Raw genomic sequence first — 112,644 nt, 5'->3', positions numbered from 1 at the left:
GCGAGATCGCGGACCTCATGGGCGGCCTGGTGGGCGATCTTGACGAAGAGGCCTACGCGGTTCACGCCACACTGGAACTGTTGGGCGCTATGGCGTCCGGTGAAGTCTTCACGGACGGCGCAGTTGACACTGATGTGCTCTATTGGCTCGTCTCTCGGGCGCGGGAGGGACTTGCCGACATCGAGCGCAAGACCCGCAGGGCCAAGGACATCGCCGCTCAGTTCTCACCCCTGCATCAGCCCTACAAGGCTTAGCGCCACATTTTTACCCGCGGCCGAAGCGCCGCTTAACCAAGGAGAGGCCACTATGAACAACGAAACCCAATTCGCGGTAGGCGATACAGTGCGGCTCCGCTCCGGCGGCCCGCTGATGACCATCGAGAAGATCAAGCAGTACACGGACGGGGACGGAGCCATATGCGTTTGGTTCGACGGCCTGCGCCGCGTCGCGGACGAGTTCAAAGTTGCCACGCTGAAGTCTGACGCATTCTGACGCCAATGCCTCTTGTCGACACCCAGAACCTGTGATACTTCTGGGGAAAGGCAAGAGGTATAACTGCGAGGCAGAGATGAACGACTTCCCCAAGACCACCAAATTCAAGGCCGCTACGGCGCTCGCCTGCAAGATTGCTGGCGTAAATTCGGATCGCTTCAATGAGGCGGTCCACGCCGGGCACTACCCGTGTGCCCCAGCGACGAGCCCCGGCCGAGCGCGCCGGTTCGACGTAAATGACATCATCGCTCTGCGCTTGTACCAGCAAGACATTGAAAGCGGCCTGTCGCCTTCGAAGGCGGGGCACAAGGCTTGCGAGATCCGGGCTTTCCTGCTGCAGCACCCTGACGCCGATCAGGTCTACATCGTCACTCCCGCATTGGGCTCGCCTTACTACCTTCCTGATTTCGACACGACGCAGCGGCACGCCACATTTGCTGGTTCGCCATCTCCGGAGATCATCCGGGTTGAAGTTTTGAACTTTCACTATCTGCGGGGCCGCATCGTTCACGAGATCGACGACGAAGCGATGACCGTGGGACGGGACTGACCGGAGGACGCCAGGTACACATGACCGCTAGCCGCCAGACCGTCGCCAAGAACACCGCAGCAGCCCTCATGCGAGAGGCGCGGGCGGCGGGCTGGGCGCGAGCCAGGTTTGAGATAAAGCCGGATGGCAGCGTGATAGTGGATGCGGGCATGGTTGATCAGGACAGCGACGACAACTTCTTGGCTAGCGACTTGAGGATGGGCAAATGACCAAGAAGGCTTTGCCGAAGTACGTCTATGAGGATCGGGGCTATATCCGGTTCATCCGCCGGTCGCGCGGTCAATCTGTGATGATGAAGGGAGAACCGGGCACCGATGCCTTCTGGGATGAATACCGACTACTCCTGAAAGGCCGCGAACCTGTCCCGACCACGCGCAACTTCGAGGCGCTGATTCTCAGCTACTATGAAAGCGATGCGTTCAAGAAATTGAAGCCGCGCACCAAGTCCGATTACCGAAAATACATTGGCCATATCCGAGCGATCTGGGGCACGAAAGACCCTGCCAAGATCGAGCCGCACCACGTCTATGAACTGCACCGTGCCAATGCTGAGCACTGGCGGCAAGCGAATTATCTAGTGCAAGTCATGGTGGTACTAATGAACCATGCGCGGCTGATCGGCTTCCTCAGGAAAGAGCACGGCAACCCGGCCAAAGGCATTCCGCTGTTCAAACAGGAAAGCGAAGGCTGGGAGCCGTGGCCAGATGATGTGCGGGCCGAGTTTGAGAAGATCGCCACGCCGCGCGCGCGGCTGGTCTATGAACTCTGCCTTGGCACCGGGCAGCGGATTGGCGACGTACTTAATATCCGCTGGGGGCATCTCAAGGACGGGGCCTACGACTTCACTCAGGGCAAGACCGGCAAGCCGCTGTGGATACCGCTGACGGATCGCCTCAAAGTGTATCTGGCGACGGTCGACAAGAAGGGCCTGACAGTCATCACGGACGCGAGCGGCCGACCCGTGCGCTACCGGACGGTGGCCGACGAGATGCGCAAGGTGAAGGCGCAGATGAACCACGCGAACGCGGCGAAGTACGTCACCCACGGGCTGCGGAAGAACGCGACCATCGAACTCTATCTGGCCGGATGCGACGACGAGATGGTGAAGGCCGTCACGGGCCATTCCGGCGTGGAGATGCTGAAGAAGTACGGAGGGCAGGTCAGGCAGAAGGTGTTGGCAGCGCGGGCGCAAGAGGCCCGGAATCGAATGGAACAGAACAAGCCCGGAACGTGAATGTTTCAACGGGTGTTTCAAAACACTGTCGAAAGAACGAGCAGAATGACGCAAGTACTTGAAAGTATTGGAGGCGAGTACCGGAATCGAACCGGTGTACACGGATTTGCAATCCGCTGCGTCACCACTCCGCCAACTCGCCCAAGTGGTGCCGCTTGTTAGGTTCTGCGCGGTGCGTAGTCAACCGTGGAATCGGGGGCCGTTTCGGGCTCGGTGGAGGGGCGGTTCGTCTGCAAAGGGGACGGTTCTGGAAACGAATCATCGACCGTTGCAGCCGGCGAAAATGTCCATCCCAGGGTCGGGTGTTACGGCCTGCTGGCTGCCGTTAATACACATTAATTTTTTGCCGTGGTTCAGATGCAACAGGTCGGGATAAATTTTCAGCCCCTGTCGTTTTCTGGATCTTCGCCAAATTTATGTCATTTTTGCCAATGCGCGAATCGCCCTGTATCGGGTATCCAAGTGCCTATAATCTAACCAAAGTCTGACTCTCGTTGATCGGGTGGCGACAATTCGCTGAAAATCCGGAAGATCAAACTTGACGAACTTTACTCACCGGTACCCCTCAGTTAACCACGAAATGAGTGCCAGTTTACCGTTCGGTTCATTCGCCCAGAATTTCAATCAGCAACTGTCGGGGAGTTTCATGCGAGAATACGCTGTCGCTCTGACTGTGCCCGCCATTTTTCAAGGGCCCGCTCAACATTCGTATAGCAAGGACGACACCAGCGTCACCCACTGGTCTCTCCGTTTCAAAGTCTACAAACTGGTGTTCGACAAGGGGCTGGCCCTGATGGGGGTCGCGCTGACAGGGATGGTGGCGCTCGCGCTGCTTGTCCTGAACCCGTTCTTCAATCCCGGGCCGCTGTTCTTCCGGCAGGATCGTCTCGGCAAGAACAAGGCCTCTTTCTCCATCTGGAAGTTCCGCACGATGATTCCCGAGGCCAGCGGTCGCGATCGCTCCGCGACGTGTCAGCTGGAAGTGAACCGCATCACGCCGCTCGGTCGTGCGCTGCGGAAGTACCGGATCGACGAGCTGCCGAACTTCATCAATGTTCTTACGGGGGACATGAGCGTGATCGGCCCCCGTCCGGACAGCGCGCGCCACGCCGCGCATTACCTAACGGCCATCGACCATTACGATTATCGGTTTAAGGTAAAGCCCGGCATCACGGGGCTGGCGCAGATCGAAAGCGGTTACGCCGAAGGCGTCGAGGCGACGTCGATCAAGGCGCACTACGATCAGATCTATGTGGAAACGTCGTCCGGGCGTCTGGATGTCTACATCGCGTTGCGCACAGTCCAGGTGATGCTGACCGGATTCGGCGCCCGCTAAGAGCGGCTCCGCCGGGGCATTCACGGAAATAACTCGATCAGAAGGGAGCGCGCGAGCGCTCCTTTTTTCGTTCATGCGGGCGGCACGTGTCCCCGCCGGCTGGAGGGAGGCGCGGGCTTTGCCGACGAAGAGAGCCCCGTGGCTCCGCCGCTGCCGTTCTGCCCTGGGAGGGGCTCACGAGGCCTTGAGAGGGACTTTGCCGATGGCCGGCGTATTTGGCGGATTGTCGCCAGAAATACGCCGACGGGCGATGCGTGTATGCATCACATGGTTGTTCGCGGCGCTTCCCCGGCGTTAACAGTTTCGGGCTTCTGGCTATCAAGGACGAGCAACGTAGATCGGAGCGCCATCAGGACGAATGCGGCAAACATATTCGAATAGCTGCAAACGGGTGCTCCGGTTTTAAAAAGAATGTCGAAAGCGCGAAGGAAATCGGTCAGATGAATCGAGAATTTGAACGCTCGGATAAAAGAGATATTTCAGGCGGCACTCCCAATTTTCGGACATTCAATTCAGGAATGATCTCCACGTCTGATTTTCAGTCTTCCCCAGCCAACGCAAAGCCCGCACGGTCCGTGCTGGAGCGTGTCCTCCTGCCCATGCTGGTCGCTGCGACCGCGTTCCTGGGCGTGTTGCTCTGCCTGGCGACCTATGAGTTTGGAACGAACACCAACGCCGTTCCGTTCGCGATCGGTAACTGGGTCACCGCGATTGCGGCGTGTATCCTCATCATTCTCGGTGTGCTGGCGATCTTCTCGGACAGCAGCGCGTCCTGATGGAGAGCGGCGGCCCCGGGTAGGCGGGTCCGCCTTTCGGGTCGGGCGGCGGTGGCACGCTACGCCCGTCAGCGGCCGGTCACGCCGTAGGCGATCAAGCCCACATACTCTTTTGCGGCGAGGTTCAGGTCGCTGAGGGTGCCCGCAATATTCCACCCCAGGCCCCGTGCGCCCCGCGTGCGGAAATCCGCGGGCCATGGGGTCAGGTTCGTCCAGCCGGCGCGCTCGAACGTGCGCATGGAGCGGGGCATGTGAAATGCCGATGTCACCAGCACCCACCGCTCGCCCGGGTCGGGGGCGGCGAGCGCGAAACTCATTGAGGCGTTCTCCGCCGTGTTTCGCGAGGCGTTCTCGATTTTCAATCGCTCCGGGTCCAACCCGAGGTCGGTGAAGAACAACTTGGCGGATCTCGCATGGACGCCGGTGACTTTGCCTGCGTCGGACAGTGCGCCGCTTCCGCCGGTGTAAAGGACGGTTGCGTCAGGGAAGCGGCGGGCGAGTCGCATCGCCTCGATGTATCGCTCACCGCCTTCGTTCACCTGAGGTTGGCCGAAAGCGGGCGGACGTTCGCCGCCACCCAGAACGAGGATGCCGTCAACGCGGTCAAGTTGGGGGGAGGCCGGATATGCCGTTTCGAGGGGAATAAGCGCCCAGCGGCCGACCGGGAAAACGCCAATGCCCACCATGAGCAGAACGGACAGGGTCGACCAAAAGCGTGCGGCGGACATGCGCTTTCGCCAGGTGAAATAGCAGGCGAGCGCGATCACGAGGACCAGCAGCGTTTCGGGCTTCATAAGACCCCAGATGATCTTGGAAGCTATGAAGAACGCTGTTTGCATATGGGATCCCGGGAGACGGGCAGGGAGGTGATCTCGTCTCGGTCAGACCGCCGCCCGCACTCGGAGCGGCGGTAAGGCCGCAGGAACTCCGGCCGTTTGCCACAGTCGCAAGCGCGGTGGACCTGGCGCTAGTTCGTGCCGGTCGTCGATCCGGTCGACCCCGTCGCGCCGGAACCGCCATTCCCGCCGGAGGCAAACGCGCCGAGCAGGGCCAACGCCCCGCCGGCCAGGACGCCCGCAGCCCCGGCGCCGTTCGAGCCCAGAATAAAGGCGCCAGCCTCGCCTTCGCATTCGACCGCGATCCGGCGTTGCTCCACGAAATAGGCCTTTTCAATGCGCCGACCTTCGCACGCGTCCTCACGGGCCGCGATCGAATAGGCCAGCGGGTCGTTTTGCTGTGCCAGGGACGGCGTGGCAGCCAATGCCATTGCCGCCAGGCAGAAGATCCGAACGCTCCCGACAGGGATATTCATGAGATGTCCTCGCGCTGCTCTTGCGTTTGTTAACCATTAGCAGAAGAGCGGCACGTGACAATGTTCGGGAATTTTTGTGGCGTGGTGGCCAGCTTAGTGTGACAGACGGGCATCGTAAGCCCCGCCGCCGGCAATGGCCGGAGGGTCCATGGGCATGGAGAGCCGGGCCGAGGGCCTAGTTCGTTCCCGTGGTCGAGTTTGTGGAGCCGGTCGAGCCCGTGGACCCCGTGCTGCCGGTGGAGTTCGAGAACAGGCCGGCGAGACGGGTGATGCCGTTCCGCTTCACCCGCAATTGTCCGGGCGGGGTTTCCGGCATCGAGGTGACTGCCGCCACCGCCGCCGGACTGACCGGCGCCTGGCCGGTGCTCCGTGTGGATTGGGCGAACGCGGCGGACGAGGCGGCCGCGAGGCCGAGGGAAAGAGCGATCGTCATCGTCGTGAAGCGTGTCATGATTGCCACCTAAATCTATTAATCGAAAACTTCGTCGTACTTTCTTCTTACGTAGCATGGCTGACGGTGGGGACCAAACCGGCAGCCCCGATTGGGGACGGAATAGGAGAGCTTCGGCCGACAACGCCCAGCTCTTGAGCGCCCGCCATAATGGTTAATGCGTGTTCTGCGCGTGTCTGAACCAAGGCAGCCGGCAGGTGCTCCTAGGTGAGTAATCGCAGGGAAGCCTGCACCCCCGATCATGAAATGGTCACGAATCGGCTGTCCGACGGCTGGGCCTTCGGCGAAATCGCGAGGCGGTTCACGGAGCCTGAAAATGCGGGGTAGGGGGCCGTGGGGTGCTTCGGTGTGCTCTGGTAATGGCGGACCGCTTGTTCAGATGGTCGGTGATGGGAACGGGAGCCCAGCCGTACGCGGCAGGGGAAATCGGGCGTTTTTCCCGTGTTGGGGCGGCAAATGGCGAGGGGAGGAAAAAGGGGGAAATGGCTGCTTGACGCGGCTCGAACCTCAGCCTAGAACGCCGCTCACGCCGCGCGGTGCAGTGCACATGCGGCGGGCAGTGAGCGGTTGTAGCTCAGTTGGTTAGAGTGCCGGCCTGTCACGCCGGAGGTCGCGGGTTCGAGCCCCGTCAACCGCGCCACCGCTGCCAGACCCGGCCCGGGTCGCCCCTTGGGGCCATGGGCATTCCCGCTTGATGGCGGATTTCGACCAGGCCTTCGGGCCATGCGCGGTTGTAGCTCAGTTGGTTAGAGTGCCGGCCTGTCACGCCGGAGGTCGCGGGTTCGAGCCCCGTCAACCGCGCCACTTCTTCTCCATCGCAGTTTTTGAATGGCGAGCGTCGACGGGCGATGGCTCGCTCGCGCATCAGACCATGTGCGGCCTGCCGTTCATTTTCGGATCGCGACGGATACGCCGACCGTTGGCGGAGGGACCGAAGTGCGGCTGCGTGGCGGGCGGGTCCGGGAACCGAACCCGCCGCGCCGGAGGGATCAGGCGGAGAGGGCCGCCAGCACCCGCGCCCAGCTGCGGATGCCCTTGTGGAAGCTCTCGACGTCGTACTTCTCGTTCGGCGAGTGGATCGCGTCGTCGTCTTTCGCGAAGCCGATCAACATCGCGTCCATGTCGAGGATGTCTTTGAAGTAGCCGGCGATCGGGATCGAGCCGCCCATGCCGACCAGAACGGCCTCCCGGTTCCACTCGTCGGTCAGCGCCTGGCGGGCGGCTTCGAACTCCGGCCGGTCGGTGTTCATGACGGCCGCAGGGGCGCCGTCGAGATCGCCGTCCCATGTCACCTTGGCGTCGGGCGACAGCTGCGCCGCGACATGCGCGCGGATCTTCTGGCGCAGTTTGTCCGGGTCCATGTCGCCGACCAGTCGGCAGGTGATCTTGCAATGCGCCTGGCTCGGAATCACCGTCTTGCTGCCGGGGCCCATGTAGCCGCCCCAGAGCCCGTTCACCTCAAGCGTCGGCCGCGACCACTGCTGCTCCAGCGTGGAATAGCCCGCCTCCCCGTGGGACTGGGTGAAGCCGACGCTCTCCAGATAGGTCCGCTCGTCGAAGCCGCTGTTTTCCCACTGCCGCTTCAGCTCGTCGGAAATCTCGTCGACACCTTCGTAGAAGCCCTCGACCGCGACCCGGCCATCGGCATCGTGGAACGAGGCGACGATCCGGGCGATCTCCTTCAGTGGGTTGAGCGCCGGGCCGCCGTAATGGCCAGAGTGCAGGTCGATGCGGGGGCCGGTGATGGTGAACTCGTCCTTCAGCATTCCCCGGAGCTGCGAGGCGATGGACGGCACACCGGGGGAGACCATGGAAGTGTCGCAGATCAGCGCGATGTCGGCGGTCAGGTCCGCGGCGTGCTCCTTCATGAACGGAATCAGCGAGGGGGAGCCGGACTCTTCCTCCCCCTCGAAGAAAAAGGTGATCTGCGCTGGCAAGGAGCCGTGCACGGCCTTCCACGCCCGGCAGGCCTCCACGAAGGTCATGAGCTGGCCCTTGTCATCCGACGCGCCGCGGCCGCGGATAACCTTTCCGTGTGTGGTCTCCTGCATCTCCGGCTCGAAGGGCGGGGTCTTCCATTGGTCCAGCGGGTCCACCGGTTGCACGTCGTAGTGTCCGTAGAATAGCAGATGCGGCCCGGCATCCTGCCCATGCCCCACCACCATCGGATGCCCGGTCGTCGGGCGCGGCGCGGCGTCGATGCCCAAGGATTTCAGGTCTTCGGCCAGCCAGTCCGCCGTGCGTGCACAATCCTCCGCATGAGCGGGATCGGTGGAGATCGAGGGGATGCGCAGGAGCGTCATCAGCCGGTCGAGCGCGGCGGGCAGTTCGGCGTCGATCCGGTCGAGGACGGGGTCAAGGCGGGCGTCGGTCATGTAGGGCTCCTGTCTGAATGCGGCGCGACCCTATCACTGGCGGGGCGGCTGTCCAGTGGGGGTGGCCCCGGCCGCGCGCGAGGTTTAAGTTGTGCCCGGAACCAAGGGAGAGATTGCAGAAATGCGCATCGCAGCAATGATCGCCGCGGCGGCCCTGGCGCTAGGTGCCGCGGCCCCGCAGGCCTCCGCCCAACCCGTGGACGGCAAGACCGCAAAGCGGATGCTGTTCAGCACACGCGGGGCCGAGGCCCAGTTGGCGAACGTCGATTTCATGGACGACGCGGTGGCCAAGGCGTTGCGTGCAGTGGCGGACCAGATCCCGTACTACGGCGCAATCGCAGTCTCCCCCGGGGAGCCGGCGAGCTCCAACCTGATGTCGACAATGGCCAACTACCATTCGGTCGAGGCGGCCTCCGCCGCGGCGTTGGCCAACTGCAATTCGCGGCGCACCTCCGGTAAGCCCTGCGTGGTGATCGCTGTCATCACGCCGAAAAAGTACAAGCCGCAGCCGCTCACGATGTCGGTGCAGGCGACGCAGGCGTTCAACGGCGACTACAGGAAGATGAAGGCCCCGAAAGGTATGGCAATTTCGGAGCAGGCGGGTGTATTCGGCTTCGACCGGGGCGATGGCGGACGGGCCCTTGCGCGGTGCAGTGCGGCGGCGGCCGAACGGGGTGCGTCGGACTGCCGACTTGTTATAACCGATCAATGAGTGCATAAAACATATTCAAGAAACGCCAGGTGAGCGACAATTTGCGTCACATCAAGGCAGCGGTTCGCAGTTTATGTGAACCATTACGAACAGAACGCGCGAACTAACCGAGGTTTTACAGGTGACCCACACAGCCCGCTACGCCGCCGCCGTCGAGAGCGCGATTGACAAGCTCCACCAGGAAGGGCGCTACCGCACCTTCATCGACATCGAGCGGCACCGCGGGCAGTTTCCCCGCGCGCTGTGGCGCAAGCCCGACGGGTCCACGAAGGAAATCGTCGTCTGGTGCGGCAACGACTATCTTGGCATGGGCCAACATCCGGTGGTGCTCGCCGCGATGCACGAGGCGCTGGAAGCGACGGGCGCGGGGTCGGGCGGCACGCGCAACATTTCCGGCACCACGGTCTATCACAAGCGGCTGGAAGCGGAACTCGCGGACCTGCACCGGAAGGAGGCCGCGCTGGTCTTCACCTCGGCCTATATTGCCAATGACGCGACATTGTCGACGCTTCCGAAACTGTTGCCCGGACTCATCATCTATTCGGACGAATTGAACCACGCCTCCATGATCGAGGGTATTCGCCGTAACGGTGGGGCGAAGCGGATTTTCCGGCACAATGACGTCGCGCACCTGCGCGAACTGCTGGAGGCGGACGACCCGGCCGCGCCCAAGCTCATCGCCTTCGAATCGATCTATTCGATGGACGGCGACTTCGGCCCGATCGAAGCGATCTGCGATCTCGCCGTTGAATTCGACGCGCTGACCTACATCGACGAGGTGCACGCCGTCGGCATGTATGGCCCCCGCGGCGCCGGCGTGGCCGAGCGGGACGGCCTGATGGGGCGGATCGACATCATCAACGGCACGCTGGCCAAGGCCTATGGCGTCATGGGCGGATATATCGCGTCCAGCGCAAAAATGTGTGATGCGATACGGTCTTACGCGCCGGGCTTCATCTTTACTACCTCGCTGCCGCCGGCAGTTGCGGCTGGAGCGGCGGCCTCCGTCAGGCACCTGAAGACGGACCAGGAGCGGCGGGACAAACAACAGCTCCACGCGCGGATTCTGAAGACCCGCCTAAAGGCGATGGGCCTTCCGATCATCGACCACGGCAGCCATATCGTGCCTGTGATCGTGGGCGATCCGGTGCACTGTAAGCAAATTTCGGACATGCTGCTGGAAGATTTCAGCATCTACGTGCAGCCGATCAACTTCCCGACGGTTCCCCGCGGAACCGAGCGGCTGCGCTTTACGCCGTCGCCGGTACACGACCCAAAGATGCTCGACGGTCTTATCCGGGCGATGGACAATCTGTGGTCTCATTGCGCATTGAACCGCGCAGAGTTGTCCGCCTGATCTTTCTGCCTGTGCAGGACTTCCGAGGCTATGTTAATCTCGCCTCAAGGATAGGTGATTTACCGAATCACCTGTCCCAAGGGGACAACGTTTGGCACAAACGGGGACGGGCAGATGATTGGGCGCCGAGAGCAGCCCAAGGCGGATGAGGCGCAGGCTCCGCAAAGGGGCTTCGACGACTATGATCTTCGTCTTGGCGATGTCATGCGTGGCGAGCGGGCGACGATGGGAAAGTCGTTGCTCGACGTTCAGCGTGAATTGAAGATCAAGGCCTCCTTCATCGCCGCTATCGAGAATGCCGACGCCTCCGCATTCGAGACGCCCGGTTTCGTTGCCGGCTATGTCCGATCCTATTCCCGGTACTTGGGGCTGGACCCGGAGTGGGCGTTCGAGACGTTTTGTCGTGAGGCGAATTTCGTTTCCGCCTCCACAAAGGACAAGCTCGCCGCGCCACCGAGTTCAGCCAAACCCGTCTACCGCAAGAACCCCACTGCGAAGCCCGAAGGCTACAACCCTTTCAAGGATCCGCGCGTTTCCTTCGCGCCCAAGTCCGCCAGTCCGCTGGCGCAGGTGGAGCCGCGTGCCATCGGCTCCACGCTGGTCCTGCTCGCGCTGATCGGTGCCGTGGGTTACGGCGGTTGGTCGGTGTTGCAGGAAGTGCAGCGGGTGCAGGTTACCCCGGTGGATCGCGCCCCCCTGGCCGTCGCCGCAATTGACCCGCTGGCGAGCGCAGAAAAGCCGGAGGAGGAGAACGAGCCCGAGATCGCCGGAATGGCGCCTTCGGCTGCGGATTCCCTCGACCGGCTCTATCGCCCGCAGGCGCTGGATGTGCCGGTGATGGTGGCCCGCGATGGCCCGATTGCCGCGCTCGACCCGCAGACCGTGGGTGCTTTGGCGGGTCCGTTGCCGTTCCGCGAGCCGCTGCCGGTGGATCACACCTTCCTTGCTGCCCTGCATGAGCAGGGGGAAACGCTCAATGCCGACGGCACGGCGCTTGCCTCCGCCGACGCGGCGGCTGGCGCCAATACGCCGAAGGTGACGGAAGATGTGCCCGAGGTCATGCTTGTCGCCGTGCGTCCGGCCTGGGTCCGGGTGCGGTCTGGCGACGGCTCGATCCTGCTGGAGAAGATCCTGAACCCCGGCGACACCTATGTCGTGCCCCAGACCGAACAGCCGCCGACGCTGCGGACGGGAGCGGCCGGGGCCGTCTATTTCGCGGTGAACGGCGAGACGTATGGGCCGGCGGGCCCCCAGGGGGCGGTGGTCGACAAGATCGCGCTGAACCCTGCTGGACTGACCGAGACCTTCGCGATGGCCGATGTCAATTCCGACGAAGATGCGCGCAAGGCGGTCGAAGTTGCCCAGGCGGCGATCTTCCCCGAACCGGAGCCCGAGGCGGCCGCGGAGCCCACGCAGGAGTGATGCCCCGGTCGGCTGACCGGAGGGTTCCTTTCCCACAGACCGTTGCTCCCGCCGTGCGGGAACTCTAAGTAGGGCTCGAGGATCACCCTTCGGAGGTCAGCGATGTCGATCAACCACGTGCGCCCCTGGCGGAACATCTACCGCCGCGAAAGCCGCCAGATCTCGGTCGGGTCGGTGAAGGTGGGGGGCGATGCGCCGATTTCCGTCCAGACCATGACGAATACTATCACCACCGACGTCGCCGCGACTGTCGCGCAGGTGCAGGCGGCGGCGGACGCGGGGGCGGACATCGTGCGCGTCTCCACGCCGGACGAGGCCAGCGCGCGGGCGTTGAAGGAGATCGTCGCGGAGAGCCCGGTGCCGATCGTGGCGGACATCCATTTCCATTACAAACGCGCCATCGAGGCCGCCGAGAGCGGCGCGGCCTGTCTTCGGATTAACCCCGGGAATATCGGCGACGAAAGCCGGGTGAAGGAAGTGATTGCGGCTGCGCGGGACCACGACTGTTCCATTCGGATCGGCGTGAACGCGGGCTCGCTGGAACGGCATTTGCTGGAGAAGTATGGAGAGCCGTGCCCGGACGCGATGGTCGAGAGTGGCATGGACCATATCCGCATCCTGCAAGACCACGACTTCCACGAGTTCAAGATCTCTGTGAAGGCGTCGGACGTGTTCATGGCCGCCGCGGCGTATCAACAGCTTGCGGAACAGACGGATGCGCCGATCCATCTCGGCATTACCGAGGCGGGCGGGCTGATGTCCGGCACGGTGAAATCGGCCATCGGGCTGGGCAACCTGTTGTGGATGGGCATTGGCGACACGCTTCGCGTCAGCCTCTCGGCCGATCCGGTCGAGGAGGTCCGCGTGGGCTACGAGATCCTGAAGTCGCTCGGCCTGCGTCACCGTGGAGTGAACATCATCTCGTGCCCATCCTGCGCGCGGCAGGGGTTCGACGTCATCAAGACGGTGGAAATCCTTGAAAAGCGGCTGGAACACGTGAAGACGCCGATGAGCCTCTCCATCATCGGCTGCGTTGTGAACGGGCCGGGCGAGGCGCTGATGACCGACGTCGGCTTCACCGGCGGCGGGGCCGGAAGCGGGATGGTCTACCTGGCAGGCAAACAAAGCCACAAGATGTCCAACGACCAGATGATCGACCACATCGTCGAACAGGTCGAAAAGCGGGCCGCGGAAATCGAGGCGCAGGAGGCGCTCGACGCGGCGGAGTGACCGCCGCGTGAATCGCCGGGAATGGAGCGGACAGGGCGACTGGCGCCCGTCCGCCTCAGTGACCCGAAAGGACCAGCGTCTGTATCGGCATCAGGAGCGCCTGAATGCGCAGGATCAGCGCATGGACCAGGCCGACCGTGTCGACCATGTGCAGGAACAGCCCGTTCCAGAAACCGTGCTCTTCATTGGCTAGAGCCTCGTGATTGTCGGTGTAGGCATTGGCAATGCACTTGCTGCCGCGCGGAATGCTGTCCGCGCTTCCGGCGAAGATCGGCTCCATCCTGACCTGCACGCTTCCCGGGCGCGCCCGGTCCTGCAGGTCTACCAGAACGTCGCTGGGGCGGAACTGGCCTGAGGGCAGGAAGTCCTGCACGGCGGTGATCCGCATGGGAACGATGGTAAACGGATTGGATATGCAGAGCACCTCCGTCACCATCCCCTCTTTCAGCACTTGCGCCGAGATCTGATGGAAGGCGGCCTGGAACGTGTCCTGTCCGACGTCGCGCGGAACCAAGATGCCCGCGGTGCGGATGGCCGGGTTGACCACGTCGCCGGGTTGCAGAGCGAACTGCTGCAACTCGCCATCGGTGCTGGCGTAGACGACCGATTGCGCCAGGTCGGTCTCCGCCTGTTTGAGCGCCGCCTTGGCACTGGCAAGCTGCGCGGGCAGGAGAGTCGACTTCTTGGTCTCGACCGCCTGGTAATTCGCCTGCGCTGCATCGACGCCGCCCTGCCGGGAATCGACGCGGTTCTGCAACCGCTCGGCCTCGCGCGCACGGGCGGCGGGGCTGTTGGAGGCAAGGAGTTGCAACTGGTCGTCGAGCTCGTCCTGCGCTTCCTTCAGAGCGAATTCCGCCTGGTTGACGGCACCGCGTGCGGCGGCCAGTTCGTCCTCGACCAGGGCGAATTGCGCCTCGATCTCCTCCACCCGGCGTTGCGCGGTTTCGACGGCCGCCTGCTGTTGGTCGTCTTCAAGGATGAAGATCCGGTCGCCTGCGGAAAGCATCGCACCATTCTCCGCATAGACTTCCTTCACCCGCCCGTTGCGCTCCGGAAGGATGGTGACGGTGCGGAAGAAGGAGGACACGTCCGTCGTGGAGGGGTGGTAGTAGAAGACCGTCGTTATCAGCAGGATCGTCAGGATCAGGCACCCGGTCAGGCCGTACCTGAGCTCGTACCACACCGTGAAGAGGTCGATTTCCTGCCCGATGCGCTTGCCTTGCGCATAACGGCGATAGAGGTAGTCCGGAAGGACGGTGAACGTCGCGCAGACCAGCAGTTCCAGCATGACCCTACACCTCCGCTCTGACGTCCGGGTCCGCCGGTGGGGCGGGTGGTGGAGCGGGCGCCACGGGGGCGGGGTCGTTCGCGCGCGACATCTTGCGCAGCGACACCGCGATAGACTTGAGCGGGCTCAGGAAGTCCGGCGGCGTGATCGCGGCGAGGAGCAGGGCCGCGATCCAGAAGGCGTTGTTATGGGTGAACAGCGCCACGAGTGCGAGGATTGCGACGATCTGGTACTGCCCGCGATGGCTGCCGTGCGCCATTTTCTCCGGCAGGGCGTGGAGCTTGAAGTAGAATACCCCGAGCGCGAAGACCGCGAGCACGAGGAAAATGGTCACCGCCACGAAGAGAACGTCCGTCTCTCCGGGCGGCGTGATATAGCTCGGCAGATGCATGGGGGCATCGCCGACGGAAGCGGCCGCGGTATCGCTCATCTGTCCCTTTTCCGTTCTCAGACGGTGTTTGGAACCGTCTTAAACGCGGCGGGGCGATCCGGCCAATATTAAATATCTTTGTCGGGGCAGCCGGCGTCAGCCGTCGGCTTCGCGCACCTGTTCGACAACGTGCTTCATGCCGTCATAGGGCAGGTAGCCGCGCAGGAGCTGGTCGCCCACGACGAACGTCGGGGTGCCGGAAATCTGCAGCCGCTGGGCGAGCGCGTGGTTCTCGGCGATGACGGCGTCGACTTCGGGAGCGCTCATCCCCGCCAGGATCTTGTCGCCGTCGAGGTCGAGATCCGCCGCGAGGCTACGAATACTTTCGTCGTTCACCTCGCCCCGCAGGGTGATGAGCGCGTCGTGCATCCGGCCATAGGCGTCGTCGCCGAAGGCATTCCGCGTCGCCAGGGCCACGCGGGTGGACAGGACCGACTGTTCGCCCAGAATGGGGAACTCCTTCAGGATCAGCCGGATTTCCCCGTCGTCCTCGATGAGCTGGTTCACCTCGGGATAGGCCTTGCGGCAGTAGCCGCACCGGTAGTCCACGAACTCGACGATGGTCACGTCGCCCTCGGGGTTGCCGCCGACCCAGTCCGTTTCGACGTCGAACAGATCTGCCGCGTTTGCCTGCACGAGCGCCACGTCGTTGTCGGCCTGCGCCTCCTGGTTGCGCTGCTCCAGAACGGAGATCGCCTCCATCAGCACTTCCGGGTTCTCCAGCAGGTAGGTCCGCACCTCGGCGCGGAACGCTTCGCGCTCGCTGTCGGTCAAGTTGGTCATGTCCAGGGCGGCGGCCGGCAGGGCGACACCGAATGCCAGGGCGGCAGCAAGGGGCAGGGTCTTCATCAGCGCGAATTCCTTCTGTCGTGGGTCTTGGCGGTGGCGAAGCCGCGGGCAACTGGCCTTTGAAGCGCGTTTGGCACGAACCTTCGTGTCCTGCAACAGGGCTGAGGCAAAGGAGCGTTGGGCGGGCGCGGCATCCCGCGCAAACCGACGGGCCGGGTGCGCACCGTCATGGTTGGGCCGCATCGCTCGGTGGTCGTGTGTCCGAGTTCCCTGTGCCATTGAAGCTCCTGCCCCGGCTGCGTTATGCCCCGCGGGGCAGTTGCGGGCAGTAAAGGAGAAAGCGATGCGGGCATCAAGGCGCGGCGAGGTCGATCCCTTTATCGTGATGGACGTGATGGAAGCCGCCCGCCAGGCGGAGGCTGCCGGCCGCCGGGTGATCCACATGGAGGTCGGCCAGCCCGGCACGCCCGCGCCAGCCGCCGCCCGCGCTGCGCTTGCCCGGGCGATGGAGACGGACGCGCTTGGCTACACCGTTGCGCTCGGGCTGCCGGCGCTTCGCCAGCGCATCGCGCGGCTCTACCGCGACTGGTACGGGCTCGATCTCAACCCGGAGCGGGTGATCGTGACCCCCGGATCGTCCGGCGCCTTCATTCTGGCCTTCACCGCGCTCTTCGAGGCGGGCGATCGGGTCGGGCTGGGCGAGCCGGGCTACCCGTCCTACCGCCAGATCCTGAAGGCGCTGAGCCTGCAACCCGTGGGCCTGCAGACCGCTCTCGAGAATCGGTTGCAACCCGTCCCGGAGGATGTGCCGAACGACCTCGCCGGGCTGATCGTCGCCTCCCCGGCGAACCCGTCGGGCACGATGCTGAGCCGGGACGCCCTCGCGGCGCTGATCGAGAGGGCGGCGGAGATCGGCGCGGCCTTCGTCTCCGACGAGATCTACCACGGCATACAGTACGACGGCCGGCCGGTGAGTGCCCTGGAACTCAGCGATAACGTCTGCGTCATCAACTCGTTCTCGAAGTACTTCTCCATGACCGGTTGGCGCGTGGGATGGATGGTCGTGCCGGAGGCGGAGGTGCGCCGCTACGAACGCCTGGCGCAGAACCTGTTCATCTGCCCGCCCAACGCCAGCCAGGTCGCCGCACTGGCCGCGCTCGACTGCGAGGACGAGTTGCAGGCCAACCTTGCCGTCTATGCGGAGAACCGGCGCCAGATGCTGGAGGGCCTTCCGCGCGCCGGTTTCGACCGGATCGCACCGCCGGACGGAGCTTTTTATGTCTATGCAGATGTCTCCGGGCTGACAGCGGACAGCCTCGCCTTCAGCCGGGAGATTCTCGATCAGGCCGGGGTCGCGGTCACGCCGGGGCTGGACTTCGATCCGCGGCGGGGGCAGGGCACGCTCCGCTTTTCCTACGCGCGGGCGACGGCGGATATTGCCGAAGGGCTGGAGCGGCTCGCGGCCTTCATGGCGCGGCGGTAGGGCCCGACCCGGGCACTCGTACCAATTGCTCCATCGGGCCGCAGCGGGTATGCTGGCGGTAACGATAACGGAAAAATACTCCGGGCAGTCTCATGATCAGGTTTCTCGCATTGCTCTTCGTGGCGATGCTCGTTCCGTCTGCACCAGGCAGTGCAGAGGACCTATTTGCATTGGCGCGGCTCGATCCGGAACGCTCCGAGATCGTCGACCGCCAGGGCGGCTTCGACGTCGTGCTGACCCTCAGCCAGCCGGTGCCCTACCGCGTGGCCACGCTCGCCGATCCGCCCCGGCTGGTCATGGACTTCCGCGAGGTGGATTTCGCGCCCCTGCGTCCGGGCGGTCTCGGGTTCAGCCCCGCGGTGTCGGGCGTGCGCTCCGGTGCGATTCAGGCCGGCTGGTCCCGGCTGGTGCTGGACCTCGCGGGTCCGTATGCCGTCGACCTGGCCGGCATGGAGACGGATGCCGACGATGGGAGCGCGCGGATCGAGGTGAAGCTGCGGGAAACCGATCCGACGACGTTCGCCGCCCGCTCCGGTGCGCCGGTCAGCACGGCGGTGCCGAGGGAAGGAATGGCCAGCCCTGCGCCTCCGCCGCGAGCGGACGACGGGCGGATGACGGTGGTGATCGACCCCGGGCATGGCGGCGTCGATCCGGGGGCGGTGCGCGACGGCGTGCACGAGGCCGATCTGGTTCTGACCTTCGCCCGGGACCTGCGGGAGGCGCTCCTGCGGTCCGGGATGTTCGATGTGGCGCTGACCCGGGAGGCCGACGAATTCGTCTCGCTGGAAGCGCGGCTCGACCTCGCGCGCAAGGCGGAGGGCGATGTCTTCCTGTCGCTCCACGCCGACGCCGTGGCGGAGGGCATCGCCCGCGGTGCGCAGATCTATACGTTGTCGCAGGCTGCTTCTTCCCGCGCGTCGGAAAAGCTGGCGGAGCGCCACGACCGGGACGACCTGTTGGCGGGAATCGACCTGACGGGGCAGGACGATGAGGTGGCCCACGTGCTGATGTCGCTTGCCCGCACCGAGACCTCGCCGCGCAATGACGCCCTTGGGCGGTCGTTGCTGGCGGGGTTCCGCAAGGCCGGGGTGAAGCTGCACAAGCGGCCGCTGGAATCGGCCAACTTCTCGGTCCTGAAGGCACCGGACATGCCGTCGGTCCTGATCGAACTCGGGTTCATGTCGAGCCCGGGCGAACTGGAGAAGCTGATGGACCCGGTGTGGCGGGTGGCGGCGGCCGACGCCATCGCGAGTTCGCTCGCAGACTGGGCGGACGAAGACCGCGCCCGTGCCGCGCTGGCCAGGCACTGATGCAGGCCGCGGGAGCACAGCAATCGCCGTTCGGCGACGCGCCTCCCGCCCGGGAGCACGAACTACCGGCGGAAAAATCGCGGGCCGCGCGCAGCGCGGCCTGGCCCAACGGGAGGAGGCGTCGCTTCGCGGCGCTGACGATGGGCGGGAGACCCCCGGGGTGTCCCGCCGCGATCCCGGCCGGGGTTCGGCCACGCAGACGTGATCACGTCCGCTGCCGTGGTGGCCGCCGCCCGCGCGGATGCTTTTGACCGCCCTCCCGGGCTTGCGTATAACCCGCCTCAGTCACGCACAGGACGATTTCATGCTTCGCGCGCTCTTCAGCCTACTCGGCGGCCTTTTCACCCTGCTCGTCACCGGCCTGCTCTTCGTGGCGCTGATCGCCGGCGGTGTGCTCTGGATGTACAGCCGCGATCTGCCCAACCACGAGGAACTGGCGCTTTATGCGCCCAAGACCATCAGCCGGGTCTATTCCGGCGAGGGCCAGATCATCGACGAGTTCGCGGCGGAGCGACGGATCTTCGTGCCGGCAGAGGACATCCCGCCGCTGGTGAAGGAAGCTTTCTTTTCCGCCGAGGACAAGAATTTCTACGAGCACCACGGCTATGACCTTGCCGGCATCGCGAAGGCCGCCTTTGACGCCGCGCAAGGCGGGCGCTTGCGGGGCGCGTCCACCATCACCCAGCAGGTGATGAAGAACTTCCTTCTTTCCTCGGACCGCTCGATCGAGCGCAAGATGAAGGAGATCCTGCTGGCCGCGCGCGTTGAACAGGCCCTGTCGAAGGACAAGATTCTCGAGCTCTACCTCAACGAGATTTTCCTCGGCTCCAACTCCTACGGCGTCGCCGCCGCCGCGCAGAGCTATTTCAACAAGACGCTGGACGAGCTGGAGCCGCACGAGGCTGCCTATCTTGCTGCGCTGCCCAAGGCGCCGTCGAACTACCACCCGGTTTACCAGAAGGACGCGGCCCTGCAGCGGCGGAACTTCGTCCTGCGGGAGATGCACGAGAACGGCTACCTCGACACCGCGACCTTCGAGGCCGAGCGCGAGAAACCCCTGCGCACGGTCCAGAACGGCGATTTCCCCTCGTTCCGGCGCAATCTGCCGCCGCGGGACTACTTCACCGACGAGATCCGCCGTCAGCTTTCGGGCGATTTCGGCAAGGATGAGTTCTTCGGCGGTGGTCTGGCCATTCGCGCCACCGTCGATCCCGACCTGCAGTTCGCCGCGGCCAAGTCGTTGCGGAAGGCACTGGAGGACTACGACCGCTCGCTCGGCGTCTGGCGCAAGTCCCGTTTCAAGATCCCGCCCGAACAGCTTGACGGGGAGGACGCCTGGCGCGCCGCCCTGGGCGATAGCCGCATCGCCCGCGACATCGACCTCGACGGGCAATGGTTCCCCGCGGTCGTGCTCGACATCGCCGATCAGGCCATGACCCTCGGTGTGGAGACGGTGTCGGACCCGGTTCAGGTTCCCCGAGACGATATCGGCTGGATCAAGGGCAACTTCTTCGACAACTTCGAAGTGGGCGACGTGGTCCATGTACGCCGGATGACCAAGGACGGGGAATTCCTGCGCTGGTCGCTCAGGCAGGTTCCGCGCATCCAGGGGGCGTTCGTCGCGATGGACGTGCACACCGGCCGGGTGCTGGCCATGCAGGGGGGCTTCTCCTACCAGTCCTCGGTCTTCAACCGCGCCACACAGGCCACCCGTCAGCCCGGTTCCGCCTTCAAGCCCTTCGTCTATGCGGCGGCGCTCGATTCCGGCTATACGCCCGCGACCATCGTGATCGACGCGCCCATCGAGATCGACACCGCCGCCGGCATCTGGCGGCCCAAGAACGCCTCCAACCGGTTCTACGGGCCGACGCCGCTCCGGACGGGCATCGAGCGGAGCCGGAACCTGATGACCGTGCGCCTCGCGCAGGAGGTCGGCATGGACACGGTCGCTCGCTATGCCGAGGATTTCGGCGTCTACGACCACCTCGGCCGGTACCTCGCCAACGCGCTCGGCAGCCAGGAAACGACGCTCTACAAGATGGTGTCGGCCTATTCGATGTTTGCCAACGGCGGAGAACGGGTGGAACCGACGCTGGTCGACCGGGTGCAGGACCGCTGGGGCGCCACGATCTATCGCCACGACCAGCGCCTTTGCCCGGATTGCGAGGTCGCTTCCCTCCAGCCGGGGCTGGCGCCGCGGATCGTCTCCAACCGCAAGCAGGCGATCGACGCCATCACCGCCTATCAGCTCACCTCGATGATGAAGGGCGTGGTGGAACGCGGCACCGCCGCCAGCACGGTCGGGGCGGCCAACCTCGGCGTGCCGGTGGCCGGCAAGACGGGCACCACCAACGATGCCAAGGACGTCTGGTTCGTGGGCTTCACCTCCAACATCGCGGCAGGGTGCTACATGGGCTACGACCAGCCCCGCCCGCTGGGCAGCGGTGCCTCCGGCGGGGGCATGTGCGGGCCGGTCTTCACGCGGTTCATGAAGGAAGCCATCGCGAAATACGGCGGCGGCCCGTTCGCCGTGCCTGAAGGCGGCTATTTCGTGAACATCGATCGCTACACCGGATCGCGCCTGCCCGACGGTGCCAGAGGAGAGAACGTCGTGGCGGAGTATTTCCGCGTCGGCGAGGACCCGTTCTTCGGCACGCTGGCTTATGTCGACGGCGGCTTCGCCATGGGGGCGAACGTGCCGATGTTCTCGCGCGGCGAGAACGACGACGCCACCGATTCCACCACCGTCACCACGTCGACGGGCAAGAAGGTGGAGATCGCACCGAAGGCGAGTTTCGGATCCATGAGTTCCGGCGGCCTGTACTGACGGGGCGCGCCTCCCGCGACCCGGCGTCCTCTTGCAGTATCGCCGGGCGCATATCATGGCGGCCCCTGCCTCCGCGCCGCATCGCCTTTTGCTGGGGGTGCCAGGAGGGCATGGCGCGGCCGATAGATGGGACATTCGAACCAGATGACAGACGATTTCGTCGTGACGCGGCACCGCCACCTGGAGCAGATCGCCATGACTGCGTTGGAGGTTGGGCGGATGCTGAGCGAGACCGGCGCCAAGACCTCCGTCGTCTCGGCCGGCATGAAGAAGATCGCCGAAGGCCTCGGGGCGGACCGGGTCTACAGCCGGATCGGCTATGCCTCGCTGGCGCTGACCGTGGCGCACGGCGAGAACACCATTACCCGAATGATCGACGTCGGCCCGCTTGGCGTGAACATGCGCTTGAACCACGAGCTGCGGGAGCTGTGCCGGGTGGTGGAGCGGGGCGGGCCGGGCGTGGGGGATGTACGCGCATCCCTGAAGGCCCTGCGTGAGCAGACGCCGCATCACTCGCGCTGGCTGGTGGCCGTCTCGGCTGGGGTCGCCTGCGCGGCGTTCGGCCGGCTGCTGGGAGTCGACTGGCTGGCGCTGGTCCCCATCTTCGTGGCCAGCGCCGCGGGTCAATGGCTTCGGGTCTCCATGGTGCATCGGGGAGTGAACGTCTTCGTCATCGCGGCCATTGTGGCGTTCACCGCCTCGATCCTCTCCGGCACGCTGGCGATTGCCGTAGGCAGCCTGATGGTTCCGATGGCGATGACGGCCTCGGTGCTGTTGCTCGTGCCCGGCATTCCCGCCATGAACGCGCAGACCGACATCATGGAGGGATACCCCACCATGGGGAGCGCCCGGTTCGTCACTGTGGCAATGCTGCTGATGTTCATCACCGTGGGTCTCGGCGCGGCGCAGCTCCTGAATAGTGGCGGGCAAGGCAACCTGCTCTCCCAACAGCCCAGTGTGATCCATCATGCGGTCTTCGGCGCCATCGCCGCCGCCGGGTTCGGCGTTCTGTTCAACTTCGGCGCGCGCCGGTTGTTCTGGGCGTCCCTGGCGGGCGCGCTTGCGCTGAGCGTGCGGACGGTGGCGTTGCAGGCCGGCTGGAACCTGGAGGCGGCCTCCTTTGCCGCCGCTGCCGTGGTTGCGCTGGCGGTGGAACTGCTGCGGTTCGGTCCCTTCGAGGTCCGGCGGCCGCGCAGCGTTCTGGCGATTGCCGGGTGCATTCCCATGATCCCCGGCGGCGCGGCAACGAGCTGGATCATCGGGCTGCTGGAGCTGACGGCGCAATCGCCCGTCGATCCCGCCGCGAGCCTGCAGACCGCGGTCAGTGCGGGGCTGCGCGTGGTCTTCACCATCGGTGCGATCGGGGCCGGACTGACCATGGTGCGCTCCCTCGTGCCGCACGCCGAATTTCCCTGAGACGCGGTGGCCCGGCGTCGCTTGCTCCCGCTTGGGGTGCACGGTATGACGCTCATCTGACAGGAGGATGCGATGCGCGCCGAAATCCAGAACACCGTCGAAGCAATTCGCAAGTCGCTGACCCTGCTGGGCCAGCGGATGGACCTCGAGACCGCCGATCACCGGCTGGAGGAGTTCAACGCCCGGGTCGAGGACCCGACGCTCTGGGACGATCCGGCCGCGGCGCAGAAACTGATGCGCGACCGCCAGATGCTGGTGGATTCCATCACCAGCTATCGCAGCCTCGAACAGGAGCTGAACGACAACATCGAGCTGATCGACCTGGGCGAGATGGAGGAGGACGACGAGGTCGTCTCCGAGGCCGAAGCGGCGCTGCGGGCGCTGGCCGAAAAGGCCGCGGAGAAGGAGCTGGAGGCGCTGCTCGACGGCGAGGCCGACGGCAACGACACCTTCCTGGAGATCAATGCCGGGGCAGGGGGCACGGAGGCGTGTGACTGGGCCGCGATGCTCCAGCGGATGTACGTGCGATGGGCCGAAAAGCGCGGATACAAGGTGGAGCTTCAGTCCGAGGAACCGGGTACGGAGGCGGGTATCAAGTCCGTCGCCTACAAGATTTCGGGCGCGAACGCATACGGCTGGCTAAAGTCCGAAAGCGGTGTGCATCGGCTGGTGCGCATTTCGCCTTTCGGAAAGGGCACGCGGGAAACCTCCTTCGCGAGCGTCTGGGTCTATCCGGTGGTCGACGACAACATCGAGATCGACGTCAATCCGTCGGACATCCGGATCGACACCTACCGCTCCTCCGGCGCGGGCGGCCAGCACGTCAACACGACCGACTCCGCCGTCCGGATCACACACATGCCGACCGGCATAGTCGTGACCTCGTCCGAGAAGTCGCAGCACCAAAACCGCGACATCGCCATGAAGGCCCTGAAATCTCGCCTCTACCAGATGGAACTGGACCGGCGGAACGCCGCAATCACCGAGGCGCACGAGGCCAAGGGCTCCGCAGGCTGGGGCAACCAGATCCGTTCTTACGTGCTGCAACCCTACCAGATGGTGAAGGACTTACGCACGAACCACGAGACCTCCGACACGCAGGGGGTTCTCGACGGCGATCTGGACGGCTTCATGGCGGCAACGCTGGCCATGGACGTGGCTGGCAAAAGCCGCAGCGAGGCGCAGGCGGAGGACTGACCCAGCCGCGCCGGACTCGCCGCAGGATCGTCGCCCGGAGGCCCGGGTGAAAATGCGGTCTTGCGGAACCCCACGCTGCCTGACAGCGTTACACCGAGGGCGACGCCGCATCCGCCCGACCGAGAAAGCGAGGAACCGCCATGGCCACCACAACCACCGCCAAGAAGGACCCCGAGCGGGAAGATCTGGAAGAACAGCTCAAGGTGATCCGGGACGACGTCGCCAAGCTGACCGGGCTGTTGAAAAATCTCGCCGAGAGCAAAACCGCCGAGGCCCGCGATCAGGCCATGGCACGCGCACAGGACGTCCTCGACACCTCCGAACGGGCCTACCGGTCGACACGGGCGCGCGCCGAGGCTCAGGCGGAATCGCTGGAGGCCTATGTCGCCGACAAGCCGCTGCAGTCGACGCTTATTGCGCTCGGCATCGGCCTCGTGCTGGGCCGGATGTCCCGCCACTGACCGGGCGATCGCGGCCGCTCCGCGCGCTCGCCTCTTGATCTGACGGCCATCCCCCGGCCATTCTTCCCGTGCCGACAGGCGCGGGAGGATTTTTCATGACGACCAACGTGGTGGCGGAGGCTTCGCCACGCCCGGACATCGCCATTCTCGACGGAAGCGACCTCGCCTTCGCGCTCAGCATGGGCTGGCGGGATTTTCGCCGGGCGCCGGGCATCGGGCTGGTCTTCTCTGCCGTTTACGTTCTGGGCGGGTTGTTTCTGGCCTTCATATCGGGCGGGTTCGTCATGCAGACGGTCATCCTGGCGCTCGGGTTCCCGCTCGTTGCTCCATTCGTCGCGGTCGGGCTTTATGAGACCAGCCGACGGATTGAATCCGGCGCGCCGCTGGACCTCTATCAGATATTCGGCGTGGTCTGGAACGAGAAGAACCGGCAGATCCCGTGGGTGGGCGCGATCATCGTGTTCTACTTTCTGTTCTATTCCTTCTTTGCCCACATGCTGTTCGCGCTGTTCATGGGGCTGTCTGTGATGACGAACGTGTCCAGCTCATGGGACGTGTTCCTGACGGCGAATGGGCTAACGATGATCGCGGTGGAGTTGGCAGTGGGCGCCGTGCTGGGGTTTATTCTTTTCGGGCTGACCGTGTTTTCCCTGCCCTTGTTGGTCGACAAGGAGATCGACTTCATGACCGCCATGCTTCTGAGCTTCGAGGCGGTGCGGGAGAATCTCGCCGTGATGCTGCTCTGGGCCATTGTCATCGCGGTCTATCTGGTCGTGTCGATGATCCCCGCGTTCCTGGGACTGTTCGTGTCCTTGCCCGTTCTCGGGCATGCGACCTGGCACCTTTACCGACGCGCGCTCATCCATCCGGAAGACGTGGCGGAGAGCAGCGAGATCGCCGCCTCCGCCTGAGCAGCGCTAGCGGATACCAGGCGGCGGCATCCCGGGTCAGCGGCGGAGCATGTTCCGAAGGTGAAGGAACCCCGATCGGAGCCGCCTCTCGGCGTGCAGCACCCCTGTGTGATCGGGCCGGGCCGGCCGAAGCGCGATCGCGCGCGAGACACCGGCGTGGCACAGGATGCGCTCGAAGACCCGTTCGTCGAAATTCGGCCGTCGATTGAGATAGAACCCGATCTGACCCGGCGTAAGCGCGCGGGCGATGTCGTCGTTCACGGTGTGCACGGTTTGACGTTTTTCAACCGCCTCCTGCGCCTCCCGGACGCCAATATCCACCACCTCCTCCAATTGATCGTCGCGGAAGGAGAAGCCGTGTTCGAGCAACAGGCAGTAGAGGCTGATCTGCTGCATGTCCTGCCCGCTGTCTTCGAAGCTGACGCCGTCATGCTCCTCCGGCGCATATCTTTGCTTCCAGCGGGAGACGAGCCATTGGGGGGCGGGAAGCGACTGGCCGCGATAGGCGCTCAGGAGCATCCGTGCGCGGTTGTGGCAGCCGTTCGGACCCCGAAGTTCGGACCAGTAGCGATGGCGCAGCAGGTCGCCGGCGCGCAGAAGATCGAGCATGAGGTGCCCACGTTCCTCTGCAGAGAGGAGTTCCAACTCAGCGGTGCCGACGGGACGTGGCCCTTGCCGGCGACGGCGCCCAGAGGCGAGGATCTTGCGGTTGAACGGGTGAAGCTCCGAAATCATCCGTGCTTCCCGGGCCAGGCCGCCCAGGAACGTCAGCCGCGTTTCCCGGAAGGCGCGGGTTTCCTCCTCCGGGATGCCCACCAGCCGGCAAAGCCCGACGAGGCCGAAGACCTTTCCCTCGTCCACCACCTGCCATGTGCCGTTCTGGCCGTTCAGCAGCGCGCGGAAGGCCTGCCGAGTCGGGGCGGTCAGGCCTTCGGACGCCTGGCGAGCGAGAACGCGGTTGAGCCACAGGAGCGGTGTCCGTGCGAGCGGATCGGTATTGATGAGCCTGTCCGCGTCCCGGATCACAATGTTGCGCAGGTCGTCGTCTGACAGCCGCGCGCGCCGTTCCACGCCGTCAAATTCGAGCAGCCAGTCCGTTACCCGCGACAGCGTCTCCGGGAAGAACTCCGCATCGGGGTTCGGGGTGGTCCCGGCTCGAGCCTGGGCCAACAGCAGCACCCAGATCAGCCGGCCGAGTTCGTCGGACGGCAGTTTCAGCGCCTCCTCGATCCAGGGGGTGCGGACCTCCAGCATGACCCGCGACCGCTCGGCCTGTGGCATGGCAGACAGCGGGCCACGTGTGTGGGGCAGCATTTCGGCCGGAATGCGGGCCAGCTTGTCCGCCATTGGATGGCCGAGCCTCTTGCGTCCGTCCTTCGGGGCGAAGGTGCGGGCGATCGCGAACGGGTCGTTCAGATCGAAGATCGTCGCCATGGCGGGCACTCCTGTCGGTCCTGCAACAGGTGTTCCGCGCGATTTGGGCCGGGGTGGGGCCGTCCGGGGGCGCCCAAATGAAAAGGCGGTTCCGAAAGGAACCGCCTACAGCAAAGTTCGTGACTGTGGCCGGATCAGCCCTCGGGGGCGGGCGCAGGCGCCTTGCCGGAGCGCTGGCTGCTGCTGCTCAAGGGATCGTCCTGGCGTTGCACGGAGCCCTCGAAATGGGCGCCGCTCTCGATGGCGATCGTCTTGTGGATGATGTCGCCTTCGACCTTGGCGGTGGAGGTCAGACGCACCTTCAGGCCGCGGACGCGCCCGACGATACGGCCGTTGACCACCACGTCATCGGCAACGCATTCGCCGCGGATGGTGGCGTTCTCGCCGATGGTGAGAAGGTGGGCGCGGATGTCGCCCTCGATGGTGCCCTCGACCTGGATGTCACCGGAGGTCTTGATGTTGCCAGTGATCGTGAGGTCAGACGACAGAACCGATGCCGGTGGCTTGGCCTTGGGCGGGGAGGCCGGTCGGTCCATCGCGGGCGCACTGCTCGTCGGCTGCTTCGCTGCCTCGGACCCTTTTGCGGTCTCGGTGTCCTTCCCAGGGCCAGGCTCGTTGATTCGGCTCTTAGAAAACATCTTTGGCTGCCTTGATAAAGTTCATAGGGTTTACGGGCTTGCCGTTCACGTGCACCTCGTAGTGCAGGTGGGTGCCGGTGGACCGTCCGGTACTGCCCATATCACCGATCCTCTGCCCTTTCGAGACCCTTTGACCCTCTTTCACCCGAAGCCGCGACATGTGACCGTACCATGTCTCGACGCCGAAATCGTGCCGGATCTTGATCATCTGTCCGAAGCCGGAATGCCAACCAGACGTCGTGACGACCCCGTCGGCCGTGGCGTAAATCGGCGTGCCGTTGCCTGCGGCAAAATCGGTGCCGTTGTGCATCCGGCCCCACCGCGGACCGAACGGGCTGGTGAAGCGGAAGGAATCCTTGAGCGGCATGCCGAAGGGCGCGCGCTCTGCCGCGATCCGGTAAAGGTTCATCCGGTCGAGGCCTTCGAGCAGCAGGTTGGCGCGGGATTCGTCAGCCGACGGCGCGCTGCCCTTGGTCGAGAACGAGATCGGCGTCAGCGGGCCGCCCTGACCGGAATAGCCCTTCTTGACCGCGTTCAGCAGCTTCTCCGGGGGCAGGCCGGCTTTGGTGAACATCTTCTCCAGCGGTTCAACCGAGACGGTCAGCGCCTCTTCGAGCTGGGTGAAGATCTTGTCGTTGCGGTCCAGGATCAGGTCGCGTTCGAAGGTGGCCGCCTCGGCCTCCTCCAGCGCCAACTCGGCTTCCTTGGCCAGGTCGTCACGTTCGACGGCGGTGCGCTCCAGCGCTTCGTTCAGGAATGCGAGCGTCGCGTCGACTTCCGCCACGGAGGCGCCGTCGTCGTCTTCCACGGCGCGGCCTTCGAGTTGGGCGGTAACCTGCTCCTTCGCCGCCATGGCGGTGTCGCGTTCGTGGATGGTGCGGCGCAGGGTGGTCTGGACGACGCCGATGCCGGTTTCAAGCTCGCGCAGGCGGGCCTCGGACTCCAGCAGCTTGGACTGCATCGCCGAAACCTGGGTGAGGGCGGCGTTGAACCGTTGGTGCGCCGTGAGCGCCTCGGCCTCCGCGGACTCCCGTGACTGCGACAGGCTGTTCAGCCGCTCCTCGTAGAGCGCCCGGTCGCGCCCGGCCTGCTCCCGCACATTGCCGGCGCCGATCATGTCCATCAGCAGGATTGAGGAGGCGATAATGGCCCAGGCGATCGTCGCCGTGGAGCCGAACAGCGCCAGCGCGATGGTGCCGGGGCGGAGCCGGATGAATCGTGTATTATCATTGTCCGAGCGGAGGAACAGTCTCTGTTCCGGAAACCATCGCTCAAAGAAATTGTGAATGCGGTCGTTGAGTCGCGTCTGCACCCGTCCCGTCCTCTGCGTCGCCATTGTTTAGTGTTTACTCGGCGATGCCGTCCCCTGGCTCGCCGTTGGCATCGGGCTTACGGTGCGGTTCCACAGGGCGCAACATTTTTGGGGAAACGTTGCTGATCGGCGGCGGTATCGGCCGGGAATTGGCAATAATTCGCCTACTCCGGCAGCGGTTTCCGGCGGACATGACGCGCGCCGCGGCAAAGCGCGGGGTTGCGGGGACGGGGCCAAGAATGGGCAGACGGGCGGCTCGTAGATCGACCGTCGGGGGCACACGGGCCCCTTTCTGTCCCCGTCCGAAACCGTAGGATCGGGCCGCGCGGAGGGTGGTGCGCCGCCCTCCGGGCCCGGCGTTCAGGTGGGCAGGCCGGTCACGCTCAGAGCCCGCGCACGGCCTCCAGAACGGCATCGGCGTGGCCTTGCACCTTCACTTTCGGCCAGACCTCCCGCACGATGCCCTCGCCGTCAATCAGGAACGTCGTACGTTCAATGCCCATGAAGGTCTTGCCGTACATCTTCTTTTCCTTGAAGACGCCGTAGCGTTCACAAACGTCGCTCTCCGCGTCAGACAGCAGGATGACCCCGAGCTCATGCTTGTCGCGGAACTTGTCGTGTTTCTCGACAGTATCTTTCGAGACCCCGAGCACCACGGCGCCCGCCGCTTCGAATTCCGCAAGTGCGCCGGTAAAGTCGACGGCTTCGGTGGTGCAGCCAGAGGTGTCGTCGCGTGGGTAGAAGTAAAGGACCACGACCTTCGGCTTCAGCGCCGACAGGGTGACGTCGCCGCCGCCGTCGCGGGGCAGGGTGAAATCGGGGGCAGAGGTTCCGGTGTCGATCATTTGAATGTCATTCCTCGAAACAGTAGCACTACTTCCTTTCTAGTTCCCGGCGCGCAAAGATAAAGCGAGCCGGGGTGGCCCCCGGCAGGGAAAGACGTGACAGACCAGGAACCGAACGACATCGCTGCGGAAGCGGCCCCCCCTGCAGAGGACGGCCGGACCACGGAAGGCGGGCAAGGCGTGCGGCGCCGTTCGCGTCGGCGCAAGCGGCGTGCCCTGTTGTGGGGCGTGTTCCTGCTGTTCGATCTCGTGCTGGTGCTGGGGGTAGCGGTGTTGATCGGCGGCGCGATGTTGGCCGGTCGCGATCTGCCTGCGCCGCAGTGGGTCGCGGAAAAAGCCGGTGCCGTACTTTCGGAAGGTCTCGGCGGCGGCCAGGTGGAGGTCGGGCAGGTGACGCTCCGGGTCGAGCACCGAAGCCTGCCGGAAATCGCCTTTCGCGACGTGCACGTCACTGCGCCCAATGGGGCGGAACTGGTCGCCGTACCCGCCGTTGGCGTGCGGCTGGACAAGCGCGCGCTGCTGGAGCGCAAGGTGCGCCCCGAAGCTCTGCGCGTCGACGGCGCGACTGTCCGGCTCCGGCGCAAGCCCGACGGCACGCTGGACCTCGGTTTCGGCAACGGCATGGCGCCTGCACGTCTCGGCTCGGTCGAGCAGGCGATCGCCGTTGTACGGGACACCTTCGACCTTCCCGGGCTGCAACCGATCCGCAGGATCGACGTTCAGGGGCTCGACATGCACTTCGAGGACCAGCGCGCGGACAAGGTCTGGCGGGTGGAGGACGGGGCGCTTGCACTGGTCAGGGACGATGACACGCTCTCGCTGTCGGTGGATCTGACGCTGCCCGAAGGCGATGCCGATCCGGGGACCGAGACGCCCACCGCAACCGTCGCGCTCCGCCTGGCCCTCGGGACAGAGGCTGGATCGCCGGCGCAGTTCTCCGCCCTCGTCGACGGGGTCGCGGCTCGGGAAATCGCGTCCCAAGGGCCGGCGCTGTCTTGGCTGGAGCCGCTGGACGCGCGGGTCTCGGGCGCCCTGATTGCTGCTCTGGACGAATCCGACCGCATGGAGACGCTCAATGGCACCCTGGAAATCGGCGAGGGGGTGTTCCAGCCGGAACGCGCGGCCCGCCCAGTTCCGTTCGACGGCGCGCGGGCCTACTTCAGCTATGAGCCGGAGGATGCCCGCCTGCGCTTCGACGAGCTCGAACTCCGGTCGCCGGACGGCACTTTTGCCGCCGTCGGTCATGCCTACCTCGAGGGGTTGGATACCGGATGGCCGACCGCCATCGTCGGGCAACTCAGCTTCTCCGACGTCACGCTCGATCCGCCGGGCCTTCTGCCTGGCCCGGCCGTCTTCGAGACAGGCTTTCTCGATATCAAGGTGGAGTTTGCCCCTTTCGTGGCTCGCATCGGCCAGTTCGTCCTGACGACACCCCAGAATGACGGGTCCGCTGCGAGCCGGTTGGAGACCTCGGGGCGGATCACTGCCGACCAGACCGGATGGCACGTGGCACTCGACATTGGCTTGGACGAAATCGAGGCCGGCCGGCTGTTCTCCCTGTGGCCGCTGCAGCTTGTCCCGCGTACGCGCGAGTGGATCGAGACCCGCCTGAGTGCTGGCACCTTGTTCGACGCCAATGCCGGTCTGCGGTTCGATCAAGGCCAAAGACCCGACGCCTCCCTCACTTTCGAGTTCCGCGACAGCCAGATACGCCCTTTGCAAAGTCTGCCGCCGATCGAGGCGGCAACCGGCTACGCGTCGCTCGGGCGCGACGTCTTTTCGCTCTCGCTCGACGCGGGCCGGATCGTGCCGCCGGAGGGCGGCGCGGTCGACATCGCCGGGTCGGTGTTCAAGATCGGAGACCTGAAGGCCGAGCCGAAGGTCGCCGAGATCCTCTGGCGCTCCACCTCTCCGGTGGTCGCCGGACTGTCGCTGCTCGATCAGGAGCCCTTCCGGTTTCTGGAAAAAGCTGGCCAGCCGGTGGACCTCGCCACGGGGCAGGCGTCCGTTCAGGGACGCATCGCCTTCCCGATCCGCCCGAAGCTCACCGGCAGCGATGTTGATTTCGACATTGCCGGAGAAGCCATGGGGGCGGCGTCCGACAAGGTCGTTCCGAACCGGCGCCTGACGGCGGACCGGCTGGACCTGCACGCCACGCCGGAAGCGCTGACCGTGGCAGGTGCCGCCGAACTGGACGGCGTGCCGGCCGACGGCACCTTCACCCTGCCACTCGGACCCGCGGGGCAGGAGCAGGCCCCGGCCGTGGAGGGCACGGTTCGGATCGGCGAGAAATTCGTCTCAACCTTCGGCATCGGCCTGCCGGACAACAGCGTCACTGGCGCCGGCCCGGCCCAGTTCAGGGTTGAGTTGCCGCAAGGGGCGCCGCCGACGTTCAGCCTGACGTCGGCGCTCAACGGTGTCGGACTCTCCCTGCCCACACTGTCCTGGTCCAAACGCGCGGCCTCCGAGGGGCGCCTGCGCGTCGCCGGTCGCCTGGGGCAGCCGCCAGAAGTGACGGTTTTGGAAATCGAGGCCTCAGGCCTCTCCGCTTCCGGCGCCGTCTCGGTCACCCCGGAGGGTGCGCTCGAACGGGCCCGGTTCGACAGGCTGTCGCTCGCCGGCTGGCTCGACGCGCCCGTCACCCTCACCGGCCGAGGCGCGGGGCGCACGCCGGCGATCGCTGTCTCCGGCGGCCAGCTCGACCTGCGCCGTGCGCCATTCGGCGGCGGGAGCGGGGGCGGTGGCGGCGGTGGCGGGGCCAGCGGGCCAATCACCCTGTCTCTCGACCGCCTTCAGGTCACCGACAACCTGTCGCTCGCCCCCTTCCGCGGCGACATCGTTCCCGGCAGCGGACCGGCGGGAAACTTCACCGGCCGCGTAAATGGGCAGGCGCCCGTGAGCGGATCCCTGGCGCCCGGACAGTCCGGGGGGGCCGCCGTCAGCATTCGCTCCGACAACGCCGGCGCCGTGTTCAAGGCAGCCGGCTTCTTCCGCAAGGCCGAGGGTGGCACGCTCTCGCTCGTGCTCCAACCGACCGGTGAGGAGGGCGCGTATGATGGCCAGCTCAAGGTCGAAAACGTCCGCCTGCGCGGCGCATCCGGCATCGCGGCGCTTGCCAACGCAATCTCGGTCGTGGGTCTGCTGGACGAGTTGAGCGGCTCCGGCATCGTCTTCAGCAATATCCAGGCCGCCTTCCGCTTGACGCCGCGCTACCTGCAGGTCACACGCTCCTCCGGCGTCGGGCCCTCGCTCGGCATCACGATGGAAGGGGTCTACGACATGGTGGGCGACCGGTTGGACATGCAGGGCGTGTTCTCCCCGATCTACATGGTCAATTCCATCGGCTCCATCTTCACCCGCCGGGGCGAGGGGCTGTTCGGCGTGACCTACCGGATGCGCGGCTCCTCCGACGATCCCTCCGTCGAGGTGAACCCGCTCTCCATGCTGACACCGGGCATGTTCCGCGAGATCTTCCGCGCCCCGCCCCCGCAGCCTCGCAACGGGGGGTGAGCCGCATGCGCCTTTCGGACTTCGACTTCGCCCTCCCGGATGAACTGATCGCCACCCGCCCGGCCAGCCCGCGCAGCTCCGCCCGCCTTCTCGTCGCGCGGCCGGACCGGCTCACGGACGCCCACGTGCGCGACCTGCCGGACTTCCTGCGCCCCGGCGACAGGCTCGTGCTGAACAACACCCGCGTGATCCCCGCGCGCCTGTCCGGCGTTCGGCGAAGGGCAGGGGTGGAGGGCGAAACCGAGGCCCGTATCGAGATCACTCTGCTGGAGCCTCGGAGTGACGGCACATGGTCTGCGCTCGCCAAGCCCGCCAAAAAGGTGCGGGACGGCGAGGAGATCCACTTCGGCCCCGGCTTCTCGGCGCGCGTCCTGTCCCGCGCGGAAGGGCAGCTTGCACTCGCCTTCGCGCTCGAGGGGGATGCGTTCCAGGCGGCGCTGGAGTCCGCCGGGGCAATGCCCCTGCCGCCCTACATCTCCGCCCGCCGCCCCGCCGACGACCGAGACCGGACGGACTACCAGACCGTCTTCGCCCGCCACTCCGGCGCCGTCGCCGCGCCGACCGCGAGCCTGCATTTCGACCGGCCGCTTCTGCAACGCATCGCTGAAATGGGCGTGGACTTCACCGAGGTCACCCTCCACGTGGGCGCGGGAACGTTCCTGCCGGTCAAGACTGATGATGTCAGCCGCCACCGGATGCACGCGGAGTGGGGCGAGGTCTCCGAACAGGCCGCGGACGAGGTCAACGCCACCCGCGCTGCAGGCGGGCGCATCATCCCCGTCGGCACCACCGCCTGCCGCCTGCTGGAAACGGCCGCGACCGATGACGGACTGGCCGCCTTCCGGGGGGACACCGACATTTTCATCCGCCCCGGCCATCGGTTCCGGGCCACCGATGCGCTGATGACGAATTTTCACTTGCCGAAATCCACCCTGATGATGCTCGTCTCCGCACTCATGGGGCGGGAGCGGATGATGCAGGTCTACGCCCACGCTGTCGCTCAGCGGTATCGCTTCTTTTCCTACGGCGACGCGTCTCTCTTGCTGCCCTGAGTCCTAGGTCCGTCCCCACCGGCTTCTTGTGTCGGAAAATATCCTCAGGGGGGAGCGCCGCCAGGCGCGGGGGGCAGAATGCCCCCTCCTGTCCGCGCCTCAGATCCAGCCTTCCGGCAAGGTGCCCGCCGCAGGCAGCGAAAGCGCGAAGCGGGGACCGCGCGGGGACCGGGGTGCAAATCCGAGCGAGCCATAGATCGCCTGTGCGCGCGCATTCTCCGCGTCCGTGCCGACTTCCAACTCGCCGCAGTCCTGCCGTCGCGCCTCAACCACTGCGGCGGCCATCAGCCTGCGCCCCACTCCGGTGCCCCGGTGCGCGCTGTCGACGAAAAGGTGGTGCACCTCCATCACACGGCGCCCCGAGTGAAGCCGTGGAGAACTGGAGAGGACGGCATATCCCACCGCGTCCGTCCCGTTGAGCGCCAGAAGCGCGCTGGCGCAGGCCGACGGACCGAAGAGATCTCGTTCCAGCGCGCGCGGTGTCAGGGTCGCGATGTCGCCATGATGCTCAGCCAGGGCCGCCACCATCCGCAAGAGGGCCGGCGCATCGCCGCGCTCGGCACGCCGAATGCGCACCGGGTGCGCTGTCGTCGCCATGTTTTGCATCTTCCAGTCTCCTCATGTGGCTGCCGCCACGAAGCGCCGAAGATGAAAAAAGCCGCTCGTGGCGGCTTTCGTGTGTGTGGAATGACATCACCGGCCGCGCCTATGTGGTGCGGGTCCAATAAAAGCTGGAGGCGGCGACGCGTGTCATGGCGGCAGTTCTGCGCAATGCGCGTGCCTCCGTCAAACGAAATCGTTCCGGTGTGGCGCCCGTGTCATTGGCGGAATGCCGCCGCAGGCGCCCACGTCGCGCCGAAACCGCGTTCAGCGCGACGCCAAAGGGACGTGTGGCCGCTCGAGGCGGCGGTGCGGCGCCAGCACGCATGTGGGTTGCCGCGTCGCGGCAAAGCTTTCCCTTTCGTCCGAGCGCCGCCTCGTTTTAAAGCGGGCCGCGATAATGCCGACTCGGCTGGAGCGGCGGTGCGGACCGTAGAAGGTGCTGAATGCTGAAAGTGATCTCGGGGACCTGGGCCCTCTTGTTCGGAATCCTTCTGTTGATGGTCGGGAACGGCGTGCAGGCCACGCTGCTCGGCATTCGTGGCAGTATCGAGGGGTTCTCGACCTTCTCCATGTCCATCGTCATGTCCGCCTACTTCCTCGGCTTTCTGGGCGGCTCCCGTATGGCGCCAGAACTGATCCGGCGGGTCGGTCATATCCGCGTCTTCGCAGCACTCGGTTCCATGGTGTCGGCGATTCTGATCCTCTACCCGCTCGTCGCCAACCCGGTGGCCTGGACGGTCGGGCGCATGTTGATGGGATTTTGCCTGTCCGCGGTCTACGTCACCTCCGAAAGCTGGCTCAACAACGCGGTAACGAACGACCGCCGTGGCCAGGCACTGTCGCTCTATTTGATCGTGCAGATGGCCGGCCTCGTTGCGGCCCAGGGGCTGTTGCTCTTCGGGGACCCGTCGGGATTTGCGCTCTTCATCGTGCCGTCGGTGCTGGTCTCTGTGTCCTTCGCGCCGATCCTTCTGGCGGTGCAGCCAACGCCGGCCTTCGAGACCTCCAAGCCGATGAGCCTGCGCAGGCTGTGGCAAAGCTCGCAACTCGGCTTCGTTGGGATCTTCCTGCTGGGTGGCGTGTTCTCCGCGCTTTACGGCATGGCATCGGTCTACGGAGCGCAGGCCGGCATGGCCGTGCCAGAGATCTCGGCGTTCGTCGCCGCCATCTATCTCGGCGGGATGGTCATGCAGTATCCCATTGGCTGGCTGTCCGACCGGGTGGATCGCCGCGGGCTGGTTCTGGCGATTTCCGTTCTGGGAGCCGTCGCTTCGTCGCTGGCGATGGCCATGGACCAAAGCTTCGCCGCGCTTCTCGCAGCGGCTTTTTTCATCGGCGGCGCAGCCACCCCCCTCTACGCTCTGTTGCTGGCCTACGTGAACGATCATCTCGATTACGAGGAAATGGCAGGGGCGTCTGCCGGGCTCGTCTTCATCAACGGCGTCGGGGCCGTTGCCGGGCCGCTGGTCACCGGCTGGATCATGGGGGTTGCCGGGCCGGAGGGCTTCTTTTTGTTCCTCGCCGTCTTGTGTTCCACGCTCGCGGCCTATGCCGGATGGCGGATGACGCAGAGCGAAGCGGTTCCGGTGGATGCAACCGTCAGCTACGCGCCGGTGCTGCCGACGGCATCGCCCGTTGCGGTTGAGGTTGCTCAAGAGGTGTTCATCGAGACGGCCCAGGAGGCCGGCACCGAGGCAGAGGTCGACAGCAAAGGCACGGGGCAGTGGGGCTGATCGGCCCGAGAGAATACTCCGTCCGCAATTACGAAAGGAAAAAACATGGTGGACGCAACACCGCAGGAAATCTCCCGCTTCTGGATCGAGGAGGTGGGCCCGAAGGGCTGGTACGAGGTCTCCGAAGATCTGGACGAGCGGATTCGCAAGGACTTCCAGGACGCCTGGGAAGCCGCCCACCGGGGTGACCTGCACGATTGGTGCCACGACGCACCCGGGACCTTCGGCTTCTTGATCCTCACCGACCAGTTCCCGCGCAACATGTTCCGCGGCCAGGCACGCGCCTTCGAAACCGACGCCTTGGCGCGGTCGGCGGCGAAGATGGCGATCGACCGCCGGTGGGACCTGTGCGTGCCCGAGCCGGGTCGGCAGTTCTTCTACCTGCCGCTCGTGCACTCCGAGAACCTCGGGGACCAGGACCGTGCCGTTCGCCTGATCGTCGAGCGCATGCCGGATACCGGGGCCGAGAATCTCCGCCACGCCTGCGCGCACCGCCAGGTGATCCGCCGCTTCGGCCGCTTCCCTGGGCGCAACAAGGCGCTCGGGCGCCTGACGCTGCCGGGCGAGGCGGAGTATCTGGAGAACAACGGCTACGCGGAATTCCTGAAGGGCTGCGCGCCCGCAAGCACGGCGTGATGCCGTGGAGGCGCCGCTGGACGGCGGCGCCTCCACGAACCGCCGCCCGCCCAAGGAGCGGCAGTTCGTTGCCGTTCGGCAGGCTGAGTTGCATGGCACGGTCCGTGTCGGCGGACGGACCGTCGCGTGAGTTCGACCGGCGAGTTATTCGCGCAGCGCCGTGAGCTATGCGTGGGCGACATGACGGAATTCGACCCGCGGGTGCCGATTAGCCGCAGCGAGGGCTTCGCGCGCCGGATTAAATAGTTTAATGCTGAACCAATTTTGAGCGCGGAGGGGCCCCAGATGGCAGACCAGACATTCGACATGATCGTGATCGGCGCGGGGCCAGGCGGCTATGTGGCGGCGATCCGGGGAGCGCAGCTTGGCCTGAAGGTCGCTTGCGTGGAACGCGAGCACCTGGGCGGGATTTGCCTCAACTGGGGCTGCATTCCCACCAAGGCGCTGCTTCGGTCCGCGGAAGTCTTTCACCTGATGGAGCGGGCCAAGGACTTTGGCCTGTCGGCGGAGAAGTTCGGCTACGATCTCGACGCGGTGGTGAAGCGCTCTCGCGGCGTCGCCAAGCAGCTCACCAACGGCATCGGGCACCTGTTCAAGAAGAACAAGGTGACGACGATCATGGGCGAGGCGAAGCTGGCCGGGAAGGGCAAGGTCACGGTCAAGACCGAGAAGGGCACCGAAGAGCTCTCCGCAAAGGCCATCGTGGTGGCCACCGGCGCACGCGCTCGGGAATTGCCCGGGCTGGAAGGAGACGGCAAGCGGGTCTGGACGTACAAGACCGCGCTGGTGCCGCCGCATATGCCCAAGAAATTGCTGGTCATCGGTTCCGGTGCCATCGGCATCGAATTCGCGAGCTTCTACAACACCCTCGGTGCCGAGACCACCGTGGTCGAGGTGCTGGACCGTGTTCTGCCGGTGGAGGACGCGGAAATTTCCGCCTTCGCCAAGAAGCAATTCACCAAGCAGGGGATGCGCATTCTCGAGAAGTCCATGGTCAAGCAACTGGACCGTTCGGACGACAAGGTCGTGGCTCACATCGAGACCGGCGGCAAGGTGGAGAAGGTCGAGTTCGACACCGTGATCTCCGCCGTCGGCATCGTCGGCAATGTCGAGAACCTCGGCCTGGAAGAACTGGGGGTGAAGATCGACCGGACCCACGTGGTGACGGACGAATATTGCCGCACGGGGGTCGACGGCCTCTATGCCATTGGCGATATCGCGGGCGCCCCGTGGCTGGCGCACAAGGCGAGTCACGAGGGTGTCATGGTGGCCGAACTGATCGCCGGCAAAAACGCGCACCCGATCAAACCGGGGTCCATCGCGGGCTGCACGTATTGCCAGCCGCAGGTGGCCAGCGTTGGCCTGACCGAGGCGAAGGCCAAGGAAGAAGGCTACGAGGTCAAGGTCGGCCGCTTCCCCTTCATCGGCAACGGCAAAGCGATTGCGCTCGGCGAACCCGAGGGGATGATCAAGACCATTTTCGATGCAAAGACCGGCGAGCTTTTGGGCGCTCACATGGTCGGAGCCGAAGTGACGGAACTGATCCAGGGCTACGTCGTCGGCAAGACGCTGGAGACCACGGAGGCCGAGCTGATGGAGACGGTCTTCCCGCACCCGACGCTCAGCGAGATGATGCACGAGAGCGTGCTGGATGCCTACGGCCGCGTGATCCACATGTAGGCAGCGGCCTCAGATGAGCGGGTCGTGACCCCAGTTCATCAGGCTGTATCGCCAGCGCGAATGCTCCACATCCTCGTCCGGGCCTCCCTGGGCGAGGTGGCGGTTAACGTACCCCACCACCTTTTTCATCCAGTCGTGGTCATCCTCGGTCAACTCGTCGACGGTCTTGCGCTTGATCTCGACGATGCGCCGGCCGGACTTGTGCCCCGTGCTTTCGCCATCCTCGCTGTCACCCACCGATTTGGACTCCTCGGTGTCCAGCCAGTCCTCCAGCTCCGACGGGCTCATGTTGACCGCTTCGCGGAAGTCCTTTCGGATGTCCTTGCGTTCGTTTTCCGTCCGTTCGCTCATGGGGCCTCCTTGTGTTGAAGGACATCGCCCGGGCCGGTCAAAGGTTCCGGACCCGACCGGGCGCCGACCCGATTGACGCGCAGCGGGTACCCATGGGGCCGCAGCCTCGTTAGCAGCCGCATTGACGATAACGGCGGCGTTCTCAAGGCGATAGCGCGCAAAGCTAAACGCCTCAGTTCACCGGCGCGTCTCAGCCGAACGGGGCCTCTCGACGTGTCTTAGCTTGACGCGCGTGGTCTTTCGGGTACGGGTTGGGTCGAAGCAGCAAAAAGAGGAAAACTCCTTATCATGACTCGTTCACTCTCCGCCGTTGCGATCGGCCTTCTCCTCCTGACCTCCGTTGCGGCCTGCACGGACAGCCAGGGCGTCAACGCGGCGACCGGCGCTGTCGTTGGTGGTGCCATCGGCAACCAGTTCGGTAGCGGCAAAGGCAAGACCGCGATGACGGCGTTGGGCGCAGCCGGTGGGGCGGCCGTGGGGGCCAACGCGCGCTAAGGCGCAGGCCGGGCTTCCGGCCAATTTGAGTATCTTGATGACGCCGTTTCCGCTGCCTGCGGGAGCGGCGTTTTGCGTTCCGCTGGCGCCGATCCGCCTCGATCGGCGGTTGTTTACCTTTTGTTCTCACTTTCCGATTGGAGAATCCACGCGTCTCGCTTATCTGTGTCCCATCCGTCACGGGGTGGGACATGGCTGAACAGAAGTTCATCGAAGTGCGCGGCGCGCGCGAGCACAACCTGAAGAGCATCGACGTGGACATTCCCCGCGACGAGCTGGTGGTGATCACCGGGCTATCGGGTTCAGGCAAGTCCTCGCTCGCTTTCGACACGATCTACGCGGAAGGGCAGCGCCGATATGTGGAGTCGCTCTCGGCCTATGCCCGGCAGTTTCTCGACATGATGGAAAAGCCGGATGTGGATCACATCACGGGCCTCTCACCCGCGATCTCCATCGAACAGAAGACCACGTCCAAGAACCCCCGCTCCACCGTGGGTACGGTGACGGAGATCTACGACTACCTTCGCCTGCTTTTCGCCCGGGTCGGCACGCCCTATTCACCGGCCACCGGGCTGCCGATCGAGGCGCAGCAGGTGCAGGACATGGTAGATCGTGTCATGGCGATGGAGGAGGGCACGCGCGCCTATTTGCTCGCCCCAATCGTTCGAGACCGAAAGGGGGAGTACCGGAAGGAGTTTCTGGAACTCCGCAAGCAGGGCTTCCAACGGGTAAAGGTGGACGGCGTCTTCCACGACCTCGACGACGCACCCAAACTCGACAAGAAGTTTCGGCACGACATTGACGCGGTGGTGGACCGGATCGTCGTGCGCGAGGGGATGGAGACCCGGTTGGCGGACAGCTTCCGCACCGCGCTGGACCTCGCCTCCGGCATTGCCATTCTGGAGACCGCGCCGAGAGAGGAAGACGGCGAACCGGAGCGGATCACGTTTTCGGAAAACTTCGCCTGTCCCGTCAGCGGCTTCACCATTCCTGAAATCGAGCCGCGTCTGTTTTCCTTCAACGCCCCCTTCGGCGCCTGTCCGGTGTGTGACGGACTCGGGGTGGAACTGTTTTTCGACGAGCGTCTGGTTGTGCCCGATGCGACGCTGAAGGTCTACGACGGTGCGCTGGCGCCGTGGCGCAAGGGAAAGTCGCCATATTTTCTCCAGACAATCGAGGCGCTCGCGCGGCATTTCTCGTTCGACAAGAACGCTCGCTGGAAGGATCTCCCGGAAAAGGTGCAACAGGTTTTTCTCTACGGCTCCGGCAAGGAGGAGATCCTGTTCCGGTATGACGAGGGCGGGCGGGTTTATCAGGTGACGCGCAGCTTCGAAGGGGTCATCCCCAATATGGAGCGCCGCTATCGGGAGACGGACTCGAGCTGGGTTCGGGAGGAATTTGAGAGATATCAGAATAATAGGCCCTGCGGCTCATGCGGCGGCTACCGTTTGCGGCCGGAGGCGCTGGCGGTGAAGATTGCGGGGCTGCACGTCGGCGAGGTCGTCCAGATGTCGATCCGCGAGGCCTTCGACTGGATCGAGACAGTGCCGGAGAGCCTCTCGGGCCAGAAAAACGAAATCGCGCGGGCGATCCTGAAGGAGATCCGCGAGCGTCTTGGGTTCCTGAACAACGTGGGTCTGGAATACCTGACCCTGGCCCGCAACGCGGGCACGCTGTCGGGCGGGGAGAGCCAGCGGATCCGGTTGGCCAGCCAGATCGGGTCGGGGCTGACCGGTGTGCTCTACGTTCTGGACGAGCCGTCCATCGGTCTGCACCAGCGCGACAACGACCGTCTCCTCGGCACCCTGAAGAACCTGCGGGACCAGGGGAATACCGTCATCGTCGTGGAGCACGACGAGGAAGCGATCCGCGAGGCTGACTACGTCTTCGACATCGGGCCGGGTGCCGGCGTGCATGGCGGGCAGGTGGTTGCGAAAGGTACGCCGGAGGAGATTGCGAACAACCCGGACTCGATCACTGGCGACTATCTGAACGGCAAACGGGAAATCCCAGTCAGCCAGATCCGGCGTGAGGGGAATGGCAAGAAACTCACCGTGGTGAAGGCCACCGGTAACAACCTGAAGTCGGTGACGGCGGACTTTCCGCTCGGCAAATTCGTCTGCGTGACGGGGGTTTCGGGCGGCGGCAAGTCCACTCTGACCATCGAGACGCTGTTCAAGACCGCCTCCATGCGGCTCAACGGGGCGCGGCAGACGCCGGCGCCCTGCGAGACCATCAAGGGGTTGGAACATCTCGACAAGGTGATCGACATCGACCAGCGCCCCATCGGGCGAACTCCGCGATCGAATCCAGCGACATACACCGGTGCCTTCACGCCGATCCGGGACTGGTTCGCCGGCCTCCCAGAGGCCAAGGCGCGGGGCTACAAGCCCGGCCGATTCAGCTTCAACGTCAAGGGTGGGCGGTGTGAGGCGTGCCAGGGCGACGGTGTCATCAAGATCGAGATGCACTTCCTACCGGACGTCTATGTGACCTGCGAGACGTGCCACGGCGCGCGCTACAACCGCGAGACGCTGGAAATCAAGTTCAAGGGCAAGAGCATAGCGGACGTTCTTGATATGACAGTGGAGGATGCGCAGGAGTTTTTCAAGGCGGTGCCGAGCATCCGGGAAAAGATGGATGCACTGGTCCGCGTGGGGCTCGGCTACATCAAGGTGGGGCAGCAGGCGACAACGCTTTCGGGTGGCGAGGCCCAGCGGGTGAAGCTCAGCAAGGAACTGGCGAAGCGGTCAACGGGCCGGACGCTTTACATCCTCGACGAGCCGACCACCGGGCTGCATTTCGAAGACGTTCGCAAGCTGTTGGAAGTGCTCCACGAACTGGTAGAGCAGGGGAACACGGTGGTCGTGATCGAGCACAACCTGGACGTCATTAAGACCGCCGACTGGATCATCGACATTGGCCCAGAGGGTGGGGATGGGGGCGGCACCGTCGTCGCCACCGGGACGCCGGAGGATGTTGCCAATGTGCCGGAGAGCCACACCGGCAAGTACCTGAAACCCATGTTGCGCGCCGCGGGGCGATTGGCCGCCGAATAAGGCCGCACGGCCGGAACGCGCTTTCTGGTTTTGGTATGCGATCCGATCGCCTCACGACGACCGGATCGCTTTGTGCGGCCCCCTCGCGCGAAAATTGCAGCGAGGGTGCCGGCTTGACACGCTGTCCGTTCCCGTGCCGGGGGGATTATTGCACGAGGTCGGTCAGCGCGCCGATCAGGTTGAGGATCTTCCTAGTCTCCGGGTCGATCCGGTACACGTAATCGTTCATGACAACGTAATCGTTGCGGCGGTCGAGGTGATAACGGCCCGGATCGCGGATGAACCGGTAGTCGCCGTCGATGTAGTCGCCGACGCCGTAGCGCGGATAGGCTTTCTTTGCCTGTCCCGGCGGAACGCAGGCCGGGGATTTCTTGGCAAGGCCCGGCGGGCACCCGGCGGCCTGAACGAGCGGAGCCGGTTGGACCCGGACGGCCTGGCCGTGTCCGTTACCCTTGCCGTGGGACTTGTCGTTATTTGCGAGTGCGGCGCCGGCATTCGCGGCCAGCGAGACACCAATCAGGGCAGCCATGAGCGGTTTCATTGTTTCGTCCTTCCTCGTCCTTGTGAGACGGTTATCTGGAGGACTTAACGCGAGTTGGCGGGGGACGTTCCAGTCGCGGGGGCACTGTCGGCGGTTCCGCGCCCGAAACCGGGCAGGTCACAGGATTGCCGCCGTTCATTGTTATTCGAGCCAGAGATAATCATCCGGAAGGAGGGACATTGTGCGATCTACCGTTTTCGCCGCCGCGTTTGCGTCAGGTTTTGCTGTCCCGACTCACGCTGGCCAACCTCTCTACGAGAGCCTCGTCGAGTGTTCCGTCCTGATCGACCTGTTGATGGGAGAGCAAAGTTTCCAACCCGGACAAAACGAGATGCTCGATCTCTACGCGGCCGCATCCAATGCAATGCGGGCGGAAGCCCTCCGCCGCTCGTCGGAGGACTATGTCGTGGAGATGAGTGACCAAATACGTACCCTGTGGCACGAACGGTGGGAGGCGGATGGCTGGGACGACCCTGGCAAGCGCGGTGCATTGATCGAGTGGTGGACGTACTGCTTCAAGCTGGCGGACCACTTGGAACTGACCCCGGAGACGCCAAGTTCTTCGTCCGGCGCCCAGCCCGACACCTAGCCGTCTGCGAATTCCAACTCTGCCGCCCCGAGCGGCGCCAGCATTTCGTCGACCAAATCGGGGGTCACTTCCTGCGGTGTGAAGCGCCACTTCGGTGTGCGATCCTTGTCGATGATCGCGGCGCGGATGCCTTCGAGGAGGTCGCCGCGCTCCAGTGACCTGTAGGTGAAGCGGTATTCTTGGCGGAGGGCCTCCCGGATGTCGGTGGCGCCGTGCAGGCGAAGGATGGCCTCCAGTGTGCAGGCCATGGAGAGCGGGGAGTTGCGGTCGACCGCCTCGCGCGCCCGCCTGGCGAGCGGGGTGTCCGCACTTACCAGGTTTTGCCGGATCTCCGCGATCGTTCGCGCACCGAAGTGCCGGTCGATCTCGGCGCGATCCGCCGCAAGGGTTCCCTCATCCGGCGCGTCGGTCGCGGCGGCCGCAACCAGAGACGCGTCGCCCGTCTGTTCGAGCCGCGCGATCAGGTCGGGCCAGGCGGACAGGGGGATGAAATGGTCGGCGAAACCTGCAAGCAACGCATCGGCCGCTGCCATCCGCGCCCCGGTGATCCCGAGATACGCGCCGATCCGTCCCGGGGCGCGGGCGAGCAACCACGTGCCGCCGACGTCCGGGATCAGACCTATACCGCATTCCGGCATGGCGATGCGCGTGGTCTCGCCCACCACCCTGTGAGAGCCGTGGCAGCCGATACCGACACCGCCTCCCATGGTGAAGCCGTGCAGGAAAGACACGACAGGCTTGGGATACGCGGCGATACGGGCATTCATGCGGTATTCGTCGCGCCAGAAGTCGCGGCCGTGGTCATAGTTGCCGGCGCTCGCCGTGGCGTGGATCTCGGCAATGTCGCCGCCCGCGCAAAAGGCCTTCTCCCCCTCCGCGTCCATGACCACCAGTTCCACCGCGGAGTCGTCGGTCCAGGCCCGCAGCGCCGTGTCGATCTCCCGGCACATGGGGTAGGACAGTGCATTGAGTGCGTTCGGGCGGGTGAGGGTGATACGGCCGGCGCGGCCAGTCTGTCGGATCAGAATGTCGGTCATCGTTCGCTCTGTGGGGCGCCGCGATCCGGCGCGAGATGTCGCAAGGTGTTGGCGCGGCGGCGTTTCCTACGCCCGCGGTCGCCAGCCACCCTAACGCGTTCATGCGTGGGCGCCACCCGGAAGCGGAGGTCACGTAGCGTAGGCTTGCAGGTACGGCGCGCGCGGTGGTCAGAGCCCGTCGTTGAAGGCGTCGATCAGGTGACGCACAACGGCGCGCATCGCTTCCTCCTCGTCGTCGCCGGCGTCCAGCCGGGCCTGCCGGACCGCGCGTTGCCGGTCGGCGCTGTTACCACGGGCGACGATCTGTTCCACGCGTTCCATTTCCTCCCGGCACCCGAGCGCCTCGGCATCTTCTTCCAGAAGCTCAACCATTTCCTTGGCGAGAATGTCGAAGCCGAGGATCTCGCGACGGCCGAAGTCGATCATTCCTTCGGCCAGCCCGTAACGCTGCGCCCGCCAGCGATTCTCGCCGACCAGCACGCTGTCGTAGAGACGCCAGCGTTGGTTTCGCGCCGCCAGCCGCCACAGCATCCGGGTGAAGCATTGGGTCAGCGCGGCGATGGTGAGCGTGTCCTCCAGCAGGGTCGGCACGTCGCAGATCCGGGTCTCCAGTGTCGGAAACCGCCACGAGGGGCGCAGGTCCCACCAGATCTTCGACGCGTCCTCGATGATGCCGAGGTCCACCAGCACGCCGGTCATCCGCTCGAACCCCGCCCAGGAGGTGAGCTGCGGCGGTAGACCGGTACGAGGCAGGTTGTCGAAGACGGTGAGCCGGTAGGAGGCCAGCCCGGTGTCCTGCCCCATCCAGAAGGGCGACGAGCAGGAGAGGGCCAGCAGGTGCGGCAGGAAATAAGTGAGCTGGTTCATGAGGTCGATGCGCTGCGTCGGATTCTCGACGCCCACGTGCACATGCATCCCGCAGATCAGCAGCCGCCGGGCGACGCCCGCAAGGGCCTGTTCCAGTTCGTTGTAGCGGGTCTTGTCCGTATGGCTCTGCCGCTTCCAGTCCGCCAGCGGGTGGCAGGAGGCCGCGATGGGCGCCAGCCCGTGACGGGCAGCGTGCGTGGCGACGGTGGAGCGCAGGCGTTTCAGGTCGTCGCGCGCGGTGGCGATGTCGGGGCAGACCTTGGTGCCGACCTCAATCTGGCACTGCAGGAACTCCGGGCTGACCTGCCCCTCCATGGCGCCGGCGCACTCCTCGATCAACGCGTCCGGAGCGTTGGCCAGCTCCAGAGTTTCTATATCGACGAGGAGGTATTCCTCCTCCAACCCGAGGGTGAGCGCGGGTTCTGTTGTGGACATGGGCCCCTCCCGGTGACGTCAGAAAACCGTGGCAGAGGCCCGCGCGCCGTGCAAGCGGCGGGTGCATCCGGACGCCCCGCAGCGATCGGGTGAGCATGAAGTGCCGGTCGCTCGCTAGGGGCCCAGGTTTCCGCGGCAAGGGGGTGCGTCAACTTGCGCGCCCTGATGCGGGCGCTGCACAGCCCATGTCACATTGACTTGAATTGACGTGAGGTTCAGGCCGAGGGCGCGAAAAAAACAGGACGCGCGGACGGCAACCCTTGGGAGTGATGAATGCTTTTCTTCATAGCCTGTGTCGGCCTTCTCATACTCGGTTACTTCACCTATGGCGTATTCGTTGAGCGGGTTTTCGGGCCCGACCCTGACCGAAAGACGCCGTGCTGGACCCGCGAGGACGGGTGCGACTACATCAATATGCCCACCTGGAAGGTCTTCTTCATCCAGTTGCTGGACATCGCCGGCCTCGGGCCGATCTTCGGTCCGATCCTGGGGGCTCTCTACGGGCCACAGGCGCTGCTTTGGGTGGTTCTCGGCTCGATCTTCGCCGGTGGCGTGCACGACTACTTCTCCGGCATGCTGTCGGTCCGCAAGGGCGGCGAGTCCATCCCGGAGGTCGTGGGCGATTTCATGGGCTCGACCGCGCGCCAGGTCCTGCGCGTCTTCTCGGTGATCCTTCTGCTGCTGGTGGGTGTTGTCTTCATCCTCGGCCCGGCGAAGCTTCTGTCGAACATGACGGGGCTCAACGTGCAGCTGCTGGTCTTCTTCATCTTCTGCTACTACTTCGTCGCCACCATCCTGCCGATCGACAAGATCATCGGCGGGCTCTACCCAATCTTCGGCGCGCTGCTGCTCTTCATGACCTTCGGCGTGCTCGGCGGGCTGATCTTCAACGGCTACGAACTGCTGCCGAACCTGGACTTCACCGCGAACGTGCATCCCAACGACCTGCCGATCTGGCCGCTGTTGTTCATCACGCTGAGCTGCGGGGCGATCTCGGGCTTCCACTCGACGCAATCGCCACTCATGGCGCGTTGCATGCGCAATGAGCGCAATGGTCGTTTTGTGTTCTACGGATCGATGATCGCAGAAGGCGTCATCGCTCTGATCTGGGTTACGGCGGGTGTGTCGTTTTACGAAAGCTCCGATGCCATGCAGGCGGTGATCGCGGCCGGCTCGCCGTCGGCAGTCGTCAACGAGATCTGCAACACCTTGCTCGGCACCTTCGGCGGGTTCCTGGCCATCCTCGGCGTCGTGATCCTTCCGATCACCAGCGGCGACACGGCGTTCCGCTCCACGCGACTGATCCTGGCCGAGTCCTTCAAGGTCGACCAAGCGAAGATCGGCAAGCGGCTCCTGATCGCGATCCCGCTCTTCGTTCTCGCCTTCTTCGTGAGCCGGGCCGATTTCGCCATCATCTGGCGGTACTTCGGCTGGTCGAACCAGATGCTGTCGATGATGGTGCTCTGGTCCGCCGCGATCTATCTCGCCCAGAGGGGCAAGCTGCACTGGATCGCAACCGTGCCGGCCGTGTTCATGACGGCGGTCGATGCGGCCTTCATCCTGCAAGCCCAGATCGGCTTCGGTCTGGACGCGACGCTGTCCAATATCGCAAGCGTCGTGATCGCGGGCGGGGCGCTGGTGGCGTTCCTTCGGTATGTACACCCGGTTTCGCCCATCGGCGGCAAGGGAACCGCGACGGGAACGCTCTAGCGGCGTTCCGCTCGGTCTCCGGCCACGGGGACCGGCAACAGACAGTGGCCCCGCCGGAGGTTCGGCGGGGCTTTTTCGTTTCGCTTTCGACGCGGGCGGCGCGCCGACGGGGAGGGCGGACCGGGGCGCTGCCCCGGACCCCGGGGTATTGGGGCCAACAAGAACCTGCGGGGTGCGGACGGGCGGATCGGGATCAGCTTGCGTCGAGCGTGTCGAGTATGGTGCGTTCGAGCTTTTCCAGCAGGCGCTCGTTGTCGAACCGCGCTTCAGCCGTGGCGCGGGCGGCGTGTTCCATCTCCGCCTGCCGGCCTTCGTCCAGTACGCGGGCGATCTGGGCGGTAAAGCCAGCCTCGTCCCATTCGTCCACCAGGAATCCGTTCACGCCGTGCTCCACCGCTTCGGGGATGCCGGCGTGGCGGGTCGACAGGGTGATGCAGCCGCAGGCCAGCGCTTCCTGGATGGCGGTGGGAAGGCCCTCGGTGTTGCCGTCGGCCGCCGTGATGGAATGCTGTAGGAAGACCGCCGAGCGGGCGAGCCGTTCGCGGACGTCGTCGTGCGGTTGCAGGCCGGGGAAAGAGACGCGATCTGCGATCCCAAGCTCTGTTGCCAGGGCCTTGCAGGGGTCGAGCAGGGGGCCGTCTCCGACCATCTCCAGCCGCGCTTCGGGGTGTGCGGCAGTGCCCTTGGCGAAGCTGCGCAGCGTAATCTCGGGGGCTTTTTTCTCCACGAAGCGGCCAACGGCGAGGAAGCTCGCGGGCGTCTTTTCCGCAGGGCGAAAAAGGTCGACGTTCACGCCGGAGGGGATGACGTGGGCATTGGAGTGGGTGATGCCATGGGCGGCCAGGTTGTCCAGCAGGAATTGCGAGACCGAGAAGACGCCCGCGAGTTTGGGCATCAACTTGCGGTAGGCCTTTTGAATGTGGGGGCGGCGGAGGTGCTTCGACGCATCGGTGCCGCGGAAGTAGGTAAACACGGGGATACCCATTTCGTTGCCGAGGGGGGCGACGGCGAGCGCCTGGGTGCCGAACTCGGCCAGAATGACCTCCACCCCGTTGTCGCGCCAGAATTGCGCCAGTTCGGCCTTGGCGCGGCCGAAGGGCAGGCGGGAGGTTCCGTGGACCCAGGTGTTGTGGAGAAGCCAGTAGGGGGCGATCAGGCGGTCGGCGGCCCCGGTGCGCTTGCGGCGTTCGAAGACCGGTCGACCGAGCGGGTTCTCCCCGTGGTACCGGCCGGTGACGACGCAGGTTTCGCCGCCGAACAGGTGCTGGATGTGCCGGTTGATGAAGGTCTCGCCGGGGCGGTAATAGTCGCCGGTCGCGATGCAGCTTCTCATGGCAGGTCCCTTGGGGTCTAGGTGCCTCGTCGTAGAGCGGCGGAAGCGCGGGTTCAACTCCCGTTGGGCGCTTGTGTGGTGCGGCCAGGCGCCGGATCGGTAGCGAGGCGGGCGAGCATCGCGTAATCGTCGGCGTAGAACTCCCGCACCGCCCGTTCCGTTTCGGCGGACACGGTTGGGCGGGGGAAGGTGGCCGGCTTGTGACGCTCCGGGTCGGGGGAAGGGGCGGTGTCAGTCACATCATCGAGCCAGCGGAAGACCGGGGAGAGGCCGTTCTCCAGGCGGAACATTGTCTCGTTGCCGGACAAGAATTCGTGCTGGGGGCGGATATGGTTGCCGCAGATGAACGGGTCCTTCGGATAGCGATCGAACACGTAGGCGACCCATTGGTCAAAATTGAGGAAGAGCTTTCGGCCACGAATCAGAAACTTGCCCTTGTCGGTCAGGTCTCGCAGGCCGAAGCGGGCATATTTCGGGTCGGGGACTTTCGCGCGCCAGCGGAACTCGCTGATGAGCCGCTCCATGGGATCGCGCAGGACGGTGAAGCGGGCGTCGAAGAAATTGGCGGCAAAGAGGCTGTCCAGCAATTCAGCGTGGAAATGCTGCGGCGTGGTGGGCAGGCCAGGCGCCGTCTGGGAGTCGTGGAACGACACCGGGCCCTTAGTGCGCATGTAGGCCTCGACGCTGGTGCCGCCCGCCTTTGGGACATGCACGAAAAGGACCGTGGCCTTGGGTGTACGCAGGATGGGCATGGATCTCCCTCCCGGTCAGGCGGACAGCGCCGCGCGGATTTCTCGCGCGTGAGCGGGCACGTCGTAGAGCCGTTCATAGGCCGCCCGCCCGTTGCGGGCGATTTCGGCGCGCTCCTCGGGGTGGTTCAGGTACCAGCGGATCTTGTCCATCATGTCGTCAGGGTCGTCGAAGGCGACGTAGTCCTGCCCATCGACCAACGGGGCGCGCAGGCGCAGGGGGCGGATGTTCGGGGTGCTGAGGGTGAAGGCGCCGGCCCAGAATTGTTCGAGGTGGCGGAAGGTGAACGGGCCGATGCCTTCGAGCGCGAGATTGATACGGCTGGACATCATCACTTTCAGATAATCGGAGCGGGGGATCGGGCGGCCTAGGAGGTCCGGCGGGACGTGCGGCTCGAACCCCTTCGCGGGTAACAGCCCGCCGATGCTTTTAACGTCCGCTCCGAGGACGGCCTGCCAGGCAGCGACCCGTTCGGTACAGCGCGTCTCGGACACCGTGCCGATAAAGAAGACATCGTGCTCGTCCGGCACTTGCCAGGCGTAGCGTCGAAGAGGCCGCGTTCGATTGCGCCAGGCGAGCCGGTAGCTGTGGGAAACCATCGGGTTGGCAAGATGTGTCGGCACGATCTTGGCCGCGTTGGACTGCCCGAGGCCGTAGCGGTCGAGGTCTGCGAATGGCTCTCGCTTGAAGACCACCTTGAACGGCGTAACGAGGCTGTCTGGCGGCATAGCGTCTGGTTGGGCGTGGCCGAGGAACAGTGAAACCGGCTGGGGGAACCGGCGCAGTGCGGCGGCTGCCTCCCCAGGGTCCCGTTGCCACGGCCAGCCGGACTTGGCGTTAATTACCACCGCGTCGAAGGCGGCGCTGCGCTTCGCCGGGAGCGCCATCGCCTCGGCATAGCTCATCCGCTGCACGCGGCCCGCTTCGTGCAGCGCGGCCTCGAAAAAACCGTCCTGGCCGTCGAGGAACCCCACGGACCAGCGGTGCAGCCGTTTGCGGAGACTGCGGCCTGAGCGGTCGCGGGTTATGTAGAGGATGCGCATGGATGTCCACTCCGCCTCAGGGTGTTTCGAGCAGCGCCGTCACGCGGTCGAGGAATCGGGTCTCGCTCAACTCGGTCTCTGCGGTCTTCCGGGCGGCGGCGGACATTCGGGCGAGCAGCGTGCGGTCTTTGGCAAGCCGCGTAACAAGCCCGACGATGGCGTCGGGGTCGTTTATGTCAATGCGATAGCCGTCCACGCCATCCGTCAGATACCCGGCGCTGCCGCAGCTGCGTTCAATGACCGGAACCGTGCCATAGACCATCGCTTCCACAGGGGCGGAACCGAGGGGCTCCTCGTTGGACGGAAGGATGCAGAGGTGGTGCGATTCATAGAACGCGCGCATCCCTGCGAAGGGGACGTCGGTATGAACCCGTACCGGAATTCCGCCGGCGCCCGCGGCGGCCCTGTCTTCCAACTGCCTCAGATGATCGGTATGTCCGACCTTCTTCAAGAGATCCGAACTTCCCACGAGTGTGAGGCGGACGGATGCGGGGTCTGCAAGGCGGCCCAGCGCGTCGATCAACCGGTCCTGGTTCTTGCGCGGCTGGGCCAGCTTGCCGACGCATAGAATTTCCAGCGGCGATTGTTCAAAGCGGACGGGGTCCGGGGAGGCGGGGCCATACGGACCCACCGGCCAGGGGAGGTAGACCGAGCGCGGATCGTCCGGCCGGTCCGTGCGGGTGCCGCGAACCGGGGTGACACGACGTGTCGTCAGTCCCCGCAGGCGCCGTGAGATGGCCTTTTCCCAAGGCAGCGTCCAGGACATCGGGCGTTGGTTGTAGATGAACATGGGATGTCGCCCGAAGCGACCGGCGGCGAAGGCCGCCGATGCCAAACCACACGACGCTCGAACGAAGCAGACATCCGGCGCGAAGGCGTGGATTGCCTGTGTGAACCGCTGGGCATCGTCGGGAAGCTCGAAGGATTCAGGCGTAAGGTGCCGGTGATCTTCTGCGCCCGGCGCGGTTCGTTCCGCGAAGACGCGGACGTCGGCGCCAGCGTTCAGAAGAGCTCGGGTCGCGAAGAAAAGGTTCGTGTGGAACCGGTTCGCGACAAAGAGAACTTTGGCGCCCGCCAGCCGGGAATGGGATGCGCTGAGGACCATGAAGCGGGCGTAGCACAGTGGTTTGAGCGCCGGAAGCGTGGATTTGGCCGGATCGGAAGGGCGGGAAACCCGCCCCTCCGGGTGGTGGTGTCAGTCCATTGCCTTGAAGTGGAAGTCCCCGCCTTCCTTAATGCCGGAGAACCAGCGGGCGGTGACCGTCTTGGTCCGCGTGTAGAAGCGGAAGGCGTCCGGGCCGTACTGGTTGAGGTCGCCGAAGGCCGATTTCTTCCAGCCGCCGAAGGTGTGGTAGGAGAGCGGCACGGGGATGGGGAAGTTGATCCCGACCATGCCGACATTCACCCGGTGTGCGAAGTCGCGCGCCGTGTCGCCGTCCGCGGTGAAGATCGCGGTGCCGTTGCCGTACGGGTTGTCCATCACGAGATCCAGGGCGTCTTCGTAGTTGTCCGTGCGGACCTGGCTCAGGACGGGGCCGAAGATCTCTTCCTTGTAGATGTCCATGTCGGGCGTGACGTTGTCGAAAAGCGACGGGCCCACGAAGAAGCCGTTCTCGTAGCCTTGCAGTTTGAACCCGCGACCGTCCACGACGAGATTCGCGCCCTGTTCCACGCCGGAGTCGATCAGGCCGAGGATACGGTCCTTCGCCTGGGCGGTGATGACGGGGCCGAAGTCCACATCCTCGCCGGCGGTGTAGGGGCCGACCTTCAGCTTCTCGATCCGCGGCACCAGGCGCTCGACCAGCGCATCGGCGGTTTCCTGACCAACCGGAACGGCGACGGAGATCGCCATGCAGCGTTCGCCAGCCGCGCCGAAGCCCGCGCCCACCAGCGCGTCGGCGGCCTTGTCGAGGTCCGCGTCGGGCATGATTATCATATGGTTCTTGGCGCCGCCGAAGCACTGCGCCCGCTTGCCGTTGTTGGCGGCCCGGCCATAGATGTACTGCGCAATCGGGGTGGAGCCGACGAAGCCCACCGCCTGAACGGTCTCGTTGTCGAGGATCGCGTCCACGACCTCCTTGTCGCCGTTGACCACTTGCAGCACGCCATCGGGCAGACCCGCTTCCGTCAGCAGTTCCGCCAGCCGCAGGGACGTGGACGGGCAGCGCTCCGACGGCTTCAGGATCATGGCGTTGCCGCAGGTGAGGGCGGGAGCCATCTTCCACAGCGGAATCATGGCGGGGAAGTTGAACGGCGTGATGCCGGCGACCACACCGAGGGGCTGCCGCATGGAGTAGAGGTCGATGCCGGGACCACCGTCGTCGGTGAACTCGCCCTTCAGGAGCGCCGGTCCGCCCATGCAGACCTCAACCACCTCGAGCCCGCGCTGCACGTCGCCGCGTCCGTCGGGGAGGGTCTTGCCGTGCTCGCGGCTGACCAATTCCGCCAGTTCGTCCATGTGCTCATTGATGAGGGCCGCAAAGCGCATCATCACGCGGGCACGGCGCTGCGGGTTGGTGGCGGCCCAGCCTTTCTGTGCCTCGGCGGCCTTGGCGACGGCCTCGTCCAGTTCGTCCTTCGTCGCGAGCGTCACCTGCCCCTGCTTTTCGCCGGTCGCAGGATTGTAGATGTCCGCCGTGCGGCCGGAGCCGCCGCTGACGTGGGCGCCGTTGATGTAGTGACCGATCTGTTCCATGGGTTCCTCCCCCTTATAGCGTTCGGATTCGATTGCTGCTGATATAGTCTTGCAGGAATGGCCCGAGAAGCGGAAGGTTTCCAAAAGGGTTTTGCATAATTGCAAGGGTCGGTGCGATGGCTCCGAGTTGGGACGATCTGAAGGTGTTTCTGGCAGTGGCCCGGCAGGGGAGCTTGTCGGCTGCCGGCACTTCATTGGCGATCGACCCGGCGACAGTCGGGCGGCGGGTGGCGAGGCTGGAGGCGGGGCTCGGCGCCGCGCTGTTCCTGAAGTCGCCCCACGGATATGCCCTGACCGAAGCCGGTGAGCGCCTGGTGCCCCATGCGGAGGAGGCCGAACAGGCGATGGCCTGTGCGGAAGATGCGGTGCGCGGGCAGGGCGACCGCCTGAGCGGAGCGGTGCGAATCGGGGCGCCGGATGGCTGCGCCAGCTTCCTGTTGCCCCGTGTCGTTGCCGAAATCGTCGCCGAGCACCCGGCGCTCGAGGTGCAGGTCGTCGCGCTGCCGCGCATCTTCAACCTCAACCGGCGTGAGGCAGACATGGCGATCGGGGTCAGCATGCCCGCGGTGGGGCGCCTGACGGTGCAGAAGATCGTCGACTACCGGTTGCTGATGGCGGCCTCCCGCCGTTACCTCGCCGGAGTGCCGCCGATCCGTGGCCTTGCGGATCTGCGCGGGCACCGGCTGATCGGCTACATTCCCGAGATGATCTTCGACAAGGAACTCGACTACCTCGACCGGCTGGGGGTAGAGCGGCCGCAACTGGCGTCGAATTCCTCCGCCGTGCAGTACCAGATGGCGCGAGCGGGCGCGGGCCTCGTCGTGGCGCATGATTTTGCGCTGGCGGGTGACACCGCGATGGCGCCGGTGCTGGAAGGCGCCTTCGAACTGAAGCGGTATTTCTACCTGATCCGCCACGCAGACGACGCGCGCGTGCGGCGCTTGTCGCGGTTCGCCGAGCTGCTGGTGGCGGGGATGCGCCGGGAAATGGCGCACGCGCGGCAGGCATTGACACAGATGGCCGGCTCTGGGAACGCTGAGGGGGGCAACAAGACCAAGGAATTCGAGGAGGAGACTTCGACCAAATGATTGTTCAGCAGATTCTGAAGGGAAAGCCGACGGCGGGTGTGATCACTGTGAAGCCGGGAACGTCGGTAGCGGCCGCCGCGCAGGTGCTTTCGGAGAACCGGATCGGTTCCGTAGTGATTTCGACGGACGGAAAGCAATGCGCTGGCATCCTTTCGGAGCGCGATATCGTTCGTGAGCTGGGCAAGCGGGGGCCGACCTGCATGTCGGACAAGGTCGAGGAGATGATGACGAAGATCATCGAGACCTGCGGGCTGAGCGACCAGTCCGAATCGGTGTTGGAACGGATGACCGAAGGCCGGTTTCGCCACATGCCGGTGATGGACGACGGCGCGATGATCGGAATCATCACCATCGGCGACGTGGTCAAGGCGCGGCTGACCGAGCTGGCGATGGAGAAGGACGCTCTTCAGGGGATGATCATGGGGCACTGAGCGCTGCGCGTCCCGCCTGGGCGGGGCGCGACGCCGCAACCGTTCGCGTCGTGGCGTCGCGCCAATTAGGCAAGCAAAACAGGAAGAAGAGGTGGAGCGCCCCGCTGCAGCATGTTATGCCGGCGCGAGGTGGAAGGTGCGTGCCTGCAATTTGCCCGGGGAGGCTGTGGCAACCGGTGCGCGGAGGAACGGCAGGGAGCACGCACCATGCGCATCGGGCTTTATCCCGGGACATTCGATCCCGTCACACTGGGGCACCTGGACATCATCCGTCGCGCTACGGTCCTGGTCGACCGGCTGGTGATCGGAGTGGCGATCAACCGTGACAAGGGGCCATTATTTAGCCTCGATGAGCGGGTGGCGATGATCGGGGCGGAATGCCGGAAGATCTCCGAACAGACGGGCTGCGAAATCCTCGTCCATCCATTCGAGAACCTGTTGATCCACTGCGCCGACGACGTGGGCGCCAGCATTATCGTCCGTGGCCTGCGGGCGGTCGCCGATTTCGAATACGAGTTCCAGATGGTCGGCATGAACCGGCGGCTCAATGCTTCGATCGAGACCGTGTTCCTGATGGCCGAGGCCCAGCACCAGGCGATTGCCTCCAAGCTGGTCAAGGAAATCGCCCGCCTCGGCGGCAGCGTCTCCAGTTTCGTGACGCCCCCCGTGCGCGAAGCGCTGCGCGGCAAATTCGACAATAACTGCTGACCGGCCGGTGCAGCGGAAGCGACGGACGGACGCGGGTTTGCTGCGGGTCGGAACGATGCGCAGGCCCGAGGGTTGGTTGCCCGAGGGGATCGTTCCCGCCGTCCGACGGGTTGGCCGGTCTGGAGAGAGCGGCTAGGGTTCACTCCAACGCACGGACGAGGGTAAGATGAGCGGATTGCTAGCGCTTCTGGATGATGTGGCGGGTCTGGCCAAACTGGCGGCGGCCTCCGTGGACGACGTCGCGGGGCAGGCATTCAAGACCACCGCCAAAGTCGCCGGAACGGCGCTCGACGACGCCGCGAAGGCGGGGACGAAGGCTGCAGGCGCCTTGATCGACGATGCCGCGGTGACTCCGAAATATACCCACGGCCTGCCTGCCGCGCGGGAACTGCCCATCGTCGGACGGATCGCCTGGGGGTCTATCCGCAACAAGTTCATCATCCTGCTGCCTGCCGCGCTACTGCTGAGTGCCTTCGCCCCTTGGGCGATTGCGCCACTCCTGATGCTCGGCGGGTGCTACCTGTGTTTCGAGGGTGCCGAGAAGGTGCTCCACGTCCTGCGGCCCCATGCCGATCACGTGGTCGAGAAGGGTCCGGTCGGCGACCCGGCGCACCTCGAAGAAACGCGCGTGGCCGGGGCGATTAAGACCGACTTCATCCTGTCGGCGGAAATCATGACCATCGCGCTCTCGGCAATTCCGGATTCGGGCATACTATCCATGGCTCTGACGCTGGCCCTGGTCGCGGTGGGTATCACGGCGATGGTCTATGGCTCCGTGGCGGTGATCGTGAAGGCCGACGACCTCGGCCTTTTGATGGCCGAGCGTGGCCGATTGGGTATCACACGGGCGATCGGCCGCGGGATCGTGCGCTGGATGCCGCGGTTCATGTCGCTCCTGATGGTCGTCGGCACGGCCGCGATGCTCTGGGTCGGCGGCAACATCGTCATTCACGGGATGGAGGTGCTGGACGTGGGCGCCTTCGTCGGCCATGCGATCCACGACGTGGCCGAACGGGCGGCTCATGCCGTGCCCGAAGGTATAGCTGGCGCTGTGGCATGGGCCGTGACGGCCTTCCTCGACGGCGTGTTCGGCCTGATCCTGGGCATGCTTCTGGTTCCCATTGTGAGCCGGGTGATCCTTCCGGCGGCCGGGATGTTCACGCGCAAGGCATGACCGAGGCTTTGCGCAGGGGGAGCCGTGCCCCGATTTGATTGGACGTTCCAACGCCCGCTGTGCATCCTCGTGCCATGCATCGTCTTGCTGCACTGCTTCTGGCCGTGGCGCTTGCCATGGGAACGCCCGCTGCCGCGGAGCGGATCGAGGTCGACCTTGAACTTGTCCTGATGGTCGACGTGTCGCGCTCCATGAGCGAACGGGAACTGGAAATCCAGCGTCGCGGCTATGCGGAGGCGCTGCGCACCGATGCCGTGCTGGCTGCCGTTCAGTCAGGGATGCTTCAACGGGTGGCGCTGGCCTATGTCGAGTGGTCCGGCACTCAGGAAGTCGTTGTCGACTGGCGGCTGCTGGAGACGCGCGAGGATCTGGACGCCTTCGCGAACGTTCTGACCACCGCGTTCAATCCAGGGCTTCGGCGCACGTCCATCTCGGAGGCGCTCATCTTCGGGGCGGACATGATGGAGCGCAACGCCTTCGATGGGCTGCGCCGGGTGATCGACATCTCGGGTGACGGGCCGAACAACCAAGGACGCCCCGTTCAGAAGGCGCGGGATGCGGTTCTCGCGAAGGGCATCGTCATCAACGGCCTGCCACTCATGACCCGCGAGGGATTGGGAAGCAAGTGGCACCTCGAGGGGTTGGATATCTACTACGAGACCTGCGTCACCGGCGGGCCGGGTGCCTTCGTCATCCCTGTGCTGGAGTGGGAGGATTTTGGCGAGGCGGTTCGGCGGAAGCTCATCCTGGAGATGGCTGGGGTCGCCGTGCCCGACCGGCTCGTCCCGGCGCAGTTCGTGTCGCGCGATCCGACCGATTGCCTGATCGGGGAAAAGCTCTGGCAGGAGAGGCGGCGGTACTGGGAGCCTTGAAACGCCGGGTCCTCCGGTGCTGGCCCAGAGGGTGGTACGCCGGGCCGGGTGCACTTGCCCCGGCCCGGCAACGCGTCGGTATCAGAGCAGCGCCTTGACCTTGGCCACCGTCGCTTCGGCGGTAATGCCGAAATGCTCGTAGAGTTCTTCCGCCGGAGCCGATGCGCCGAAGCCCGTCATGCCCACGAAGTCGGCCTTGTTGGCGCGGGCGCGCTCGCCAAGCAGCCAGCGGTCCCAGCCCTGCCGCACGCCGGCCTCGATAGCCACCCGAACGCCGGAGTTGGGCAGCACCTTCTTGCGGTAGGCCTCCGGTTGCGCCTCGAAAAGCTCCATGCAGGGCACGGAAACCACGCGAGTGCCGATCCCGGCCGCCTCCAGCATGTCGCGGGCTTCGAGCGCGAGAGACACTTCAGACCCGGTGGCGAGCAGAATGGCCTGCCGCTTCGCCTCCGCCTCGGCCAGGATGTAGGCTCCCTTGGCGGTCAGGTTTTCCCGGCCATTGTCCGTGCGCACCGTGGGCAGGTTCTGCCGTGATAGCGCGAGGACCGAGGGCGTTCCGGTTTGCTCGAGGGCGATTTCCCACGCTTCTGCCGTTTCCACCACGTCGGCGGGACGGAAGACCAGCATGTTCGGCGTCGCGCGCAGCATGGCCACGTGTTCCACCGGCTGGTGGGTGGGGCCGTCCTCGCCGAGCCCGATGCTGTCGTGGGTCATGACGTAGACCACGGGCACGCCCATCAGGGCGGACAGACGCATGGAGGGGCGGGCGTAGTCGGTGAAGCACAGGAACGTGCCGCCATAGGGGCGGACCCCGCCGTGCAGCGCCAGCCCGTTCATCGCCGCCGCCATGCCGTGCTCCCGCACGCCATAGCGGATGTAGCGGCCGGCCCGGTTATTGGCGGTGAAGTCGCTCATTTCCGACGTCCGGGTATTGTTCGAGCCCGTCAGGTCCGCGGAGCCGCCGATGGTTTCGGTGACGATCGGGTTGATGATTTCCAACGCCATTTCGGAGGCTTTCCGCGTGGCGACCTTCGGCTTGTCAGCGATCAGCTTGGCGCGGTAGTCGGCCAGCGCGCCGGCAAGCGTTCCGGGCAGCTTGCCCGACTGCGCCCGCTCGAAGTCGGACCGGCGGTCGCCTTCCTGTGCGGCCAGGCGGCTTTCCCAGTCCGCACGGGCCGCGGCGCCGCGCGCGCCGATCTCTTCCCAAGCGGCCTTGATCTCGCCGGGAATCTCGAACGGTCCATGCTCCCAGCCATAGACGGCGCGGGTGTCCGCGATGAGTTGCGCGTCAGTCAGCGCGCCGTGCGCCTTGGACGTATCCTGCGCCGGGGAGCCGAGGCCGATGTGCGTCTTGCAGGCGATCATGCTGGGCCGGCCGTCCGCCTTTGCCTGTTCGATGGCGCGGTCGATGGCATCCGGGTCGTGGCCGTCGATGCTTTGCACATGCCAGCCGCAGGCAGCGAACCGCCCCTGCTGATCGGTGCGGTCGGCGATGCCGACGGGGCCGTCGATGGTGATCCCGTTGTCGTCCCAGAAGACGATGAGCTTGGAGAGTTGCTGCTGGCCGGCGAGCGCGATGGCCTCCTGGCTGACACCCTCCATCAGGCAGCCGTCGCCGGCGATGACATAGGTGTAGTGATTGACGAGGTCATCGCCCCAGGTCGCGCGCAGGTGCTCCTCCGCGATGGCGAAACCCACCGAGTTGGCAATGCCTTGTCCGAGCGGCCCGGTGGTGGTCTCGATTCCCTTGGCATGGCCGTACTCCGGGTGGCCGGCGGTGATCGAGCCAAGTTGGCGGAAGTTCTTCACCTGCTCCAGCGTCATGTCGGGCGAGTCGGTGAGATAGAGCAACGAGTACAGCAGCATGGACCCGTGGCCGGCCGACAGCACGAAGCGGTCGCGGTCGGGCCAATCGGGATTTGCGGCGTCGAACTTCAGGTGTTTGCCGAAAAGCACGGTGGCGACGTCGGCCATACCCATCGGCATGCCGGAATGGCCAGAATTGGCCGCGGCAACTGCATCGAGGGTCAATACGCGGATTGCGCAGGCCTTTTGCCAGTGATCGGGGTGGGCCTCTCTCAGGGCATTGATCTCCAAGGTGAGTTCCTTTCGGTTGATCGTGGGCATCGGGATCGGCGCGGCAGAGCGCAGGGGCGGTGTAGCAGCGAACGGCGGCGCGTCAACGTGGCTTAGTGTACTTCAAGAGCGGTGGCTAAGTACCTGAGCATTCGGGGGCGCATTCCCGATTATTGTTGTTTAATATTTGCTTTGATCCTGCGCGGGCCGATTCGCTGCGGCTGCCGGACCCGCTGCTGCAACAATAGCCGTGTAACGGGGGAGTGGAGCATGAACGACATTGCCGACCTCGAGGGGCGGATCTCTGCCGCGATGGCGCGGATCGGACGTGCCGTCGAGGGGTTCCAGCCTGCGGGCGGTGCTTCGGCGGAAGGCATCGACGAGGCCCGCGGGGCCGCCGAGGCCGAAGCGCGCGCCGCGATGGCTCGCGCCGAAAGCGCCGAGGCGGAGATCGACAGGCTGAACCAGGCGTTGGAGACCGACGCTGCTGCGGGAGATCAGCTTCGCGAGCGCATCGACGCGCTGACGGAAACGAACGAGCGCCAACAGGAGCGGATCGCGGAACTCGAGACGGAACTGCAGGTTCTGCTCGGCAAGCAGGCGGCGGACCGCGAAGAACTCGACGGGCTCATCGCGGCGCTCGGGCCGCTGGTGGAGGAGCAGACCAATGCCTGAAGTGCAGATCTCGATTGGCGGCAGGGATTTCACCGTCGCCTGCCAGGATGGCGAGGAACAGTACCTTCAGTCGGCGGCGGCGATGCTGGACCGCGAGGCGCGGGGACTGGTGAGCCAGATCGGGCGGATGCCGGAAACCCGGATGCTGCTCATGGCTGGCCTGATGCTCGCCGACCGGACGGCGGCCTACGAGGAGCGTGCGGCGGCGGCAGAGCAACGGGTGGCCCAGCAGCAACGCCAGATCGACGACCTGCAGGGCCGGCCCGCCCCGGAACCGGAGCGGGTGGAGGTCCCGGTCGTTCCCACCGCCCTGACGGACAGCCTCGCCGAAATTGCCGCGCGGGCGGAGGCATTGGCGGCGCTGGCGGAAGAAAAGACCGCGGGGTGACATTCTGCCGGGGCGGCTCCCGCCCCTTTGCGCCGCATCGCAGATGCGTCCCAAAGCGTTGGGCCAGGCACCTGCGGTGGGCCGCCATTTTCGATGGGATGAGGACACAAGACGCAAAAATCCCACGGAAAGGGCGCACCTCTCCATGGGGCTCGTCGGCTTTCGCTGGAGCGGGAGACCCGTTTGCCGTGCCCGATCAGGCGTTGGCTTCGCGGATCTTGTCGGCGGCGTCCTTGTTGTAGGTCACGCCATTTTGCTCGAACAGTTGATCGAGTTCGCCCGACAGCGTCATTTCAGTGACAATATCGCATCCCCCGACGAATTCGCCCTTCACATAGAGCTGCGGGATGGTCGGCCAATCGGAGTAGTCCTTGACGCCCTGGCGGATGTCCTCGTCGGCGAGCACGTTCACGTCGGCGTAGTCTACGCCCATGTAGTTCAGCACACCGGCAACCCGCTGGGAGAACCCGCACTGCGGGGCCATCTTGGTGCCTTTCATGAACAGAACGACATCGTTGGCGGTCACGGTCTGTTTGATCCGGTCTTCGGCGGTCATGAATTGATCCTTTTGGTCTAAGTGCCGGGAGCGCGGTGCGTGCGGCACGATCAGAGGGGTATTGCCGGCTCGGTGATAGCGGTGGAGTGTCGTTCAGTCCGGCGCCTTAGTGGTCAGCGCCAGTGCGTGCAGATCGGCCTCGCTTCCGTCCATCATGCCTTTCAGCGCGGCGTAGACGGCTCGTTGCTGCTGAACACGGTTCTTGCCGCGGAAGCTCTCGTCAACCACCTCGGCTGCGAAATGGGCGCCGTCGCCTGCCAGATCGGTCACGATGATCGTGGCATCGGGAAATGCGTCGCGAAGAAGGGTCTCGATCTGCTGGGCCTGAATGGCCATGGGCGGGAATCCTGTTTACTGGTGTCGTCCGAAAGTTAGGGCCGGCGCGCCGGGTCCGCAAGAGGAGGCCGACCTGCCGGTCGGCTCCATCCTGAGGCGGCAGACGGCCGAGCCGAAGGTGCTGTGGCGAAGGCGCACGCGCATTTTTAGCCAAAAAATCGCGCCCGGACCTCTCCGCCGGAGCAGGCCTCAGCCGATTGCAGTGCCAAACGCCGTGCGGAACAGTGCGCTCAACTCCGCCAGCGGGGCCTCCGAACTGCCGAGGCGGACAGTTTCCCCGGTGAACCGACCGACCGTTTGCAGCGGTACGCCGGCCCGGCCTGCGGCGATCATGAGCGCCTCGGCCTTGTCGAAAGAGCAGGCGATGAGGTAGCGCGCCTGATCCTCGCCGAACAACGTGGCCGTGTCGGCAGCATCGAGCACCACACCAACGCCCGCAGCCTCGGCCATTTCGAACGCGGCAAGCGCCAGCCCGCCGTCAGACAGGTCGGTGCAGGCGTCGATCCAGTCGCGGTTGTCGCGGATGAACTCGCCGTGCGCCTTTTCGGCAGCGAGGTCGACATGCGGCGCGTCGCCGTCTTCACGGTTGAACACTTCAGCCAGCAGGGCCGATTGGCCCAGGTGGCCGGCAGTTTCGCCGAGCAGAAGCAGGACATGGCCCTCACGGGCGTCCCGGCCGATCAGGTGGTCGAGGTCGTCGATCAGTCCGACGGCGCCGATGGTCGGGGTGGGCAGGATCGGCTCGCCGTCCGTTTCGTTGTAGAGCGAGACGTTGCCGGAGACGATCGGCATGTCGAGCGCCGCGCAGGCTTCCCCGATCCCCTGGATGGCGCCGACGAATTGCCCCATGATCTCCGGCTTCTCGGGATTGCCGAAGTTGAGGTTGTCCGTGGTGGCGAGCGGCCTTGCCCCCACGGCCCTCAGGTTGCGGAAGGCCTCTGCAACCGCCTGCCGCCCGCCCTCGACCGGATTGGCGCGGACGTAGCGTGGGGTCACGTCTGAGGTGAAGGCCAGCGCCTTGTTGGTGCCGTGCACGCGCACGATACCGGCGCCCTGACCGGGCACGCGGACCGTATCTGCCATGACCATGTGGTCGTATTGTTCGAAAACCCACGCCTTGTGGGCGTAGTTGGGCGAACCGATGAGCGCCTTGAGGCCGTCGATGGGGTCGATCTCGGGTACCGGGTCCATTTCGGCGGCGGGCGCCGTGGGTTCCCACGGGCGGTCGTATTCCGGCGCGGATCCGGCGAGGGTGGCGAGCGGCAGGTCGGCCACGACCGCCCCGTTGTGCTCGATCAGGAAGCGGTCCTCGGGGATCGTCTCGCCGACGATGGCGAAGTCGAGGTCCCACTTGTCGAAGACGGCGCGGGCTTCGGCCTCTTTTTCCGGGCGCAGAACCATGAGCATGCGCTCCTGGCTTTCTGACAGCATCATCTCGTAGGGGGTCATGTTCTCTTCGCGTTGCGGGACGCGGTCGAGGTCGAGGCGGATGCCGAGGTTGCCCTTGTCGCCCATTTCCACGGCGGAGCAGGTCAAACCCGCCGCCCCCATGTCCTGGATCGAGATCACGGCGCCAGTCTGCATCAGTTCCAGACAGGCCTCCATCAGGCGCTTCTCGGTGAAGGGGTCGCCGACCTGAACGGTCGGGCGCTTCTCTTCGATGGTCTCGTCGAACTCGGCGGAGGCCATGGTTGCGCCGCCGACGCCGTCGCGGCCGGTCTTGGCGCCGAGGTAGACCACGGGCATGCCCACGCCGGAGGCGGCGGAGTAGAAGATCTTGTCGCTGTCAGCGAGGCCGGCGGCGAAGGCGTTGACGAGGCAGTTGCCATTGTAGGCGGGGTGGAAGCGGACTTCGCCGCCGATGGTGGGCACACCGAAGCAGTTGCCGTAGCCGCCGATGCCGGCGACGACGCCGGAGACGACGCTGCGTGTTTTGGGGTGGTCCGGCATGCCGAAGGAGAGCGCGTTCATGGCGGCGATGGGACGGGCGCCCATGGTGAAGACGTCGCGGAGGATGCCGCCCACGCCGGTTGCCGCGCCCTGGTAGGGTTCGATGTAGGAGGGGTGGTTGTGGCTCTCCATCTTGAAGACCACGGCCTGGCCGTCGCCGATGTCGACCACGCCGGCGTTCTCGCCGGGGCCGCAGATGACCTGCGGGCCGGTGGTGGGCAGGGTGCGCAGCCATTTCTTCGAGGACTTGTAGGAGCAGTGCTCGTTCCACATGGCCGAGAAGATGCCGAGTTCGGTGAAGTTTGGGTCCCGGTTCAGGATCCGCAGGATTTCGGCGTATTCCTCGGGCTTCAGGCCGTGGGCGGCGATGATTTCCGGCGTGATGGCTGGCTCTTGCATGGCTGTCCCTTTGCTTCGGGGCGTTTTTAGTCCGCGCGGGCGGAAAGGGGAAGGGGAGGCGACTCCCAGCGGAGGGCCGGTTCGGGCGGGGTCGCCGTCCCACGGGTGGGACGGGAGGTGCGGTACGACATTCCAAGGGGTTACGGAGGCGTGTTCATCAGCCGTTAACCTTTGCCGTGTGCAGCGTCTCTCAGGCTGGGTCCGATCTCGGGCGGGCGCCGTGGAGCAATGCGGCGTTGTTTCCGGCGTTGCCGCTCTTACATGGCACCCATCGCAAGCAGCCGGAGGCGGCTGCGTGCCAAGGCGGAACAGGAGAATTCGATGCCACAATCCGAGACGCGCAACCGGCGGTTCGTGCTGGCGGAACGCCCGAAGGGCGAGCCGGACGACAATACGCTGCGGCTGGAAACCGGCGACGTGCCGACCCCCGGCGCGGGCCAGATGCTGCTTCGCAATGAATACCTGTCGCTCGATCCGTACATGCGGGGCCGGATGAGCGACGCGCCGTCCTATGCCCCACCGGTGGAACTGGGGGAGGTCATGGTCGGCGGCACGGTGGCGGAAGTCGTCCGCTCCGACGTCAAGGGGTTCGAGGCGGGCGACTGGGTCGTCGCGTTCGGCGGCTGGCAGGACTATGCGCTGTCGGACGGCAAAGGCGTGATCAACCTCGGGAAGAACCCTGAGAACCCCTCCTGGGCGCTGGGCGTTCTGGGGATGCCGGGGCTGACGGCCTGGGCGGGCTTGACGCAGATCGGCGCGCCGAAGGCGGGCGAGACGCTGGTGGTGGCCGCCGCCAGCGGGCCGGTCGGGGCGACCGTGGGGCAGATCGGTAAGATCCTCGGCTGCCGCGTCGTGGGAATCGCCGGCGGGCCGGAGAAATGTGCGCACGTGGTCGACACGCTCGGTTTCGACGCGTGCATCGACTACAAGGCGGCCGGATTCCCCGAAGCGCTGAAGGACGCGGTGCCGGATGGCATCGACATATACTTCGAGAACGTCGGCGGCGCGGTCTTCGACGCGGTTCTGCCGCTGCTGAATACACGCGCCCGGGTGCCGGTGTGCGGCCTGATCTCGCAATACAACGCAACCTCCCTTCCGGAAGGACCGGACCGGTTGAACCTGCTGCTGGGTGCGATTCTGCGCAAGCGGATGACGTTCCGCGGCTTCATCGTGTTCGACGACTTCGGCCACCTGTACCCCGAGTTCGCTCGCGAGATGTCGGCCTGGGTGAAGGACGGACGGGTCCGATATCGCGAAGACGTCATCTCGGGGCTGGAACAAGCGCCATCGGCGTTCGTAGGGCTGCTGCGAGGCGAGGCCTTCGGCAAACGGGTCGTACGGCTGAGCGATTGAAACGACAAGAACGAAAGGAAATTTCGATGAAGATCCTGATGGTACTGACCTCCCACGACGAACTGGGAGACACGGGCAAGAAGACGGGCTTCTGGCTGGAGGAGTTCGCGGCACCCTATTACGTGTTCAAGGACGCAGGCGCGGAGGTCACGCTGGCGTCTCCCAAGGGCGGCCAGCCGCCGCTGGACCCGATGAGCGATTCCGAGGATGCGCAGACCGAAGCGACGAAGCGGTTCAAAAGCGATGAGGCAGCGCAGACGCAGCTCGCCAATACCGCGGTTCTCGCCGATGTCTCCGCCGAGGGGTTCGACGCGATCTTTTACCCCGGTGGTCACGGGCCGCTGTGGGATCTGGCAGAGGATTCCGATAGCCGGGCGTTGATCGAGGCGTTTGACGCCAGCGGCCGGCCGATCGGCGCCGTCTGCCATGCCCCGGCAGTGTTCCGGCATACCCGCGACGCGGACGGAAATCCGCTGGTCTCGGGCAAGACGGTGACCGGCTTCACCAATTCCGAGGAAGAGGGTGTCGGCCTGACGGATGTGGTGCCGTTCCTGGTAGAAGAGATGCTGATCGCCAACGGCGGGAACTACAAGAAGGGCGACGACTGGTCTGAGTTTGTGGTGACGGACGGCAAGCTTGTGACCGGCCAGAACCCGGCGTCTTCCGAAGAGGCCGCCCGCAAGGTGCTGTCCCTGCTCTGAGGTGGGTCAAGGCGCGGCGTCCGGGGGGGGTAATAGCGGTGCCCCGGACGCCGGGCGAAGCGGTCAGCCGTCGATGCGGGCGCCCATGGACGCGAGGGCCTGCTGGTAGACGGAGGCCGCATTCCATTCCTTCAGAACGTTGTAGTTGCGGGTGCCCGGCTGGTAGGGCTGACCCGGTGCCCAGCCCTTCATGCGAAGATAATTCGCCGTAGATGCAAGGGCATCGGACATGTTGTTGAAGTCGATCCGGCCATCGCCGTTGCCGTCCTGCCCGAAGCGCAGGGCGTTGCCTGGAAGGAACTGGGTGTGGCCGAGTTCGCCGTGTTTTGCGCCGACGGCACCGGGAGAGATCATGCCCCGGTCGATCATCACCAGCGCGCTCACTAGGTGGGGTTGGAAGAACTGCGGCCGGCGGCAGTCATAGGCCAGGGTGGCGGTGGCGTTGAGCACGTTGGAGTTGCCCATGAAGTTGCCGAAGCCGGTTTCCATGCCGTGGATGGCGATGATGAGGCCAGCGGGCACGCCGTAGCGGCTCTCGAGGGACTGGTAGAAGGCCGGGTTCTGCGCCTTGCGCTTGCGTCCCTGCGAAACGATCACGTCGCAGCCGCGCTTCTGGCAGAACTGGTCGTAGCTGAGCTTGAAGCTTTTCTGGCCACGGTCGGCGGCGATGGTGGCTTGGGCGTACTGGGTATTGGCGAGGGCCGAGAGCCCGCGCTGGCCGACGCCGGCCTGCGCCGCTTCTTGGGCGAACTGCTGTTTCCATGCCGCGAAGCCGGACGCGGAATTGCCGCAACTGGCCGCGAGGGCGGGGGCGGCAAGCGAGAATGCCGCGGCGAATGCGAGAGCGGCAAGTCGAAATGACATCGGGCAGTTCCTCCGTTGACTTCGTCCCAGCCTATAGCATGGCGTTCGGCGGCTCCAACCCCGACGTTGCTTCGGGCGGCGGCGATCGCCGCGTCGCTGCTCGGAGGTGTTTGGCGTTGGGCCAAAAAAAATGGCCGAGAACAAGTCTCGGCCCAAGTCCAACAGGGAGGTAAAGACGAACGCCAAAGCGTCCGTCGATAGGGTCAGAATTAGGAAACTGAACGGCGTGGTTCAAGATTAATCTGCCCCGCTCCGCAAATGGCCGCCATGCGTGTTGTGCAGGTGCAACGAAAGGGGAGGCTGGGGGTCAGTCGTCGGGGGAGGTCTGGGCCTCGAGATTCCGGCGATGTTCCTGAATCTCCTCGACAACGAAGTCGCGGAAGGCGGCGATCCGTTTGGACTGCCGGAGCTCCTCCGGATAGGCGAGGAAGACCGGAACCTCCGCGCTTTCCACGTCCGGCAGCACGCGCACCAGATCGGGCTCGGAGGCGACGATATAGTCCGGTAGCACGCCGACGCCGAGGTGATTCTTCACGCACTGCAGGACGCCGAAGTAGTTGTTCACGTTCAGCCGCGAGGTGATGTCGTGCCCGAGCAGCCACTGCACCATCGAGGCGCCGGCGGAGACCTGGGTGGAGGACGTGCCCTGGCAGATCAGCCGGTGCTCGCGCATGTCGTCGGGAGAGTGCGGCGTGCCGAACTGTTCGAGGTACTGGTGCGAGGCGTAGAGGCGCATGCGCACGGTCATCAGGCGCTTGCGGATGAGGTCGGCCTGGGAGGGCTCTTTCATGCGGATGGCGACGTCGGCCTCGCGCATCGGCAGGTCGAGCACGCGCTCCTCCAGCATCAGGTCGATGTTGAGGTCGGGGTATTTCGAGTAGAGCTTGGCCAGCCGCGGCGCGAGCCAGAGAGAGCCGAAGCCGTGGGCGGTGGTCACGCGCAGTTCGCCGAAGACCTCCTCCTCGCTGTCGCGGATGCGGGCGGAGGCGGCCTCGAGCCGTTTGCTCATGGAGCGGGTGGCTTCGAACAGCAGCTCGCCCTGCTCGGTCAGGATCAGGCCGCGGGCATGGCGGTGGAAGAGGGTGGTGTTCAGACTCTCCTCGAGCGCGCGAATCTGGCGCGACACCGCCGACTGGCTGAGGTGCAGGGAATCTCCGGCGTGGGTCAGGCTGCCGGCCGAGGCCACAGCATGAAAAATTCGCAGCTTGTCCCAGTCCATCTCGGTTCGTCCGTCCTGCTCGCTCGTTTCCAGTGTCGGGCGCGTCCGCGCCGACGGCGGTCGCACCGCCTCTTGGCATGGCTTGCAGATGGATCATATCCCCCTTGCAAGAAAAATCCACAAAGCGCCGCAGGCCGGCAACGAGATCCGGCGGTAACGGGCCGGTTGAGCAAGACTCGGGCGCGAAGCAAGAAAGATTGGTCGAAAACGGGTGCGCTGGCCTCGCAACGGACCCCCTGTGCACGCATGGCGAGAGAGCGCGAGCGCGGGAAATCCCCGCCGGGGTGCGCTGTTTCGTCCACCGCAGGACGCTTCGCCGCAGCATGGTGAAAAGTGACGCAGGGACAGGGGATACCCGCCACTCCCCCTGCACATTTCCGCAACGCCGCGTATATAGTTTTCCCGCAGGCAGGGGCGGGACAGTTTCCCGCGGGAAACGGAGAGAGACGCTATGGCAGACCGCCATATCGCGCGCGACATCAGCTATGCGACGAGTGTTCGTTCGCGGGGCGGTCGGGCCCTCGTGCGGGTGCTGGAGAACGCCACGGGGCGGATTTCGCTCATGCGCCGTGCGGCGGGGTACGAGACCGAGGTGGCCCAGGGCAAGGACTTCTGGGGTGTGATGGTCGCCCGGTACGGGCTGAGCCTCGACGTGGTGGGGGGCAGCCTCGACAACATTCCGGCCGAAGGGCCGCTGATCTGCATTGCCAACCATCCGTACGGCATCCTCGACGGGCTGATGATGGGGCATATCCTGTCCATCGTGCGGGGCGATTTTCGCATTCTCGCCAACAGCGTGTTCCGCAAGGCAGAGGACCTGGAAAAGGTGATCCTGCCGATCTCCTTCGACGAGACGAAGGAGGCGATGCGCGAGAATCTGGAGACCCGGAAGACGGCGTTGGCGTATCTGTCCGGTGGCGGGGCGATCGGCGTGTTTCCGGGCGGCACCGTCTCGACCTCGGCGCGCCCGTTCACGCGGCCGATGGACCCGGGCTGGCGGGTGTTCACGGCGCGCATGATCTCCAAGTCGCAGGCGGCGGTGGTGCCGATCTACTTCGTGGGGCATAACAGCCGGCTGTTCCAGTTCGCGAGCCACCTGCATTCCACGCTGCGGATGGCGCTGCTGATCAACGAGTTCCGCCAGCGGATCGACGAGCCGGTGCGGGTGGTGATCGGCAAGCCGATCCCGCGCGAGGAACTGGACGCGCAGGCCAACGATGCAAAAGCGATGATGGACTTTCTGCGCGCCCGGACCTATGCCCTTTCGCCAAAGCCGCTGAAGTCGCTCGCGTACGGATTCGAGTTCGAGGATCGTCACCGGGACGACAAGGGCGAGAGGAGGCCACGGATCTACTGATGGCAGTTGGAATTTTCGACAGTGGGCTGGGCGGGCTGACCGTGCTTGACGCGGTGAGCAAACGCCTGCCGGATGTGCCGTTCGTCTACTATGGCGACAATGCGCATACACCTTATGGCGTGCGCGATGCGGACGACGTTTACGAGCTGACCACGGCCGGCGTGGAACGGATGTGGAAGGAGGGCTGCGATCTGGTCGTGCTGGCCTGCAATACCGCCTCCGCAGCGGCGCTGCGCCGGATGCAGGAACGCTGGGTGCCGTCCGACAAGCGGGTGCTGGGCGTTTTTGTGCCGCTGATCGAGGCGCTGACAGAGCGGCAGTGGGGCGACAATTCTCCGCCCCGGGAAGTCGCGGTCAAGCATGTGGCGCTGTTCGCCACCCCGGCCACCGTCTCCAGCCGCGCATTCCAGCGCGAACTGGCCTTCCGCGCCATCGGCGTGGACGTGGAGGCGCAGGCCTGCGGTGGCGTGGTGGACGCGATCGAGGAGGGGGACATGATCCTTGCGGAGGCGCTGGTGCGCAGCCACGTGGATGCCCTGAAGCGCAAGATGCCGCATCCGGAAGCGGCGGTGCTGGGCTGCACCCACTATCCGTTGATGGAAGACGTGTTCCGCGACGCGCTGGGACCGCAGGTCGAGGTGTACTCGCAAGCGAACCTGGTGGCGGAAAGCCTTGCCGACTATCTGGGGCGTCACCCCAAGATGGCGGGGCCGGGCACCGACGCGATGTTCCTGACGACGGGCGACCCGCGCAAGGTGTCGAACCGCGCCACGCAGTTCCTGCGAAGAAAGATCGACTTCGTCGCCGCGTGAGGCCGGCGGCCGATCTTTCACATATATCGTTTTCGTAATATGAAGGGCTCGACATGACCCATTCCGTCGCCATTCTGGGGGCTTCCGGCTATACCGGCGCCGAACTCGTCCGACTGATCGCCACCCATCCCGGGCTGGAGGTGGGCGCCCTGTCGGCCGACAGAAAGGCGGGGATGGCGATGGCGGAGGTGTACCCGCACCTGCGGCACATGGATCTGCCGCCGTTGGTGCGGATCGAGGAGCTGGATTTCTCCGGCATCGACCTGTGTTTCTGCGCGCTTCCTCATGCGACGAGCCAGGCGGTGATCGCGGAGCTGCCCGAGGGGGTGAAGGTGGTGGACCTGTCCGCCGATTTCCGCCTGCGCGACCTGTCGGATTACGAGAAATGGTACGGCAAGCCGCACTCCGCGCCGGAGTTGCAGAAGGAGGCCGTCTATGGCCTGACCGAGTTCTACCGCGACGAGATTGCGGGGGCGCGGCTGGTGGCCGGGACGGGGTGCAACGCGGCGACGGGCTTGTTCTCGCTGCTGCCGCTGATGAAGGGCGGGGTGATCGACCTCGACGACATCATCATCGACATGAAGGTGGGCGTAAGCGGGGCGGGGCGGTCGCCGAAGGAGAACCTTCTGCACGCCGAGCTGTCGGAGAACTGGCACCCCTACAGCGTCGGCGGCAAGCACCGGCATCTGGGCGAGTTCGATCAGGAGTTCTCCAAGGCGGCCGGACGCCGCGTGGAGGTTCAGTTCACGCCGACGCTGGTTCCGGCCAATCGCGGCATCCTCGCGGCGAGTTACGTGAAGGGCGATGCGGAGGCGGTGCATGCGGCGCTGGCCGCGGCCTATGCCGAAGAGCCCTTCATCGTGGTTCTGCCGATGGGTGAGGTGCCTGCGGCAAAGCATGTGCGGGCGACGAATTTCGTGCATATTGGGGTGGTCAAGGAGCGCGGGTCCGGCCGGGCGACCGTTTATGCGGTGCTCGACAATCTGTGCAAGGGCTCGTCGGGGCAGGCGGTTCAGAACGCCAACCTGATGCTGGGGCTGCCGGAGACGGAGGGGCTGATGCTCGCCCCGGTTTATCCATAAGCGGCGGGGCCGACCGCGAGGGAGGGATACGATGGCGGGAATGAAGGGTCTGAAGAAGAAGCGGCGGATCCAGGTGATCGTGGTGGCGTTCGTCGCGCTTGCGGGCAGTACCGCGCTGATCGGGTACGCGATGCGCGACGGGATCAACTATTTCCGGCCTCCGTCCGACGTGGTGGCGGAGCCGCCGGCGGCGCGCGAGACGTTCCGCATCGGCGGGCTGGTGGAGGAAGGCAGCCTCGTGCGCGGGCAGGGCGAGACCATCACCTTCAGCGTGACGGACGGTGGCGCGTCGGTGCCGGTCTCCTACACGGGCGTGCTGCCGGACCTGTTCGGTGAGGGGCAGGGGATGATCGGCACCGGGCAACTGGTGGACGGTGTGTTCGTCGCCAAGGAGATCCTGGCCCGGCACGACGAGAGCTACATGCCCAAGGAAGTGGTGGACGCGCTGAAGGATCAGGGCGTCTACAAGGACCCGAACGAGCCCGGGTCCTGACCCGGCGGGGTGCGGCTGGCGACAGCCGAGGGGAGGAGGCGCGGTGAAGACGGGGATCCTGGCATTGGGCCTTTGCGCCACGCTCGCCGCACCGCCGATGGGCGCGCAGGAGGCGGTGTTCCTCATCCGGCATGGGGAGAAGCAGGCAACTGGCGAGGACCCGGGGCTGACCGGGGCGGGACAGGCCCGCGCGGCGGCCTGGGCCGGGATGCTGGCGAGCGCCGGCATCGACGCCGTGATCACCACCGAGGCGCGGCGGACCAGGGAGACCGGCGATATCGTGGCGCAGGCCTTGGACGTCGAGCGGACCGAGGTTGCGGTTTCGGACGTGACGGGCGTGCTGGATCTGCTCGGCTTCGATTATGCGGAAGATCGGGTGCTGGTCGTCGGTCACGCGGAAACGATCCCGTCGATCCTGAGCGGTTTGGGGGTTCGGGAGGCGCCGGAGATCGGGCAGGAGGTGTTCGACACCATGTTCGTCGTGGTGCCCGCGAGTGACGGGGCCCCAGTGCTGACCCACCTGCACATGCCGATGCAGCCCACGCGCCCCTGACGGGTTGACGGGGGCGCGGCTGCGCGCGGCGCGCTTCACCTTTCTTAAACGATTTGGCCGAGGGTCGGGGGCATTCAATTGCGCCGGAGGCCAGGCTTCATGAAAGACATCGAGGCAATCGCTGCCGAAATCGTTGCCCGCGAGGGCGGCTATGTGAACGACCCCGACGATCCCGGCGGGCCGACGAAATACGGTGTCACCCTTGCTACGCTGCGGCGGCTGGGCATCGACACGGATCGCGACGGGGCGGTGACGCTGAACGATCTGAAACGGTTGGACCGGGCGGGGGCCGCGCGGATCTTCCTGAAGCACTACTACTATCGGCCGCGGATCTCGGATCTGCCGGAACCGCTTCGGGCCCCTGTTTTCGATATGTACGTGAATGCCGGCGCCAATGCGGTGAAGCTCCTCCAGCGTCTGTTGGTGCGGTTCGGAGAACAGGTGAGCGTGGACGGGGTGATCGGGCCGCAGACCATCGGCGCGGCGGCGCGCGCGGCGCGCAACGCGCCGGATCATCTGGTCGATGCCTACGGCATCGCGCGGCGCAACTATTACTACGCGCTTGCGGACGTCCGGCCCAGCAGCCGGAAATACGCCCGGCGCCGGGACGGCGGCAAGGGCGGGTGGATCACCCGCGCCGAGGAATTCATCTCGCCGCGGTTCCGGCTATCGGACGCGGAACACAGGGCACGGGTGGCGGCATGGGGATGATCTCGGGGACGTTGGGCGCCCTTTTGGGCAACAATCGCAACGTGATTACGGATGTGGTCGGGATGTTTCGGGAGAGCGCCGAGGCAGGCGCGGGGCGCGATGCGGTGCGGGCGGAGGCGGCGCTGGTGCAGTATGCTGCCGAGTTCTCCGGCGCAGGGCGGTCCCGGTTCGATCAGGTGATCGACGGGCTGAACCGGATACCGCGGCCGGCCATGGCGCTGGGGACGCTGGCGCTGTTCGTGGCGGCGATGGTGGATCCGATCTGGTTTGCGGCGCGGATGCAGGGCATCGCGCTCGTGCCCGAGCCGCTGTGGTGGCTGTTGGGGGCGATCGTCGGCTTCTACTTCGGCGCGCGCCACCAGGCGAAGGGGCAGGAGTTCCAGCGCTCCATCGCCGAGACGCTGGCCCGGACGGCGGAGGTGACCGAAGGCATCGCGGCCCTGAATGCGCTGGAAGCCGGGTCGGGCTTGCCGCGGGCGCGGCCCGACGCGCCCCTTGGGGCACAGGTGGAGGCGGCCGAGGTGATCGACATCGACAGCCCCGAGCCGAATGCCGCCCTGGCGGAGTGGAAAGATGCCCATCGCCGATGAGTTCTGGATCAGCCTCGTCACCGAACACGGACCCTGGGTGCTGCTGGTGTTCTACCTGCTGTTCCGGGACCACCAGAAGGACGATGCGACCCGAACCATCCTGAACCGAAACACCGAGATCATCGTGGAGATCACCACGTTGATCCGCGAGCGGCTGCCACGCGACCGCGTGTGAGTGCCGCAAAGGACAAGAGACGTGAAACAGGCCCTCGTGATTTATGCCGCCGTGCTGGGCGGAATGCATGCGTCGTACCTGACGCAAGGCTTTGCCGGAACGGCGGAAATTGCCTATGGCGCGCTGGCCATCATGGCACTGATGATCGCGGCCACATTCCTGTGGCTTTGGGCGATGCGCATGTCGACGCTGTCGCTCGGCATGGCGTTTTCGTGGATGGGTGCCGCGATGGTCATGGGCTGGTGGTGGCTCTACTCGCGCTTGGGCGGGCCGATCTGGATGCTGCGCAGCGAGGCGCTGCTGGTGCTGGTGGGGGCGATGCTGACCGGCGCGGTGCTGCATTTCGAGGTGATCGAGACGTCCTTCGGGTTTCGCCGCGGCGCCTTCCTGCTGCCGGTGGCCGGGGCGATGGCGGTCTCGCTGCTGCTGCTCGCGCTCGCGGTGTGAGGCGGGCGATGGGCCGCTTATGGCAACCGGCCGTGTCGGCGCTGCGCCGCGCCGCCCGGCGGGCGGTGATGGGGCGCCGGTTCGTGCACACCCTGGAGCGCAACAGGGAAGCGGCGGACCGGTTGGACATGGCGTTGAAGGAAATGCTGGAGCGGTAGGCGCGCGTGGGCGCGTGTTGTGGGCGGTGCATGGATCTTCTGCGAAGATCCCGCCTTCGGCGCGGGTATTTTCGCCAACAAGAAGCCGGGCCGGGGCGCTTTGGACGGCGCGGGGCGGATGCTCCCCGGAATGTGAGGGCATGGTGCCGCAGGGCCGTTGCCGGAGCATTGCGGCTCGGATACCTTCGCCGGCATGATAGTCGAACTCGGCCATTTCGCCCTCGTCCTCGCGGCGCTTGTCGCCTGTATCCAGATGATCGTCCCGATGGTGGGCGCCGCCCGGCGCTGGCCGGGTTGGATGGCCGTTGCGGTTCCGGCCGCGACGGCGCAGTTCGTGCTGGTGGCGGCGTCCTTTGCGGCGCTGACCTATGCCTTCGTGACGTCGGATTTCTCGCTGCGCCTGGTGGTGCTGAACTCGCACACGGCGAAGCCCATGCTTTACAAGGTGTCGGGCGTCTGGGGGAACCACGAGGGCTCGATGCTGCTCTGGGTGCTGATCCTGGCGCTGTTCGGGGCCTGCGCGGCGTGGTTCGGTGCGAACCTGAAGCCCTCGCTCAAGGCACGGGTGCTGGCGGTGCAGGCGTCCATTTCGGTTGCGTTCTACGCCTTCATCCTTGCCACCTCCAATCCGTTCACGCGGCTTGCGACGCCGCCGATGAATGGGGAGGACCTGAACCCGCTGCTGCAGGACCCCGGTCTCGCCTTCCATCCGCCGTTCCTCTACCTGGGGTATGTGGGGCTTTCGATGGCGTTTTCCTTTGCCGTCGCGGCGCTGATCGAGGGGCGCGTGGATGCGGCCTGGGGGCGGTGGGTGCGGCCGTGGACGCTTGCGGCGTGGATTTTTCTGACGATCGGGATCGGGCTTGGCTCCTGGTGGGCGTATTATGAGCTCGGCTGGGGCGGGTTCTGGTTCTGGGACCCGGTCGAGAACGCTTCCTTCATGCCGTGGCTGCTGGCCGCGGCGCTGCTGCATTCGGCCATCGTCGTCGAGAAACGGGAGGCGCTGAAGAGCTGGACCATCCTACTGGCGATCATGGCCTTCGGGTTCTCGCTGATCGGCACGTTCCTCGTGCGCTCCGGTGTCATCACCTCCGTCCATGCCTTTGCCAACGATCCCGAGCGGGGCGTGTTCATCCTGTTCATTCTGGCGGTTTTCATGGGCGGCGCGCTGACGCTGTTCGCCGCCCGGGCGGGCGCGATGCAGGCCAAGGGCGTATTCGCGATGATCAGCCGGGAGAGCGCGCTGGTGGCCAACAACGTGCTGCTTGCCGTGTCGGCCTTCGTCGTGTTCGTGGGGACGATCTGGCCGTTGCTGGCCGAGCTTGCGTTTGGGCGAAAGCTGAGCGTGGGGGCGCCGTTCTTCGATGCCGCGTTCACGCCGTTCATCGTGGCGCTGACGGCGATCCTGCCGATTGGCGCGATGCTGCCTTGGAAGCGCGGCAACCTCACGCGCACGATGCAGCCGCTTTGGGGCGTGTTGGCGCTGAGCCTCGCCGGCGGCGCCCTGGTCTGGGTGATGCAGACGGGTGGGTCGATGCTGGCGCCGGTCGGGTTCACGCTGGCGACCTGGGTCACGCTGGGCGCGCTGACAGATCTGTGGTCGCGGACGGGGCGGGGTGGCCTTTCGGGACGTGTGCGGCGGCTGCGCAACCTGCCGGGGGCGGACTGGGGCAAGACGATTGCCCATATCGGGCTGGCGGTGACGGTCTTCGGCATTTCCGGGCTTACGGCTTGGGAGAGCGAGGATATCCGGGTGGCGCAGATTGGCGAACGGTTCGGCCATGCGGGATACGAGATCGAATTGCGCGACGTCTTGCGCGTGCCGGGGCCGAACTACGTGGCGACGCTTGCGACGATGGCAGTCTGGCGCGATGGCAAGGAGGTGGCGGTGCTGCACCCGGAGAAACGCGTCTATCCCGTGGCTCAGATGCCGACGACGGAGGCCGGGATCGACAATGGCATCCTGCGTGACGTCTATCTCGTGATCGGCGACCCGCAGGAGGGTGGGGGGTATGCCGTGCGGACCTACATCAAGCCCTTTGCGAACTGGATTTGGGCGGGCTGCATCATCATGGGCCTGGGAGGGATCGCGTCGCTCTCCGACCGTCGCTATCGCGTCGCCGCGGGGGCGCGGAAGCGGGCGACGGGGGTAACCGGGGTGCCTGCGGAATGAAGCGCTTGATCCTCGCATTGGCCCTGCTCGCGGCGTGGCCCGTCTTCGCGGTGACGCCGTCCGAGGTGCTGGACAACCCGGCGCTGGAGGCGCGGGCCCGGGATATTTCCAAGGGGCTGCGCTGCCTGGTTTGCCGAAACGAGAATATCGACGAGTCGAATGCCGAACTGGCGCGGGATTTGCGGGTGCTCGTGCGGGAGCGGCTGGTTGCGGGCGACACGAACGAAGAGGTGGTGGACTACGTCGTCAACCGCTACGGAGAATATGTGCTGCTCAAGCCCACCGCGCAGGGGGCCAATCTGATCCTCTGGATTGCGGGGCCGGCGATGCTGCTGCTGGCCGGGGGGATGGGCTTGGCCTATGTCCGCCGGCGGGGACGCGCAGAGGATGGTACGGAGGCAGGTCTTACCCGAGAGGAGGAAGCCCGGCTGGAGGACATCCTGAGAGAGTGACGACAGGGCTGGAGGCTTTCGCGCCCCTGGGATGCATGGCGGGGCCGGGGCCGGTCCGAAATCTGCTGCGAGAAGGTATTTTCGGTGCAATACGACGCCATTGATTACGAGGTGCGCGAGGGTGTGGCGCTGGTGACGCTCCGCCGCCCGGAGGTGATGAACGCGCTCAACACGCAGATGCGCGCAGAGATCACCCATGCCGTGGGGCGCGGGGGCAACGAGGCGCGGGTGGTGGTGCTGACAGGGGCGGGGCGTGCCTTCTGCTCGGGTCAGGACCTCGGAGACCGCGCCAACCTAGGCCATATCGACCTGGAGCGGACGCTTCGGGACGAGTACATGCCCTTGATCCAGTCGATCACGGACTGTCCGGTTCCAACCATTGCCGCGGTCAACGGGGCCGCCGCCGGGGCAGGGGCCAATCTGGCTCTGTCCTGCGATGTCGTGATTGCCGCCGAAAGCGCGGTGTTTCTGCAGGCGTTCGTTCGGATCGGTCTCATTCCGGATGCGGGCGGCACCTATTGGCTGCCGCGCCAGATGGGGTTTGCGAAGGCAATGGGGGCGGCGCTGTTCGCTGAGCCGATCGCGGCCCGGGATGCCGACGCCTGGGGCATGATCTGGGAGGCCGTGCCGGACGACGCGTTCGCCGCGCATTGGTGGGCGCGGGCGCAACATCTCGCGCAGGGGCCGACCGCGGCCTATCGCGCGGCCAAGCAGGCGCTGCGCGCGGGGCTCGGCAACGATCTGGAGACGCAGCTTGGTCTGGAAGCCCGCTTGCAGGGGGATTGTGGATTGAGCCGGGACTTCAAGGAGGGCGTCGTCGCCTTCGTTGAGAAACGCCCGCCGCAATTTGAAGGTCGCTGACGATCGGCAGTGTCGCTCCGCCGGGGCTGGGGCACGATTTTTCGGCCGAAAAAACGCACGCGCGCGCAGTGCGCGCCCGGCCCGGCCCAACTGGCGGGACGGCATCTTCGATGCCGGAGCGGCGGGCGGGAGCCCACCCAGCTGACATTCTCCTTTGTGGATTGGCCGAAACGTGGTTTTCTATGGGGTGGTGAAAAACCGAGAGTGTGTGCGAATGAGCGATGGTTTGCGAATGAGGTCCCTCCTCGGGCTTTGCCGCGTCGCCCTTTGCGTGATCGGCCTCTCCCTGCCCGTGTCTGCCGGTCTTTCCGAGCCTTGGGAAGAGACCGTAACGGCGGCCGAGGTGCAGCGCCCCAGGCCCCGGCCTCCCGATCTGGGGCGCGGGGACCTGCGATGCACACCGGATGGCCGCCACTGCATTGCCGCCAAGACCTACACCGCCGACGTCTGCCGCACGATCGAGGCCGCCGCTGACGAGGCCGGGCTGGACCGGGATTTCTTTGCCCGCCTGATCTGGCGGGAAAGCTTGTTCGATGCCTCCGCGGTCAGCCCCGCCGGCGCGCAGGGCATCGCGCAGTTCATGCCGGGGACGGCCGCATTGCGGCGGCTGGACGACCCGTTCAACCCCGCCAAGGCGCTCAGGGCATCGGCGTACTACCTCGCCGAGCTTCGCGACCTCTACGGCAACCTCGGGCTTGCTGCGGCCGCCTATAACGCGGGCGAGGAGCGCGTGGCGGATTTTGTCAGCCGGGGACGGATTCTGCCCCTGGAAACCCGCCGCTACGTGCCTGCCATCACAGGCTATTCCGCGCTCGACTGGCGCGACGCGGCGCCGGAGACGGTGGATCTGGCGCTGGAGGACGGAGAGCCGTTCCAGGCGGCTTGCGTGGAGCTGGCGGACACGCGGCGCTTCCGGGAGTTCCGGACCACGGTGCCCGTGAAGCCCTGGGCCGTCATCCTTGCCGCCCATCGCACCCAGGCCATTGCCGCCAACAGGTATGACCGGCTCAAGCAGCGTCGCCCGGTGCTTGAGAGCTACGACGTCGTCTATCACCGGATGCGGTTGCCCACGCAGGCCGGTCTGCAGGTCACTGCGCAGATCGGGGCGGACAGCCGATCCGAGGCGCAGGGGCTGTGCGGGCGGCTCAGGGGGCGGGGGGTTCCGTGTGTGGTGCTTCGGAACTGACCCCTTGCAATCCCGGCGCGCCGGTCCCAGATAAGCGCACGGTCAGGGACGCCGGCCGCTCGCAGGTGCAGCGCACCATGGTGAAGTCCCGAACGTCTATGTTCATCCCCCGCTCAGCGACGCAGGCAGGATGGCAACGCGAGCCCCACCCGAGTGCCGCCTGTCGTGAGACCGAGGCAGAGATGACACATATGACGACACCCGATACCCTTCCCACCGTGGATGCGCTGAAGGCGCAGGCGCGCCGCTTGCGTGGCAGCCTTGCCGACGCCGGCTCCGACGTCGGCCACTCCCGCAGTCTGGAGCTTCTGGCCGCGCAATACGGCTATCGCGACTGGAACACGCTGCGCGCGGCGGCTGACCGGCCCAGGCCCAACCGCCCGATGCCGCCGGTGCAGGCCGGCGACCGTGTGCGCGGAACCTATCTCGGCCAGAGCTTCACCGGCGAGGTGGTGGCGCTGCGCCAGATGAACGGCGGCTCGCACTACGCCGTCACGCTGCAATTCGACGCGCCGGTCGACGTGGTCACGTTCGACAGCTTTTCGTCGATGCGGAGCCGGGTCTCCGCCACCATCGACGCGGATGGCCTGTCGCCGCAGCATACCTCCAACGGGGTGCCGCACCTTCGACTGGAGCTGCGGGACTGACGCCGGGGCCCGCGTAACGGCTTGAAAAATGAGAAGGCCGGGCAGAGCGCCCGGCCTTTCCAATTCGTGGGTCCTCTCGGAGCCTGCCTCAGCCGCGCTCTTCGACCTCGACGTAGTCGCGGTAGGGGGCGCCGGTGTAGAGCTGGCGCGGGCGGCCGATCTTGTGCTCGGGATCGGAGAGCTGTTCCTTCCACTGCGAGATCCAGCCCACGGTCCGCGACAGGGCGAAAATCGGGGTGAACATCGAGGTCGGGAAGCCCATCGCCTCCAGGATGATGCCGGAGTAGAAGTCCACGTTCGGGAACAGTTTCTTCTCGGCGAAGTAGGGATCCTCGAGCGCCTGCTTCTCCAGTTCCTTGGCGACCTGGAGCGTTGGATTGTTGTGGATGCCCATCAGGTCCAGAACCTCGTCGGCGGAGGCCTTGAGCACCTTCGCGCGCGGGTCGACGTTCTTGTAGACCCGGTGGCCGAAGCCCATCAGGCGGAACGGATCGTCCTTGTCCTTGGCGCGGGCGATGAATTCGGGGATCCGGTCGACGGTGCCGATTTCCCGCAGCATCATCAAGCAGGCCTCGTTGGCGCCGCCGTGGGCAGGGCCCCAGAGGCAGGCCGCACCGGCCGCGATGCAGGCAAACGGGTTGGCTCCGGAGGAGGAGGCCAGGCGCACGGTCGAGGTCGACGCGTTCTGCTCGTGGTCGGCGTGCAGGGTGAAGATGCGGTCCATGGCGCGGGCCAGGATCGGGTCCACCTCGTATTCCTCTGCCGGCACGGCAAAGCACATGCGCAGGAAGTTCCCGGCATAGTCCAGATCGTTGCGCGGGTAGATGAAGGGCATGCCCATCGAGTACTTGAACGCCCAGGCGACGATGGTCGGCATCTTGGCGATCATGCGGATCGAGGCGACTTCACGCTGCCAGGGGTCCGTGATGTCCGTGGAGTCGTGGTAGAACGCGGACATCGCGCCCATCACGCCCACGATGATCGCCATCGGGTGGGCATCGCGGCGGAACCCGCGGAAGAAATACTGCATCTGGTCGTGCAGCATGGAGTGATGGGTGACGCGGTATTCGAAGTCCTCCATCTGCGCGGCGGTCGGCAGTTCGCCGTAGAGCAGCAGGTAGCAGACTTCGAGGTAGTGCGATTTCGCGGCGAGTTGGTCGATCGGGTAGCCGCGGTGAAGAAGCTGGCCCTTTTCGCCGTCGATGAAGGTGATCGTGGATTCGCAGGACGAGGTCGACGTGAACCCCGGATCGTGGGTAAAGACGCCGGCTTTGCCATAGAGCCCGCGAATATCGATCACGTCCGGTCCGGCGGTGGGCGAGTGCATTGCCAAATCGAACGTCTTGTCGTCGAAGGTCAGCGTCGCTTTTCTATCGGTCATTGGGGCGTCCCTTTCTCTATATGCCCGCACGGCCCGCAGGGGCGCATCCGGGTTCGGGTTTCTAATGTCACGGGCCGGGTTACTCCCCCGTCTGGCCCGCGGCGTCCTCAATGCGGCGCAGGGTCTCCTCCCGGCCGATCACGAGCATCATGTCGAAGACACTCGGCGTCGCCGTGCGCCCCGCCAGGGCGGCGCGCAGGGGCTGTGCTATCTTTCCCAGCTTCAGCTCCTTGGACTCGGCAAATTCGTTGACGGCCTGTTCCAGACCATCGCGGGACCAGCTAGCATTTTGCAGGTGCGGCGTCAATTCTGACAGTATACCACGGGATACTAAATCAAGTGCCTTGGCCGCCTTCGGCTCTGGCTCGATCGGCCGGCTCGCCAAAATGAAGTGAGCCTTATCAAGAAGTTCGCCGAAGGTCTTCGCGCGTTCCTTCAGGCAGTACATGCCGCGGGCCATCCCATCGCGCTGAGATTCCGTAAGGGGAAGGGCACCGGTCGCGTCCAGAAATGCCTCCAATTCGGTCAAAAGGGCGGCGTCTTCTGCAGCCGCAATATGCTGTCCGCAGAGATTCTCCAGCTTCTTGAAATCGAACCGGGCGGCGGCCTTGTTGATGCCGTCGAGGTCGAACCACTCCCGCGCCTGGGCGTCGGTGAAGAATTCGTCGTCGCCGTGGCTCCAACCGAGACGCGCCAGGTAATTTCTCATGCCTGCGGCCGGGTACCCCATCTTCTGGTACTCTTCGACGCCCGTCGCGCCGTGACGCTTGGAGAGCTTCTTGCCGTCCGGCCCGAGAATGAGGGGGATGTGCGCGTAGACCGGCAACTCCCACCCCATCCCGGCATAGATCAGGGACTGCCGGGCGGCATTCGCAAGGTGATCGTCGCCGCGGATCACGTGGGTCACGCCCATGTCCACGTCGTCCACCACAACGGCCAGCATGTAGGTCGGCGTGCCGTCGGAGCGCAGAAGGATCATGTCGTCGAGATCGGCGTTCTTCCAGCGGACCGTGCCTTGAACGGCGTCCTCGATGACGGTTTCGCCGTCGCGCGGGGCTTTGATGCGGACGACATGGGGTGCATCGGGATGGCTGGCGGGATCGGCATCGCGCCAGGGGGAGCGGAAGTTCGTGCTGCGCCCTTCGGCACGGGCGGCCTCACGGAAGGCGGCGATTTCGTCCTGCGTCGCGAAGCACTTGTACGCGGCGCCGCGCTCCAGCAACGCCTGCGCGACCTCCGCATGGCGGCCTGCGCGCTCGAATTGGCTTACCGCATCGCCGTCCCAGTCCAGCCCGAGCCAGCGCATCCCGCGCAGGATCGCCTCCGTCGCTTGTGGGGTCGAGCGCTCGCGGTCGGTGTCCTCGATACGGAGAAGGAACTTTCCACCCCGTCCACGCGCGTAGAGCCAGTTGAAGAGCGCGGTGCGTGCGGTGCCGATATGCATGAAGCCCGTCGGAGAGGGGGCAATACGTGTGACGACCTGCCGGGTGTTTGGCATGATCCTGATGACCTTTCCACATTCCTGGGCGGGCGGGGTCATGACCCGGACCGGCCGTGCCTGGTCCGCGGTTCCCCCGCCCGAAAATCATTTCCCAACGGGATATATTTCACTGCCCCACGGTTGGAAAGGCGGGCAGGGGCGAAATAGCGAGCCGGGTGGGTCTGGGCGCGGGGCGCGCATTAATCCTTTCTCAACCATGATGACCCAAGGCTGCGCCATGGTCGTCACAACGACGTCAGAGCCGGGGACCGTCCCGGCGGCGGGCCTTAGAGGCGCGCTTTCCGCCGCGCTCCTGGCGCAGCGCGGGCGATTGATACTTTGGGTACCGATCTGCCTGGCTTTCGGAATCGGCGGCTGGTTCTCCCTGAGGATTGAGCCGGGTTTGGCGGAATACGCCGCCTGCGGGCTGGGGGCCGGCGCGCTGTTCCTGCTCGGCCGTCAGGCTGGAGAGGGGGCCGCGCCCCTTTTCTGGGGCATCGCGCTGGTGCTCTGCGGGGCGCTGCTGGCGGGGGCGCGGGCGCATTCGGTTGCCGCGCCGGTGCTGGGGTTTCGTTACTACGGCGCCATCGAGGGTCGCATCATCGACATCGACCGCTCTGTCTCCGACAAGCCGCGCCTGACGCTCGATCGGGTCGTGCTGGAAGACGTCGCGCCATCGCGGACGCCGGCGCGGGTGCGGGTGTCGCTACACGGCCAGCAAGGGTTCATCGCGCCCGAACCTGGCCTGACGGTCATCCTGACCGGCCACCTGTCACCTCCGAGCGGGCCGGTGGAGCCGGGCGGTTTCGACTTCCGCCGCATGGCGTGGTTCGAGCGTCTCGGCGGCGTCGGCTACACCCGAACGCCCGTCCTCGCTGCGGCGCCGGCCGAAGAGGGGCGGGCGGGGCTGGCTATCTTCCGTCTGCGGATGGCGATCAGCGAGGGCGTGCAGGCGCGGATTCCGGGCGAGGCCGGCGCTCTTGCCGCGGCGATCCTCACCGGGGACCGCTCCGCCATGCCACGAGAGACCGTGGAGAACCTGCGCAACGCGAACCTCGCGCACCTGCTCGCGATTTCCGGGCTGCATATGGGATTGCTGACCGGCGCGGTCTTCGCCGCGCTCAGGGCGGCGATGGCGCTCATCCCCTGGGTGGCGTTGCGCCTGCCCACGCGCAAGATTGCGGCTGCGGGGGCACTGGTAGTCGGGGCCTTCTACCTCGCGCTCTCCGGTGGCGCGGTGTCGACGACCCGCGCCTTCGTGATGGTCTCGGTCATGCTGGTGGCGGTGCTTCTGGAACGGCGCGCGATCTCCCTGCGCTCCGTCGCGCTGGCGGCGACGGTTCTGCTGGTGCTGACGCCGGAGACGTTGTTCGGGCCGAGCTTCCAGATGTCGTTCGCTGCAACGACGGCGCTCGTCGCGGCCTTTGGGGCGCTGAAGCCTCACCGCGAGCGGATGGCGCGCCTGCCGCGATGGCTGGCGCCGGCGGTGGCTGTGCTGATCTCCTCGGCGGTGGCGGGCGCCGCAACGGCGCCTTTCTCGGCCGCGCACTTCAACCGGATCGCGGACTACGGCCTGCTGGCGAACCTCGCCTCGGTGCCGCTGATGGGGGCGCTCGTCATGCCGTCGGCCGTCGCCGCTGCGGTCTTGTGGCCGATTGGGCTGTCCTGGGTGGGCTTGTGGCTGATGCGGTGGGGGCTGGAATGGATCCTGTTCGTGGCTGCGAGGGTGTCGGCGCTCGACGGGGCGGTCACGCATGTCATCGCGCCCGGGCCGTGGGTGCTGCCGCTCCTCTCCCTCGGGTTCCTCGTGACGCTGCTCTGGCGCGGCCCGCTGCGTTGGTCCGGGCTGCTCGCCATGGTGGCCGCTCTTGGCCTTTGGACGCAGGCGGACCGGCCGGACGTGCTGATTTCGGACACCGGGGGAGTCGTGGGGGTGATGGGACCGGAAGGGCGCAGCCTGTCCCGGCCCAAGGGCGATGGGTTTGCCGCCTTGAGTTGGCTGGAGAACGACGGCGACGGGGCGGACCAGGCCGAGGCGGCGGCACGCCCGGGCTTTACCGGCGACCGGTTTGAGCGGAGGGCGCAGGCAGGTGCGCTCACCGTGCGGCATCTGACCGGAAAGACGGGGCTTGCCCGGTTGGGGACGGCCTGCGGGGCGGATGTTCTCGTGACGAACCAGCCGTTGACGAACCGGCCCGAGGGGGCGTGCAGGCTGTTCGACCCGGAAAGCCTGCGGAAGAGCGGGGCAGTGTCGATCCGGATCGGCGATGAAGGGCCGGTGTTCGAGACCGTGGCCGAGCGGACCGGCCACAGGATGTGGGCGCCGTAGGGCGCGCGGCGCAGGGTCCGTTCAGTAGCTCCGGATCAGTCCCACGAGCCGGCCCTGCACCTTGACCTGATCGTCGCGGAACAGGCGCGTTTCGTAAGCCGGGTTGGCGGCCTCCAGCGCAATGGTGCGGCCCTTGCGGCGGAAGCGTTTGAGGGTCGCCTCCAGATCCTCCACGAGCGCCACGACGATATCGCCGTCGTCCGCCGTTTCCTGCTCGCGGATCACCACGACGTCGCCGTCGTTGATTCCGGCCTCGATCATCGAGTCCCCGCGCACCTCGAGCGCATAATGGTGGCCGGTGCCGACCATCTGGCCCGGCACGGCCACCGTGTGGCTGACCTCGCTGATCGCCTCGATCGGCACACCGGCGGCGATGCGGCCCATCACAGGCAGTTCTGCCGCGTGCACCTCCACCAGACGGGAGTTCGCCGCCGTCCGCGGCTCCGCCATTTCCGGCGCGTCGTTCTCGATCACCACCGGCGAGAAGCCCTTGGACTGAAGCGCCTCAGGCAGTTTCACGATCTCGATCGCCCGCGCCCGGTGGGCGAGGCGGCGGATGAAACCGCGTTCCTCGAGGGCGGTGATGAGGCGGTGGATGCCGGACTTGGAACGCAGGTCCAACGCATCCTTCATCTCGTCGAACGAAGGCGGCACGCCGTCCCGCTGCATCCGCTTGTGGATGAATTCCAGCAGGTCGAGTTGCTTCTTCGTCAGCATGGCGTCCTCGCTTGTTCAGGTGCCGCGGGGCCGCCGAGCAGAAAAGTCCCGCGTTTGCAGGTTGTTCTGCCAGTGTTCACGTTTTGTGTCAACCGTGGGGGTCAGATCGGGACAACTTCGGCCATTTCCCCCGCCTTGCGTGACGGATCCGCAACGGGGCGGACCAGCAGGGCATTGGACTGCGAAAGAACGCCGAGCAACGCGCTGTCCTGACTGTCGAAAGGCGTCACCACGCCGTCGGCCAGGATGGCGCGCATGTAGTGCTCCCGCGGCCCGTTTTCGGCGACGTCGGCGCCGAGCGCGGCAGTCACGCGCGGCGCGGGGCGCGCGACAAGGCCCTGCATGGCGAGCAGCATGGGTCGGAGAAAGATATGCCCGCAAACCATTGCGGACACGGGGTTTCCCGGCACCCCAACCATCGGTACGTCCCCCAGCCGGCCGGCCAGAAGCGGCTTGCCCGGCCGCATTGCCACCTTGTGAAAGGCCGCTTCCAGCCCAAGGTCCGCGGCGACGCCGGCGACGAGGTCGTGGTCGCCCACCGAGGCGCCGCCAATGGTCACGATCAGGTCCGCGCCGTCGGTCAGGCCAAGCGCGGTGCGAAGGCTGTCCACATCGTCTCGGGCGATGGGAAGCAGCCGCGCTTCCGCCCCGGCGGCCTCGAACAGCGCTTTCAGGCCGAAGCCGTTGCAGGCGACGATCTGGTCGTCCCGTGGTTCCTCGCCCGGCATCACCAGTTCGTTGCCCGTGGCCAGAAGCGCGACGACGGGGCGGCGGGAGACGACGAGATCCGGCACGTTCATCGCGGCGGCCAGCATCACGTCGGCCGGGGACAGCCGCCGTGGCGCCTCCATCCGGTCGCCGGGGGCAAAGTCCCCTCCGGCGGGGCGGATGTTGGTGGCGTGCCGGTCGGGATCGGTGATGGTCACCACGTCGCCGTCGCGGGCGGTGTTTTCCTGGATCACCACCATGTCGGCCCCGTCGGGCACCGGCGCCCCGGTGAAGATGCGCACCGCCTCGCCCGCGCCGACCGTGCCGGCGAAAGCCTCTCCGGCGGGGGCGGCGCCGATCACCCGGAACCGCGCGCCTTGCGTCACCTCGGCGGCGCGCAGGGCGTATCCGTCCATGGCGGAGGCGGCGAAGGGCGGTTGGGCGCGCCGGGCGACCACGGGTTCGGCCAGTACGCGGCCCGCGGCCTTGCTCAGCGGTACGCGTTCCGTGCCCACCGGCGCGACGAGCGCAAAGATCTTTTCCAACGCCTCGCTGACGGGAATCATGCCGTTGCCTCGAAACGGCCGGACTTGCCGCCGTCCTTCAGGATCACGCGGATGCCGCCCATCTCCATGCCCCGGTCGACCGCCTTGAGCATGTCGTAGATCGTCAGCGCGGCAGTGGAGACGGCGGTCAGGGCCTCCATCTCCACCCCGGTCTGGCCGGTGGTCTTGACGGTCGCCGCGATGCGGACACCGGGGATGGCCGGGTCCGCTTCCAGTTCCACGGCGACTTTGGTCACGGGTAGCGGGTGGCACAGGGGGATCAGTTCGGCGGTCTTCTTCGCCCCCATGATCCCGGCAAGGCGCGCGACGCCCAGAACGTCGCCCTTCTTCGCCGTGCCCTGACGGACGAGGTCGAGCGTCTCCGGCTTCATCCGGACCCAACCCTCGGCGACGGCGATGCGGGAGGTCGCGGCCTTGTCGGACACATCGACCATATGCGCCCGGCCCGCGTCGTCGAAATGCGTCAGCGCCATCAGATGCCCCCGCCGTGGGCCGACGTCAGCGGGTTGGCGAGCAACTGCCGGGTGGCGAGCTTGACGTCCGGCTGGCGCATCAGGCTCTCGCCGATCAGGAAGCAGCGGGCGCCGTACATCGCCAGTTCGGCCAGTTCCCTCGGCCCGGACAGGCCGGATTCGGAGACGATCAGCCGGTCGGCCGGCACGTGCTTGATCAGCCTGCGCGTTACGTCGAGGCTGGTTTCGAAGCTGTGCAGGTCTCGGTTGTTGATGCCGATCAGCCCGGAGGACAGGGTGAGCGCGCGGTCGAGCTCTTCGCGGTCGTGCACCTCGATCAGCACGCTCATGCCCCAGGCGAGCGCCGCCGATTCCAGTTCCGCCGCCTGCGCGTCGGAGACCGAGGCCATGATGATGAGGATGCAGTCGGCCCCGAGCGCCCGCGCCTCGGCCACCTGGTAGGGGTCGTACATGAAGTCCTTGCGCAGCACGGGAAGCGACGTCGCGTCGCGGGCGGCTTTCAGGTAGGAATCGTCGCCCTGGAAAGACGGGCCGTCGGTCAACACGCTCAGGCAGGTCGCGCCGCCCTCCTCGTAGGCCTTGGCCAGCGCCGCGGGGTCGAAATCCTCCCGGATGAGCCCCTTGGACGGGCTGGCCTTCTTGATCTCCGCGATCAGGCCGTAGCCCTGGTGGATCGCTGCCAGCAACGCGTCCTCGAACGGCCGAACGGACCCGGCCTCCCGCGCGGCGGCCTCGACCTCGGCTTGCGGGAAGGCCTCTTTGCAGGCGGCGATGTGGTCCAGCTTGTAGGCCTTGATCCGTTCGAGAATTGTCGGGGTACTCATGACGCCTCCGGAGTGGTCCAGTTGATGGGAGCGTGTCCCCGGGCGCGCAGCCAGTCGTTGGTGCGCGAGAAGGGTCGCGAGCCGAAAAATCCGCGCCGCGCCGAGAGCGGCGAGGGGTGGGGTGTTTCGATCTTGAGATGCCGCGTGCCGTCGATGCCGCGCGCAGCCTCCTGCGCCTGCCGCCCCCACAGGAGGAAGGCGCGGGGCGCATCGGCCAGCCGTGCCAGCACCTGCGCCGTCAGCCGCTGCCAGCCGAGCGCCTTGTGCCCGTTGGCGGTGCCGGCGGGCACGGTGAGCACGGAGTTGAGCAGCAGCACGCCCTGCCGTGCCCAGAACCGCAGATCCGCGTTGGGCGGGGCGGCGCCCAGATCGTCCTGCATCTCGCGGTAGATGTTTGCGAGCGACCGGGGCAGGGGGCGGACGTGCGGCGCTGCGGAAAAGGCGAGACCATGGGCATGGCCGGGTGTCGGATAGGGGTCCTGCCCGAGAATTACGACCCGCACGTCCTCCGGCTGGGTCAGTTCGAGCGCGGCGAAGACCTGGCCGCTGTCAGGCAGGGTTGGCCGAGGGTCCGCGTCCAGCGCGGCGTCAATTGCCGGCAGGTCGTCACGAAAGAACGGCAGGGTGGTCCAGGCACCGGTATGGGCGGCGGTCAGGCTCATCCGGCGTCCGCGGTCAGCGTGGCGAGCGTGTGCACCTTGGCCCGCGCATGGCCTCCGTCGATGCTGGCCCTGGCCATCTCGGCCCCCTCCTTGAGGTCCGCCGCCTTGCCCGCCACCAGCAGCGCGGCGGCGGCGTTCAGCAGGACGGCGTCGCGATAGGCGCCCGGCTCGCCATCCAGCAGCGCGGCGAAAGCGCGGCCGTTGTGCTCCGGCGTGCCGCCGAGAATGGCCTCGAACGGGTGCACGGGCAGGCCTGCGTCCTCGGGCGAGATGTCGAATTCGCGCACGTCGCCGTCCTTCAGTTCCGCGACCCAGGACGGTCCGGCGATGGACAGCTCGTCGGTGCCGTCGCCGCCGTGGACCAGCCAGGCGGCGTCGCTCCCGAGCGCGGCGAGCGTCTCGGCCAGCGGGCGGATCAGGTCGAGCGTATAGACCCCGGTCAACTGGCGCTTCACGCTCGCCGGGTTGGTCAGTGGCCCCAGCACATTGAAGACGGTCCGCGTGCCGAGTTCGGTGCGGGTCGGCATGACGTGGCGCATCGCCGGGTGGTGCATGGGCGCCATCATGAAGCAGATGCCGCCCTCCGCCAGCGCGCGTTCGGCCACCTCGGGGCCCACCATCACGTTGATGCCCATCTGGGTCAGCGCGTCGGCGGAGCCGGACTTGGACGACAGGTTGCGGTTGCCGTGCTTGGCCACCGGCACGCCCGCGCCCGCCACGACGAAGGCCGTCGCGGTGGAGATGTTCAGCGTGCCCTTGCCATCGCCTCCTGTGCCGACGATATCCATCGCGCCCTCCGGGGCGCGGACGGCGTTGCACTTGGCGCGCATCACCTTCGCGGCGGCGGTGATTTCCTCCACCGTTTCGCCACGGGTGCGCAGCGCCATCAGGAAGCCGCCGATCTGGCTGGGGGTCGCCTCGCCCTCGAACAGCGCGTCGAATGCCGCCTCGGCTTCGGCGGCCGTCAGCGCGCGGTCGGCGGCCAGACCGATCAGCGGTTTCAGCCCGTCACTCATGCTGGTACCTTCACGTGTTCAAGAAAATTCCGGAGCATCCGGTGCCCGTGTTCGGAGCGAATGCTTTCGGGGTGGAACTGGACGCCCTCGATGGGCAGGTCCCGATGTCGCAGCCCCATGATCGTGCCGTCCTCCAGCCAGGCGGAGACCTCCAGGCAGTCCGGCAGGCTCTCGCGTTCCACCACCAGCGAGTGATACCGCGTCGCCAGGAACGGCCCGTCGATGCCGGCGAACACGCCTTTTCCGTCGTGGTGGATCCGTCCCATCTTGCCGTGCACGATCTCGTGGCAGCGCACCACCTTGCCGCCGAAGGCCTCGCCGATGGTCTGATGGCCGAGGCACACGCCCAGCAGGGGCGTTTTCGTGTCCGCCGCCGCTTGGGTGAGGGCGAGGCAGATGCCCGCCTGCGACGGGTCGCATGGGCCCGGTGACAGGATGATCCCGTCCGGCCGGAGCCCCATCGCTTGCTGCACGTCCAGCGCGTCGTTGCGGCGCACGTCGACGTCGGCGCCGAGTTCCCCGAGATAATGTACGAGGTTGTAGGTGAAACTGTCGTAATTATCGATCAGCAGGAGCATTTTTGCGCGTCCGAGCAATAAGGGGTGAACCGGAAACTGTGTCGGGCTATACATGCTCAGAGGCTTCCGCCGGGGTCAAGGTCAAGCACCCGGCGGGCAGGGCCCAGAGGCGAGAGAGCAACGAAAAAAGGGAGCGGGGATAAGGCATGGGACGCGGAATCCTGTCCGGCCTGTTCTGGGGCAGCATCATTTCAGTTGTCGTGTTGTCCGCGGTGTCGCTCCTTGCGCCGCCGCTGCAGAGGACGGCGCTGTTGCCGGAGGGTGACGGGCAGTCACCCGCCTTGTCCGACACGGCTGGCAAGCCAGGACCGGAGATCACCGTGTCCACGCCGGAGGGGACCCCAGCAGAGGGCGAAGCGCCCGCGGTCTCCGAGTCCGGCGCGCCCGTGGCGCAGCCGGAGGGGCCGGAAACCGGCGGGGAGACGGAGATCGCGACGACGGGCACTGAGCCCGAAGGGGAGACCGCGCCCGAACCGGACGCGGCCGGATCGCCGGATGCCGAGACCGGCGGGACGGGTACGGAAGTGGCCTCTACGCTGTCGGTGCCCGCGGGGTCGGAGTTCCGCCGACCGCCGCCCGAGACCGAAGCCGCGCTTCCCGCGCCCGATGCCGGCACCCCGGGCAAGAGCGCTCCGCCCGTGCCGCAGGGCTTCACGGGGGACCCGTCGCTGGCCATCCCGAACACCTCCGCCGCCGCGCGCCCAGAGACGCCCGGCATGGAGGTGACTGCGCCCGAGGCCCCCGGATTCGACGACAAGGCGCCGGAAATCGGTGCGGAAACGCCGACCGAACCCGGGCTGAAGGGGACGCCCAGCCCCTCCGAGCCCGGCGCGCCCGCCGCACGGGAAGACGTCTCCGGTCAGGGAGTCCGCCGCTTTGCACCGCCCGTGACCGCCGAGAGCGTGGGGTCCGAAACGGCGACGCAGGCCAACGTCGGGGCGGCCGAACGGCTGGCATCCGGCGCGACCGGCGAGCGTCTGAGCCCGGGTGAGAGCCAACGCGTCGGAGGGACGGATGCCGCGGGTGTCGCCTCGACGGCGGTGACGGGCAGTTCCACCAGCCAGCCCGCCGAAAGCACCGCGACGGCCCCGGTGTCCGACGGGGCGGCCGAACGGCTGGCGTCCGGTGCGACCGGCGAGCGCCTGAGCCCGGGTGAGAGCCCACGCGTCGAAGGGTCAGAGGTCGCCGGTGTCGCCTTGATGCCAGGGGCGACGCCGGTGCCGGGCGCCTCTGCCGGCCAGACGGCCGACCGCAACGTTCCGGAGCCCTCGCCGGAGCTTACCGCTGCAACCGCCGAAGCGGTCGCCGTCGCCCCGATCGGTCGCGTGGACGGCGGGCAGCCCATCGGGCCGACCGGCGCGGAGACCACGGATTCGGCGGTTGCAGCCGGGCGCGAAACCGTGGCCTCGGCCACTGCGCGCGAGGCCGTGCCCTCGGTTGCCTCCACGGCCGCCACGCAGGCGCGTGCCGTCGACGGTATGGAGGCGGTCGAGGCCGACGTCGCCGAGGCCGCCCCAACCGGCATGGAAACTACGCTGCCTGCCGCCAACGGAACCGAGGCGGCGGACACGGTGCAGGTGTCCGACGCTCCGGACGCCGCCACGTCCGGACTGACCGTGCCGTCCGAACCCGGCGAGGGGCTGGACGCGGTGGTCGCCAGATCGAACGGGCCGGTGGCCGGTGGCGAGCCTGCTGACACGGCAGAAGGCGAGCGGGTGGCGATGGCCGACGTGACCTCCGCCATGCCGCAGACGACACAGGCGGATCGTGCCGTGGTCGCGGATGGGGCGGAGGACGCCGACGAAGCCGAGAGCGCCGATGCCCTTCCGGCCGCGCCGGCCGTTGCCGCGTCCCCGGCCGAGACGGACCTCGAGCGGCCCGAGCGCAAGGAGGTGACCATCGCCGGGCCCGAAGAGGCGCCGCCTTCGGTCAACGACCGTGCGCCCGACAGCCCCGGCGTGCGTGTGGTACCGCTGACCGAACGCTCCGGCAGCAGCTCGCGCCTGCCCCAGATCGGCGACGCTGAGGTCCCAGAGGCGGGGGAAGAGGAGGCCGGAACTGCCGACGCCGCGCAGGACGGCGAAACCGCCATTCCCAGCGGGTCGGGCGGGTCCTTCCGGCTCGACGCCCTGAGCCGCAATGCCGTGCCGTTCGAGAACGCCCCAGGCAAGCCGCTCTATTCCATCATCCTGATCGATGACGGCAGCCGGACGCTCGATCGGTCTGTGCTCGGCACGTTCAACTTCCCCGTGACCTTCGCCGTCGACCCCACCATGCCCGACGCCTCTGAGGCCGCCGCGTTTTATCGCGAGAACGGTTTCGAGGTGGTCATGCTGGTCGAGGGGTTGCCGGAGAATGCCCAGCCGCGCGACCTTGAGGTGGCGTTGGAGGCGAACTTTGCCCAGGTGCCGGAGGCGGTCGCCATCATGGACCCGCCCGAAAACGGCTTCGGCAACAGCCGCAACCTGGTGGAACACGTCGCCAGCATCGCGGCCTATGACGGCCATGGCCTGATTGGCTGGGACCGGGGCGTCGGCTCCGTTCAGGCCGCGGCCGAACGTATTGGACAGCCCTCGGCACTGGTCTTCCGGAGTCTCGACGATCAAGGCGAGCGCAACACGGTGATCGAGCGGTATCTCGACAGGGCCGCTTTCAAGGCGAGGCAGGAGGGGGCGGTCGTCATGGCCGGCCACGCGCGGCCCGAGACGGTCAAGGCGCTGTTCGAATGGGTCGGGTCGGACAAGGCGTCCGACGTGACGCTAGCGCCGGTCTCGGCGGTCCTGCGGGGGCAGTAGGCGCCGCGCGGGCCGTGGTGGCGGTCGGACGGTTATGGCCAGGACTGGAGGCGACGGGATGGTTGCAGATCCGGACATGAACAGACGCCTGCGGGAGGCGATCGGCGACCGGCCGGGGATCGCCGAAAAGAAGATGTTCGGCGGCGTTTGCGTGGTTCTGAACGGCCATATGGTCGGCGGGGCCAGTCGGGACCGGACCACGGGCCACGGGCACTACATTTTCCGCGTCGGGAAGGACAACACGGAAACGGCCGAAGCCTTGCCCGGCGGCGAACCCTTGGTCCTTGGCGGCAAGCGCCTTGGCGGGATCTTTCGCGTCACCGAGGAAGAGGCGACCGACGACGTTCTGTCGGCGTGGGCGGCGCTCGCGGTGTCCCACGTCTCGGCCCTGCCACCGAAGCCAACGGATTGATCCTACCGGGGGCGGCGCGCGGAATGTCCGCAGGCAAGGCTGGGCTTGCATCCGGGACGCCGCTGCGTCCAGTATTGCCGTCACGGGTATTGGAAAGGGGTCGCCATGTGGGTCACGTTCTCCGCAGCGGGCTATCTGGTGCTCGAGCTGTTCGCGCTGTACTTCGCCTACCGCGCCGTTTCCCGCGCCCGCACACCTCAGGGATCTCTGGCGTGGGTGCTGTTTCTCATCATGTTGCCCTGGCTGGCGGTGCCGTCCTTCCTGTTCTTCGGGCACAGGAGGTACCAGGGATACGTCGTGTCGCGGCGCGACTCCGCCGAGGTGATCGCTGGACTCGATGCGATGGGCGAGCATTACCGCGCGGCCCGCGATGGCGGCCTGTTCGGTTATGGCGCCTTCGAGGAGATTTCGGAAATGCCCGTGGTTTCCGGCAACTCCATGGAGCTTCTCATCGACGGGGAAGCCGCGTTCGAGGCGATTTTCGCGGCCTTCGACGCGGCTGAGCAGTACATCCTCGTCCAGTTCTACATCATCCACGACGACGACCTCGGCCGCGCCTTCGCCGCCCGGCTCAAGGCCGCTGCCGACCGCGGGGTTGCGGTGCGGCTGCTCTACGATCCGGTGGGCAGCGTCCACCTTCCGAATGCCTACGTGGCGGACCTGCGCGCCAGCGGCGTCGAGGTGGTCAACGCCAGCGCGATGCGCGGGCCGAGCCACCGGTTCCAGATCAACTTCCGCAACCACCGGAAGACCGTCGTCGTGGATGGGCAGGTGGGGTTCATCGGCGGGCTGAACGTTGGGGACGAGTACCTCGGCAAGAACCCGAAATACGGCGCCTGGCGGGACACCCATTGCCGGCTTCGCGGGCCTGTGGTGACGCAGCTCCAGCTCGTTTATTCAGAGGACTGGCACTGGGCGACGCATCGGCTGCCGTACAAACATCTGAACTGGCGGGCGGAACGGGTGGAGGAGGGGATGGACGCCATCGTCGCGGCCACCGGGCCCGGCGACGTTCTGGAAACCGGCAGTCTCTATTTCTGCGCCTGCATCACGCGGGCGGTGAAGCGGCTGTGGATCGCATCTCCCTATTTCGTGCCCGACATCGACATCCTTACGTCCCTGAAGCTCGCGGCCATGCGCGGGGTGGACGTGCGCATCCTGGTGCCGGAGGTGATCGACCACCGCCTGCCCTGGCTCGCCGCCTTTGCCTATTTCGACGAAATCCGGGAGGCCGGGGTGCAGGTGTGGCGGTATACCGAGGGGTTCATGCACCAGAAGGTGCTGCTGGTGGACGACCGGATCGCCTCCGTCGGGACGACGAACATGGACAACCGCTCCTGTCGGCTCAATTTTGAGGCAACCGTGGTCGTTTTCGACGAGCGCGCAGCGGCGGAAACGGCCCGAATGCTGGAAGCCGATTTCGCGCGCGCCTATCTTCTAGAGACGTCCCTGGCCGATCAGCCCCTGAGCCGGCGGCTTGGCGCGCCATTTGCGCGGCTGATGGCGCCGGTGCTCTAGGCACCCGGGACGAACGCGAACAGGAGGGCGACTGTGCGCCTCAGGATAGCCAGTTACAACATCCAGAAGGCGGTGGGCATCGACTTCCGCCGCGATCCGATGCGGATCATGGACGTTGTTAACGCGTTGGAGGCGGACGTGGTCGCCTTGCAGGAGGTCGACAAACGGCTCGGCGCGCGGCCCTCGGTGCTCTGCCGGGACACCATCGGGGCGGAGACGGATTACGTGGTTGCGCCGCTCGCGGACAACGATGTGAGCCTTGGCTGGCACGGAAATGCGATCCTCGTGCGCCGGGACCTGGAGATCGCCTACGTGGAGCGGGTGGACCTGCCGGGGCTGGAGCCGCGCGGCGCAGTGCGGGTGGATGTGCGGTCCGGGGCAGGTGCGGTGTCGGTCGTGGGCACGCACCTGGGGCTGGTCCGCTATCACCGCCGCCTCCAATTGCAGCGCATCCGGGAGCACTTGGGCGACATGCCCGGGCGCGCCGTGGTTATGGGCGACTTCAACGAATGGTCCATGGAGCGGGGCCTGGAGCCTCTGGAACGTGATTTCCGGATCGTGAGTCCCGGTTTCTCGTTCCATGCCGCGCGGCCCATCGCCGGGCTCGACCGGTTCGCGCTCGGTCGGGATGTGTCCCTGCATGGGGCGGGCGTGGAAGAGGGGCCGCTGGCCAGCCGCGCCTCCGACCACCTGCCGATCTGGGGCGACGTGGAGGTCCGGTCGCCGGACGTTGTCTGAAACGGCCGCTTGCCGGGGATTTGCCGGCGTCGATCCCGCATCCGCCCGGTCGTTTCGGTGCGCCCCGGGCGGCCCGAGCCTGTTGCAACGGCGCGGCGCAGTTCCCACATAGCTGGCATGGAAAGCCCGATCATCCGCCGTGCCATTCCTTCCGACGCCGCAGCGTTTACCGCGGCCATTCGGGCGGCCTATGGCCCGTGGATCGACCGGCTGGACGGACTGCCCGACGTGGATGCCGGTGTGGCCGAAGAAATCGCACAACATCCGGTCTGGGTGGCGGAATCCCGGAGGTCGGGGCGCATTCTCGGCGGGCTGGTGCTGCACCTCGGGTCGGACACCGCGAAGGTGGCGAACCTCGCCGTCTGCCCGGACTGCGGCGGGCGCGGCATCGGGCGCGCCTTGATGGCGGCGGCCGAGGCCCATGCGCATGACAAAGGCTACCGCCGCATGACCCTTTCCTCCCACGGCGACATGACGCCGACCTTGCGGTTCTACCGCAAGAGCGGCTGGGCCGAGACGGGGCGGGAGGGGTATCGCGTCTTCATGGAAAAGGCGATCGGCTGACGGAGGTCTCCGTCTGCGCCACGTGTGGGGCTGCCGCCAGCGACCTGCGCCGCAGGACCACGCGCGCAAGTAGCAGCGCGACGCAAACCGCGCCGAGGAGCACGTAAAACGCCGGGCCCATGATCCACGCGTGCAGGCCCGCCCCTGCGGCGACGGAGACGACGAGAACCGGCAGAATGCCGATGGCGGTGGTCCAGAGGAAGGTCCACCAGCCGACGGAGGTCAGTCCGGCGGCGTAGTTGATCAGGTTGAACGAGATTAGCGGGACGAGCCGCAGCCCGATCAGGCCCGGCGCGCCCCACGCCTGCCAGGTTTGGTCGACACGGCCGAGGACGCTGGAGGGATCGCGGGGCAGCCCGCGTCCGAGACGGCGGGAGAGGCCGAAGGCGATGGCCGCTCCCAGCATCGCACCGATCCAAACGGTTGCGACCCCGGCCGGAATGCCGAGCGCGGCGCCGGCGCAGATGGCGATGGCCTCCGCCGGAACCGGAACGAAGTTGTGCAGCACCATCAGGCCCACGAGCAGCAGCGCGATCATCCGGGGAGTTTGCGGCACGCGCGCCATCAGCTCGGCCGGATCGAGCGTGGGCAGGGCGAGGACAAGACCGACGGCCAGCCCCGCAACCAGTGCCACGGCCCCGATGACGAGCCAGATGCTGCGCCTGGTCGGGCGGTCGCCGGATGGCTCCGGCGGTGTATGCGGGGCGGGTCCCATTACGGAGAGTACCACGTCGGGCGAGGGCGTGGCACATCCTCCCACCGGAACGTGATCGCCAAGGTGGGTCTTGGCGAATTCAGCTGTTTCGGTTGCGCACGAACCGGCCGGCGTCCTGCGCCGCGGCGCGGATCGCGCGGGACTTGTTCACGGTCTCCAGCCATTCCGCCTCGGGGTCGCTGTCATAGACAACGCCGCCGCCGGCCTGAATGTAGAGCTTTTCGTCCTTGAGCACCGCCGTGCGCAGCGCGATGCACATGTCCATGTCCCCGCCCGCCGAGAAATAGCCGACACCGCCGCCGTAGACGCCGCGTTTTTCGGGCTCCAGTTCGTCGATGATCTCCATCGCCCGGACCTTGGGTGCGCCCGATACGGTGCCCGCGGGCAAGCCGGCGAGCAGGGCGGAAAGCGCGTCCTCGCCTTCCTTCAGATCGCCCACCACGTTGGAGACGATGTGCATGACGTGGCTGTAACGTTCGATGACGAATTCCTCGGTCGGGCGGACTGTGCCTATCTTCGCCACCCGGCCCACGTCGTTGCGGCCCAGATCCAGCAGCATGAGGTGCTCGGCCATCTCCTTCTCGTCGCCCAGAAGGTCCGCCTCCAGTGCCCGGTCCTCTTCCTCCGTTGCGCCGCGCGGACGCGTACCGGCGATGGGACGGATCGTGACCTCACCGTCGCGCAGGCGCACGAGGATCTCGGGACTGGCACCGATGACCTGGAAACCGCCGAAGTTGAAGAAGAACATGAACGGAGACGGGTTGGTGCGCCTGAGGCTCCGGTAGAGCGCAAAGGGGGGCAGGGGGAAGTTTACGGTCCAGCGCTGCGAGGGGACGACCTGGAAGATGTCCCCGGCGCGGATGTATTCCTTGGCCGCCTCGACCGCTTGCATGTACCCGGCCTTGGTGAAGTTCGACACCGGATCGCCCACTTGCGCCTCGTCGGCGAGATCCCGGCGCTCGCCGCGCTCACCCGCTTCGAGGTCGCGAATGGCGTCCATCACCCGCTCGGCGGCTTGCGCGTAGGCGGCGCGGGCAGAGACCCCGCTCGCGGTAAAGGCCGGCGAGACGACGATGACCTCGCCTTTCACCCCGTCCAGAACCGCCACCACCGACGGGCGGATCAGAACCGCATCCGGCAGGCCCAGCGGGTCCGGATTGACATGGGGCAGATGCTCCACCAGCCGGATCATGTCGTAGCCGAGATACCCGAAGAGCCCCGCCGACGCCGAGGGGAGCCCCTCGGGCAGTTCGATCCGGCTTTCGGCGATCAGGTCCCGCAGGGAGGTCAGGGGATCGGCCTCCTCGTCCACGAAGGCCTCCGGGTCGTAACGGGCCTCGCGGTTCACGCGCACCGACTTGCCGTGGCACTTCCAGATCAGGTCCGGCTTGAACCCCACCATGGAATAGCGTCCGCGCACCTCGCCCCCCGTCACCGATTCCAGAACGAAGCTGTCGGTACGGGCGCCGGCGAGTTTCAGCATCAGGCTGACGGGGGTGTCGAGATCGGCGGCCAGGCGCGCATAAACCACCTGGTTGCGTTCGTCCTCATACGCGCGGGCGAACGTCTCGAAGTCGGGAAGAAGCTGTACCATGTCGCCTCAGCGGAAGAGCTGCGAATGGACGGAGTTCAGCCCCGCATCGTTGAAGCTGATGCCCGCCCGCGCGGTCAGAGCCTTCGCGTAATAGGTGAAGAGGTCCGCCGCCACGCCCTGCGCGGCGCTGTCGCGTACCTGGCCTTCGATCATCGCCATCTGCGGGTCGCTCGTGTCGACCGGCTTGATCTCGTCGAGGACCACAAGAACCGCAACTCCGGCTGCGTCGACGATCTCGCTTCCGCCAGGGTCAAGCTGGTAGACGGCATCCATCAGCACCTGGGGAGCGCCGGTTGTCGCAAAACTCGCTCGCGTCGCGTCCTTGACCGTCTGCATCGTGGCGCCGCCGGTCAGGCCACCGCCAACCTCGAGCTGGGCTTGCGCAGCTTCGGCTTCCTCACGTGCCCGCTCCAACGCCTGCGCCTGACGCCAGCGGTCCGTCACGACGTCCCGAACCTCCTCCAGAGGCTGAAGGCGGGGCGGTACCATCTCGTCCATCCGGAGGGCGAAAATCCCGCCGTTGTCCATCGTCCGGATCTGCGGGAAGTCCTTCTCCGTCACGGCCTCCGCCGCCTCCCGGAACGCCGCATCCGCAGCGATGTCAGCCTCGACTCCGGGGTAGTAGTCCAGGGTCGCAAGCTCCATCTCCGTTTCGCCTGCAAGGTCCTCCAGCGTCGCGCCGCCGGCAAGGCGGTCATCGAAATCGGTCGCGAGATCCTGGATGGCACCGCGCGCCTTCTGACGGGCCAGTTCGTCGCGAAGATCGGGTTCGGCCTCCTCGAAGGGCGTTTCCTGTGGATTGAGAATGGCGTTCATGCGAAAGAGCGCGGGACCGAGGTCCGTGGGGTAGGGGCCGACGATGCCGGGCTCTGACAGACCGAAGACGGCATCGGCCGCCGCGCCGAGGTCTTCCCGCCTCACGTCCCCAAGGTCCACATCCTCCAGCGACAGGCCGCGCTTTTCCACTTCGGCAGCGAAGTCGCTTTCTCCCGCCTCCACGGCTTCCCGCGCCGCCGTCGCCTCCTCGGCAGTACCGAAGACGAGCCGTTCCACCAGCCGACGCTCCGGGATCACGTACTGGCCGATCCGCTCGTTGTAGAGCGCACGTACCTCGTCCTCGGCAACGTCCACGTCGTCCGCCATCATTTCGGGCGAGAGGTAGGCATAGGTGATCCGCTTGCTCTCAGGCAGGGTGAAATCCGCTTCATGCACGTCGTGGAAGGCCTGAAGCTCCTCGTCGCTCGGCTCCGGCAAGTCCCCGAGGAACCCCTCCGCGTCGAACCCGGCATAGCGGAAGCTCCGCCGCTCCCCAAGCCAAGTCATCAGCAGATCGACGGTCTCCTGCGGGGCGGCGATCCCGCCGGTCACGGCGGACTGAAGGATGTTCCGGGAGGTCTCCTCGCGGACGGTGCGCTCGTACTCGGCCACGCTCCAGCCGTTCTGATCGAGCATGTACTCATAGGCATCCCGATCAAACGTGCCGTCGGGCCCGGAAAATGCAGCTGCGGCGGTGATTTGCCGGGCGACGTTGGCATCTCCCACCGACAGGCCCAGCCGGTCCGTCTCGTTGTTCAGCGCGGCGGTGGCGGCAAGCTGACCCCGCACCTGTGCGGGAATGCCTTGGGCCTCCAGCGAGGCGAAGGACACGTCGGTGGCGCCTGCGGCTTGCTGTGCACGCATCGCCTGCGTCAGGGCGCGGTAGTATTCCTGCGCGGTGATATCGCGATCCCCGACGCTCGCCACGGAGGTGCCGCCGCCGGAGAAATTCCGGATACCGAACCCGCCTAGACCGGCGATCAGCGCCACCAAAAGGGCATAGACGAGAATGTTTCCGGCCTTCTTGCCTTTGCTCATCGGGGCACCTGTCCGCTGCAATTCGTGTCGGGCTTGTCTATGCCCCCCGCGGCGGGGAGGCAAGCGCCTCAGACGGCGCTTCCACGCCTTTCGAAAGAGCTACCGCCGCGCCAAGGCAGTGTTCAAGCCCGCCTGCCGGGCGCGCCAGCCTCCCTGATAGCGAAGACGACGGGCGGGCGATGCACCACGACCCCACCGCCTCTCCACAACGAGGATGTCGTCACCGTCGCACGTCAGTGCACCTTGCGAAATGCCTGCGGCCATCTCTCCTGGAGGGGCTTCTTGTGTCGGAAAATATCCTCGGGGGGGGGGAGCACCGGAACGGGGCGCGGGGGGCAGACGGCCCCCCGTCCTGCGCGTGGGACCAAAGCCGCGCTCAGTCGGTTCCGCGGTACGGTTCCACGTATTGCAGCGCCATGTCCCAGGGGAAGAAGATCCAGGTGTCCTGGCTCACCTCGGTAATATAGGTATCGACCATCGGCCGCCCCTTGGGTTTGGCGTAGACGGTGGCGAAATGCGCCTTGGGATAGAGCCGGCGCACCAGTTCGAGCGTCTTGCCGGAGTCCACCAGGTCGTCGACGATCAGAATGCCCTCGCCGTCGCCCATCATCTCCTCGTTCGGCGCCTTGAGCACCTTGGCGTCCATCTGCTGCTTATGGTTGTAGGACTTCACCGAAATCGTATCGACGGTTCGGATGTCGAGTTCGCGCGCCACGATCATCGCGGGTGCCATGCCGCCCCGGGTGATCGCCACCACGGCCTTCCAGCTTCCGCCCTCCATCGGCCCGTGGCCGTCCAGGCGCCAGGCGAGGGCGCGGCTGTCGCGGTGGATCTGATCCCAGCTGATGTGGAACCCCTTCTCGTGGGGCAGTTGGTCGGAGCGCTGGTTCATCGCGGTCTCACTTCTTCGTTGCGTCGATGTCGGGCGCGTCCACGGCCTTCATGCCGACCGCGTGATAGCCCGCGTCGACGTGGTGGATCTCCCCAGTCACGCCGGCGCCGAGGTCCGACAGCAGGTAGAGCGCCGAGTTGCCCACGTCGCCGATCGTCACGTTCCGCCGAAGCGGCGAGTTCAGTTCGTTCCACTTCAGGATGTAGCGGAAATCGCCGATGCCGGAGGCAGCGAGCGTCTTGATGGGGCCGGCGGAGATTCCGTTCACCCGGATGCCGTTCTTCCCGAGATCTTCGGCCAGGTAACGCACGGAGGCTTCCAGCGCGGCCTTGGCGACGCCCATCACATTGTAGTGCGGCATCACCTTTTCCGCGCCGTAGTAGGTCAGCGTCAGACACGACCCGCCATTCGTCATGAGCTTTTCGGCACGGCGGCAAAGGGAGGTGAAGGAATAGACGGAGACATCCATCGACATGGAGAAGTTGCCGCGCGAGGTGTCCACGTAGCGGCCGCGAAGTTCGTTCTTGTCGGAGAAGCCGATGGCGTGCACCACAAAGTCGAGACTGCCCCAGGCATCTCCGAGCTGCTCGAAGAGCGCGTCCATCGACGCCTCGTCGGTCACGTCGCAGTCGGCGAGCTGGCTGACGCCGAGTTGCTCTGCCAGAGGCACCACCCGCTTGCGGAACGCGTCGCCCTGATAGGTCAGCGCCAGTTCCGCACCGGCGTCGGCGCAGGCCTTCGCAATGCCCCAAGCGATGGATTTATCGTTGGCGAGCCCCATTATCAGGCCGCGTTTTCCCTCCATGAGACCAGCTGTCATGGTGTCCCTCCACCGCTTTGCAGTTTATTGGACCCTTTAAGACGAGCGGCGGGCAAAGGGCAAGTAGGACGCGAAACGCTGGAAATCGTTGGCGGCGGCGTGTAGCTGCGGCGTAAAGAGGCTGGCGCAGGGCAGGAGTGGCAAGATGAGTGACCGCAGCGGCATATTCGCAGGGGACGATCCGTTCGCGCTGTCGCGCGCCTGGCTGGCGGAGGCGGAACAGACCGAAATCAACGATCCCAACGCGATCGCGCTTGCCACGGTGGATGCCGACGGCCTGCCGAACGTGCGCATGGTGCTGCTCAAGGAGATCGCGGCCGACGCCTTCGTCTTCTACACCAACTACACAAGCACCAAGGCGCGCGAGATCGAGCAGTCCGGAACCGCCGCCTTCGTGATGCACTGGAAAAGCCTGCGCCGGCAAATCCGCGTGCGCGGCAGCGTCGAACGCGTCGAGGGTCCGCAGGCGGATGACTATTTCGCCTCGCGCTCGCTGAAATCCCGTCTCGGCGCCTGGGCCTCGCATCAGAGCGCTCCCCTGGCCTCCAGAACCGCGCTGATGGCAGAGGTGGCCCGTGTCACCGCGCGCTACGGAACCAATCCGCCTCGCCCGCCCTTCTGGGGCGGATTCCGACTTCGGCCTGTCGAGGTGGAATTTTGGGCTGATGGGGCGTTCCGCCTGCATGACAGGTTCGTTTGGCGGAAAGGTGCCGGTGGACAGTGGGACATACAGCGACTGTCTCCCTGACGGCGACATGTCTAAAAAGGCACCTTTTCTTTAAGCATTATGGCTACTTCAAGGCATTTGCGTTCAAACAAGGACCAAAGCTTGAAACGATTAGAGTGATGCCATAAGCACAAAATCCTCGGAGGTTTTTGTGTTTTCGTACTCCTCCGTTGATTTAAGGGTATAGGATTTCATTGTTGGGTTGGAAACGAGAGAAGCGCCCAGATTGGCAGAGTTCGAAGGTGTCCCAGCGGTGACCACGAGAGACGAAACAACAAATACACGGCACGTTAAAGGCCGGGTTAAGTGGTTCGACCCTGCCAAGGGGTTTGGCTTCGTTGTCGCCGAGGAAGGCGGCCCCGATATTCTGTTGCATGCCAACGTCCTGCGGAACTTCGGCCAGTCATCGGTGGCCGACGGTGCCGCAATTGAAATTCTCGTCCAGCAGACCGCGCGCGGCATGCAGGCGGTCGAGGTGGTGACGATTACACCGCCCGACGAGGCCTCCGGCCCGCCGCTGGAAGATGCCGCCGCCATTTCCCCGGAGGAGATTGCGGCCCTGCCGCTGGAGCCTGCGCGGGTGAAATGGTTCGATAAGGGCAAGGGCTTCGGCTTCGCAAACATCTTTGGACGGTCCGAAGATATCTTCGTCCATATCGAAGTTCTGCGCCGGTCCGGTCTGGCCGATCTGCAGCCGGGAGAGGCGATCGGCCTGCGTGTCGTCGATGGACGCCGCGGCCGGATGGCGATCGAGGTCGCCGCTTGGGAACGGGCCATTCACCGGGAAATGTGATGACGGTGCACACCGTGAAGGCAGTCGTGTTTGCGGCTCTCGCAACTCTGGCGCCATCGCTGGCGGCGGCGACCTGTGCGGAAGATCAGGTCGACCTGCGCGGCGACTGGGGCAGCGCGCGATTTTCGGTGGAGGTTGCCGACGACACCGGGGAACGCGCCGAAGGGCTGATGTTCCGCGAATCCCTGCCGCGCTCGGCCGGGATGCTCTTCATCTACCCCCAGCCACAGCGCGTTCAGTTCTGGATGAAGAACACGCTCATTCCACTGGATATGATTTTCGCGGACGCCCGAGGGGTCGTGACGCGCGTGCGGTCGCAGGCCGTGCCGGGGGACCTGACGCCAATCGACGGTGGGCCGGGCGTGGTCGCGGTGCTGGAAATCAACGGCGGACTGGCCGAAGCGATGGGAATCGGACCCGGCTCGGAACTGCGTCATCCGGCGCTCGGGGATGATGCCGCGTGGGCCTGTTCCGACTGATCCGGTGATCCCCCGCGACGCGCGACGTGACAAAAAGGGCACGACGACGCCCGAAAGAGCGCCGCCAGCCTGCGCTCAGCTCCGCCCGTAGACGTCCTCGTAGCGGACGATGTCGTCCTCCCCGAGATAGGAGCCGGTCTGCACCTCGATGAGATACATCGGCAACTTGCCGGGATTCGCCATGCGGTGGACCGTTCCCAGCGGGATGTAGACCGACTGGTTCTCCGTCACGAGCTTCACGTCCTCGCCAACGGTCACCTCCGCCGTGCCGGACACCACGATCCAGTGCTCGGACCGGTGGTGGTGGCTTTGCAGGCTGAGCGTGCCGCCCGGCCGAACCATGATCCGCTTCACCTGGAAGCGGTCGTCAATGCAAAGAGTTTCGTACCAGCCCCACGGGCGATGGTGGCGCGGATAGTCGTCGGCCTGGGTGACGTTGGCCTCCCGCAGGGTCGTGACCAGTTCCTTGACCTCCTGGGTGCGCGCCTTGTCCGCCACCAGAACCGCGTCCGGCATCGCCACCGCGACCACGCCGTCGAGCCCAAGGCCGACCAGCCGCATGCCGCCGCTTTCGGACCGCAGGTAGCTGTCCCGGCAGTCGATGGCCGTCACCGGCCCCCGGGTGGCGAGGCCGTCGTCGTCGGGGCGCTCGGCCTGCCAGAGCGCGTCCCAGGCGCCAAGGTCCGACCATTCGCAATCCAGCGGCACCGTGGTGACATTGGATGCCTTTTCCATCACCGCATAGTCGAAGGAAATGGATGGGCAATCCCCATAGGACTCCGCGTCCAGGCGGAAGAGGTTGAGGTCCTCCTTGCCGTCCTTCAGCGCGGCGCGGGCAGGGGCCATGAGATCTGGCGCGTTCGCCTCGAACGCCGCGATCACATCCTTGGCGCGGAACAGGAAGATGCCGCCGTTCCAAAGGTAATTGCCCGCGGCCACGAAGCGCTCCGCGGTTTCCTCGTCGGGCTTTTCGCGGAAACTGGCGAGCGGAATGGCGACGCCGTCTCCATCGGGTTTGCGGGTCAGCTCAAGGTAGCCATAGCCGGTTTCCGGCCGGTCGGGGGTGATGCCGAACGTGACCAGCGCCCCCCCTTCGGCAGCGGTCGCGCCGGCGTCCACGGCCTGAAGGAAGGCCTCTGCGTCGTTGATGATGTGGTCCGACGGCGCGACCAGCATCAGCGCGTCTTCGCCGTCCTCTTCCGCAACCATCAGTGCGGCCACCAGGATCGCGGGGCCGGTGTCGCGCAGCGCGGGTTCGACCACCACCTTCGCGTCCGACAGGCCCGTGGACACCGCCTGTTGGGAGGCGAGGAACCGAAAGTCCTCGTTTGTCATGACGAGTGGGCGGGTGAAGCGGGGGCCGGTCAGCCGCCGAAGGGTGGCCTGGTAAAGACTGCTGTCTCCGATCAGGCGCGCGAACTGTTTGGGGTATGCCTTGCGGGACGCGGGCCAGAGACGGGTTCCGGATCCGCCGCAGAGGATAACGGGGTGTATCATTTCAATGCCTTTGTTGCCTGGGGCAGGTTCTATCCTGCCAAAACGATAGTGCAACCGGCCGGGGGAAATAACCGGAAAGGGCAGTTCGGGCGGATACGCCGCGCGGCCCGACCGTGGGACTGTGAAAGGACCCGCCGCGCAAAAACGACTTTGCATTTTTCTCCGCTTGCGCATAGACGGCTCAGACCGGTTTCAAGACGGGCCCGCATGGGGCCGTCCGGACCGGGCCGCCACGCGCCGCCGTCCGGCGCAGGGGCATGTGTCGGGGCGTAGCGCAGCCTGGTAGCGCGTCGGTTTTGGGTACCGAAGGCCGCAAGTTCGAATCTTGCCGTCCCGACCATCTTTTCCTTCGTCCGAGCCTGTTTGCCCGTGCCGGGAGGTGAGTCGTCCGATTCGGTATAGGTTCGACTCGGACCGCCTCTGGTCGGACGGGGGCGGACGCTGTGCCGAAGTGCTTGATTTGACGACCTGCCAAGCACATTGCGGCCGAGGATGCCTCCGACTGGCGCGGCGCCAATCGCGATCGGGTCTGGCCTGGCGGGCACTACATCTGGTGTTGCCATTTCGTCGCGACGATCATGTCGCTTGTGGAGCGCCCTTGGGATACCTCTCGGGCGCCCCTCTGGAGAGCATTCGCCACTAAGACGCCCCGCTCCCATATTTTGTTGGCTGTATGCGGTGACAGGCCACTGGTAGTGGCGAGGCCGCGTTAACGAAGGAATCGCCCGCTGACGGGTGGGGGTCAAAAACAATGCGCCGGTCAAGACAAACTTCCAGCTTAAAGCGGCAATTTTAGCGTTGACCTGATAGGCCCATCTACGTCAGATTGTGGGGGCGAACCGAGAAGGCCACAACATATAGTGGCGCCGGTTGCGAGAGGGACAATAACCCGGACAGTCGGGCGGCTCTGCGCCGACCCTAGATCTGGCCCCCGTCAACTGGGGGAACGGTTCCCTTTTGCGCCCCGGATCGCGGAAGACGGTCGCGGCAGGGAAGGCCGCGCACCACGAACCGAAAAAACGGAACGTACCGCCGGCAGGGGCGGGCAAAGCGCACGGGGCATCGAGACCATGAAAATCGACAGGAAGTTCACCACCGCCGGGAAAGACGCGTACGACGGGCTGGCATTTGCCACGACCACTTCGGAAATCCGCAACCCGGACGGCAGAGTTGTGTTCAACCTGGAAGGCATCGACGTTCCTGCAAGCTGGAGCCAGGTCGCCAGCGACGTGATCGCCCAGAAATACTTCCGCAAAGCCGGCGTCGCGGCCCGCCTGCGCAGGGTCAAGGAAAAGGGTGTGCCGGAGTTCCTCTGGCGGTCCGTGCCCGACGAGAAGGCGCTGGCGGAGTTGCCGGAAGAGGAGCGCTTCGGCGGCGAGACCTCCGCGCGGCAGGTGTTCGACCGCATGGCCGGCGCCTGGGCCTATTGGGGCTGGAAAGGCGGATACTTCACCGCCGAGGAAGATGCCCGCGCCTATTACGACGAGATGCGCCACATGCTCGCCACCCAGCGGGCCGCCCCGAACAGCCCGCAGTGGTTCAACACCGGTCTGCACTGGGCTTATGGCATCGACGGTCCGAGCCAGGGCCACTATTACGTCGACCACGCGTCCGGCAAGCTGACTCGTTCTTCCAGCGCCTACGAACACCCGCAGCCCCATGCCTGCTTCATCCAGTCGGTCGCAGACGATCTGGTGGGCGACGGCGGGATCATGGACCTCTGGGTCCGCGAGGCGCGTCTGTTCAAATACGGCTCTGGGACGGGCACGAACTTCTCGTCGCTCAGGGCCGAAGGCGAAGCCCTGTCGGGCGGCGGCAAATCCTCCGGCCTGATGGGCTTCCTGCGGATTGGCGACCGGGCTGCCGGCGCGATCAAATCGGGCGGCACGACGCGCCGCGCGGCCAAGATGGTGATCTGCGACGCTGATCACCCGGACATCGAAGAATTCATCAACTGGAAGGTGAAGGAAGAGCAGAAGGTCGCCAGTATCGTCGCGGGCTCCAAGATGCACGAGGCGAAACTCAACGAGATCTTCGCGGCTATCGGGCAGTGGGACGGCGCAATCGAAGGCGCGACCGACCCGAAGAAGAATTCCGCCCTCAAGGGTGCAATAAGAGCGGCGAAGAAGGTCGCCATCCCCGAGACCTATGTCAACCGCGTTCTCCAGTACGCGCGTCAGGGCTATACCTCGATCGAGTTCCCGACCTACGACACGGATTGGGACAGCGAAGCCTACAACACGGTTTCGGGGCAGAATTCCAACAACTCAGTCCGCGTCACGGACGCCTTCCTGCAGGCTGTCCGCGACGACGCCGACTGGGAGTTGCTCCGCCGCACCGACGGCAAGGTGGCCAAGACCATCAAGGCCCGAGACCTGTGGGAGCAGATCGGCCACGCGGCCTGGGCCTGCGCCGATCCGGGCATCCAGTTCCATGACACGGTGAATGCCTGGCACACCTGCCCGGATGACGGCGAAATCCGCGGCTCCAATCCGTGCTCGGAGTACATGTTCCTCGACGATACGGCCTGCAACCTGGCCTCGATGAACCTGCTGACCTTCCTGAAGGAAGGCGCGTTCCAGGCCGAGGACTACATGCACGCCACGCGGCTGTGGACCCTGACGCTGGAAATCTCGGTGACGATGGCGCAGTTCCCGTCGAAGGAAATCGCGCAGCTCTCCTACGACTTCCGGACGCTGGGTCTCGGCTATGCCAATATCGGCGGCCTGCTGATGAACATGGGCTACTCCTACGACTCCAAGGAGGGCCGGGCGCTCTGCGGTGCGCTGACCGCGCTGATGACCGGTGTTGCCTATGCGACCTCCGCCGAGGTCGCCGGCGAGCTTGGCCCCTTCGCGGGCTACGAGCGTAACGCCAAGCACATGCTGCGGGTCATCCGAAACCACCGCAACGCCGCCCACGGCCACACCGACGGCTACGAGGCGCTGGCTGTGAAGCCGGTCGCGCTGGATCAGGAGTCCAACCCCGACAAGACCCTGAACCAGCTTGCCATGAACGCCTGGGACGAGGCGCTTCGACTGGGCGAGCGCAATGGCTTCCGCAATGCGCAGGCCACGGTGATCGCGCCGACGGGCACGATCGGGCTGGTGATGGATTGCGACACCACCGGCATCGAGCCTGACTTCGCGCTGGTGAAGTTCAAGAAGCTCGCCGGGGGCGGATACTTCAAGATCATCAACCGCTCCGTGCCGGCCGCGCTGGAGAAGCTGGGATACAGCTCCTCCCAGACCGAGGAGATCATCTCCTACGCCGTGGGTCACGGCACCCTCGGCAACGCGCCCGGCATCAATCACACCTCGCTGGCGGGCAACGGCTTCAGCCAGGCCGAGATCGACAAGATCGAGGCTGCGCTGCCCTCGGCCTTCGACATCCGCTTCGTGTTCAACCAGTGGACGCTGGGCGCGGAATTCTGCACCGACGTGCTCGGCATCCCTGCCGAGAAGCTGAACGATCCCGGCTACGACATGCTGACCGATCTCGGCTTCACCAAGGCGCAGATCGACGCCGCCAACGACCATGTTTGCGGGACGATGACGCTGGAAGGCGCGCCGCACCTGCGCGAAGAACACTACGCGATCTTCGATTGCGCCAACCCCTGCGGGAAAAAGGGCAAGCGGTTCCTGTCGGTCGAGAGCCACATCAAGATGATGGCGGCGGCACAGAGCTTCATCTCGGGCGCGATCTCCAAGACGATCAACATGCCCAACGACGCGACCATCGAGGACTGCCAAAAGGCCTATGAGCTGAGCTGGTCGCTGGGCACCAAGGCCAACGCGCTCTACCGCGACGGTTCCAAGCTGAGCCAGCCGCTTGCCGCGGCCCTCGTCGAAGACGACGAGGAGGCGCAGGAGATCCTGGAATCCGGCACGCCACAGGAAAAAGCCGAGGTGCTGGCCGAGAAGATCATAGAGAAGGTGATCGTCAAGGAGATCGTCCGCTCCCACCGGGAGAAAATGCCGGAGCGCCGGAAGGGTTACACCCAAAAGGCGAACGTGGGCGGGCACAAGGTCTACCTGCGCACCGGCGAATACGCCGACGGGTCCCTGGGCGAGATCTTCATCGACATGCACAAGGAAGGCGCGGGCTTCCGGGCGATGATGAACAACTTCGCAATCGCGGTGAGCGTCGGCCTGCAATACGGTGTTCCGCTTGAAGAATTCGTCGATGCCTTCACCTTCACCAAGTTCGAGCCTGCGGGCATCGTGCAGGGCAACGACAGCATCAAGAACGCGACGTCGATCCTGGACTACATTTTCCGCGAACTGGCGGTGTCCTACCTCGACCGGACGGACCTCGCCCACGTCAAACCCGCCGGCCACACCTTCGACGACCTGGGCCGGGGCGATCACCACGAGGGGGTCAACAACATCTCCGAGTTGAGCGAGACGGCGGCCAGCAAGTCGCTGGAGGTGCTCAAGCAGATCTCCTCCACCGGCTACCTCCGCAAGCGCCTGCCGCAGGAACTGGTCGTCCTGCAGGGCGGCGTGGAGGCGATGGCCGGGGGCACCGCGCTCGGCACCGCCGGCGACCCGCTCGCCACGCTGCAGACACTGGTGCCGGAGACCGGCAGCGCCACCGCCGTGGGGGCCGTCACCGCGATGGACAGCCGCACCAAGGCCCGGATGCAGGGCTACGAGGGCGAGGCCTGCGGCGAGTGCGGCAACTACACGCTGGTGCGCAACGGCACGTGCATGAAGTGCAACACGTGCGGCGGCACCAGCGGGTGTAGCTAAGGGTTTCGCGCCCCCTTTACTTCCCGTTTCGGGGGGCGCGGTTTCAGGGGCGAGTGCGCTCGCTCCGACGGCGGATCAGGCCGCAGGCAGAAAACCGGGCGGTACAAACAATTGAGCCTGATAAGCCAGACTGGGGCGCCTTGTGGCGCCCCGATTTCTTTTGAACGTCATGGAGCCTGCACGGACGGCGTTCTGAACCGGCTGACAGCAGGAACAGAAGGCGACGGGTGCCGCGGCTCAGTGCGTCGCTTGGTGATCGCAGGTAACGGCCGCGTTGAACGGCATCAACTCCCCCGCCGGATTCTCTCGGAACAGCCAGACATGCTGGTCGAAATGAGGTTCGAACCCGTGCGCCTCGTCGGCTTCGGTGTTGGGGTCGTCGGCCATCGCGTCCCAGAGGCGGCCGTTGATCTCCGGCGCGGCATTGCCGGTCTCTTTCCAGGCAGCCTGCCAGACCAGATTCTCCACCCCAACCAGTTCGCGCGAGCCATCTGCCTGCGGCTCATAGAGCAGGATCGCGGGTTTCATCCAATCGGTGTGCGTGCCGTTGCCATTGACGCGCGGCTTGTCCCCCGTGATGCCCAGCATCGCCGGGTTGAGGTAGTGGATCCCCATCCCGCCCCATTCCGCGGGTAGCCCCTCGGCCGCGGCCGTCACGCAATGTCCGGACGGGTCGGGGATATAGCCGTCGGCAAGTGCAACGTTGACGTCCTTGTATTTCTCCACCGCCGCTTTGACGGCGTCCAGATCCACGGTATTGGCTTGTGCGGTACAAGGCAGGCCGAACGTCATCACGGCGGCGGCCGCAACTACTGCGAGTTTCATTTGGTGTCCTCCCTGGTCGCGTCCCGACCAGCCGCTGCGGGCCGTGGGCCAGCCAATTCCGGCCGTCGCTCGAGTCGCGATAAAGGAGTATAGCACGAAAAATGGACAACCTTGGCGTGTTTTGGGGCGGAGAGGGCCTCCATCGGGAAGCCGGCGCGTGTTCGGCTTCAATCGACCGCCGGTTTCAGGCGTCCAACTCCACCCAGATCGGCACGTGGTCCGATGGTTTGGGGCGGTTGCGGATATCCTTGTCGATCCGGCAATCGGTGAGCAGATCCGCTGCCTGGGGGGTGAGAAGCAGGTGGTCGATCCGGATACCGTCGTTCCGGTCCCAGGCCGCGGCCTGGTAGTCCCAGAACGTGTAGTGGCCGGGGCCTTGGGTGCGTGCGCGGAATGCGTCCGTGAAGCCAAGATTCATGATCTTGCGGAACGCCCGCCGGCTTTCGGGCCGAGCCAGCGCGTCCTCGCGCCAGGCCTCCGGGCGGGCTGCGTCTCCGTCCTGCGGAATCACGTTGTAGTCGCCCGCCATGATGGCAGGTTCCTCTTGCAACAACAGAGCCTTGGCGCGCTCCTCTAATCTCTTCATCCAAGAGAGCTTGTAGTCGTATTTCGGCCCCGGCGCCGGGTTGCCGTTCGGCAGGTAAAGCCCGCACAGGCGCACCGCAGCCTGCTCACCCACCACCGTCGCTTCGATCCACCGGGCCTGTTCATCGCCCTCGTCCCCCGGCAGGCCACGGCT

The 112,644-nt window shown here is 65.9% G+C and carries 105 protein-coding genes and 4 tRNA genes (2 of these 109 cut by a window edge); 64 read left to right on the top strand and 45 right to left on the bottom strand.

All coding sequences use genetic code 11. The annotated features are described in order from the left end of the window. From BM075_RS03135 to BM075_RS03115, 5 genes are all read left to right on the top strand, one after another. Positions 1-254, top strand: partial view of a hypothetical protein gene (locus BM075_RS03135; RefSeq protein WP_093359188.1) — the 3' portion only. It extends 178 nt beyond the left edge of the window; 254 of the gene's 432 nt are visible here — the last part of the coding sequence; its start codon lies beyond the left edge, outside the window; the stop codon is at positions 252-254. Between the two features lie 52 nt (positions 255-306). Next, complete coding sequence (locus BM075_RS03130) at positions 307-492, top strand: YodC family protein (RefSeq protein WP_093359187.1); 186 nt, start codon at positions 307-309, stop codon at positions 490-492. Positions 493-568: 76 nt separating this feature from the next. After that, positions 569-1,042 (top strand): MerR family transcriptional regulator, encoded by a 474-nt coding sequence (locus BM075_RS03125; protein ID WP_093359186.1) that lies wholly within the window; start codon positions 569-571, stop codon positions 1,040-1,042. A 20-nt stretch (positions 1,043-1,062) separates the two neighbouring features. Beyond that, entirely contained in the window at positions 1,063-1,251 is a 189-nt protein-coding gene (locus BM075_RS03120; protein ID WP_093359185.1) for a hypothetical protein, read from the top strand. Beyond that, positions 1,248-2,276, top strand: coding sequence for a site-specific integrase (locus BM075_RS03115; protein WP_093359184.1), 1,029 nt, complete (start codon positions 1,248-1,250; stop codon positions 2,274-2,276). Before BM075_RS03120 ends, BM075_RS03115 begins: the two co-directional genes overlap by 4 nt. A gap of 68 nt (positions 2,277-2,344) precedes the next feature. Here BM075_RS03115 and BM075_RS03110 read toward each other — a convergent pair. Further along, positions 2,345-2,418, bottom strand: a tRNA-Cys gene (locus BM075_RS03110). Between the two features lie 396 nt (positions 2,419-2,814). Between BM075_RS03110 and BM075_RS03105 the strand changes: the two genes are divergently transcribed. Both BM075_RS03105 and BM075_RS24085 read left to right on the top strand, forming a co-directional pair. After that, the gene (locus BM075_RS03105) at positions 2,815-3,612 is read left to right on the top strand and encodes a sugar transferase (RefSeq protein WP_143089806.1); all 798 of its coding nucleotides are present in this window, start codon (positions 2,815-2,817) and stop codon (positions 3,610-3,612) included. A 254-nt stretch (positions 3,613-3,866) separates the two neighbouring features. Next, positions 3,867-4,388 carry a hypothetical protein gene (locus BM075_RS24085; protein WP_143089805.1) on the top strand — a complete coding sequence of 174 codons (522 nt, stop codon included), beginning with the start codon at positions 3,867-3,869 and terminating at the stop codon, positions 4,386-4,388. A 68-nt stretch (positions 4,389-4,456) separates the two neighbouring features. Here BM075_RS24085 and BM075_RS03095 read toward each other — a convergent pair whose 3' ends face one another. From BM075_RS03095 to BM075_RS24075, 3 genes are all read right to left on the bottom strand, one after another. Beyond that, positions 4,457-5,227, bottom strand: a complete 771-nt coding sequence (locus BM075_RS03095; RefSeq protein WP_093359181.1) for a YdcF family protein — start codon at positions 5,225-5,227, stop codon at positions 4,457-4,459. Positions 5,228-5,355: 128 nt separating this feature from the next. After that, positions 5,356-5,700: a hypothetical protein gene (locus tag BM075_RS24345; protein WP_093359180.1), complete on the bottom strand. Its 345-nt coding sequence runs from the start codon at positions 5,698-5,700 to the stop codon at positions 5,356-5,358. A gap of 175 nt (positions 5,701-5,875) precedes the next feature. Beyond that, positions 5,876-6,151, bottom strand: coding sequence for a hypothetical protein (locus BM075_RS24075; RefSeq protein ID WP_143089804.1), 276 nt, complete (start codon positions 6,149-6,151; stop codon positions 5,876-5,878). 563 nt (positions 6,152-6,714) lie between these two features. Here BM075_RS24075 and BM075_RS03080 point away from each other — a divergent pair. Then, a tRNA-Asp gene (locus tag BM075_RS03080) sits at positions 6,715-6,791 on the top strand. 87 nt (positions 6,792-6,878) lie between these two features. Then, positions 6,879-6,955, top strand: a tRNA-Asp gene (locus BM075_RS03075). 185 nt (positions 6,956-7,140) lie between these two features. Here the strand turns inward: BM075_RS03075 and BM075_RS03070 are convergent. Further along, positions 7,141-8,526, bottom strand: a complete 1,386-nt coding sequence (locus BM075_RS03070) for a dipeptidase (protein ID WP_093359178.1) — start codon at positions 8,524-8,526, stop codon at positions 7,141-7,143. A gap of 121 nt (positions 8,527-8,647) precedes the next feature. Here BM075_RS03070 and BM075_RS03065 point away from each other — a divergent pair, with 121 nt between their 5' ends. The 4 genes from BM075_RS03065 to ispG all read left to right on the top strand — a co-directional run bounded on the left by BM075_RS03065 (position 8,648) and on the right by ispG (position 13,247). After that, positions 8,648-9,238 (top strand): hypothetical protein, encoded by a 591-nt coding sequence (locus tag BM075_RS03065; protein WP_093359177.1) that lies wholly within the window; start codon positions 8,648-8,650, stop codon positions 9,236-9,238. Positions 9,239-9,359: 121 nt separating this feature from the next. After that, positions 9,360-10,595: a 5-aminolevulinate synthase gene (gene hemA, locus BM075_RS03060; RefSeq protein ID WP_093359176.1), complete on the top strand. Its 1,236-nt coding sequence runs from the start codon at positions 9,360-9,362 to the stop codon at positions 10,593-10,595. A 114-nt stretch (positions 10,596-10,709) separates the two neighbouring features. Continuing rightward, complete coding sequence (locus tag BM075_RS03055; protein ID WP_093359175.1) at positions 10,710-12,017, top strand: helix-turn-helix domain-containing protein; 1,308 nt, start codon at positions 10,710-10,712, stop codon at positions 12,015-12,017. A gap of 102 nt (positions 12,018-12,119) precedes the next feature. After that, entirely contained in the window at positions 12,120-13,247 is a 1,128-nt protein-coding gene (ispG, locus tag BM075_RS03050) for a flavodoxin-dependent (E)-4-hydroxy-3-methylbut-2-enyl-diphosphate synthase (RefSeq protein ID WP_093359174.1), read from the top strand. 55 nt (positions 13,248-13,302) lie between these two features. Here the strand turns inward: ispG and BM075_RS03045 are convergent, their stop codons facing one another. The 3 genes from BM075_RS03045 to BM075_RS03035 form a co-directional block, all read right to left on the bottom strand. Next, positions 13,303-14,535 carry an HlyD family secretion protein gene (locus BM075_RS03045; RefSeq protein WP_093359173.1) on the bottom strand — a complete coding sequence of 411 codons (1,233 nt, stop codon included), beginning with the start codon at positions 14,533-14,535 and terminating at the stop codon, positions 13,303-13,305. A gap of 4 nt (positions 14,536-14,539) precedes the next feature. After that, complete coding sequence (locus BM075_RS03040; protein ID WP_245758726.1) at positions 14,540-14,965, bottom strand: hypothetical protein; 426 nt, start codon at positions 14,963-14,965, stop codon at positions 14,540-14,542. A 96-nt stretch (positions 14,966-15,061) separates the two neighbouring features. Continuing rightward, the gene (locus tag BM075_RS03035; protein WP_093359407.1) at positions 15,062-15,814 is read right to left on the bottom strand and encodes a DsbA family protein; all 753 of its coding nucleotides are present in this window, start codon (positions 15,812-15,814) and stop codon (positions 15,062-15,064) included. A gap of 283 nt (positions 15,815-16,097) precedes the next feature. Here BM075_RS03035 and BM075_RS03030 point away from each other — a divergent pair, with 283 nt between their 5' ends. The 7 genes from BM075_RS03030 to BM075_RS03000 all read left to right on the top strand — a co-directional run bounded on the left by BM075_RS03030 (position 16,098) and on the right by BM075_RS03000 (position 25,359). After that, entirely contained in the window at positions 16,098-17,237 is a 1,140-nt protein-coding gene (locus BM075_RS03030) for a pyridoxal phosphate-dependent aminotransferase (protein WP_093359172.1), read from the top strand. Between the two features lie 92 nt (positions 17,238-17,329). Further along, complete coding sequence (locus tag BM075_RS03025; RefSeq protein ID WP_093359171.1) at positions 17,330-18,547, top strand: N-acetylmuramoyl-L-alanine amidase; 1,218 nt, start codon at positions 17,330-17,332, stop codon at positions 18,545-18,547. A 304-nt stretch (positions 18,548-18,851) separates the two neighbouring features. Beyond that, complete coding sequence (locus BM075_RS03020; protein ID WP_093359170.1) at positions 18,852-21,374, top strand: penicillin-binding protein 1A; 2,523 nt, start codon at positions 18,852-18,854, stop codon at positions 21,372-21,374. A 144-nt stretch (positions 21,375-21,518) separates the two neighbouring features. Continuing rightward, on the top strand, positions 21,519-22,790 hold the full coding sequence (locus tag BM075_RS24730; RefSeq protein WP_245758725.1) for a threonine/serine exporter family protein: 1,272 nt from the start codon (positions 21,519-21,521) through the stop codon (positions 22,788-22,790). A 72-nt stretch (positions 22,791-22,862) separates the two neighbouring features. After that, a complete protein-coding gene (prfB, locus tag BM075_RS03010) occupies positions 22,863-23,987 on the top strand; it encodes a peptide chain release factor 2 (RefSeq protein WP_093359169.1) in 1,125 nt (374 codons plus the stop codon). Positions 23,988-24,127: 140 nt separating this feature from the next. Next, on the top strand, positions 24,128-24,448 hold the full coding sequence (locus BM075_RS03005) for an ElaB/YgaM/YqjD family protein (RefSeq protein ID WP_093359168.1): 321 nt from the start codon (positions 24,128-24,130) through the stop codon (positions 24,446-24,448). Positions 24,449-24,543: 95 nt separating this feature from the next. Further along, positions 24,544-25,359: a DUF2189 domain-containing protein gene (locus BM075_RS03000; RefSeq protein ID WP_093359167.1), complete on the top strand. Its 816-nt coding sequence runs from the start codon at positions 24,544-24,546 to the stop codon at positions 25,357-25,359. Positions 25,360-25,395: 36 nt separating this feature from the next. On the opposite strand, the gene BM075_RS02995 is transcribed toward BM075_RS03000, so the two are convergent. The 4 genes from BM075_RS02995 to BM075_RS02980 all read right to left on the bottom strand — a co-directional run bounded on the left by BM075_RS02995 (position 25,396) and on the right by BM075_RS02980 (position 29,588). Beyond that, positions 25,396-26,793 carry a hypothetical protein gene (locus BM075_RS02995; RefSeq protein WP_093359166.1) on the bottom strand — a complete coding sequence of 466 codons (1,398 nt, stop codon included), beginning with the start codon at positions 26,791-26,793 and terminating at the stop codon, positions 25,396-25,398. Between the two features lie 134 nt (positions 26,794-26,927). Continuing rightward, positions 26,928-27,431 (bottom strand): bactofilin family protein, encoded by a 504-nt coding sequence (locus tag BM075_RS02990; RefSeq protein ID WP_093359165.1) that lies wholly within the window; start codon positions 27,429-27,431, stop codon positions 26,928-26,930. Continuing rightward, positions 27,421-28,743, bottom strand: coding sequence for a M23 family metallopeptidase (locus BM075_RS02985; protein ID WP_093359164.1), 1,323 nt, complete (start codon positions 28,741-28,743; stop codon positions 27,421-27,423). Before BM075_RS02985 ends, BM075_RS02990 begins: the two co-directional genes overlap by 11 nt. 383 nt (positions 28,744-29,126) lie before the next feature. Further along, the gene (locus tag BM075_RS02980) at positions 29,127-29,588 is read right to left on the bottom strand and encodes a peroxiredoxin (protein ID WP_093359163.1); all 462 of its coding nucleotides are present in this window, start codon (positions 29,586-29,588) and stop codon (positions 29,127-29,129) included. Positions 29,589-29,684: 96 nt separating this feature from the next. Here BM075_RS02980 and BM075_RS02975 point away from each other — a divergent pair, with 96 nt between their 5' ends. Beyond that, a complete protein-coding gene (locus tag BM075_RS02975) occupies positions 29,685-33,098 on the top strand; it encodes an AsmA-like C-terminal region-containing protein (protein ID WP_093359162.1) in 3,414 nt (1,137 codons plus the stop codon). 5 nt (positions 33,099-33,103) lie between these two features. Next, a complete protein-coding gene (queA, locus tag BM075_RS02970; RefSeq protein ID WP_093359161.1) occupies positions 33,104-34,150 on the top strand; it encodes a tRNA preQ1(34) S-adenosylmethionine ribosyltransferase-isomerase QueA in 1,047 nt (348 codons plus the stop codon). Positions 34,151-34,249: 99 nt separating this feature from the next. Here queA and BM075_RS02965 read toward each other — a convergent pair whose 3' ends face one another. Further along, positions 34,250-34,756 (bottom strand): GNAT family N-acetyltransferase, encoded by a 507-nt coding sequence (locus BM075_RS02965; protein ID WP_093359160.1) that lies wholly within the window; start codon positions 34,754-34,756, stop codon positions 34,250-34,252. A 440-nt stretch (positions 34,757-35,196) separates the two neighbouring features. Here BM075_RS02965 and BM075_RS02960 point away from each other — a divergent pair, with 440 nt between their 5' ends. From BM075_RS02960 to lpdA, 3 genes are all read left to right on the top strand, one after another. Beyond that, complete coding sequence (locus BM075_RS02960) at positions 35,197-36,486, top strand: MFS transporter (protein WP_093359159.1); 1,290 nt, start codon at positions 35,197-35,199, stop codon at positions 36,484-36,486. Between the two features lie 45 nt (positions 36,487-36,531). Further along, entirely contained in the window at positions 36,532-37,122 is a 591-nt protein-coding gene (locus tag BM075_RS02955; RefSeq protein WP_093359158.1) for a DUF924 family protein, read from the top strand. Between the two features lie 285 nt (positions 37,123-37,407). Further along, positions 37,408-38,802 (top strand): dihydrolipoyl dehydrogenase, encoded by a 1,395-nt coding sequence (gene lpdA / locus BM075_RS02950; protein ID WP_093359157.1) that lies wholly within the window; start codon positions 37,408-37,410, stop codon positions 38,800-38,802. 9 nt (positions 38,803-38,811) lie between these two features. On the opposite strand, the gene BM075_RS02945 is transcribed toward lpdA, so the two are convergent. Continuing rightward, the gene (locus BM075_RS02945) at positions 38,812-39,153 is read right to left on the bottom strand and encodes a DUF3140 domain-containing protein (protein ID WP_093359156.1); all 342 of its coding nucleotides are present in this window, start codon (positions 39,151-39,153) and stop codon (positions 38,812-38,814) included. 288 nt (positions 39,154-39,441) lie between these two features. On the opposite strand from BM075_RS02945, the gene BM075_RS02940 reads away from it, so the two are divergent. Continuing rightward, positions 39,442-39,648, top strand: coding sequence for a glycine zipper 2TM domain-containing protein (locus BM075_RS02940; protein WP_093359155.1), 207 nt, complete (start codon positions 39,442-39,444; stop codon positions 39,646-39,648). 191 nt (positions 39,649-39,839) lie between these two features. Next, complete coding sequence (gene uvrA / locus BM075_RS02935; RefSeq protein WP_093359154.1) at positions 39,840-42,707, top strand: excinuclease ABC subunit UvrA; 2,868 nt, start codon at positions 39,840-39,842, stop codon at positions 42,705-42,707. 145 nt (positions 42,708-42,852) lie between these two features. Here the strand turns inward: uvrA and BM075_RS02930 are convergent, their stop codons facing one another. Further along, positions 42,853-43,248 (bottom strand): hypothetical protein, encoded by a 396-nt coding sequence (locus BM075_RS02930; RefSeq protein ID WP_093359153.1) that lies wholly within the window; start codon positions 43,246-43,248, stop codon positions 42,853-42,855. Positions 43,249-43,429: 181 nt separating this feature from the next. Here BM075_RS02930 and BM075_RS02925 point away from each other — a divergent pair, with 181 nt between their 5' ends. Then, positions 43,430-43,837: a hypothetical protein gene (locus BM075_RS02925; RefSeq protein ID WP_093359152.1), complete on the top strand. Its 408-nt coding sequence runs from the start codon at positions 43,430-43,432 to the stop codon at positions 43,835-43,837. Here BM075_RS02925 and BM075_RS02920 read toward each other — a convergent pair. Both BM075_RS02920 and BM075_RS02915 read right to left on the bottom strand, forming a co-directional pair. Beyond that, entirely contained in the window at positions 43,834-44,874 is a 1,041-nt protein-coding gene (locus tag BM075_RS02920; protein ID WP_093359151.1) for an enoyl-CoA hydratase/isomerase family protein, read from the bottom strand. The two genes, BM075_RS02925 and BM075_RS02920, sit on opposite strands and share 4 nt — an antisense overlap. 168 nt (positions 44,875-45,042) lie before the next feature. Beyond that, complete coding sequence (locus BM075_RS02915; protein ID WP_093359150.1) at positions 45,043-46,176, bottom strand: carboxylate-amine ligase; 1,134 nt, start codon at positions 46,174-46,176, stop codon at positions 45,043-45,045. 273 nt (positions 46,177-46,449) lie between these two features. Between BM075_RS02915 and BM075_RS02910 the strand changes: the two genes are divergently transcribed. Next, positions 46,450-47,886, top strand: coding sequence for a carbon starvation CstA family protein (locus tag BM075_RS02910; protein ID WP_093359149.1), 1,437 nt, complete (start codon positions 46,450-46,452; stop codon positions 47,884-47,886). A 193-nt stretch (positions 47,887-48,079) separates the two neighbouring features. On the opposite strand, the gene BM075_RS02905 is transcribed toward BM075_RS02910, so the two are convergent. From BM075_RS02905 to BM075_RS02885, 5 genes are all read right to left on the bottom strand, one after another. After that, positions 48,080-49,219: a glycosyltransferase gene (locus BM075_RS02905; RefSeq protein ID WP_093359148.1), complete on the bottom strand. Its 1,140-nt coding sequence runs from the start codon at positions 49,217-49,219 to the stop codon at positions 48,080-48,082. 53 nt (positions 49,220-49,272) lie between these two features. Continuing rightward, entirely contained in the window at positions 49,273-49,971 is a 699-nt protein-coding gene (locus BM075_RS02900) for a sulfotransferase family 2 domain-containing protein (RefSeq protein WP_093359147.1), read from the bottom strand. Positions 49,972-49,986: 15 nt separating this feature from the next. Then, positions 49,987-51,012 carry a glycosyltransferase family protein gene (locus tag BM075_RS02895; protein WP_093359146.1) on the bottom strand — a complete coding sequence of 342 codons (1,026 nt, stop codon included), beginning with the start codon at positions 51,010-51,012 and terminating at the stop codon, positions 49,987-49,989. A gap of 16 nt (positions 51,013-51,028) precedes the next feature. Continuing rightward, the gene (locus tag BM075_RS02890) at positions 51,029-52,117 is read right to left on the bottom strand and encodes a glycosyltransferase family 4 protein (RefSeq protein ID WP_093359145.1); all 1,089 of its coding nucleotides are present in this window, start codon (positions 52,115-52,117) and stop codon (positions 51,029-51,031) included. A gap of 90 nt (positions 52,118-52,207) precedes the next feature. Then, entirely contained in the window at positions 52,208-53,707 is a 1,500-nt protein-coding gene (locus BM075_RS02885; protein ID WP_093359144.1) for a CoA-acylating methylmalonate-semialdehyde dehydrogenase, read from the bottom strand. A 116-nt stretch (positions 53,708-53,823) separates the two neighbouring features. Between BM075_RS02885 and BM075_RS02880 the strand changes: the two genes are divergently transcribed. The 5 genes from BM075_RS02880 to BM075_RS02860 all read left to right on the top strand — a co-directional run bounded on the left by BM075_RS02880 (position 53,824) and on the right by BM075_RS02860 (position 57,980). Then, a complete protein-coding gene (locus BM075_RS02880; RefSeq protein WP_093359143.1) occupies positions 53,824-54,795 on the top strand; it encodes a LysR family transcriptional regulator in 972 nt (323 codons plus the stop codon). After that, complete coding sequence (locus tag BM075_RS02875; RefSeq protein ID WP_093359142.1) at positions 54,792-55,226, top strand: CBS domain-containing protein; 435 nt, start codon at positions 54,792-54,794, stop codon at positions 55,224-55,226. Before BM075_RS02880 ends, BM075_RS02875 begins: the two co-directional genes overlap by 4 nt. A gap of 207 nt (positions 55,227-55,433) precedes the next feature. Beyond that, complete coding sequence (gene coaD, locus BM075_RS02870) at positions 55,434-55,934, top strand: pantetheine-phosphate adenylyltransferase (protein WP_093359141.1); 501 nt, start codon at positions 55,434-55,436, stop codon at positions 55,932-55,934. Positions 55,935-56,100: 166 nt separating this feature from the next. Then, complete coding sequence (locus BM075_RS02865) at positions 56,101-57,108, top strand: DUF808 domain-containing protein (protein ID WP_093359140.1); 1,008 nt, start codon at positions 56,101-56,103, stop codon at positions 57,106-57,108. A 74-nt stretch (positions 57,109-57,182) separates the two neighbouring features. Continuing rightward, entirely contained in the window at positions 57,183-57,980 is a 798-nt protein-coding gene (locus BM075_RS02860) for a DUF1194 domain-containing protein (RefSeq protein WP_093359139.1), read from the top strand. Between the two features lie 81 nt (positions 57,981-58,061). Here BM075_RS02860 and tkt read toward each other — a convergent pair whose 3' ends face one another. After that, a complete protein-coding gene (tkt, locus tag BM075_RS02855) occupies positions 58,062-60,077 on the bottom strand; it encodes a transketolase (RefSeq protein WP_093359406.1) in 2,016 nt (671 codons plus the stop codon). Between the two features lie 249 nt (positions 60,078-60,326). Here tkt and BM075_RS02850 point away from each other — a divergent pair, with 249 nt between their 5' ends. Both BM075_RS02850 and BM075_RS02845 read left to right on the top strand, forming a co-directional pair. After that, the gene (locus BM075_RS02850; RefSeq protein ID WP_093359138.1) at positions 60,327-60,731 is read left to right on the top strand and encodes a hypothetical protein; all 405 of its coding nucleotides are present in this window, start codon (positions 60,327-60,329) and stop codon (positions 60,729-60,731) included. Then, on the top strand, positions 60,724-61,119 hold the full coding sequence (locus BM075_RS02845) for a cell division protein ZapA (RefSeq protein ID WP_093359137.1): 396 nt from the start codon (positions 60,724-60,726) through the stop codon (positions 61,117-61,119). Before BM075_RS02850 ends, BM075_RS02845 begins: the two co-directional genes overlap by 8 nt. 196 nt (positions 61,120-61,315) lie before the next feature. Here the strand turns inward: BM075_RS02845 and grxD are convergent, their stop codons facing one another. The 3 genes from grxD to purL all read right to left on the bottom strand — a co-directional run bounded on the left by grxD (position 61,316) and on the right by purL (position 64,360). Then, entirely contained in the window at positions 61,316-61,675 is a 360-nt protein-coding gene (gene grxD / locus BM075_RS02840; protein ID WP_093359136.1) for a Grx4 family monothiol glutaredoxin, read from the bottom strand. Positions 61,676-61,768: 93 nt separating this feature from the next. Continuing rightward, the gene (locus tag BM075_RS02835; RefSeq protein WP_093359135.1) at positions 61,769-62,011 is read right to left on the bottom strand and encodes a BolA/IbaG family iron-sulfur metabolism protein; all 243 of its coding nucleotides are present in this window, start codon (positions 62,009-62,011) and stop codon (positions 61,769-61,771) included. 189 nt (positions 62,012-62,200) lie between these two features. Next, positions 62,201-64,360, bottom strand: a complete 2,160-nt coding sequence (gene purL, locus BM075_RS02830; protein ID WP_093359134.1) for a phosphoribosylformylglycinamidine synthase subunit PurL — start codon at positions 64,358-64,360, stop codon at positions 62,201-62,203. Positions 64,361-64,681: 321 nt separating this feature from the next. Here purL and BM075_RS02825 point away from each other — a divergent pair, with 321 nt between their 5' ends. Next, on the top strand, positions 64,682-65,713 hold the full coding sequence (locus BM075_RS02825) for an NADP-dependent oxidoreductase (protein ID WP_093359133.1): 1,032 nt from the start codon (positions 64,682-64,684) through the stop codon (positions 65,711-65,713). 26 nt (positions 65,714-65,739) lie between these two features. Next, positions 65,740-66,414 carry a type 1 glutamine amidotransferase domain-containing protein gene (locus tag BM075_RS02820; RefSeq protein ID WP_093359132.1) on the top strand — a complete coding sequence of 225 codons (675 nt, stop codon included), beginning with the start codon at positions 65,740-65,742 and terminating at the stop codon, positions 66,412-66,414. A 63-nt stretch (positions 66,415-66,477) separates the two neighbouring features. Here BM075_RS02820 and BM075_RS02815 read toward each other — a convergent pair whose 3' ends face one another. Further along, the gene (locus BM075_RS02815; RefSeq protein WP_093359131.1) at positions 66,478-67,278 is read right to left on the bottom strand and encodes a lytic murein transglycosylase; all 801 of its coding nucleotides are present in this window, start codon (positions 67,276-67,278) and stop codon (positions 66,478-66,480) included. A gap of 307 nt (positions 67,279-67,585) precedes the next feature. Then, entirely contained in the window at positions 67,586-68,497 is a 912-nt protein-coding gene (locus BM075_RS02810) for a LysR family transcriptional regulator (protein ID WP_093359130.1), read from the bottom strand. A gap of 451 nt (positions 68,498-68,948) precedes the next feature. Between BM075_RS02810 and BM075_RS02805 the strand changes: the two genes are divergently transcribed. From BM075_RS02805 to BM075_RS02740, 15 genes are all read left to right on the top strand, one after another. After that, a complete protein-coding gene (locus BM075_RS02805; RefSeq protein WP_093359129.1) occupies positions 68,949-69,854 on the top strand; it encodes a lysophospholipid acyltransferase family protein in 906 nt (301 codons plus the stop codon). After that, positions 69,854-70,666, top strand: a complete 813-nt coding sequence (locus BM075_RS02800; protein ID WP_093359128.1) for a glutamate racemase — start codon at positions 69,854-69,856, stop codon at positions 70,664-70,666. Before BM075_RS02805 ends, BM075_RS02800 begins: the two co-directional genes overlap by 1 nt. A gap of 53 nt (positions 70,667-70,719) precedes the next feature. Beyond that, a complete protein-coding gene (gene argC, locus BM075_RS02795) occupies positions 70,720-71,748 on the top strand; it encodes an N-acetyl-gamma-glutamyl-phosphate reductase (protein ID WP_093359127.1) in 1,029 nt (342 codons plus the stop codon). Between the two features lie 40 nt (positions 71,749-71,788). Further along, a complete protein-coding gene (gene ccmE / locus BM075_RS02790) occupies positions 71,789-72,241 on the top strand; it encodes a cytochrome c maturation protein CcmE (RefSeq protein ID WP_093359405.1) in 453 nt (150 codons plus the stop codon). 43 nt (positions 72,242-72,284) lie between these two features. Next, positions 72,285-72,794: a histidine phosphatase family protein gene (locus BM075_RS02785; RefSeq protein ID WP_093359126.1), complete on the top strand. Its 510-nt coding sequence runs from the start codon at positions 72,285-72,287 to the stop codon at positions 72,792-72,794. Between the two features lie 99 nt (positions 72,795-72,893). Beyond that, the gene (locus tag BM075_RS02780) at positions 72,894-73,505 is read left to right on the top strand and encodes a holin-associated N-acetylmuramidase (RefSeq protein ID WP_093359125.1); all 612 of its coding nucleotides are present in this window, start codon (positions 72,894-72,896) and stop codon (positions 73,503-73,505) included. Then, positions 73,496-74,095 (top strand): holin family protein, encoded by a 600-nt coding sequence (locus BM075_RS02775; protein ID WP_093359124.1) that lies wholly within the window; start codon positions 73,496-73,498, stop codon positions 74,093-74,095. Before BM075_RS02780 ends, BM075_RS02775 begins: the two co-directional genes overlap by 10 nt. Further along, positions 74,079-74,270 (top strand): hypothetical protein, encoded by a 192-nt coding sequence (locus BM075_RS02770; protein ID WP_245758724.1) that lies wholly within the window; start codon positions 74,079-74,081, stop codon positions 74,268-74,270. Before BM075_RS02775 ends, BM075_RS02770 begins: the two co-directional genes overlap by 17 nt. Before the next feature lie 21 nt (positions 74,271-74,291). Next, a complete protein-coding gene (locus tag BM075_RS02765; RefSeq protein WP_093359123.1) occupies positions 74,292-74,717 on the top strand; it encodes a hypothetical protein in 426 nt (141 codons plus the stop codon). An 8-nt stretch (positions 74,718-74,725) separates the two neighbouring features. Next, positions 74,726-74,875, top strand: coding sequence for a hypothetical protein (locus tag BM075_RS24340; protein ID WP_177208227.1), 150 nt, complete (start codon positions 74,726-74,728; stop codon positions 74,873-74,875). Positions 74,876-75,068: 193 nt separating this feature from the next. Further along, complete coding sequence (locus BM075_RS02760; RefSeq protein ID WP_093359122.1) at positions 75,069-77,048, top strand: heme lyase CcmF/NrfE family subunit; 1,980 nt, start codon at positions 75,069-75,071, stop codon at positions 77,046-77,048. Next, complete coding sequence (locus BM075_RS02755) at positions 77,045-77,500, top strand: cytochrome c-type biogenesis protein (RefSeq protein ID WP_093359121.1); 456 nt, start codon at positions 77,045-77,047, stop codon at positions 77,498-77,500. Before BM075_RS02760 ends, BM075_RS02755 begins: the two co-directional genes overlap by 4 nt. An 84-nt stretch (positions 77,501-77,584) precedes the next feature. Further along, complete coding sequence (locus BM075_RS02750) at positions 77,585-78,361, top strand: enoyl-CoA hydratase-related protein (RefSeq protein ID WP_093359120.1); 777 nt, start codon at positions 77,585-77,587, stop codon at positions 78,359-78,361. Between the two features lie 232 nt (positions 78,362-78,593). Next, on the top strand, positions 78,594-79,547 hold the full coding sequence (locus BM075_RS02745; RefSeq protein WP_177208226.1) for a lytic transglycosylase domain-containing protein: 954 nt from the start codon (positions 78,594-78,596) through the stop codon (positions 79,545-79,547). Between the two features lie 182 nt (positions 79,548-79,729). Next, positions 79,730-80,194 (top strand): glyoxalase superfamily protein, encoded by a 465-nt coding sequence (locus BM075_RS02740; RefSeq protein ID WP_342741227.1) that lies wholly within the window; start codon positions 79,730-79,732, stop codon positions 80,192-80,194. Between the two features lie 88 nt (positions 80,195-80,282). On the opposite strand, the gene gltA is transcribed toward BM075_RS02740, so the two are convergent. Continuing rightward, on the bottom strand, positions 80,283-81,575 hold the full coding sequence (gene gltA / locus BM075_RS02735) for a citrate synthase (RefSeq protein ID WP_093359118.1): 1,293 nt from the start codon (positions 81,573-81,575) through the stop codon (positions 80,283-80,285). A 79-nt stretch (positions 81,576-81,654) separates the two neighbouring features. Beyond that, positions 81,655-83,115, bottom strand: coding sequence for a glutamate--tRNA ligase (gltX, locus tag BM075_RS02730; RefSeq protein ID WP_245758723.1), 1,461 nt, complete (start codon positions 83,113-83,115; stop codon positions 81,655-81,657). A 178-nt stretch (positions 83,116-83,293) separates the two neighbouring features. Between gltX and BM075_RS02725 the strand changes: the two genes are divergently transcribed. Continuing rightward, the gene (locus BM075_RS02725) at positions 83,294-85,384 is read left to right on the top strand and encodes a ComEC/Rec2 family competence protein (RefSeq protein WP_093359117.1); all 2,091 of its coding nucleotides are present in this window, start codon (positions 83,294-83,296) and stop codon (positions 85,382-85,384) included. 21 nt (positions 85,385-85,405) lie between these two features. On the opposite strand, the gene lexA is transcribed toward BM075_RS02725, so the two are convergent. The 7 genes from lexA to BM075_RS02690 all read right to left on the bottom strand — a co-directional run bounded on the left by lexA (position 85,406) and on the right by BM075_RS02690 (position 90,928). Then, positions 85,406-86,101, bottom strand: coding sequence for a transcriptional repressor LexA (lexA, locus tag BM075_RS02720; RefSeq protein ID WP_093359116.1), 696 nt, complete (start codon positions 86,099-86,101; stop codon positions 85,406-85,408). Positions 86,102-86,202: 101 nt separating this feature from the next. Beyond that, positions 86,203-87,375, bottom strand: a complete 1,173-nt coding sequence (locus tag BM075_RS02715; protein WP_093359115.1) for a molybdopterin molybdotransferase MoeA — start codon at positions 87,373-87,375, stop codon at positions 86,203-86,205. Further along, positions 87,372-87,848 (bottom strand): cyclic pyranopterin monophosphate synthase MoaC, encoded by a 477-nt coding sequence (gene moaC / locus BM075_RS02710; RefSeq protein WP_093359114.1) that lies wholly within the window; start codon positions 87,846-87,848, stop codon positions 87,372-87,374. The genes BM075_RS02715 and moaC overlap by 4 nt, the downstream gene beginning before the upstream one ends. Continuing rightward, positions 87,848-88,672, bottom strand: coding sequence for an indole-3-glycerol phosphate synthase TrpC (gene trpC / locus BM075_RS02705; protein WP_093359113.1), 825 nt, complete (start codon positions 88,670-88,672; stop codon positions 87,848-87,850). The genes moaC and trpC overlap by 1 nt, the downstream gene beginning before the upstream one ends. Further along, complete coding sequence (locus BM075_RS02700; protein ID WP_093359112.1) at positions 88,669-89,334, bottom strand: uracil-DNA glycosylase; 666 nt, start codon at positions 89,332-89,334, stop codon at positions 88,669-88,671. The genes trpC and BM075_RS02700 overlap by 4 nt, the downstream gene beginning before the upstream one ends. Further along, the gene (trpD, locus tag BM075_RS02695) at positions 89,331-90,350 is read right to left on the bottom strand and encodes an anthranilate phosphoribosyltransferase (protein WP_093359111.1); all 1,020 of its coding nucleotides are present in this window, start codon (positions 90,348-90,350) and stop codon (positions 89,331-89,333) included. The genes BM075_RS02700 and trpD overlap by 4 nt, the downstream gene beginning before the upstream one ends. Continuing rightward, positions 90,347-90,928, bottom strand: a complete 582-nt coding sequence (locus tag BM075_RS02690) for an anthranilate synthase component II (protein ID WP_093359110.1) — start codon at positions 90,926-90,928, stop codon at positions 90,347-90,349. The genes trpD and BM075_RS02690 overlap by 4 nt, the downstream gene beginning before the upstream one ends. Before the next feature lie 146 nt (positions 90,929-91,074). On the opposite strand from BM075_RS02690, the gene BM075_RS02685 reads away from it, so the two are divergent. From BM075_RS02685 to BM075_RS02665, 5 genes are all read left to right on the top strand, one after another. Continuing rightward, positions 91,075-93,723, top strand: coding sequence for a divergent polysaccharide deacetylase family protein (locus BM075_RS02685; RefSeq protein WP_093359109.1), 2,649 nt, complete (start codon positions 91,075-91,077; stop codon positions 93,721-93,723). A 76-nt stretch (positions 93,724-93,799) separates the two neighbouring features. Then, positions 93,800-94,135 (top strand): TfoX/Sxy family protein, encoded by a 336-nt coding sequence (locus BM075_RS02680; RefSeq protein WP_177208225.1) that lies wholly within the window; start codon positions 93,800-93,802, stop codon positions 94,133-94,135. 105 nt (positions 94,136-94,240) lie between these two features. Then, positions 94,241-95,653, top strand: a complete 1,413-nt coding sequence (gene cls / locus BM075_RS02675; protein ID WP_093359107.1) for a cardiolipin synthase — start codon at positions 94,241-94,243, stop codon at positions 95,651-95,653. A 33-nt stretch (positions 95,654-95,686) separates the two neighbouring features. After that, entirely contained in the window at positions 95,687-96,391 is a 705-nt protein-coding gene (locus tag BM075_RS02670) for an endonuclease/exonuclease/phosphatase family protein (RefSeq protein ID WP_093359106.1), read from the top strand. Between the two features lie 117 nt (positions 96,392-96,508). Beyond that, positions 96,509-96,955, top strand: coding sequence for a GNAT family N-acetyltransferase (locus BM075_RS02665; RefSeq protein ID WP_093359105.1), 447 nt, complete (start codon positions 96,509-96,511; stop codon positions 96,953-96,955). On the opposite strand, the gene BM075_RS02660 is transcribed toward BM075_RS02665, so the two are convergent. The 5 genes from BM075_RS02660 to fabI all read right to left on the bottom strand — a co-directional run bounded on the left by BM075_RS02660 (position 96,933) and on the right by fabI (position 102,830). Then, positions 96,933-97,670: a TVP38/TMEM64 family protein gene (locus BM075_RS02660; protein ID WP_093359104.1), complete on the bottom strand. Its 738-nt coding sequence runs from the start codon at positions 97,668-97,670 to the stop codon at positions 96,933-96,935. The two genes, BM075_RS02665 and BM075_RS02660, sit on opposite strands and share 23 nt — an antisense overlap. A gap of 79 nt (positions 97,671-97,749) precedes the next feature. Beyond that, complete coding sequence (trpE, locus tag BM075_RS02655; RefSeq protein WP_093359103.1) at positions 97,750-99,264, bottom strand: anthranilate synthase component I; 1,515 nt, start codon at positions 99,262-99,264, stop codon at positions 97,750-97,752. A 6-nt stretch (positions 99,265-99,270) separates the two neighbouring features. Further along, complete coding sequence (locus BM075_RS02650) at positions 99,271-101,118, bottom strand: peptidyl-prolyl cis-trans isomerase (RefSeq protein ID WP_093359102.1); 1,848 nt, start codon at positions 101,116-101,118, stop codon at positions 99,271-99,273. 376 nt (positions 101,119-101,494) lie between these two features. Further along, entirely contained in the window at positions 101,495-102,010 is a 516-nt protein-coding gene (gene gpt, locus BM075_RS02645; RefSeq protein WP_093359101.1) for a xanthine phosphoribosyltransferase, read from the bottom strand. 7 nt (positions 102,011-102,017) lie between these two features. Further along, positions 102,018-102,830, bottom strand: a complete 813-nt coding sequence (fabI, locus tag BM075_RS02640; protein ID WP_093359100.1) for an enoyl-ACP reductase FabI — start codon at positions 102,828-102,830, stop codon at positions 102,018-102,020. Between the two features lie 145 nt (positions 102,831-102,975). On the opposite strand from fabI, the gene pdxH reads away from it, so the two are divergent. From pdxH to BM075_RS02625, 3 genes are all read left to right on the top strand, one after another. Next, a complete protein-coding gene (gene pdxH / locus BM075_RS02635; protein WP_093359099.1) occupies positions 102,976-103,578 on the top strand; it encodes a pyridoxamine 5'-phosphate oxidase in 603 nt (200 codons plus the stop codon). 232 nt (positions 103,579-103,810) lie between these two features. Beyond that, positions 103,811-104,350, top strand: coding sequence for a cold-shock protein (locus BM075_RS02630; protein WP_093359401.1), 540 nt, complete (start codon positions 103,811-103,813; stop codon positions 104,348-104,350). Then, a complete protein-coding gene (locus tag BM075_RS02625; protein WP_093359098.1) occupies positions 104,350-104,829 on the top strand; it encodes a DUF192 domain-containing protein in 480 nt (159 codons plus the stop codon). The genes BM075_RS02630 and BM075_RS02625 overlap by 1 nt, the downstream gene beginning before the upstream one ends. 75 nt (positions 104,830-104,904) lie before the next feature. Here the strand turns inward: BM075_RS02625 and BM075_RS02620 are convergent, their stop codons facing one another. After that, the gene (locus BM075_RS02620; protein WP_093359097.1) at positions 104,905-106,326 is read right to left on the bottom strand and encodes a mannose-1-phosphate guanylyltransferase/mannose-6-phosphate isomerase; all 1,422 of its coding nucleotides are present in this window, start codon (positions 106,324-106,326) and stop codon (positions 104,905-104,907) included. Between the two features lie 263 nt (positions 106,327-106,589). Between BM075_RS02620 and BM075_RS02615 the strand changes: the two genes are divergently transcribed. Both BM075_RS02615 and BM075_RS02610 read left to right on the top strand, forming a co-directional pair. Further along, positions 106,590-106,666, top strand: a tRNA-Pro gene (locus tag BM075_RS02615). Between the two features lie 730 nt (positions 106,667-107,396). Next, positions 107,397-111,080 carry a vitamin B12-dependent ribonucleotide reductase gene (locus tag BM075_RS02610; RefSeq protein WP_093359096.1) on the top strand — a complete coding sequence of 1,228 codons (3,684 nt, stop codon included), beginning with the start codon at positions 107,397-107,399 and terminating at the stop codon, positions 111,078-111,080. 237 nt (positions 111,081-111,317) lie between these two features. Here BM075_RS02610 and BM075_RS02605 read toward each other — a convergent pair whose 3' ends face one another. After that, complete coding sequence (locus BM075_RS02605) at positions 111,318-111,905, bottom strand: hypothetical protein (RefSeq protein ID WP_245758722.1); 588 nt, start codon at positions 111,903-111,905, stop codon at positions 111,318-111,320. 184 nt (positions 111,906-112,089) lie between these two features. Continuing rightward, a protein-coding gene (gene xth / locus BM075_RS02600; RefSeq protein ID WP_093359095.1) for an exodeoxyribonuclease III crosses the window boundary here: on the bottom strand, positions 112,090-112,644 show its 3' portion. Its footprint extends 228 nt past the window's final position; 555 of the gene's 783 nt are visible here — the last part of the coding sequence; its start codon lies beyond the right edge, outside the window; the stop codon is at positions 112,090-112,092.

Origin of the sequence: Tropicimonas isoalkanivorans (genome assembly GCF_900112335.1) — a bacterium.
Lineage (GTDB): Bacteria > Pseudomonadota > Alphaproteobacteria > Rhodobacterales > Rhodobacteraceae > Tropicimonas > Tropicimonas isoalkanivorans.
Note: the sequence above shows the minus strand (reverse complement) of the source record. Positions and strands in the feature narration are given on the sequence as shown.

Bases quoted from the DNA above. Each gene is read 5' to 3' on its own strand.
- trpE (WP_093359103.1), bottom strand. From the start codon at position 99,264: ATGGTACAGCTTCTTCCCGACTTCGAGACGTTCGCCCGCGCGTATGAG.
- BM075_RS02890 (WP_093359145.1), bottom strand. From the start codon at position 52,117: ATGGTCCTCAGCGCATCCCATTCCCGGCTGGCGGGCGCCAAAGTTCTC.
- BM075_RS02810 (WP_093359130.1), bottom strand. From the start codon at position 68,497: ATGGACTGGGACAAGCTGCGAATTTTTCATGCTGTGGCCTCGGCCGGC.
- BM075_RS02680 (WP_177208225.1), top strand. From the start codon at position 93,800: ATGAACAGACGCCTGCGGGAGGCGATCGGCGACCGGCCGGGGATCGCC.
- BM075_RS02665 (WP_093359105.1), top strand. From the start codon at position 96,509: ATGGAAAGCCCGATCATCCGCCGTGCCATTCCTTCCGACGCCGCAGCG.
- trpD (WP_093359111.1), bottom strand. From the start codon at position 90,350: ATGAGTGACGGGCTGAAACCGCTGATCGGTCTGGCCGCCGACCGCGCG.
- BM075_RS03065 (WP_093359177.1), top strand. From the start codon at position 8,648: ATGCGCATCGCAGCAATGATCGCCGCGGCGGCCCTGGCGCTAGGTGCC.
- BM075_RS02755 (WP_093359121.1), top strand. From the start codon at position 77,045: ATGAAGCGCTTGATCCTCGCATTGGCCCTGCTCGCGGCGTGGCCCGTC.
- gltX (WP_245758723.1), bottom strand. From the start codon at position 83,115: ATGACCCCGCCCGCCCAGGAATGTGGAAAGGTCATCAGGATCATGCCA.
- BM075_RS02880 (WP_093359143.1), top strand. From the start codon at position 53,824: ATGGCTCCGAGTTGGGACGATCTGAAGGTGTTTCTGGCAGTGGCCCGG.
- BM075_RS02910 (WP_093359149.1), top strand. From the start codon at position 46,450: ATGCTTTTCTTCATAGCCTGTGTCGGCCTTCTCATACTCGGTTACTTC.
- BM075_RS02625 (WP_093359098.1), top strand. From the start codon at position 104,350: ATGACGGTGCACACCGTGAAGGCAGTCGTGTTTGCGGCTCTCGCAACT.
- coaD (WP_093359141.1), top strand. From the start codon at position 55,434: ATGCGCATCGGGCTTTATCCCGGGACATTCGATCCCGTCACACTGGGG.
- BM075_RS24340 (WP_177208227.1), top strand. From the start codon at position 74,726: ATGGGCCGCTTATGGCAACCGGCCGTGTCGGCGCTGCGCCGCGCCGCC.
- BM075_RS02945 (WP_093359156.1), bottom strand. From the start codon at position 39,153: ATGAGCGAACGGACGGAAAACGAACGCAAGGACATCCGAAAGGACTTC.
- pdxH (WP_093359099.1), top strand. From the start codon at position 102,976: ATGAGTGACCGCAGCGGCATATTCGCAGGGGACGATCCGTTCGCGCTG.
- BM075_RS03030 (WP_093359172.1), top strand. From the start codon at position 16,098: ATGCGGGCATCAAGGCGCGGCGAGGTCGATCCCTTTATCGTGATGGAC.
- ispG (WP_093359174.1), top strand. From the start codon at position 12,120: ATGTCGATCAACCACGTGCGCCCCTGGCGGAACATCTACCGCCGCGAA.
- cls (WP_093359107.1), top strand. From the start codon at position 94,241: ATGTGGGTCACGTTCTCCGCAGCGGGCTATCTGGTGCTCGAGCTGTTC.
- BM075_RS02715 (WP_093359115.1), bottom strand. From the start codon at position 87,375: ATGATTCCCGTCAGCGAGGCGTTGGAAAAGATCTTTGCGCTCGTCGCG.
- BM075_RS02700 (WP_093359112.1), bottom strand. From the start codon at position 89,334: ATGAGCCTGACCGCCGCCCATACCGGTGCCTGGACCACCCTGCCGTTC.
- BM075_RS03040 (WP_245758726.1), bottom strand. From the start codon at position 14,965: ATGAGCGATACCGCGGCCGCTTCCGTCGGCGATGCCCCCATGCATCTG.
- BM075_RS03115 (WP_093359184.1), top strand. From the start codon at position 1,248: ATGACCAAGAAGGCTTTGCCGAAGTACGTCTATGAGGATCGGGGCTAT.
- BM075_RS02895 (WP_093359146.1), bottom strand. From the start codon at position 51,012: ATGCGCATCCTCTACATAACCCGCGACCGCTCAGGCCGCAGTCTCCGC.
- BM075_RS24075 (WP_143089804.1), bottom strand. From the start codon at position 6,151: ATGACACGCTTCACGACGATGACGATCGCTCTTTCCCTCGGCCTCGCG.
- BM075_RS02605 (WP_245758722.1), bottom strand. From the start codon at position 111,905: ATGAAACTCGCAGTAGTTGCGGCCGCCGCCGTGATGACGTTCGGCCTG.
- BM075_RS02835 (WP_093359135.1), bottom strand. From the start codon at position 62,011: ATGGCCATTCAGGCCCAGCAGATCGAGACCCTTCTTCGCGACGCATTT.
- BM075_RS02725 (WP_093359117.1), top strand. From the start codon at position 83,294: ATGGTCGTCACAACGACGTCAGAGCCGGGGACCGTCCCGGCGGCGGGC.
- BM075_RS02995 (WP_093359166.1), bottom strand. From the start codon at position 26,793: ATGGCGACGATCTTCGATCTGAACGACCCGTTCGCGATCGCCCGCACC.
- BM075_RS03045 (WP_093359173.1), bottom strand. From the start codon at position 14,535: ATGCTGGAACTGCTGGTCTGCGCGACGTTCACCGTCCTTCCGGACTAC.
- gltA (WP_093359118.1), bottom strand. From the start codon at position 81,575: ATGACCGATAGAAAAGCGACGCTGACCTTCGACGACAAGACGTTCGAT.
- BM075_RS02905 (WP_093359148.1), bottom strand. From the start codon at position 49,219: ATGAGAAGCTGCATCGCGACCGGCGACTATTACCGCCCCGGCGAGACC.
- BM075_RS02685 (WP_093359109.1), top strand. From the start codon at position 91,075: ATGGGACGCGGAATCCTGTCCGGCCTGTTCTGGGGCAGCATCATTTCA.
- BM075_RS02745 (WP_177208226.1), top strand. From the start codon at position 78,594: ATGAGGTCCCTCCTCGGGCTTTGCCGCGTCGCCCTTTGCGTGATCGGC.
- BM075_RS02650 (WP_093359102.1), bottom strand. From the start codon at position 101,118: ATGAGCAAAGGCAAGAAGGCCGGAAACATTCTCGTCTATGCCCTTTTG.
- BM075_RS02965 (WP_093359160.1), bottom strand. From the start codon at position 34,756: ATGCAAAACATGGCGACGACAGCGCACCCGGTGCGCATTCGGCGTGCC.
- BM075_RS02770 (WP_245758724.1), top strand. From the start codon at position 74,079: ATGCCCATCGCCGATGAGTTCTGGATCAGCCTCGTCACCGAACACGGA.
- BM075_RS02860 (WP_093359139.1), top strand. From the start codon at position 57,183: ATGCATCGTCTTGCTGCACTGCTTCTGGCCGTGGCGCTTGCCATGGGA.
- BM075_RS02845 (WP_093359137.1), top strand. From the start codon at position 60,724: ATGCCTGAAGTGCAGATCTCGATTGGCGGCAGGGATTTCACCGTCGCC.
- argC (WP_093359127.1), top strand. From the start codon at position 70,720: ATGACCCATTCCGTCGCCATTCTGGGGGCTTCCGGCTATACCGGCGCC.
- BM075_RS02820 (WP_093359132.1), top strand. From the start codon at position 65,740: ATGAAGATCCTGATGGTACTGACCTCCCACGACGAACTGGGAGACACG.
- BM075_RS02815 (WP_093359131.1), bottom strand. From the start codon at position 67,278: ATGTCATTTCGACTTGCCGCTCTCGCATTCGCCGCGGCATTCTCGCTT.
- BM075_RS02775 (WP_093359124.1), top strand. From the start codon at position 73,496: ATGGGGATGATCTCGGGGACGTTGGGCGCCCTTTTGGGCAACAATCGC.
- BM075_RS02800 (WP_093359128.1), top strand. From the start codon at position 69,854: ATGGCAGTTGGAATTTTCGACAGTGGGCTGGGCGGGCTGACCGTGCTT.
- BM075_RS02955 (WP_093359158.1), top strand. From the start codon at position 36,532: ATGGTGGACGCAACACCGCAGGAAATCTCCCGCTTCTGGATCGAGGAG.
- BM075_RS02660 (WP_093359104.1), bottom strand. From the start codon at position 97,670: ATGGGACCCGCCCCGCATACACCGCCGGAGCCATCCGGCGACCGCCCG.
- purL (WP_093359134.1), bottom strand. From the start codon at position 64,360: ATGCAAGAGCCAGCCATCACGCCGGAAATCATCGCCGCCCACGGCCTG.
- BM075_RS03130 (WP_093359187.1), top strand. From the start codon at position 307: ATGAACAACGAAACCCAATTCGCGGTAGGCGATACAGTGCGGCTCCGC.
- BM075_RS03025 (WP_093359171.1), top strand. From the start codon at position 17,330: ATGATCAGGTTTCTCGCATTGCTCTTCGTGGCGATGCTCGTTCCGTCT.
- gpt (WP_093359101.1), bottom strand. From the start codon at position 102,010: ATGAACCAGCGCTCCGACCAACTGCCCCACGAGAAGGGGTTCCACATC.
- moaC (WP_093359114.1), bottom strand. From the start codon at position 87,848: ATGGCGCTGACGCATTTCGACGACGCGGGCCGGGCGCATATGGTCGAT.
- BM075_RS03005 (WP_093359168.1), top strand. From the start codon at position 24,128: ATGGCCACCACAACCACCGCCAAGAAGGACCCCGAGCGGGAAGATCTG.
- lpdA (WP_093359157.1), top strand. From the start codon at position 37,408: ATGGCAGACCAGACATTCGACATGATCGTGATCGGCGCGGGGCCAGGC.
- BM075_RS02850 (WP_093359138.1), top strand. From the start codon at position 60,327: ATGAACGACATTGCCGACCTCGAGGGGCGGATCTCTGCCGCGATGGCG.
- BM075_RS03055 (WP_093359175.1), top strand. From the start codon at position 10,710: ATGATTGGGCGCCGAGAGCAGCCCAAGGCGGATGAGGCGCAGGCTCCG.
- BM075_RS02990 (WP_093359165.1), bottom strand. From the start codon at position 27,431: ATGTTTTCTAAGAGCCGAATCAACGAGCCTGGCCCTGGGAAGGACACC.
- BM075_RS24730 (WP_245758725.1), top strand. From the start codon at position 21,519: ATGACAGACGATTTCGTCGTGACGCGGCACCGCCACCTGGAGCAGATC.
- trpC (WP_093359113.1), bottom strand. From the start codon at position 88,672: ATGAGTACCCCGACAATTCTCGAACGGATCAAGGCCTACAAGCTGGAC.
- BM075_RS02825 (WP_093359133.1), top strand. From the start codon at position 64,682: ATGCCACAATCCGAGACGCGCAACCGGCGGTTCGTGCTGGCGGAACGC.
- BM075_RS03035 (WP_093359407.1), bottom strand. From the start codon at position 15,814: ATGAAGACCCTGCCCCTTGCTGCCGCCCTGGCATTCGGTGTCGCCCTG.
- BM075_RS03095 (WP_093359181.1), bottom strand. From the start codon at position 5,227: ATGCAAACAGCGTTCTTCATAGCTTCCAAGATCATCTGGGGTCTTATG.
- BM075_RS02960 (WP_093359159.1), top strand. From the start codon at position 35,197: ATGCTGAAAGTGATCTCGGGGACCTGGGCCCTCTTGTTCGGAATCCTT.
- BM075_RS03020 (WP_093359170.1), top strand. From the start codon at position 18,852: ATGCTTCGCGCGCTCTTCAGCCTACTCGGCGGCCTTTTCACCCTGCTC.
- BM075_RS03070 (WP_093359178.1), bottom strand. From the start codon at position 8,526: ATGACCGACGCCCGCCTTGACCCCGTCCTCGACCGGATCGACGCCGAA.
- BM075_RS02915 (WP_093359150.1), bottom strand. From the start codon at position 46,176: ATGTCCACAACAGAACCCGCGCTCACCCTCGGGTTGGAGGAGGAATAC.
- queA (WP_093359161.1), top strand. From the start codon at position 33,104: ATGCGCCTTTCGGACTTCGACTTCGCCCTCCCGGATGAACTGATCGCC.
- BM075_RS24345 (WP_093359180.1), bottom strand. From the start codon at position 5,700: ATGAATATCCCTGTCGGGAGCGTTCGGATCTTCTGCCTGGCGGCAATG.
- BM075_RS02885 (WP_093359144.1), bottom strand. From the start codon at position 53,707: ATGGAACAGATCGGTCACTACATCAACGGCGCCCACGTCAGCGGCGGC.
- prfB (WP_093359169.1), top strand. From the start codon at position 22,863: ATGCGCGCCGAAATCCAGAACACCGTCGAAGCAATTCGCAAGTCGCTG.
- BM075_RS03120 (WP_093359185.1), top strand. From the start codon at position 1,063: ATGACCGCTAGCCGCCAGACCGTCGCCAAGAACACCGCAGCAGCCCTC.
- BM075_RS02740 (WP_342741227.1), top strand. From the start codon at position 79,730: ATGACACATATGACGACACCCGATACCCTTCCCACCGTGGATGCGCTG.
- fabI (WP_093359100.1), bottom strand. From the start codon at position 102,830: ATGACAGCTGGTCTCATGGAGGGAAAACGCGGCCTGATAATGGGGCTC.
- BM075_RS02940 (WP_093359155.1), top strand. From the start codon at position 39,442: ATGACTCGTTCACTCTCCGCCGTTGCGATCGGCCTTCTCCTCCTGACC.
- ccmE (WP_093359405.1), top strand. From the start codon at position 71,789: ATGAAGGGTCTGAAGAAGAAGCGGCGGATCCAGGTGATCGTGGTGGCG.
- BM075_RS02805 (WP_093359129.1), top strand. From the start codon at position 68,949: ATGGCAGACCGCCATATCGCGCGCGACATCAGCTATGCGACGAGTGTT.
- lexA (WP_093359116.1), bottom strand. From the start codon at position 86,101: ATGCTGACGAAGAAGCAACTCGACCTGCTGGAATTCATCCACAAGCGG.
- BM075_RS03125 (WP_093359186.1), top strand. From the start codon at position 569: ATGAACGACTTCCCCAAGACCACCAAATTCAAGGCCGCTACGGCGCTC.
- BM075_RS03000 (WP_093359167.1), top strand. From the start codon at position 24,544: ATGACGACCAACGTGGTGGCGGAGGCTTCGCCACGCCCGGACATCGCC.
- BM075_RS02980 (WP_093359163.1), bottom strand. From the start codon at position 29,588: ATGATCGACACCGGAACCTCTGCCCCCGATTTCACCCTGCCCCGCGAC.
- BM075_RS02610 (WP_093359096.1), top strand. From the start codon at position 107,397: ATGAAAATCGACAGGAAGTTCACCACCGCCGGGAAAGACGCGTACGAC.
- BM075_RS02690 (WP_093359110.1), bottom strand. From the start codon at position 90,928: ATGCTCCTGCTGATCGATAATTACGACAGTTTCACCTACAACCTCGTA.
- BM075_RS02620 (WP_093359097.1), bottom strand. From the start codon at position 106,326: ATGATACACCCCGTTATCCTCTGCGGCGGATCCGGAACCCGTCTCTGG.
- BM075_RS02920 (WP_093359151.1), bottom strand. From the start codon at position 44,874: ATGACCGACATTCTGATCCGACAGACTGGCCGCGCCGGCCGTATCACC.
- grxD (WP_093359136.1), bottom strand. From the start codon at position 61,675: ATGACCGCCGAAGACCGGATCAAACAGACCGTGACCGCCAACGATGTC.
- BM075_RS02865 (WP_093359140.1), top strand. From the start codon at position 56,101: ATGAGCGGATTGCTAGCGCTTCTGGATGATGTGGCGGGTCTGGCCAAA.
- BM075_RS02760 (WP_093359122.1), top strand. From the start codon at position 75,069: ATGATAGTCGAACTCGGCCATTTCGCCCTCGTCCTCGCGGCGCTTGTC.
- BM075_RS02900 (WP_093359147.1), bottom strand. From the start codon at position 49,971: ATGCCCATCCTGCGTACACCCAAGGCCACGGTCCTTTTCGTGCATGTC.
- BM075_RS02780 (WP_093359125.1), top strand. From the start codon at position 72,894: ATGAAAGACATCGAGGCAATCGCTGCCGAAATCGTTGCCCGCGAGGGC.
- uvrA (WP_093359154.1), top strand. From the start codon at position 39,840: ATGGCTGAACAGAAGTTCATCGAAGTGCGCGGCGCGCGCGAGCACAAC.
- BM075_RS02930 (WP_093359153.1), bottom strand. From the start codon at position 43,248: ATGAAACCGCTCATGGCTGCCCTGATTGGTGTCTCGCTGGCCGCGAAT.
- BM075_RS02875 (WP_093359142.1), top strand. From the start codon at position 54,792: ATGATTGTTCAGCAGATTCTGAAGGGAAAGCCGACGGCGGGTGTGATC.